Source organism: Nocardia gamkensis NBRC 108242, from assembly GCF_001612985.1.
Lineage (GTDB): Bacteria > Actinomycetota > Actinomycetes > Mycobacteriales > Mycobacteriaceae > Nocardia > Nocardia gamkensis.
The window spans coordinates 57,672-173,014 of the sequence record NZ_BDBM01000005.1 but is presented as its reverse complement, the minus strand read 5'-3'; the positions used below and the strand labels follow the sequence as shown (position 1 = coordinate 173,014).

At 69.1% G+C, this 115,343-nt stretch carries 100 protein-coding genes and 4 tRNA genes (2 of these 104 cut by a window edge); 56 read left to right on the top strand and 48 right to left on the bottom strand.

The features are described from left to right. Positions 1–2,180 carry the 3' portion of a phosphoribosylformylglycinamidine synthase subunit PurL gene (gene purL, locus NG1_RS05560; RefSeq protein ID WP_062968632.1) on the top strand. 115 nt of this gene lie to the left of the window's left edge, so only the last 2,180 of its 2,295 coding nucleotides appear in the window; the start codon falls outside the window, past its left edge; it ends in the stop codon at positions 2,178–2,180. A gap of 61 nt (positions 2,181–2,241) precedes the next feature. On the opposite strand, the gene NG1_RS05555 is transcribed toward purL, so the two are convergent. Next, complete coding sequence (locus NG1_RS05555; protein WP_062968629.1) at positions 2,242–2,532, bottom strand: YiaA/YiaB family inner membrane protein; 291 nt, start codon at positions 2,530–2,532, stop codon at positions 2,242–2,244. A gap of 185 nt (positions 2,533–2,717) precedes the next feature. Here NG1_RS05555 and NG1_RS05550 point away from each other — a divergent pair, with 185 nt between their 5' ends. From NG1_RS05550 to NG1_RS05540, 3 genes are all read left to right on the top strand, one after another. Then, the gene (locus NG1_RS05550) at positions 2,718–4,451 is read left to right on the top strand and encodes an alpha/beta hydrolase (RefSeq protein WP_062968627.1); all 1,734 of its coding nucleotides are present in this window, start codon (positions 2,718–2,720) and stop codon (positions 4,449–4,451) included. Between the two features lie 32 nt (positions 4,452–4,483). Then, positions 4,484–5,164 (top strand): CPBP family intramembrane glutamic endopeptidase, encoded by a 681-nt coding sequence (locus NG1_RS05545; protein ID WP_063910260.1) that lies wholly within the window; start codon positions 4,484–4,486, stop codon positions 5,162–5,164. A gap of 82 nt (positions 5,165–5,246) precedes the next feature. Beyond that, the gene (locus NG1_RS05540; protein WP_062968625.1) at positions 5,247–5,639 is read left to right on the top strand and encodes a sterol carrier family protein; all 393 of its coding nucleotides are present in this window, start codon (positions 5,247–5,249) and stop codon (positions 5,637–5,639) included. Positions 5,640–5,700: 61 nt separating this feature from the next. Here NG1_RS05540 and NG1_RS05535 read toward each other — a convergent pair whose 3' ends face one another. Next, positions 5,701–6,969 carry a YhgE/Pip domain-containing protein gene (locus NG1_RS05535; RefSeq protein WP_062968623.1) on the bottom strand — a complete coding sequence of 423 codons (1,269 nt, stop codon included), beginning with the start codon at positions 6,967–6,969 and terminating at the stop codon, positions 5,701–5,703. A gap of 216 nt (positions 6,970–7,185) precedes the next feature. Here NG1_RS05535 and purF point away from each other — a divergent pair, with 216 nt between their 5' ends. The 6 genes from purF (at position 7,186) to purM (ending at position 15,810) form a co-directional block, all read left to right on the top strand. Then, entirely contained in the window at positions 7,186–8,778 is a 1,593-nt protein-coding gene (gene purF / locus NG1_RS05530; RefSeq protein ID WP_062968621.1) for an amidophosphoribosyltransferase, read from the top strand. Positions 8,779–9,240: 462 nt separating this feature from the next. After that, positions 9,241–10,776 (top strand): ABC transporter substrate-binding protein, encoded by a 1,536-nt coding sequence (locus NG1_RS05525; protein ID WP_062968619.1) that lies wholly within the window; start codon positions 9,241–9,243, stop codon positions 10,774–10,776. A 122-nt stretch (positions 10,777–10,898) separates the two neighbouring features. After that, on the top strand, positions 10,899–11,912 hold the full coding sequence (locus tag NG1_RS05520) for an ABC transporter permease (protein WP_062968618.1): 1,014 nt from the start codon (positions 10,899–10,901) through the stop codon (positions 11,910–11,912). 35 nt (positions 11,913–11,947) lie between these two features. Continuing rightward, complete coding sequence (locus NG1_RS05515) at positions 11,948–12,922, top strand: ABC transporter permease (protein WP_245659803.1); 975 nt, start codon at positions 11,948–11,950, stop codon at positions 12,920–12,922. Then, positions 12,915–14,603, top strand: coding sequence for an ABC transporter ATP-binding protein (locus tag NG1_RS05510; RefSeq protein ID WP_062968614.1), 1,689 nt, complete (start codon positions 12,915–12,917; stop codon positions 14,601–14,603). Before NG1_RS05515 ends, NG1_RS05510 begins: the two co-directional genes overlap by 8 nt. Positions 14,604–14,733: 130 nt before the next feature. Then, a complete protein-coding gene (gene purM, locus NG1_RS05505; protein ID WP_062968612.1) occupies positions 14,734–15,810 on the top strand; it encodes a phosphoribosylformylglycinamidine cyclo-ligase in 1,077 nt (358 codons plus the stop codon). A 148-nt stretch (positions 15,811–15,958) separates the two neighbouring features. Here the strand turns inward: purM and NG1_RS05500 are convergent, their stop codons facing one another. The 4 genes from NG1_RS05500 to ygfZ all read right to left on the bottom strand — a co-directional run bounded on the left by NG1_RS05500 (position 15,959) and on the right by ygfZ (position 19,275). Continuing rightward, positions 15,959–16,165: a DUF3073 domain-containing protein gene (locus NG1_RS05500; RefSeq protein ID WP_062968610.1), complete on the bottom strand. Its 207-nt coding sequence runs from the start codon at positions 16,163–16,165 to the stop codon at positions 15,959–15,961. 175 nt (positions 16,166–16,340) lie between these two features. Beyond that, entirely contained in the window at positions 16,341–17,294 is a 954-nt protein-coding gene (locus NG1_RS05495; RefSeq protein ID WP_062968607.1) for an asparaginase, read from the bottom strand. After that, positions 17,291–18,010, bottom strand: a complete 720-nt coding sequence (locus NG1_RS05490) for an MOSC domain-containing protein (protein ID WP_062968605.1) — start codon at positions 18,008–18,010, stop codon at positions 17,291–17,293. The genes NG1_RS05495 and NG1_RS05490 overlap by 4 nt, the downstream gene beginning before the upstream one ends. Before the next feature lie 101 nt (positions 18,011–18,111). Beyond that, on the bottom strand, positions 18,112–19,275 hold the full coding sequence (gene ygfZ / locus NG1_RS05485) for a CAF17-like 4Fe-4S cluster assembly/insertion protein YgfZ (protein ID WP_062968897.1): 1,164 nt from the start codon (positions 19,273–19,275) through the stop codon (positions 18,112–18,114). A 134-nt stretch (positions 19,276–19,409) separates the two neighbouring features. Here ygfZ and NG1_RS05480 point away from each other — a divergent pair, with 134 nt between their 5' ends. The 5 genes from NG1_RS05480 to cydC all read left to right on the top strand — a co-directional run bounded on the left by NG1_RS05480 (position 19,410) and on the right by cydC (position 27,113). Further along, positions 19,410–20,330 carry an aminodeoxychorismate lyase gene (locus NG1_RS05480; protein WP_062968603.1) on the top strand — a complete coding sequence of 307 codons (921 nt, stop codon included), beginning with the start codon at positions 19,410–19,412 and terminating at the stop codon, positions 20,328–20,330. A gap of 241 nt (positions 20,331–20,571) precedes the next feature. Beyond that, a complete protein-coding gene (locus NG1_RS05475) occupies positions 20,572–22,065 on the top strand; it encodes a cytochrome ubiquinol oxidase subunit I (protein ID WP_062968601.1) in 1,494 nt (497 codons plus the stop codon). Between the two features lie 9 nt (positions 22,066–22,074). Next, positions 22,075–23,106 carry a cytochrome d ubiquinol oxidase subunit II gene (cydB, locus tag NG1_RS05470; protein WP_062968599.1) on the top strand — a complete coding sequence of 344 codons (1,032 nt, stop codon included), beginning with the start codon at positions 22,075–22,077 and terminating at the stop codon, positions 23,104–23,106. A gap of 4 nt (positions 23,107–23,110) precedes the next feature. After that, positions 23,111–25,054: an ABC transporter ATP-binding protein/permease gene (locus NG1_RS05465; RefSeq protein ID WP_062968597.1), complete on the top strand. Its 1,944-nt coding sequence runs from the start codon at positions 23,111–23,113 to the stop codon at positions 25,052–25,054. A gap of 274 nt (positions 25,055–25,328) precedes the next feature. Further along, positions 25,329–27,113 (top strand): thiol reductant ABC exporter subunit CydC, encoded by a 1,785-nt coding sequence (gene cydC, locus NG1_RS05460; protein ID WP_062968595.1) that lies wholly within the window; start codon positions 25,329–25,331, stop codon positions 27,111–27,113. 353 nt (positions 27,114–27,466) lie between these two features. Here cydC and NG1_RS05455 read toward each other — a convergent pair whose 3' ends face one another. The 6 genes from NG1_RS05455 to NG1_RS05430 all read right to left on the bottom strand — a co-directional run bounded on the left by NG1_RS05455 (position 27,467) and on the right by NG1_RS05430 (position 31,554). Further along, entirely contained in the window at positions 27,467–28,174 is a 708-nt protein-coding gene (locus NG1_RS05455) for a heme-binding beta-barrel domain-containing protein (protein WP_062968593.1), read from the bottom strand. Positions 28,175–28,363: 189 nt separating this feature from the next. Next, positions 28,364–28,669, bottom strand: a complete 306-nt coding sequence (locus NG1_RS05450; protein WP_062968591.1) for a DUF1416 domain-containing protein — start codon at positions 28,667–28,669, stop codon at positions 28,364–28,366. A 5-nt stretch (positions 28,670–28,674) separates the two neighbouring features. After that, positions 28,675–29,508 carry a sulfurtransferase gene (locus NG1_RS05445; protein WP_040864742.1) on the bottom strand — a complete coding sequence of 278 codons (834 nt, stop codon included), beginning with the start codon at positions 29,506–29,508 and terminating at the stop codon, positions 28,675–28,677. A gap of 29 nt (positions 29,509–29,537) precedes the next feature. Continuing rightward, on the bottom strand, positions 29,538–30,032 hold the full coding sequence (locus NG1_RS05440; protein WP_062968589.1) for a DUF4395 domain-containing protein: 495 nt from the start codon (positions 30,030–30,032) through the stop codon (positions 29,538–29,540). A gap of 287 nt (positions 30,033–30,319) precedes the next feature. After that, positions 30,320–30,757, bottom strand: coding sequence for a thioredoxin family protein (locus NG1_RS05435; protein WP_062968587.1), 438 nt, complete (start codon positions 30,755–30,757; stop codon positions 30,320–30,322). After that, positions 30,754–31,554: an LmeA family phospholipid-binding protein gene (locus NG1_RS05430; RefSeq protein WP_062968584.1), complete on the bottom strand. Its 801-nt coding sequence runs from the start codon at positions 31,552–31,554 to the stop codon at positions 30,754–30,756. Before NG1_RS05430 ends, NG1_RS05435 begins: the two co-directional genes overlap by 4 nt. A gap of 294 nt (positions 31,555–31,848) precedes the next feature. On the opposite strand from NG1_RS05430, the gene NG1_RS05425 reads away from it, so the two are divergent. The 6 genes from NG1_RS05425 to pstB all read left to right on the top strand — a co-directional run bounded on the left by NG1_RS05425 (position 31,849) and on the right by pstB (position 37,759). After that, positions 31,849–32,613, top strand: a complete 765-nt coding sequence (locus NG1_RS05425; protein ID WP_040864770.1) for a winged helix-turn-helix transcriptional regulator — start codon at positions 31,849–31,851, stop codon at positions 32,611–32,613. 105 nt (positions 32,614–32,718) lie between these two features. Further along, on the top strand, positions 32,719–33,639 hold the full coding sequence (gene mshD, locus NG1_RS05420) for a mycothiol synthase (RefSeq protein WP_062968582.1): 921 nt from the start codon (positions 32,719–32,721) through the stop codon (positions 33,637–33,639). 241 nt (positions 33,640–33,880) lie between these two features. Then, positions 33,881–34,993 (top strand): phosphate ABC transporter substrate-binding protein PstS, encoded by a 1,113-nt coding sequence (pstS, locus tag NG1_RS05415; RefSeq protein WP_157113870.1) that lies wholly within the window; start codon positions 33,881–33,883, stop codon positions 34,991–34,993. 91 nt (positions 34,994–35,084) lie between these two features. Next, on the top strand, positions 35,085–36,059 hold the full coding sequence (pstC, locus tag NG1_RS05410; RefSeq protein ID WP_062968580.1) for a phosphate ABC transporter permease subunit PstC: 975 nt from the start codon (positions 35,085–35,087) through the stop codon (positions 36,057–36,059). Next, positions 36,059–36,961 carry a phosphate ABC transporter permease PstA gene (gene pstA, locus NG1_RS05405; protein ID WP_062968578.1) on the top strand — a complete coding sequence of 301 codons (903 nt, stop codon included), beginning with the start codon at positions 36,059–36,061 and terminating at the stop codon, positions 36,959–36,961. The genes pstC and pstA overlap by 1 nt, the downstream gene beginning before the upstream one ends. A gap of 21 nt (positions 36,962–36,982) precedes the next feature. Further along, positions 36,983–37,759, top strand: a complete 777-nt coding sequence (pstB, locus tag NG1_RS05400) for a phosphate ABC transporter ATP-binding protein PstB (RefSeq protein ID WP_039795034.1) — start codon at positions 36,983–36,985, stop codon at positions 37,757–37,759. Between the two features lie 101 nt (positions 37,760–37,860). On the opposite strand, the gene NG1_RS05395 is transcribed toward pstB, so the two are convergent. From NG1_RS05395 to NG1_RS05365, 7 genes are all read right to left on the bottom strand, one after another. Then, a complete protein-coding gene (locus NG1_RS05395; RefSeq protein ID WP_157113868.1) occupies positions 37,861–39,261 on the bottom strand; it encodes a hypothetical protein in 1,401 nt (466 codons plus the stop codon). A gap of 125 nt (positions 39,262–39,386) precedes the next feature. After that, complete coding sequence (locus tag NG1_RS05390; RefSeq protein ID WP_062968574.1) at positions 39,387–39,680, bottom strand: type VII secretion target; 294 nt, start codon at positions 39,678–39,680, stop codon at positions 39,387–39,389. 119 nt (positions 39,681–39,799) lie between these two features. Continuing rightward, positions 39,800–40,462, bottom strand: coding sequence for a phosphate signaling complex protein PhoU (gene phoU / locus NG1_RS05385; RefSeq protein WP_040864752.1), 663 nt, complete (start codon positions 40,460–40,462; stop codon positions 39,800–39,802). A 684-nt stretch (positions 40,463–41,146) separates the two neighbouring features. Next, the gene (locus NG1_RS05380; protein WP_062968572.1) at positions 41,147–43,528 is read right to left on the bottom strand and encodes an LCP family glycopolymer transferase; all 2,382 of its coding nucleotides are present in this window, start codon (positions 43,526–43,528) and stop codon (positions 41,147–41,149) included. Positions 43,529–43,688: 160 nt separating this feature from the next. Further along, positions 43,689–44,816 carry a tRNA dihydrouridine synthase DusB gene (gene dusB / locus NG1_RS05375; protein WP_210750596.1) on the bottom strand — a complete coding sequence of 376 codons (1,128 nt, stop codon included), beginning with the start codon at positions 44,814–44,816 and terminating at the stop codon, positions 43,689–43,691. Positions 44,817–44,965: 149 nt separating this feature from the next. Then, positions 44,966–45,937, bottom strand: coding sequence for an acyl-ACP desaturase (locus NG1_RS05370; RefSeq protein ID WP_062968892.1), 972 nt, complete (start codon positions 45,935–45,937; stop codon positions 44,966–44,968). 1,089 nt (positions 45,938–47,026) lie between these two features. Continuing rightward, positions 47,027–47,099 (bottom strand) — tRNA-Lys (locus tag NG1_RS05365). Between the two features lie 853 nt (positions 47,100–47,952). Here NG1_RS05365 and NG1_RS05360 point away from each other — a divergent pair. The 7 genes from NG1_RS05360 (at position 47,953) to NG1_RS05330 (ending at position 51,316) form a co-directional block, all read left to right on the top strand. Next, complete coding sequence (locus tag NG1_RS05360) at positions 47,953–48,618, top strand: TetR family transcriptional regulator (protein WP_062968570.1); 666 nt, start codon at positions 47,953–47,955, stop codon at positions 48,616–48,618. Positions 48,619–48,712: 94 nt separating this feature from the next. Next, positions 48,713–48,785: transfer RNA gene (locus NG1_RS05355), tRNA-Glu, on the top strand. Positions 48,786–48,814: 29 nt separating this feature from the next. After that, positions 48,815–48,888: transfer RNA gene (locus NG1_RS05350), tRNA-Asp, on the top strand. Positions 48,889–48,946: 58 nt separating this feature from the next. Beyond that, positions 48,947–49,020: transfer RNA gene (locus tag NG1_RS05345), tRNA-Phe, on the top strand. A gap of 425 nt (positions 49,021–49,445) precedes the next feature. Further along, positions 49,446–50,126 carry a GAP family protein gene (locus NG1_RS05340; RefSeq protein ID WP_062968568.1) on the top strand — a complete coding sequence of 227 codons (681 nt, stop codon included), beginning with the start codon at positions 49,446–49,448 and terminating at the stop codon, positions 50,124–50,126. Positions 50,127–50,200: 74 nt separating this feature from the next. Then, positions 50,201–50,383 carry a hypothetical protein gene (locus NG1_RS05335; RefSeq protein ID WP_040864775.1) on the top strand — a complete coding sequence of 61 codons (183 nt, stop codon included), beginning with the start codon at positions 50,201–50,203 and terminating at the stop codon, positions 50,381–50,383. Positions 50,384–50,596: 213 nt separating this feature from the next. Next, on the top strand, positions 50,597–51,316 hold the full coding sequence (locus NG1_RS05330; protein WP_210749994.1) for a polyprenol monophosphomannose synthase: 720 nt from the start codon (positions 50,597–50,599) through the stop codon (positions 51,314–51,316). Positions 51,317–51,528: 212 nt separating this feature from the next. Here NG1_RS05330 and NG1_RS05325 read toward each other — a convergent pair whose 3' ends face one another. Together NG1_RS05325 and NG1_RS05320 are read right to left on the bottom strand one after the other, a co-directional pair. Then, on the bottom strand, positions 51,529–52,941 hold the full coding sequence (locus NG1_RS05325) for an HAD-IB family hydrolase (RefSeq protein ID WP_062968564.1): 1,413 nt from the start codon (positions 52,939–52,941) through the stop codon (positions 51,529–51,531). 39 nt (positions 52,942–52,980) lie between these two features. Next, positions 52,981–55,449: a glycerol-3-phosphate 1-O-acyltransferase gene (locus NG1_RS05320; RefSeq protein ID WP_084498712.1), complete on the bottom strand. Its 2,469-nt coding sequence runs from the start codon at positions 55,447–55,449 to the stop codon at positions 52,981–52,983. 281 nt (positions 55,450–55,730) lie between these two features. Between NG1_RS05320 and nbtS the strand changes: the two genes are divergently transcribed. After that, a complete protein-coding gene (nbtS, locus tag NG1_RS05315) occupies positions 55,731–57,041 on the top strand; it encodes a nocobactin biosynthesis salicylate synthase NbtS (RefSeq protein WP_062968559.1) in 1,311 nt (436 codons plus the stop codon). Between the two features lie 58 nt (positions 57,042–57,099). On the opposite strand, the gene NG1_RS05310 is transcribed toward nbtS, so the two are convergent. After that, on the bottom strand, positions 57,100–58,716 hold the full coding sequence (locus tag NG1_RS05310; RefSeq protein ID WP_062968890.1) for a (2,3-dihydroxybenzoyl)adenylate synthase: 1,617 nt from the start codon (positions 58,714–58,716) through the stop codon (positions 57,100–57,102). Between the two features lie 134 nt (positions 58,717–58,850). Between NG1_RS05310 and NG1_RS05305 the strand changes: the two genes are divergently transcribed. The 3 genes from NG1_RS05305 to NG1_RS05295 all read left to right on the top strand — a co-directional run bounded on the left by NG1_RS05305 (position 58,851) and on the right by NG1_RS05295 (position 61,641). Further along, a complete protein-coding gene (locus tag NG1_RS05305) occupies positions 58,851–59,729 on the top strand; it encodes an oxidoreductase (protein ID WP_062968557.1) in 879 nt (292 codons plus the stop codon). Between the two features lie 114 nt (positions 59,730–59,843). Continuing rightward, on the top strand, positions 59,844–60,314 hold the full coding sequence (locus NG1_RS05300) for a carboxymuconolactone decarboxylase family protein (RefSeq protein ID WP_062968555.1): 471 nt from the start codon (positions 59,844–59,846) through the stop codon (positions 60,312–60,314). A gap of 235 nt (positions 60,315–60,549) precedes the next feature. Continuing rightward, positions 60,550–61,641, top strand: coding sequence for a 3-deoxy-7-phosphoheptulonate synthase (locus NG1_RS05295; RefSeq protein ID WP_062968553.1), 1,092 nt, complete (start codon positions 60,550–60,552; stop codon positions 61,639–61,641). A gap of 73 nt (positions 61,642–61,714) precedes the next feature. Here the strand turns inward: NG1_RS05295 and NG1_RS05290 are convergent, their stop codons facing one another. After that, complete coding sequence (locus tag NG1_RS05290) at positions 61,715–62,326, bottom strand: GNAT family N-acetyltransferase (RefSeq protein WP_062968551.1); 612 nt, start codon at positions 62,324–62,326, stop codon at positions 61,715–61,717. Between the two features lie 100 nt (positions 62,327–62,426). On the opposite strand from NG1_RS05290, the gene NG1_RS05285 reads away from it, so the two are divergent. From NG1_RS05285 to NG1_RS05275, 3 genes are all read left to right on the top strand, one after another. Further along, positions 62,427–63,338: a sigma-70 family RNA polymerase sigma factor gene (locus NG1_RS05285; RefSeq protein ID WP_062968549.1), complete on the top strand. Its 912-nt coding sequence runs from the start codon at positions 62,427–62,429 to the stop codon at positions 63,336–63,338. A 79-nt stretch (positions 63,339–63,417) separates the two neighbouring features. Next, positions 63,418–64,584, top strand: coding sequence for a pyridoxal phosphate-dependent aminotransferase (locus NG1_RS05280; RefSeq protein ID WP_062968547.1), 1,167 nt, complete (start codon positions 63,418–63,420; stop codon positions 64,582–64,584). A gap of 51 nt (positions 64,585–64,635) precedes the next feature. Then, positions 64,636–65,208, top strand: coding sequence for a dihydrofolate reductase family protein (locus tag NG1_RS05275; RefSeq protein WP_062968545.1), 573 nt, complete (start codon positions 64,636–64,638; stop codon positions 65,206–65,208). Positions 65,209–65,254: 46 nt separating this feature from the next. On the opposite strand, the gene NG1_RS05270 is transcribed toward NG1_RS05275, so the two are convergent. Then, a complete protein-coding gene (locus NG1_RS05270; protein ID WP_062968543.1) occupies positions 65,255–65,899 on the bottom strand; it encodes a LysE family translocator in 645 nt (214 codons plus the stop codon). A gap of 706 nt (positions 65,900–66,605) precedes the next feature. On the opposite strand from NG1_RS05270, the gene NG1_RS05265 reads away from it, so the two are divergent. The 5 genes from NG1_RS05265 to NG1_RS05245 all read left to right on the top strand — a co-directional run bounded on the left by NG1_RS05265 (position 66,606) and on the right by NG1_RS05245 (position 73,369). Next, positions 66,606–68,672, top strand: a complete 2,067-nt coding sequence (locus NG1_RS05265) for an acyltransferase family protein (RefSeq protein WP_062968888.1) — start codon at positions 66,606–66,608, stop codon at positions 68,670–68,672. A 153-nt stretch (positions 68,673–68,825) separates the two neighbouring features. Then, positions 68,826–70,484: a DNA repair helicase XPB gene (locus tag NG1_RS05260; RefSeq protein ID WP_062968541.1), complete on the top strand. Its 1,659-nt coding sequence runs from the start codon at positions 68,826–68,828 to the stop codon at positions 70,482–70,484. 41 nt (positions 70,485–70,525) lie between these two features. Then, entirely contained in the window at positions 70,526–71,194 is a 669-nt protein-coding gene (locus tag NG1_RS05255) for a DUF3239 domain-containing protein (protein ID WP_062968539.1), read from the top strand. 53 nt (positions 71,195–71,247) lie between these two features. Beyond that, positions 71,248–71,886, top strand: a complete 639-nt coding sequence (locus NG1_RS05250; RefSeq protein ID WP_062968537.1) for a LysE family translocator — start codon at positions 71,248–71,250, stop codon at positions 71,884–71,886. A gap of 73 nt (positions 71,887–71,959) precedes the next feature. Beyond that, positions 71,960–73,369 (top strand): M1 family metallopeptidase, encoded by a 1,410-nt coding sequence (locus NG1_RS05245; RefSeq protein ID WP_062968535.1) that lies wholly within the window; start codon positions 71,960–71,962, stop codon positions 73,367–73,369. Positions 73,370–73,373: 4 nt separating this feature from the next. On the opposite strand, the gene NG1_RS05240 is transcribed toward NG1_RS05245, so the two are convergent. Continuing rightward, a complete protein-coding gene (locus NG1_RS05240) occupies positions 73,374–74,201 on the bottom strand; it encodes a hypothetical protein (RefSeq protein ID WP_062968533.1) in 828 nt (275 codons plus the stop codon). A 294-nt stretch (positions 74,202–74,495) separates the two neighbouring features. On the opposite strand from NG1_RS05240, the gene NG1_RS05235 reads away from it, so the two are divergent. Then, positions 74,496–75,020: an LppU/SCO3897 family protein gene (locus NG1_RS05235; RefSeq protein ID WP_062968531.1), complete on the top strand. Its 525-nt coding sequence runs from the start codon at positions 74,496–74,498 to the stop codon at positions 75,018–75,020. Between the two features lie 6 nt (positions 75,021–75,026). Here the strand turns inward: NG1_RS05235 and NG1_RS05230 are convergent, their stop codons facing one another. Next, positions 75,027–77,321 (bottom strand): helicase-associated domain-containing protein, encoded by a 2,295-nt coding sequence (locus NG1_RS05230; protein ID WP_062968529.1) that lies wholly within the window; start codon positions 77,319–77,321, stop codon positions 75,027–75,029. A 95-nt stretch (positions 77,322–77,416) separates the two neighbouring features. Here NG1_RS05230 and NG1_RS05225 point away from each other — a divergent pair, with 95 nt between their 5' ends. Then, on the top strand, positions 77,417–77,605 hold the full coding sequence (locus tag NG1_RS05225) for a hypothetical protein (protein WP_040864798.1): 189 nt from the start codon (positions 77,417–77,419) through the stop codon (positions 77,603–77,605). 83 nt (positions 77,606–77,688) lie between these two features. Here the strand turns inward: NG1_RS05225 and NG1_RS05220 are convergent, their stop codons facing one another. Together NG1_RS05220 and NG1_RS05215 are read right to left on the bottom strand one after the other, a co-directional pair. Continuing rightward, positions 77,689–78,318 (bottom strand): resuscitation-promoting factor Rpf1 domain-containing protein, encoded by a 630-nt coding sequence (locus tag NG1_RS05220; RefSeq protein WP_062968527.1) that lies wholly within the window; start codon positions 78,316–78,318, stop codon positions 77,689–77,691. A 410-nt stretch (positions 78,319–78,728) separates the two neighbouring features. After that, positions 78,729–78,971, bottom strand: coding sequence for a hypothetical protein (locus NG1_RS05215; protein ID WP_062968525.1), 243 nt, complete (start codon positions 78,969–78,971; stop codon positions 78,729–78,731). A gap of 184 nt (positions 78,972–79,155) precedes the next feature. On the opposite strand from NG1_RS05215, the gene NG1_RS05210 reads away from it, so the two are divergent. Next, positions 79,156–79,575 carry a cold-shock protein gene (locus NG1_RS05210; RefSeq protein ID WP_040864801.1) on the top strand — a complete coding sequence of 140 codons (420 nt, stop codon included), beginning with the start codon at positions 79,156–79,158 and terminating at the stop codon, positions 79,573–79,575. A gap of 83 nt (positions 79,576–79,658) precedes the next feature. Here the strand turns inward: NG1_RS05210 and NG1_RS05205 are convergent, their stop codons facing one another. Beyond that, on the bottom strand, positions 79,659–80,039 hold the full coding sequence (locus NG1_RS05205; protein ID WP_062968523.1) for an alkaline phosphatase family protein: 381 nt from the start codon (positions 80,037–80,039) through the stop codon (positions 79,659–79,661). A 20-nt stretch (positions 80,040–80,059) separates the two neighbouring features. Between NG1_RS05205 and NG1_RS05200 the strand changes: the two genes are divergently transcribed. Further along, positions 80,060–80,488, top strand: coding sequence for a hypothetical protein (locus NG1_RS05200; protein WP_062968521.1), 429 nt, complete (start codon positions 80,060–80,062; stop codon positions 80,486–80,488). On the opposite strand, the gene NG1_RS05195 is transcribed toward NG1_RS05200, so the two are convergent. From NG1_RS05195 to NG1_RS05185, 3 genes are all read right to left on the bottom strand, one after another. Next, the gene (locus tag NG1_RS05195) at positions 80,475–81,056 is read right to left on the bottom strand and encodes a DUF2771 domain-containing protein (RefSeq protein WP_062968519.1); all 582 of its coding nucleotides are present in this window, start codon (positions 81,054–81,056) and stop codon (positions 80,475–80,477) included. The two genes, NG1_RS05200 and NG1_RS05195, sit on opposite strands and share 14 nt — an antisense overlap. Next, positions 81,053–82,966, bottom strand: coding sequence for an MFS transporter (locus NG1_RS05190; protein WP_063910259.1), 1,914 nt, complete (start codon positions 82,964–82,966; stop codon positions 81,053–81,055). The genes NG1_RS05195 and NG1_RS05190 overlap by 4 nt, the downstream gene beginning before the upstream one ends. Positions 82,967–83,059: 93 nt before the next feature. After that, entirely contained in the window at positions 83,060–83,833 is a 774-nt protein-coding gene (locus NG1_RS05185; RefSeq protein ID WP_062968515.1) for a glutaminyl-peptide cyclotransferase, read from the bottom strand. 17 nt (positions 83,834–83,850) lie between these two features. Here NG1_RS05185 and NG1_RS39205 point away from each other — a divergent pair, with 17 nt between their 5' ends. Together NG1_RS39205 and NG1_RS38085 are read left to right on the top strand one after the other, a co-directional pair. Further along, positions 83,851–85,284: a DUF3027 domain-containing protein gene (locus NG1_RS39205; RefSeq protein ID WP_084498711.1), complete on the top strand. Its 1,434-nt coding sequence runs from the start codon at positions 83,851–83,853 to the stop codon at positions 85,282–85,284. Positions 85,285–85,328: 44 nt separating this feature from the next. Continuing rightward, the gene (locus NG1_RS38085) at positions 85,329–88,457 is read left to right on the top strand and encodes a sacsin N-terminal ATP-binding-like domain-containing protein (protein WP_062968513.1); all 3,129 of its coding nucleotides are present in this window, start codon (positions 85,329–85,331) and stop codon (positions 88,455–88,457) included. Between the two features lie 8 nt (positions 88,458–88,465). On the opposite strand, the gene NG1_RS05170 is transcribed toward NG1_RS38085, so the two are convergent. After that, the gene (locus NG1_RS05170) at positions 88,466–89,083 is read right to left on the bottom strand and encodes a TetR/AcrR family transcriptional regulator (protein WP_210749991.1); all 618 of its coding nucleotides are present in this window, start codon (positions 89,081–89,083) and stop codon (positions 88,466–88,468) included. 126 nt (positions 89,084–89,209) lie between these two features. Between NG1_RS05170 and NG1_RS05165 the strand changes: the two genes are divergently transcribed. Further along, positions 89,210–91,270, top strand: a complete 2,061-nt coding sequence (locus tag NG1_RS05165) for a neutral/alkaline ceramidase (protein ID WP_062968511.1) — start codon at positions 89,210–89,212, stop codon at positions 91,268–91,270. Positions 91,271–91,279: 9 nt separating this feature from the next. Here NG1_RS05165 and NG1_RS05160 read toward each other — a convergent pair whose 3' ends face one another. Next, on the bottom strand, positions 91,280–91,519 hold the full coding sequence (locus NG1_RS05160; protein WP_040864816.1) for a DUF2530 domain-containing protein: 240 nt from the start codon (positions 91,517–91,519) through the stop codon (positions 91,280–91,282). A 115-nt stretch (positions 91,520–91,634) separates the two neighbouring features. Between NG1_RS05160 and NG1_RS05155 the strand changes: the two genes are divergently transcribed. Continuing rightward, positions 91,635–92,072, top strand: coding sequence for a MarR family winged helix-turn-helix transcriptional regulator (locus NG1_RS05155; RefSeq protein WP_062968509.1), 438 nt, complete (start codon positions 91,635–91,637; stop codon positions 92,070–92,072). Between the two features lie 41 nt (positions 92,073–92,113). On the opposite strand, the gene NG1_RS05150 is transcribed toward NG1_RS05155, so the two are convergent. The 3 genes from NG1_RS05150 to NG1_RS05140 all read right to left on the bottom strand — a co-directional run bounded on the left by NG1_RS05150 (position 92,114) and on the right by NG1_RS05140 (position 94,166). Beyond that, positions 92,114–92,353: a hypothetical protein gene (locus tag NG1_RS05150; RefSeq protein WP_157113866.1), complete on the bottom strand. Its 240-nt coding sequence runs from the start codon at positions 92,351–92,353 to the stop codon at positions 92,114–92,116. 165 nt (positions 92,354–92,518) lie between these two features. Further along, positions 92,519–92,920 (bottom strand): YccF domain-containing protein, encoded by a 402-nt coding sequence (locus NG1_RS05145; protein WP_062968505.1) that lies wholly within the window; start codon positions 92,918–92,920, stop codon positions 92,519–92,521. A gap of 43 nt (positions 92,921–92,963) precedes the next feature. Then, entirely contained in the window at positions 92,964–94,166 is a 1,203-nt protein-coding gene (locus NG1_RS05140) for a GNAT family N-acetyltransferase (RefSeq protein ID WP_062968502.1), read from the bottom strand. Between the two features lie 112 nt (positions 94,167–94,278). Here NG1_RS05140 and NG1_RS05135 point away from each other — a divergent pair, with 112 nt between their 5' ends. Together NG1_RS05135 and NG1_RS05130 are read left to right on the top strand one after the other, a co-directional pair. After that, a complete protein-coding gene (locus tag NG1_RS05135) occupies positions 94,279–95,082 on the top strand; it encodes a TrmH family RNA methyltransferase (RefSeq protein ID WP_062968886.1) in 804 nt (267 codons plus the stop codon). Beyond that, the gene (locus tag NG1_RS05130; protein ID WP_281218069.1) at positions 95,079–95,369 is read left to right on the top strand and encodes a DUF2537 domain-containing protein; all 291 of its coding nucleotides are present in this window, start codon (positions 95,079–95,081) and stop codon (positions 95,367–95,369) included. The genes NG1_RS05135 and NG1_RS05130 overlap by 4 nt, the downstream gene beginning before the upstream one ends. Here the strand turns inward: NG1_RS05130 and NG1_RS05125 are convergent. From NG1_RS05125 to serC, 3 genes are all read right to left on the bottom strand, one after another. Then, positions 95,366–96,109 (bottom strand): DUF6928 family protein, encoded by a 744-nt coding sequence (locus NG1_RS05125; RefSeq protein ID WP_062968500.1) that lies wholly within the window; start codon positions 96,107–96,109, stop codon positions 95,366–95,368. The genes NG1_RS05130 and NG1_RS05125 overlap by 4 nt on opposite strands. Before the next feature lie 293 nt (positions 96,110–96,402). Then, a complete protein-coding gene (gene sepH / locus NG1_RS05120) occupies positions 96,403–97,437 on the bottom strand; it encodes a septation protein SepH (protein WP_062968498.1) in 1,035 nt (344 codons plus the stop codon). A gap of 210 nt (positions 97,438–97,647) precedes the next feature. Next, positions 97,648–98,772 (bottom strand): phosphoserine transaminase, encoded by a 1,125-nt coding sequence (gene serC / locus NG1_RS05115; protein ID WP_062968496.1) that lies wholly within the window; start codon positions 98,770–98,772, stop codon positions 97,648–97,650. 64 nt (positions 98,773–98,836) lie between these two features. Between serC and NG1_RS05110 the strand changes: the two genes are divergently transcribed. Then, entirely contained in the window at positions 98,837–99,475 is a 639-nt protein-coding gene (locus tag NG1_RS05110) for a hypothetical protein (RefSeq protein WP_062968494.1), read from the top strand. Positions 99,476–99,499: 24 nt separating this feature from the next. On the opposite strand, the gene NG1_RS05105 is transcribed toward NG1_RS05110, so the two are convergent. After that, positions 99,500–100,111, bottom strand: coding sequence for a polysaccharide deacetylase family protein (locus tag NG1_RS05105; protein WP_062968492.1), 612 nt, complete (start codon positions 100,109–100,111; stop codon positions 99,500–99,502). Between the two features lie 48 nt (positions 100,112–100,159). After that, positions 100,160–101,308, bottom strand: a complete 1,149-nt coding sequence (locus NG1_RS05100) for a citrate synthase 2 (protein WP_062968490.1) — start codon at positions 101,306–101,308, stop codon at positions 100,160–100,162. A gap of 121 nt (positions 101,309–101,429) precedes the next feature. Between NG1_RS05100 and pdxH the strand changes: the two genes are divergently transcribed. The 4 genes from pdxH to NG1_RS05080 all read left to right on the top strand — a co-directional run bounded on the left by pdxH (position 101,430) and on the right by NG1_RS05080 (position 105,363). Beyond that, the gene (pdxH, locus tag NG1_RS05095) at positions 101,430–102,122 is read left to right on the top strand and encodes a pyridoxamine 5'-phosphate oxidase (RefSeq protein ID WP_062968489.1); all 693 of its coding nucleotides are present in this window, start codon (positions 101,430–101,432) and stop codon (positions 102,120–102,122) included. Between the two features lie 68 nt (positions 102,123–102,190). Beyond that, positions 102,191–103,471 (top strand): MFS transporter, encoded by a 1,281-nt coding sequence (locus tag NG1_RS05090; RefSeq protein ID WP_062968487.1) that lies wholly within the window; start codon positions 102,191–102,193, stop codon positions 103,469–103,471. Positions 103,472–103,652: 181 nt separating this feature from the next. Beyond that, positions 103,653–104,966, top strand: a complete 1,314-nt coding sequence (locus tag NG1_RS05085; protein WP_083864068.1) for a citrate synthase — start codon at positions 103,653–103,655, stop codon at positions 104,964–104,966. Between the two features lie 37 nt (positions 104,967–105,003). Next, a complete protein-coding gene (locus NG1_RS05080) occupies positions 105,004–105,363 on the top strand; it encodes an FKBP-type peptidyl-prolyl cis-trans isomerase (RefSeq protein WP_062968485.1) in 360 nt (119 codons plus the stop codon). An 88-nt stretch (positions 105,364–105,451) separates the two neighbouring features. On the opposite strand, the gene NG1_RS05075 is transcribed toward NG1_RS05080, so the two are convergent. The 6 genes from NG1_RS05075 to NG1_RS05050 all read right to left on the bottom strand — a co-directional run bounded on the left by NG1_RS05075 (position 105,452) and on the right by NG1_RS05050 (position 112,226). Then, the gene (locus NG1_RS05075; protein WP_062968483.1) at positions 105,452–106,621 is read right to left on the bottom strand and encodes a YhgE/Pip domain-containing protein; all 1,170 of its coding nucleotides are present in this window, start codon (positions 106,619–106,621) and stop codon (positions 105,452–105,454) included. Positions 106,622–106,689: 68 nt separating this feature from the next. Next, positions 106,690–107,100 carry a nuclear transport factor 2 family protein gene (locus tag NG1_RS05070; RefSeq protein WP_062968481.1) on the bottom strand — a complete coding sequence of 137 codons (411 nt, stop codon included), beginning with the start codon at positions 107,098–107,100 and terminating at the stop codon, positions 106,690–106,692. 344 nt (positions 107,101–107,444) lie between these two features. After that, entirely contained in the window at positions 107,445–108,815 is a 1,371-nt protein-coding gene (locus NG1_RS05065) for a sensor histidine kinase (protein WP_084498709.1), read from the bottom strand. Next, complete coding sequence (locus NG1_RS05060) at positions 108,812–109,516, bottom strand: response regulator transcription factor (RefSeq protein ID WP_373283920.1); 705 nt, start codon at positions 109,514–109,516, stop codon at positions 108,812–108,814. The genes NG1_RS05065 and NG1_RS05060 overlap by 4 nt, the downstream gene beginning before the upstream one ends. Positions 109,517–109,652: 136 nt before the next feature. Next, positions 109,653–110,039 (bottom strand): hemophore-related protein, encoded by a 387-nt coding sequence (locus tag NG1_RS05055; RefSeq protein WP_062968882.1) that lies wholly within the window; start codon positions 110,037–110,039, stop codon positions 109,653–109,655. 123 nt (positions 110,040–110,162) lie between these two features. Next, on the bottom strand, positions 110,163–112,226 hold the full coding sequence (locus NG1_RS05050; RefSeq protein ID WP_062968479.1) for an AMP-binding protein: 2,064 nt from the start codon (positions 112,224–112,226) through the stop codon (positions 110,163–110,165). A gap of 319 nt (positions 112,227–112,545) precedes the next feature. On the opposite strand from NG1_RS05050, the gene NG1_RS05045 reads away from it, so the two are divergent. Then, positions 112,546–115,343, top strand: the 5' portion of a protein-coding gene (locus NG1_RS05045) for a sensor histidine kinase (RefSeq protein ID WP_084498729.1). 1,231 nt of this gene lie beyond the right edge of the window; 2,798 of the gene's 4,029 nt are visible here — the first part of the coding sequence; it begins with the start codon at positions 112,546–112,548; its stop codon lies beyond the right edge, outside the window.

The following is a 115,343-nucleotide window of genomic DNA, read 5'->3' as shown; positions in this document are numbered from 1 at the left end:
GCCGCAGGCCGACGGACGCCGAACTGGCGATGTACTCGGTGATGTGGAGCGAACACTGCTCCTACAAGTCCTCGAAGGTGCATCTGCGCTACTTCGGCCAGACCACCACCGACGAGATGCGCGAGTCCATGCTCGCGGGCATCGGTGAGAACGCGGGCGTCGTCGACGTCGGCGACGGCTGGGCGGTCACCTTCAAGGTGGAAAGTCACAACCACCCCTCCTACGTCGAGCCGTACCAGGGTGCGGCCACCGGCGTCGGCGGCATCGTGCGCGACATCATGGCGATGGGCGCGCGCCCGATCGCGGTGATGGACCAACTGCGCTTCGGCGCCGCGGACGCGGCCGACACCCGCCGCGTGGTGGACGGCGTGGTGCGCGGTGTCGGCGGGTACGGCAACTCGCTCGGCCTGCCGAACGTCGGCGGCGAGACCGTGTTCGACGCCTCCTACCAGGGCAACCCGCTGGTGAACGCGCTGTGCGCCGGGGTGATGCGGGTCGAGGACCTGCACCTGGCCTTCGCCTCCGGCACGGGCAACAAGATCGTGCTGTTCGGCGCGCGCACCGGCCTGGACGGCATCGGCGGCGTCTCGGTGCTGGCCTCGGACACCTTCTCCGGTGACGAGTCCGGCTCCGGCCGCAAGAAGCTGCCCTCGGTGCAGGTCGGCGACCCGTTCACCGAGAAGGTGCTCATCGAGTGCTGTCTCGAGCTGTACGCGGCGAAGCTGGTGGTCGGCATCCAGGACCTCGGCGGCGCCGGGTTGTCCTGCGCCACTTCCGAGCTCGCGGCGGCCGGTGACGGCGGCATGCACATCGAGCTGGACAAGGTGCCGCTGCGCGCGACCGGCATGACGCCCGCCGAGGTGCTCTCCAGCGAGTCGCAGGAGCGCATGTGCGCGGTCGTCACCCCGGAGAACGTGGACGCGTTCATGGCCGTGTGCCGCAAGTGGGACGTGCTGGCCACGGTGATCGGCGAGGTCACCGAGGGTGACCGGCTGGTGGTCACCTGGCACGGCGACACCGTGGTGGACGTGCCGCCGCGCACCGTCGCGCACGAGGGGCCGGTCTACGAGCGCCCGCTCGCGCGGCCCGACGAGCAGGACGCGCTGATCGCCGACACCCCGGACCGGCTCGCCCGGCCGGAGACCGCCGACGAATTGCGCGCCACGCTGCTGCGGATGATCTCCAGCCCGCAGCTGTGCAGCCGCAAGTGGATCACCGAGCAATACGACCGCTACGTGCGCGGCAACACCGTGCTCGCCGACCAGGCCGACGCGGGCGTCATCCGGATCGACGAGCAGACCGGCCGCGGCATCGCGCTGGCCACCGACGCGTCCGGCCGCTACACCAAGCTGGACCCCTACGCCGGTGCGCAGCTGGCGCTGGCCGAGGCCTACCGCAACGTGGCCACCACCGGCGCGACGCCGAAGGCCGTCACCAACTGCCTGAACTTCGGTTCGCCGGAGGACCCCGGCGTGATGTGGCAGTTCCAGCAGGCCGTGCGCGGCTTGGCGGACGGCTGCGTTGCGCTCGGCATCCCGGTCACCGGCGGCAACGTCAGTTTCTACAACCAGACCGGCCAGACCGCGATCCTGCCGACCCCGGTGGTCGGCGTGCTCGGCGTGATCGACGACGTACACCGCCGCATCCCGACCGGCCTCGGCCTGGAGCCGGGCGAGACGCTGATCCTGCTCGGCGAGACCCGCGACGAGTTCGGCGGGTCGATCTGGTCCCAGGTGGAGCACGATCATCTGGGCGGCGTGCCGCCGAAGGTCGACTTCGCCCGCGAGCAGCTGCTCGCGGAGGTGCTGACCGCCGGTTCGCGCGACGGCATGATCAGCGCCGCGCACGACCTCTCCGAGGGCGGTCTCGCCCAGGCCGTCGTCGAAGCCGTGCTCGCCGGTGAAACCGGTTGCCGCATCCTGCTTCCCGAGGGCGAGGACCCGTTCGTCACGCTGTTCTCCGAGTCGGCGGGGCGCGTGCTGGTCGCCGTGCCGCGCTCGGAGGAGACCAGGTTCACCCGGATGTGCACCGCGCGCGAACTGCCGTGGGTGCGTATCGGTGTGGTCGATCAGGGCTCGGATTCGCTCGAGGTGCAGGGCCAGTTCTCGATCCCCATGGACGAGTTGCGGACCGCGCACGAGGGCACGCTGCCGAAGCTGTTCGGCGCGGGCACCGTCTGACGAAACGCCCACCTGGGCGGGCCTGAACCCCTCGTTACCGGGCCCGCCCAGGTGCGCGTACTCAGGCGACGGAATTGAACGGATCGTGCTCGGAGAGCAGCTTCTCCATCCGCGCCTGATCGATGCGACCGTTTATGGTCGCCGCCTCGTGCTGGTCGCGGACCACCTTCGCCAGCGTGAAGGTGCTCGTGACCAGGAAGAGCATCGACATCGCCAGGAATCCGCGCTGCCAGACATCCAGTGGCAGCGCGTAGATGCCGATGCCGATGCCGACGAAGCTGATGCCGAAGGCGAGCGAGGCCTGCGCGACGTATGCGGCGCTGGCTTTCGTCCGCGTGGTCGTTGTGCTCATGGATAAGAGTTTCCGGACGGCGCGGTCCGAGCACCCCTGTACAACTACTCGAGCGGAATGGGTAGTTGCCATTCGGAAAATCCGTCCGTTCACACCGTCCGCGGGCGGTGTGATCCGCGCCCGGTGCGCCCGCGTCGCGGTGGGCGACGCGCCGGGCCGTCGGTGCCGACCGCCATACTGATCGAATGCTGGAGAGCGCCGGGACCATGCGAAAGCTGCGTACGCGCGCGGTCGCGATGACCCGGCACGCCGAGGACGTCATCGATCTCAACTACGTCGGCCTGGTCGTGGCCACCGTGTTCTTCGCGCTGTCGGTGACGCCTTCGCTGCTGCCGCGCGACTGGCTGTTCCAGGGATTGATCAGCGGGATCAACGCCGCCATCGGCTACGGCGCCGGCTGTTTGCTGGAGTGGCTGTTCCGGCTGTGGGTGCGGCCACGGTTGAAGATCTCGCCGCCGCCGACGTGGGCGCGTTACGCGATCAAGTCCGCCGTGCTGCTCACCGCCGCGTTGAGCGCCGCGCTGATGCTGATCCAGTCGGCGCGGTGGCAGCGTGAGATCACGGCGTTGATGGGCATGGAAGGCACCACCACGCCCGCCTATCTGCGCACCGGTCTGCTCAGCCTGGCGGTCGGCGTCGCGGCCGTCTCGGCCTATCGGACGCTGCGGGAGATCATCCTGTTCCTGGCCCGCCTGCTCAATCGGTGGGTGCGGATCCCGCGCGAACTCGCGCCGGCCGCCGGGTTCCTGGTGCTGGTGGTGCTGGCGGTGACGATCTTCAACGGTGTGGCCACCCAGGCGTTCTTCGCGGTGGCCAACTCGGCCTTCAGCGTGCAGAACGACCACACCTCGGTGAACGCGGTGCAGCCGCAGCAGCCGGAACGCTCGGGCAGCCCGACCTCGCTGGCGAAGTGGGAGACCCTCGGCTTCGAAGGGCGCTGGTTCGTCTCGCACGGCCCCACGGCGAGCCGCATCACCTCGGTCACCGGCCGTCCGGCCAAGGAACCCATCCGGGCCTACGTCGGTTTGGAGTCGGGCGAAGGCGACGAGGAACCGGCCGAGCTGGCGGTGGCGGAATTGGAGCGAACCGGAGCGTTCGACCGGAAGGCGCTCGTGGTGGTCACCACCACCGGGACCGGGTGGGTGAACTCGCTGGCCGCCGGGGCGATCGAGTACATGTACGACGGTGACACCGCGATGGTCGCCACGCAGTACTCGTACCTGCCCAGCGTGCTGTCGTTCCTGGCCGACCGCAACAAGGCCGCCGCGGCGGGCAGGGACGTGTTCGACGCGGTGTACCAGCACTGGTCCGCGCGGCCGCCGCAGGTTCGCCCCAAGCTGCTGGTGTACGGGGAGAGCCTGGGTTCGCAGGGTTCCGAGGCGGCGTTCGACGGTCTGGCCGATCTGCGGGCCAAGGTCGACGGCGCACTCTGGGTCGGCCCGCCCAATTCCAACCGGCTGTGGCAGCAGTTCGTCGCCCGCCGCGATCCGGGGTCCCGGGAGGTCCAGCCGCTGTACGCGGACGGGTTGGTGGTCCGGTTCGCCAGCGACAGCGCCGACCTGGCGCGGCCCTCGACGGAGTGGCGGCCGCCGCGCATCGCGTATCTACAGCACGCGTCCGACCCGATCGTCTGGTGGTCGCCGGACCTGATCTTCTCGCGCCCGGATTGGCTGTCCGAGCCGCGCGGCTCGGACGTCTCCTCCCAGATGCGCTGGTGGCCGTTCGTCACCTTCTGGCAGGTGGCCGCCGACCTGACCAACGCGCAGGGCGTCACCGACGGGCACGGACATCGCTACGGCAGCCTGGTGCTGGACGGCTGGGCGGCCATCGCCGCGCCGCCGGACTGGACCGCGGAGCGATCCGAACGGATCCGGGCCGAAGTCGAGGCCGCCGAGGATTACGAGCGGACGACCAAGTGAGACGGAGGCGTGCCGCGAGAACCCTCGCGGCCGTGGTCTTTCCGCTGCTGTGGAGCAATGCGGTTCTGCCCCGCCTCGGCCTGGGCATACGTGGACGGACCGTGGCCAATGCCGGGTTCGCCACCGCGTACGCGCTCGCGCTGCGCGCCGAACCGGGCCGTTGCGCGCCGCCCGGCGTGCGCTGGGGGCTGCTCGCCACCTCGGGTGTCATGGCCGGTTACGGTGCCGCGCTTGCCGTTCCGTCGTTGCGATGGCAGCTGGCCGAACTCGCCGACCGTGGGCCCGACGTGTCGACGAGCGAGTGGGTGGCAGTACACATCCCACTCGGGACCGTCTACAGCGAGGAACTCGTCTTCCGCGGCACGCTGGAACCCCTGCTGGACCGCCGCTTCGGTCCGCGAGCCGGTGCGGTGCTCGGTGCGGTGACCTTCGGGCTCTGGCATATCGCTCCCGCGCGAGCCGTGGGGGACAGTGTTCCCGCCACCGTGGCCGTGACCACGGTGGGCGGCCTCCTATTCGGTTGGCTGCGCCGCCGCACGGCGGGCACCGCCGCTCCGGCGCTGCTGCACCTGGCCATGAACGCGGGTGGGGGGATCGCTCCACGCCTGGCCCGTCGCATCGAGGCTTCCTTGCTCGAATCCCGGGCGTTCGGCCTGGGGACAACTGTGAATGAATTCCCGACCCTCGCTTCGGATACCCCTCGTCCCCGCTGACGGTCCGGTTGCGCCACGCTTCCTCTCGAAGGGGTGCGGCGACTTCTCGGGGCGGGCGGGGTGGGGAAGTAGGGTCGGGAAGGTGGCAGGACGAGGGACGGTCGACCCGGCGCGAACGAGGGCGGCGGTGGCGGTGGTGAGCGAGTGGTTGCGGGACGAGTCGGTCGACGCGCCCGCGCGCGCCGAACTCGCGGCGGCGGTGCGGACCACGGCGCGCTCGCTGGCGGCCTCCGCGCCGGGGCATTCGGTGGAGGTGCGGGTGCCGCCGTTCGTCGCGGTGCAGTGCGTCGAGGGGCCGCGGCACACCAGGGGCACCCCGCCGAACGTCGTCGAGACCGACCCGCGCACTTGGCTGCTGTTGGCCACCGGCCTGCTCGAGTTCGACGACGCCGTCGCCTCCGGCGCCGTCACCGCCTCCGGCACCCGCGCGGCCGAGATCGCTCATTGGCTCCCGATCGTCCGGGCCACCGCCTGAGCGGTGGGCGACGGGTCGGTCGAGGTGTGCTCGGAAACCGCTGCGACGCGGCGTGTCCCGGTTACGCCTGGACGATGTTGCGGCGCTCCAGCCCTTTACGGTCGTAGAAGCGGGTGATCGCCGCGCCCAGCACCAGCCCGATCGCCAGCCCCAGGACGGCCATCCACACCCCGCGCGTGAGTCCCGCCTCGAAATTCGCGTCGAAGTACAGGATCGACCGCACCCCGAGGAACACCTGGTGCATGGGCTCGAAGGAAGCGAGCGAGCCGAAGTATCGCGGCGTCGCCTCGATCGGCACGGTGCCGCCGGAGGACGGCAAACCGAGGATGACGAACAGGATCAGGTTCACCAGCAGGCCCGCCGAGCCGATCGCCGCCAGCGTGGACAGCCCGGTGACGCCCACCGCGGTGAGGGCCAGCACGCTGTAGAGATACAGGGCGAGCGGATTGCCGATCGGCATGTCCAGCAGCTTGCCGACGAGCAGGAACACCGCGGAGACGATGCTCGCCGCCAGCACGAACACGCCCCACTTGATCAGCAGCGTCCTGAACCGCGAGATCGGCGTCGACGGGTAGTGCACGTACCAGGGGCCGTACTCGGTGGGCACGAAGCCGAGCTGCGCGTCGATCATGGTGTGGATCACCATCGCGCCGACCACACCGGCCAGCAGCAGCAACAGGGCGTAGAAGAAGGCGGTCAGCCCCTGCCCGCTACCGTGCGGCAGCGGGTGATACTGCTGGGTGACCACCTCGATCGGCGACGCCAGCGCGACCTTGGTCGCCGCGGTCAGTTCTGGCGCGGGCGGACCGCCGGGCGGCGGGGTGAGCTGCGCGGTGACCTGATCGAGCAGCTGCTTGCCGACCTGCTTGTTCACCACGGTGAGCGCCTCGTCGCCGACCCGGAGCACGATCTGGGTGCCGAACGCGCCCGTGCGCGGATTCGTCTGCAACGTGATGATCGGCCGCTGGATGTCGCCCGGTATGACACTGCCCACACCCAGATTCCCGAGCCGCTTACTGAAATCGCTCGGGATGATGATCGCGCCGTAGACCTGTCCGGACTGCATCTGCCGCTCGGACTCGTTGATGCTGATCACCCGCAGGTCGACCTTGTCCGACGGCACCCCATCGGACAGCGCCTGGGTGATCTGGTCGCCGAAATTCACCTTCCGCGCGGTGCTCCCGTTGCCGATGGTGTCGCCGACGTCCTGGTTGACCAGGGCGATCGGGAAATCGTGCAGGTTCTTCTCCGGATCGACGACGTAGTCGAGGTACATGATGCCCAGCAGTGCGGTGAGCAGGCTCAGCACCGCGAGAGGGAAGAGCACCATCCGAGGCCATGGCCTGCGCGCGGGGGCCGCACCCGACTCCGTCGTGCTCGCGTCGTCCGTAGTCGTCACGGTGCGCACCGTAACAGCTGCCCGCGTCGTACCGGCCGCGCTTCGGGCACCCCGGATTGCTGCTCGGATGCGGCGGCGGTGTCGGTGCGCCACCGAGCACCCGTAGAATGAAATCTGCCCCCAGCCCGCCCGAACAGGGAGCAAACGGTGACCAACGCCGAACTGCCGGTCCAGAGCATTTCCGCCCCCTCCTGTCCCGCCCCGGACGTCGACGAGAACGAGCCGCGCGAGGAGTGCGGAGTCTTCGGAGTCTGGGCGCCGAGCGAAGAAGTGGCGAAGCTCACGTATTACGGGCTTTATGCGCTGCAACACCGCGGACAGGAGGCGGCGGGCATCGCGGTGTCGGACGGCTCGCAGATCCTGGTCTTCAAGGATCTGGGTCTGGTCAGCCAGGTGTTCGACGAGCAGACGCTGGCGGCCATGCCGGGTCACGTCGCCGTCGGGCACTGCCGCTACTCCACCACGGGCGGGGTGACCTGGGAGAACGCGCAGCCCATCTTCCGCACCACCGCTGTCGGTTCCGGACTTGCCCTGGGGCACAACGGAAATCTGGTCAACACCGCCGAATTGGCCGGTCGCGCACGCGAACTCGGCCTGCTCGGCGCTTCCGTCCGGGGCGGGCGCCCGCAGCCCGCCGCGGCGACGTCCGACTCCGACGTGGTCACCGCGCTGCTCGCGCACGCCTCCGCCGACTCGAGCATCGAGCAGGCCGCGATGGAACTGCTGCCCACCTTGAAGGGCGCGTTCTGCCTGACCTTCATGGACGAGCACACCCTCTACGCCGCGCGCGACCCGCACGGCGTCCGCCCGCTGTGCCTTGGCAGGCTGGAGCGTGGCTGGGTCGTTGCCAGCGAGACGGCCGCGCTGGACATCGTCGGCGCCGCGTTCGTCCGCGAGATCGAACCCGGCGAATTGCTGGCGATCGACGCCGAAGGCGTGCGCTCGATGCGATTCGCCAACCCCGAGCCCAAGGGCTGCGTCTTCGAGTACGTGTACCTGGCCCGGCCGGACAGCACCATCGCGGGCCGGTCGGTGCACGCCACCCGGGTGGAGATCGGCCGGCGCCTCGCGAAGGAACACCCGGTAGACGCCGATCTGGTGATCCCGGTCCCCGAATCCGGCACGCCGGCCGCCGTCGGCTACGCGCAGGGGTCGGGAGTGCCCTACGGCCAGGGTCTGATGAAGAACGCCTACGTCGGGCGCACCTTCATCCAGCCCAGCCAGACCATCCGGCAGCTGGGCATCCGGCTCAAGCTCAATCCGCTGCGCGAGGTGATCCGGGGCAAGCGCCTGATCGTCGTGGACGACTCGATCGTGCGCGGCAACACCCAGCGCGCGCTCATCCGGATGCTGCGCGAGGCGGGTGCGGTGGAGATCCACGTGCGGATCGCTTCGCCGCCGGTGAAATGGCCGTGCTTCTACGGCATCGACTTCGCCTCGCGGGCAGAGCTGATCGCCAACGGCGCGGGGACCGAAGGCGATGTCGCGGACATGGTCGAGGGCGTGCGCCGGTCGATCGGCGCCGACACCCTCGGCTACATCTCGCTCGACGGCATGGTCGCCGCGACCGAACAGCCGCGCTCGCGGCTGTGCTGCGCGTGCTTCGACGGCACCTATCCGATTCCGCTGCCCACCGAGGCGGCCATCGGGAAGAACGTGCTCGAGGGCATGCTCACCGGCCAGTCCGAGGCCGCGCTGCTGAGCGATAACGCGAATGCGAGCGCGCTGAGCCGTCCGTGAGCGGCCACTGATCGCCTTGTGATCACCTGCGCCGGTGGGTCGCCCGCTCCGGGCGTGCGCCGGAATCCCTTTCGCCGCGGCGAGTGATGGTTCGCCGGAAGCGTTCGCCGGCACCGTCATGTCCTGTCGCGCAGCGTCGCGTGGCGTGCTCGAGACATGACGCCCCGCGCGACGCCGCCGTCCTGGACATACGACCGGTTCAACCGGCGGTCGTAGGCGCTGCGCATAACGCCTGCTGACGGGCTCGCGGATTTTCTTCGAAAACGTAACGTGCCGAAAATGCTTCGTGGGTACGGTGCCGATCAGACCGGAAGTTCACCCGCGTCCGCACCGGGCCCGCGATCCACGCCGAGCGCGGTGCGGCGTTCGAGAAGTGGGGCCGTGATGAGGAATTCGTGGTTGGGGCGGCGGATCGGGACGCGAACCATCGCGGCCGTCGGCTTACTGGGGTTGGCGGCGTCGATGCTGGCGGGCTGCGGTTCCGGGCGAACCGGCGAGGACGACGACGGCGGCGGCCTGGTGGCAGGCACCACCGACAAGATCTTCTCGCTCGATCCGGCGGCCGCCTACGACAACGGCTCGCTCGTCGCCGAGACCCAGATCTACCAGTATCTGCTGAACTTCGCGCCCGGCGACGCGACACCCCGGCCCGATGCCGCGCAGAAGTGCGAGTTCACCGCGCCGACGGTGTACACCTGCACGCTGAAGGACGGCCTGAGATTCGCCAACGGCAACCCGCTGACCGCCACCAGCGTGAAGTTCTCCTTCGACCGGATGCTGCGGATCAACGATCCGAACGGGCCCGCGGCACTGCTCGGCAACCTGGAGAAGACCGACGTGGTGGACGCGCGCACCGTCGCGTTCACGCTGAAGGTGGCCAACGATCAGACCTTCCCCGCGATCCTGCCCACCCAAGCGGGACCGATCGTCGACGAGAAGGTGTACGCCCCGGACCGGGTGCTGCCGGACGAGGACGTGGTGCGGGGCAAGGGTTACTCCGGCCCGTACACCATCGCCGGTTACGACAAGAACAAACTGGTCGAGTACCGGGCCTTCGCCGACTACAACGGCATCCTCGGCACACCGAGAACCAAGACGGTGTCGACGAAGTACTACGCCACCACCGACAACATGAAACTCGACCTCCAGAACGGTTCGCTCGACGTCGGATATCGGTCGCTGACGCCCACCGACATCGAGTCGCTGCGCAACGACAGCAAGGTCACCGTGCACGAAGGCCCGGGCGGTGAATTGCGCTACCTGGTGTTCAACCTGAACACCATGCCGGGCGGTACACCCGCGCAGAAACTGGCCGTGCGCAAGGCGGTCGCGTCCACCGTCGATCGGGCCGCGCTGGCCGACGGCGTCTACAAGAAGACGTACCTGCCCGCGTATTCGTCCGTGCCGCAGGGCGTGCCGGGCGCGGCGGAGCCGTTCGAGGACATCTACGGCGCCCGGCCGAACAAGGATCAGGCGGCGCGATTCCTGGCCGACGCCGGGGTGGCGACCCCGGTGGAGCTGAATCTCCAATACAACCCGGACCACTACGGCTCCAGCAGCTCCGAGGAGTACGCCGCGATCAAGTCGCAGCTGGAGGCCACCGGTTTGTTCTCGGTCAACCTGCAATCCACCGAATGGGTGACCTACCAGCGCGAACGGGCCCGCGACGGCTACCCGCTCTACCAGTTCGGCTGGTTCCCGGACTTCCCGGACCCGGACAACTACCTCTCTCCGTTCTTCGGCCCGAACAACTTCCTGCAATCGCACTTCGAGGACCCGGGCATCTCCGCGCAGCTGATCGCGCAGGCCACCCAGCCCGACAAGGACAAGCGGCTCGCGCAGATCCAGCAGGTGCAGCGCGACCTCGCGCAGAACTTCCTGCCGATCGTCCCGCTGCTGTCCGGCAAGCAGATCGCGGTCTCGGCCGCAGGCGTGCAAGGCGTGGAGCAGACGCTCGACGCGTCGTTCAAGTTCCGCTATACGGTGCTGAGCAAGTGAGTTCCGGCGAGACGGTCGGGCCGGAGGCGACGATATCGGCGGACAGCGCGCCGGCAGCAATCCGGGCCCGGCCCCGGGGCCCGCGGCGAACAGGCAGGGGCGGCGACGATTCTCGGTACCGCATGTTGTCGCGCTACCTCGGCGTCCGCCTGCTGCTGATCCCGGTGACCGCGTGGATCCTGGTCACGGTCGTGTTCTTCCTGATGCGCGTGGTCGGCGATCCGATCAGCGCGGCCATGGGCGGGCGCATGACCCAGGAGCAGATAGCGGCGCGCAAGGAGGCAGCCGGGCTCAACCGGCCGATCCTGGCCCAGTACCGGGACTACCTCTCCGGGCTGCTGCACGGTGATCTCGGCCGCTCCCAGGACAATCGGGAGATCAGCGAGGTGGTGCTCACCTATGGCGCGGCCTCGCTGGAGCTGGTGTGCTGGGCGCTGATCGTCGCGTTCGCGATCGGCGTCCCGCTGGGCAGATACGCCGCCACCCACCGGGATTCGGCTGCCGACACCACGCTGCGCCTGCTGGCCATCCTGTTCTACGCCGCGCCGGTGTTCTTCGTCGGCCTGCTGCTCAAGCTGGTGTTCGCGGTGCGGCTGGGCTGGCTGCCGGTGGCGGGACGGGCGAGCACCAACGTGGAACTGCGGTTGCAGCACGTCTCGCCGAAGACCAACATCATGGTGATCGACGCGATCCTCTACGGCGACTCCGGCTACCTGCTCGACGTGCTGAGACACGCCGTGCTGCCCGCCGTCGCGCTGGGCCTGCTCACCGCGGGCATCTTCCTGCGGCTGGTGCGGATCAACCTGATCCAGACCCTGCGCGCCGACTACGTGGACGCGGCACGGGCGCGCGGTCTGTCCCGCCGCGTGGTGACCGGCCGGCATGCCTTCCGCAACGCGATGATCCCGATAGTCACGGTGATGGGCATGCAGATCGCCATGATGCTCGGCGCGTCGGTGCTCACCGAGACCACCTTCGAGTGGAAGGGCCTCGGCTACCAGTTCGCGCAGTACCTGTCGGCGCGCGACTTCATCGCAGTGCAGGGCATCGTCGCGTTCATCGCGCTCATCGTGGCGGTGCTGAGCTTCGTGGTGGACGTCCTGGTCGCGCTGATCGATCCGAGGGTGAGGTTCTGATGACCGCTCCGGAACTACTGAACGAACCTCCGGTCATGCCGTCCGCGCCGCGAAGGGGCGTACCCGGCCTGCGGTTGTTCGCGATGACCGCGGGGTTGCAGCGCGCGACGCTGATCCTCGGGCTCGCGTTGGTCGGCGTCTTCGTGGTCGCCGCCGTTCTCGCTCCGCTGATCGCGCCGTACGGGTTCGCCCAGAGCGCCGCCGACGGTGTCGAGTTCGCCCGCCAGCAGGCGCCGTCGGCCGAACACTGGTTCGGCACATCGGTGCGCGGCGAGGACGTGTTCTCCCGGGTGATCTACGGTGCGCGCACCGCACTGTGGGTGATCGCGATCTCGCTGGTGCTCTCGCTGCTGATCGGGGTGCCGCTGGGGTTGCTGTCCGGCTATGCCGGGCGGTGGCCGGACCGGCTGCTGGTGCTGTTCATGGACGCGATGTACGCGTTTCCGACTCTGCTGCTGGCGATCGTGGTGTCCATCGTGGTCGCGGGCGGCCGCTCGACCAGCCTGGGCGGTGTGCTGTCCGCGGCGGTCGCCATCACGGCGGTCTTCGTGCCGCAGTACTTCCGCGTGGTGCGCAACGCGACCGTGGCCGTGAAGCAGGAGCCGTACGTCGACGCGGCCCGGGTGACCGGTGCGTCGACCACGCGAATCCTGTTCCGGCACATCCTCGCCAACGTCACCCAATCGCTGCCGGTGATCGTCACGCTCAACGGATCGGAGGCCATCCTCACCCTGGCCGGGCTCGGCTTCCTCGGTTTCGGCATCGAACCGACCCAGGCCGCGGAGTGGGGCTTCGACCTGAACAAAGCGCTGTCGGACGTCTCCAACGGCATCTGGTGGACGGGTGTCTTCCCCGGCGTCGCCATCGTGCTCGTCGTGCTCGGCATGACCTTGGTGGGCGAGAGCCTCAACGAAGTGCTCAACCCCATCCTGCGCACTCGTCGCGCGGCGGCGGTGGCGAGCGCGCCCGGCGTCGCGCCGGGCGGAGGAAAGGACGTGACCGATGCCTGAGTCTTCCGCGGCCGGCCGGGGCCGCCCCGCCCTGTCCGTCGAATCGCTGTCGGTCACCTTCGCCACCGACGCGGGGCCCGTGCACGCGGTCACCGACGTCTCCTACCAGGTCTATCCGGGCGAAGTGCTGGCCGTCGTCGGAGAATCCGGTTCGGGCAAGTCGGTGAGCTCGCGCACCGCGATGGGGTTGCTGCCCGCGACCGCCACCGTTGCCGGCCTGGTCACCCTGGGCACCGAGCAGGTCACCGCGATGAGCGAGAAGCAGCTCACCGCATTGCGCGGCGGAGCGATCTCGATGGTGTTCCAGGAACCCGGACTGGCGCTGGACCCGTTGTTCACCGTCGGTTTCCAGATCGGCGAGGCGCTGCGGGCGCACACCGAGATGACCAAGAAGGCCGCGAGAGCACGCGCGGTGGAACTGCTGCGCCTGGTGGGGTTGCCCGACCCGGAGCACCGGGTGGACTACTACCCGCATCAGCTCTCCGGCGGACAGAAACAACGGGTGATGATCGCCATCGCCATCGCCTGCGAACCGAAGGTGATCATCGCCGACGAGCCGACCACGGCGCTGGACGTCACGGTGCAGGCCGAGATCCTCGCCCTGCTGCGGGACCTGCGCGACCGGATCGGCAGCGCGATCGTGCTGATCACCCACAACATGGGCGTGGTCGCCGACATCGCCGACCGCGTTGTGGTGATGCGCGACGGCGCGGTGGTCGAGCAGGCGCCGGTGGACGAGCTGTTCGCCCGGCCCACGGCCGAGTACACCCGCGCCCTGCTGGCCGCGGTGCCGCACCTGGGCGCCGAACAGATCGAACACGGGCCGTCCGACCGCACCGGAACCGCGGCCGATCCGGTGCTCGAGATCCGCGACCTCGTGGTCGAATTCCCCGGTTCGTTCGGCAGGCCGCGGTTCCGCGCCGTGGACGGGGTGAGCCTGCGGATCGCGCCCGGCGAGACGCTGGGCCTGGTCGGGGAATCCGGATCGGGCAAGTCGACCATCGGCCGTTGCGTGGCGGCGCTGCAACGGCCGACCTCCGGGACGGTGCGGGTGCGCGGGCAGGACATCGCGGGCCTGTCGCAGCGCAAGCTGCGGCCGATCCGGCGGCGCTTCGGATTCGTCTTCCAGGACCCGGCCAGTTCGCTGAACCCCCGGCTCACCGTGGGGGAGTGTGTCGCGGAGCCGTTGCTGGTGCACAAGGCCGGAAGCTCCGCGCAGATCCGAGCCAGGGTGCGCGGACTGCTCGACGACGTGCGTTTGCCCGCGGGTGTCGAAGGTCGCTACCCGCACGAGTTGTCCGGCGGGCAGCGTCAGCGCGCGAGCCTGGCCCGCGCCCTGGTGCTCGACCCGGACCTGCTGGTCGCCGACGAGCCGACCAGCGCGCTGGACGTCTCGGTGCAGGCGGCGGTGCTGGAGTTGTTCGGCCGGCTACAGCGCGAATGCGGCTGGGCGTGCCTGTTCATCAGCCATGACCTGGCGGTGGTCGACCAGCTCGCCGACCGGATCGTGGTGTTGCGCGACGGTGCTGTGGTCGAGGAGGGTGATCGCGATCGCATCCTGCGCGCGCCGCGGGAGGAGTACACCCGGCGCTTGGTCGCCGCCGTGCCGGTGCCCGACCCGGTGCGGCAACGCCGCCGCCGGGAGCAGGCCGGGCGGCTCGACGGGAACGAGACGGACTGATCGTCCGCTTTACGGTTGGTTCTGCCCTATTGTCAAGAGGGCGAGCCAACACCGGTGCGGGGTCGTTATCCGGCTCCGGTAGCGTGAGCAGGCATCTATCCGCCGATTCGGTTTGGAGCTTTCCCCGAAGATGACTGAACAGACCCCCAGTGGTGGTGCCTCATACGCCGCGGCAGGCGTGGACATCGAGGCAGGTGACCGCGCAGTCGAGTTGTTCGGGCCATTGGCGAAGAAGGCGACCCGGCCCGAGGTCCAAGGCGGCCTCGGTGGTTTCGCCGGGCTGTTCGCGTTGAAGGGCGGCTACCGGGAACCGCTGCTGGCGGCCTCCACCGACGGCGTCGGCACCAAGATCGCGGTCGCCCAGGCGATGGACAAGCACGACACCGTCGGCCTCGACCTGGTCGCCATGGTGGTGGACGATCTCGTGGTCTGCGGCGCGGAGCCGCTGTTCCTGCAGGACTACATCGCCATCGGCAAGGTCGTGCCGGAGAAGGTCGCCGAACTGGTCTCCGGTATCGCGGAGGGTTGTGTGCGCGCCGGTTGCGCGCTGCTGGGAGGCGAGACCGCCGAGCATCCCGGGCTGATGGACCCGGACGACTACGACCTGTCCGCCACCGGCATCGGCGTGGTCGAGGCCGACGCGGTGCTCGGTCCCGACCGGGTCCGTCCCGGCGACGTGGTGATCGCCATGGGGTCCTCCGGGCTGCACTCCAACGGCTACAGCCTGGCCCGCAAGGTGCTGCTCGACATCGACCGCATGTCGCTCACCGGCCACGTCGAGGAATTCGGCCGCACCTTGGGCGAGGAACTACTCGAGCCGACCCGGATCTACGCCAAGGACTGCCTGGCGCTGATCGCCGAGACCGATGTGCGCACCTTCGCCCACGTCACCGGCGGCGGCCTGACGGCGAACCTGGCCCGGGTGCTGCCCCCGGGCATGGTGGCCGAGCTGGATCGCGGCACCTGGAACCCGGCGCCGGTGTTCAAGATGATCGCCCAGCGCGGCCGGGTGGAGCGGGCCGAGATGGAGAAGACGTTCAACATGGGCGTCGGCATGGTCGCCGTCGTCGCCCCGGAGGACGTGGACCGGGCGCTGGCAGTGCTGACCGCGCGGCACATCGAGTGCTGGACGCTGGGCACGGTCAAGAAGGCCAAGGACGCCGACGCCATGCGCGCCGTCCTGGTGGGGGAGCATCCGCGGTTCTGACCGCGGCGAAGACACGTCAGAGCCCCGCATCCTCGTGCGATGCGGGACTCTGTTGTGTTGCAAGCCTTTTCGGCGCCTGTGACGTCAACCCGCGACAACGATCGAAGGGGGAGGCCCGCCGGCCTCCCCCTTCAGACGTAAATCCGAGTCAGCGGCGCCAGTCGTCGTAGTCGTCCTCGTCCCAGCGGGACAAAGAGTCGTCCGCGTCGTGCTCATCGGACAGCACACCACTCCGCTGGGAGGTGGGGCTTCCCGAAAGCTCGCGCTGAAGGCTCGCGAAGTCGGTCGGCGTCGAGCTGTACTTCAGCTCGCGCGCGACCTTGGTCTGCTTTGCCTTAGCCCGGCCACGGCCCATGGCTGACCCCCTCGCGTCACAGCGGGGCGGCCTGGGGTTTGGTGGCGGCCCCGTTCGAATTAATACTCTTCCTGACAGACACTTTAGCGTGTGTCCGGCGGTCTCGCTTCCAGGAGTGGGTGAAGAACTCCGGAACCGGTGCCGTTTGCCCGCTTGTCGCCCCGCCGTGGAATACCTAGACCACGCCGGGTATCGCGCGAATCACACCGACTCGAGCGCCCCCGCCGAGCACTGCGGGGGCCGCGAGCTCCGCGTGCGCATCGGTCCACACGATCCCCATCCGATGCAGAATCGCCAGCGTCAGCGGCATTCGCGCCCGATCGTGACCGTCTTCGATCTTGTACGCGAAAGCCGATCCGTCCGGCAACGCGCCTGCGTGCACACCGTCCGCGCCGATCTTGCACACCAGTCCCGGGGTGGCCCGCATGGCCAGCAGATCGGCCCCGTTCGTGCCGGAAATCACTCGCGGATGCGCGCGTACCGCGTCGGCGACCCGGCGTTCCGGGGTCCCGGGATCGGCCGTCGCCATGGTCGCGAACACCCGCGCGAGGTTGACCAGCGAGACCGGGATGATCGGCAGTCCGCAGCCGTCGATGCCCAGATCGGCTTCCGGCTCGCCGGTCAGGTCGGCCACCGTCGCGATCACCGCGCGCTGGAGCGGATGCGTCCGGTCCTGGTAGCCCTCGGTGGGCCAGCCGTTGATCGCGCAGGTCGCGAGCATCGCCGCGTGCTTGCCGGAGCAGTTCATGTAGATCGGATGGGGCTGTTGCCCACCGGCGAGCGCCGCGGCGCGGGCGCGTTCGTCGTACGGCAGATCGGGCGGGCACGCCAGGGACGAGTCGGGCAGCCCGAAGCGGTCCAGCAGCCTGCGCACCAGCGCGACATGGTCCGGTTCGCCGAAGTGCGAGGCGGTGGCGATGGCCAGTTCGGCGTCGTCGAGCGGCTGGAACCCATTGCGCAGGAGGGTGATCGCCTGCATCGGCTTGTTCGTCGAACGCGGGAAGATCGGCAGATGCACTTCGCCGAGCTCGAGGGTGGGCTCGCCCGCCGCGTCGAGCACCACCACCGAGCCGCGGTGCACGCATTCGCGGAAGCCCGAGCGGACGACTTCGACCAGTTCCACACTCACAGTTGCGCTCCCGTGCCGACGTCGTCGGTGCGGCCGGCCGCCGCGTGCCGGTGCGCCGCGGCCCGCGCGGCGTTGGTATGCCTGCGCGCGTGCCGTTCGACCTGCATGCGCACGTCGTCGGAGATGGTCGGCTCGTCGGCGAGCAGGATCGTCAGCAGGTCGAGATCGGCGCCGGTGAACAGGTCACGCACGGTGATGCCGTGCTCGGGGACGTGCACCACCGAGATCCGGTCCCCCGCCGCGATCGTTCCCTCTTCGAGCACCCGCAGGTAGGCGCCGGTGTCGCTGCGCAGGGCGAACCGTTTGACCCACTGCCGCTCACCGCTCCAGTGCTGGAACGTCGCACACGGCACGCGCGGAGCGCTGACCTCCAGCAGAGTGTCGCCGACCGACCAGCGCGCGCCGATCACCGAGTCGCTGACCGGAAGTCCACCCACCCGGAGGTTTTCGCCGAACCACCCCGCGGGCAGGGTGCGGCCGAGTTCCGTGCCCCAGCGACGGGCGTCCTCGTCGGCGTAGGCGTAGACGGCCTGATGCACGCCACCGTGATGCTTGGTGTCGCAGACGTGGTCGCCGTCCAAGCCGAGCGCGCGCACCGCGACCCGGCCCGCCACCGGTCGCTTGTCGATAGCGGTGCGACCCACCCGGGTCGGCACCTCCAGGTCGGCGTGCACGACACAGGCGGCGAGCACCTCGCCGGTATCACCGACGCGCATGGGCAGCGCTCCTCTCGTCGCGGATGGGGAGGCTCGGCGCTGAGCAGGGGTGCGGGTGCCGGCTGGAAAAGTCCCACGCCGAACGGTGTTTCGTCAACGGATCAACGCCCGCGCAGCCGGTCGACCGCGAGCCTGCCCGCCTGCGGCTCGTCGTCGGAGGGCATCGAATCGGGATCGATGGACGCGGCCACCGGACCGGCGGCCAGCGCGGTATCGGCCGGAACGGCGCGCTTGACCAGGGCGAGGGCGATCGGGCCGAGTTCGTAGTGGTCGACGACCGTGCCGAGCCTGCCGACCGTGCGGCCACCCGCGGTGACGTCGTCGCCGACAACCGGGCGCTCGTCCGCCGAGCCGTCCAGGTGCAACAGCAGCAGGTGCCGCGGCGGCTTGCCGAGGTTGTGCACCCTGGCCACGGTCTCCTGGCCGCGATAGCAGCCCTTGTCCAGGTGAACCGCTCCGTGCTCGGGGACGCCGCCGATCCAGCGGGCCTCGTGCGGGATGGTGCGTTCGTCGGTGTCCAGGCCGATGCGCGGGCGAACGGCCGCGACGCGCAGCGCCTCGAAGGCCCACATCCCGGCGGGGGTGGCGCCGGCCGCGGTGAGCCGGGCCCAGAGGTCGGTCAGCCGGTCGCGGGGGATGATCAGGTCGAAGGAGTCCGCCGTCGGCCACGGCATCCGGCGCAGGAAGCCGCCGTCGGGCAGCGGCACCGCCTCGTACATGCCGGGCAGAGCCGGGACCCCGAGCGCTTCGGTCAGACCGGCGACTCCCGGTCCGAGCAGGCTCAGCACCGCGTGATCGGCGGCTTCGACAGGCTTGGCGTCGGCCCAGAAAACCATTCTTTGCAGAAACGCGAGCAGGTCGGGACCGCGCTCGGCCTCGGTATCGATCCAGACGGTGCCGTCCAGCTCGGTGAGCACGAAGTGATGCAGCACCCGGCCGTTCAGATCCAGGTCGAGGTTCTCGGCGGACTGCCCGTCGCCGAGGGCGGCGACATGCTGACTGGTGATGGTGTGCAACCAGGTCAGCCGCTCGGCGCCGGTGATGCGCAGGACGAATCGGTGCGAGCGGTCGACGATCGCGGCGCGCTCCACCGCGGCGCGCTGTTCGCCGAACGGATCGCCGTAGTGCCAGGCGACGGCGGCGTCGGGCGAACCCGCCGCTCCCGCGACGGCTCCCGACACACTGAGCAGGGGGCTGGGCGCAACGACCACGGACACCTTCTCCACTCTAGGCGGGTCCGCCCGGCGGTGCGCGAACCGGGCCATGGCGCCGCGGTCCGGCATAGCCGATCGGCATTGTCCGAGCATTACGGCGGGCGCTTCGGTGCGGCTGCACAAAAGGTCTGGCAAAAGCGGCCGTGACATAGGCATTGGCCGCTCGCACCGCCTACGCTCGTCGCATGGTGGATCGAGTTCTGGTAACTCTCGATGGTGCGGTCCGAGATGTGGATGCGCCGTTGTTGTTCGCGGACGATATCGGCGTATTGCGCGGCGACGGTGTGTTCGAAACGGTGCTCGTGCGCGCGGGTGTCGCGTGCGCGATCGAATTTCATCTAGGCAGACTGCGCCGCTCCGCGCAGGCGCTCGATCTGCCCGAGCCCGAACTGGGCAAATGGCGCGAGGCGGTGGAGATCGCCGCCAAGGAATGGGGCAGCGAACGCGAAGGCGTGCTGCGGCTGGTGCTGACCCGAGGCCGCGACTCCGAGCTGGCGGGCACGCCCGACAAGGTCAAGACCGGCGATCTCGCCGCCGCCGTGCCGGTGCCGACGGCTTTCGTGCTCGTCGTGCCGGTGCCCGAGCGCGTGGAGAAGGCCCGCAGCGAAGGCGTCGCCGTGGTGAGCCTCTCGCGCGGCATCTCGGTCGACCTCGCGCAGGCGGCGCCCTGGCAGTTGCTCGGGGCCAAGACGCTGTCCTACGCCACCAACATGGCCGCCCTGCGGTTCGCCGCGCGGATGGGCGCGGACGACGTGATCTTCACCAGCACGGAGAATCGGGTGCTGGAGGGGCCGCGGTCCACCGTGGTGATCGCCCGCGACAAGCAGTTGATCACCCCGCCCGCGAAGAACGGCGTGCTGCCCGGCGTCACCCAGCGCGCGCTGTTCGCCGAAGCCGAGAAGGCCGGCTGGCGCTGCCGCTACGACTCGCTGTTCACCGCCGACCTGCTCACCTGCGACAGCGTCTGGATGCTGTCGAGCATCTCGCTTGCGGCGCGGGTCAATTCGCTGGACGGGCTGCGGATGTCCGCGCCGGACAACGCCCAGGAGATCATCGATCTGGTCGATCGCGGCATCGAGCGCGCGGGAGCCATCGGCGACTGGTGACGGGGTGTTCCGCCCGCGAGATCGGTTGTCGCGTCGGCCGCGCGCGGAGGGCGGCGCCGTCGTGGCGAGGCGCCGCTCCGTGATCTCCGTCCTACTCGGGCGGGTACGGGGTGGCGATGAGCACGGAAAACAGGCGAAATGGGCGTGCGATCGCGCTGGTGGCGTGGCCTAGGACTCATTGTTCCCCGTCATCTCCGACGTAGTCTTACTACGACACGTCGTAGATACGCAGGAGGCCGGCTTGAACGCCTTGGACATCTCCCGATGGCAGTTCGGCATCACCACGGTCTATCACTTCCTTCTGGTGCCGTTGACCATCGGTCTCGCGCCGCTGGTGGCAGCCATGCAGACCGCCTGGGTCGTCACCGGCAAGCAGCACTGGCTGCGACTGACCAAGTTCTTCGGCAAGCTGTTCCTGATCAACTTCGCGCTCGGCGTCGCGACCGGCATCGTGCAGGAGTTCCAGTTCGGCATGAACTGGAGCGAGTACTCCCGGTTCGTCGGTGACGTATTCGGCGCCCCACTCGCGCTGGAAGGCCTGATCGCCTTCTTCATGGAGTCGACCTTCCTCGGGCTGTGGATCTTCGGCTGGACCCGGTTGCCCAAACTGCTGCACCTGGGCGCGATCTGGATGGTCGCGATCGGCGTGAACGCCTCGGCGTACTTCATCGTCGCGGCCAACTCGTTCATGCAGCATCCGGTCGGCGCCCGCTACAACCCGGAAACCGGTCGCGCGGAGCTACAGAGCATCGTGGAGGTGCTCACCAACAACACCTTGCTGGCCGCTTTCCCGCATGTGGTCGCCGGATCCTTCTTGACGGCGGGCACTTTCGTCGCGGGCATCGCGGGATGGTGGATGGTGCGCAACGCCCGCGGCGGCGACGAGGCGAAACTCGCCGAGGCGCGGGCGATGTGGCGGACCGCGGCGCGGGCGGGCATCGCCGTGCTGATCGTGTCGCTGGCGGCGCTGATCTACACCGGTGACGTGCAGGGCAAGCTGATGTTCGAACAGCAGCCGATGAAGATGGCCTCGGCGGAATCGCTGTGCCACACCGCCCTCGACCCGGACTTCTCCGTGCTCACCGTCGGCACGCACAACAACTGCGACAGCGTCACGCACGTGCTCGAAGTGCCGTACGTGCTGCCCTGGCTGGCGGAGGGCGAGTTCACCGGCGTGACCTTGGACGGCGTCGTCGACCTGCAGAAGGCCTACAACGAGAAGTTCGGCGTCGGCGACTACCGCCCGAACCTGTTCGTCACCTACTGGTCGTTCCGCGCCATGATCGGTCTGTCGGCGGGTTCGGCGCTGCTCGCGCTGGCCGGGCTGTGGCTCACTCGCCGCGGCCGGGTGCCCGACCAGCGCTGGTTCTCCTGGCTGAGCCTGCTGGTCATCCCGACGCCGTTCCTGGCCAACAGCGCCGGATGGGTGTTCACCGAGATGGGCCGCCAGCCCTGGGTGGTCGTGCCCAACCCCACCGGCGACCCGAACCTGCGCCTCACCGTGCAGCAGGGCGTCTCGGACCACTCGCCCGGCGTCGTCCTGTTCTCGCTGATCACCTTCACGCTGCTGTACGGCGCGCTCGCGATCGTGTGGTTCTACCTGATGCGCCGGTACGTGATCCACGGACCCGATCCGGCCGCACCCGCCGCGTCCGAGCCGCACGGCACGGACTCGGCCTCGGGCGGCCGCACGGCCGAAGAACCCGCCGTCGAACACCTTTCGTTCGCCTACTAGGAGCCGGCGATGAGTCTGCAAGAGTTCTGGTTCGTCCTGATCGGCCTGCTGTTCACCGGCTACTTCGTGCTGGAGGGCTTCGACTTCGGCGTCGGCATGCTCATGCCGATCCTCGGCAAGGGGTCCGACCGGCGCAGGCGCGCGGTGCTCAACACCATCGGGCCGGTGTGGGACGCCAACGAGGTCTGGCTGATCACCGCGGGCGCCGCGATGTTCGCCGCGTTCCCCGAGTGGTACGCCAGCCTGTTCTCCGGCTTCTACCTGGCCTTGCTGCTGGTGCTCGTCGCGCTGATCCTGCGCATCTGCGCCATCGAGTACCGCGGCAAGATCGACGACCCGCGCTGGCGGGCCCGCTGCGACATCGGCATCGGCATCGGTTCCTGGGTTCCGGCGCTGGCCTGGGGCTGGGTATTCGCCAATGTCGTGCACGGTGTGCCGCTGAACGAGAAGAAGCAGTTCGCGGGCTCGGTGGCCGACCTGTTCGGGCCCTACGCCCTGCTCGGCGGATTGGCGACCGGGCTGCTGTTCGCGCTGCACGGAGCGATGTTCCTGGTGCTCAAGACGGCCGGCGAAGTCTGCGACGACGCCCGGCGCACCGCCCGGCTGCTGCTGGCTCCGACGGTGGTCGTGGTCGGCGGATTCGGATTGTGGACCCAGCTGTCCTACGGGACCGGCTGGACCTGGATCCCGCTGGCGCTGGCGGTACTCGGCCTGGTCGTCGCGGCGGCCGCCGACTTCGCCCAGCGTGACGGGTGGGCGTTCACCGGCACCACGGTGACCGTCGCGGCGGCGACCGCGCTGCTGTTCGGTTCGCTGTTCCCGAATGTGCTTCCGTCGACGCTCGACGCGGCATTCGACCTGACGATCCACAACGCGTCCTCGACGCCGTACACGCTGAAGGTGATGAGCTGGGCGGCGGCGCTGGCCACCCCGGTCGTGCTGGTGTACCAGGGCTGGACCTACTGGGTGTTCCGCAAGCGGATCACCGTCGAGCAGATCCCGCCCCCGGTCGGCCTGCCCATGCGGCGCGTGCGGGACTGACGCCATGGCCCGCCCGCCGATCGACCCGCGCCTGTGGCGGTACGCCCGCTCGGCGCGCGGCTACCTGGCGCTCAGCGTCGCGCTGTCACTGATCGTCACCGCGACGATCGTGGTGGCGGCGCTGCTGATCGGGCGGGTGTTGGCCGGGGTGGTCACCGATCCGGGTTCGCGCACGCTCGGCGCGTGGACGGTCGAACTGGTCGTGCTCGCGCTCGTGATCGCGGGCCGGGTCCTCGCCACGTGGTCGCAGGCCCGGCTGGCGCACCGAGCGGGCGCGAGCGTGGTGGCGGAGCTGGAGGGCGCGGTGCTCGCGGCGGGCGCACGGCTGTCGCCTCGCGAACTCGACACGCGCCGAACGGAGTTGGCCGTGGTCGTCGGCACCGGCCTGGCCGGGCTGCGCGGCTATCTCGTCGGCTACGTACCCGCTCTGTTGCTGGCGGTGCTGGTGCCGCCGATCGTGCTCGCGGTCATCGCGGCCCACGATCCGGCCTCCGGGGTGATCGCGGTGGTCACCTTGCCGCTCATCCCGATCTTCATGATCCTCATCGGGCTGCTGACCCAGGGAAGATCCGAAGCCACCCTCGCGGCCACCACGCGGTTGTCGGACCAATTGCTCGACCTGTTCGCGGGCATGCCGACGTTGCGCGCGCTCGGCCGCGAGACGGGCCACCCGGAATCCGGACCAGACGCCGCCACACACACCATGCGGCACCGCGTCCGCGATCTCGGTGACGCGCTGCGGCAACGCACCATGCGGGCGCTGCGCATGGCTTTCCTGTCCTCGATGGTGCTGGAGATGCTCGCGACCCTCAGCGTGGCCCTGATCGCGGTCTCCATCGGGCTGCGGCTGGTATTCGGCGAGATGAGTCTCTACGCGGGCTTGGTGGTGCTGGTGCTCGCCCCCGAGGTGTACCTGCCGCTGCGCATGGTGGGCGAACGTTTCCACGCCGCCCAGGACGGCATGGCGGCCGCGGACAAAGCGTTCGCGATTCTCGAGTCCACGCCTACCGCGCACGTCGACGGCGGGCACGTCACGGCCCCGGCCCTCGGCGGTGAGCTGGTCGCGTCGGTGCCCGGCCACGGCGTGCAGAGGCTGTCGGCGACCGACCCAGGCGACGAGCTGGCCAGGTGGCTGCCTGGCCACGGTGTGGTGGGTGCGGTGGCAGAACCGGCGGGCGGTGATGCGAGCAACGACCGCCGGACCGTGCGGAAGCCAGCCATGGCGACGGCACTGGACCGCGACAGCTCCGCAGGCCCCGGCACGGTCGAACTCCGCGACCTCTCGGTGCGGGCGCGTGACGGGTACGCCCCCGCGGGTCTGTCGGCGGTCTTGCGGCCCAGCTGCCTCACTGTGCTCGCCGGTCCCAACGGCAGCGGCAAATCGACCGTGGTGCAGGCGATCCTGGGATTGATCGCGCCCGACCGAGGCGTAGTGACCGTCGACGGTGTCGACATCCGTGAACTGGACCCGGACCGATGGTGGGCGCGCGTGGCGTGGCTGCCGCAGCGGCCGGTGCTGATACCCGGCACGCTGCGGGACAACCTCGAACTGCTCGGCGCGCGAACGGTGGACCGCGCCGCCCGCGGCCCGGCGCGCGTCATCGACGATCTCGAAGCCGCCTGCCTGGCCACCGGTTTCGACGCCGTGCTGGCGGATCTGCCGGACGGCTGGAACACCGTGGTCGGCCCCGGCGGCGTCGGCCTGTCACTCGGCCAGCGCCAACGCCTCACGCTGACCAGGGTGCTGGCCACCGATCGCCCGGTCCTGCTGCTCGACGAGCCGACCGCGCACCTCGACGCCGCCGCCGAAGCCACCGTACTGGCCGCCCTCCAGGTCCGGGCCCGCGCGGGCGCGACGGTCGTCGTCATCGGCCACCGCCCGACCGTGCTGGCCGCCGCCGATCACGTCGTCCAGGTACGCGCCGACCGAGCGGAGGTCCTGCGGTGAGCGCTATCGAGCGAAAGCCGACCGGAGTTCAGCAGCCGCTGATCGCCGCCGAGGATCGCCCGATGATCGGCCGCGTGCGACCGGCTCGTGGTGATGCGCACCGCGCGAGCGGAGGTCCTGCGGCAGCGGGGAAAGCCGGTCGACCATGTGGTGACACGCCCGGAGGAAACTGCGGCGGGCAGTGGGTGACGTCCGCGACCTGTGTGGAAGACCCGCTGATGGTCGGCCGCGGTTCGCGAGCCGACGCGACGGACGGGCGAGAGGGGCGATCGCGATGACGCGGGCCGTTTCACGCGACACCACGACGTTCGGTGATCTGCGCCGGATGTGGACGCTGCTCGAATTGTCCCGCGGGCGGGTCGCGGTGGCGATCGGGTGGGGTGTGCTGGCGCTGGGCAGCGGGCTCGGTCTGGCGGCGCTGGCGGCGTGGCTGATCGCGCGAGCCTGGCAGATGCCGCCGGTGCTCGACCTGAGCATCGCCGTCGTCGCGGTGCGCGCGCTGGGCATCTCGCGCGGCCTGTGCCGGTACCTGGAACGTCTCGCCACGCACGACGTGGCCCTGCGCGCCATGACGACCGCGCGCACCACGGTCTACCGCACGCTGGCTCGCTCGGATCTCTGGCTGCGCAGGCCCGAGGTCCCGCGGACCGGGCACGACCGGTCGGATGCGCCCGCAGGGGAGACGAAGCCGCCGCGCCGCGGTGATCTCCTGGTCCGCGTCGGCCGTGACATCGACGACCTGGGCGCCGTGGTGGTCCGCGTGTTCGTGCCGGTCGCGGTCGCCCTCGCCCTCTCGGTCGCGGCCGTCGCGCTCCTGGCCACGATCTCCCCGTCCGCTGCCGGGATCCTGGCGGGTGCACTGGTCCTGTCGGGCATCGTCGCGCCGTGGTTGTCGGCCGCCGCGGCGTCGGAGGCGGAACGCGCCGTCCGCGCCGACCGGGCGGAGTTCACCGCGCAGGCTCTGACAGTCCTCGACCACGCGGTCGAATTGCGCGTCGCCGGTCGTCTCGACGCCGCTCTCGACGCGGCCGCAGCGGCGTCACGCCGAGCCGTCGCCGCGGAGGACCGGGCCGCCCGGCGCAGCGCCTGGGCCGCCGCCGCCACGCCGCTCTCGATCGGCGCCGCCGTGCTGGGCGCCCTGCTGATCGGTATCACCCTCTACGGCCCCGATGGCGGTGCCGCGGGCGCGATGACACCGATGGCGCTGGTCGTCCTGGTTCTCTTGCCCCTCTCGGCCTTCGAAGCGGTCGGCCCGCTGCCCGCGGCGGCGCAGGCCCTGACGATCGCCCGTGCCGCGCTGCATCGCCTGGACGGATTCGAAGCCGGTTCGCCCACCGGCACGGCGACGGACCCCTGTGACTCCCAGTCCGGGTACGACTCGGAGCAGGAAGGACGGCGGATGAGCCTCGCCCCCTCGGCCCGCCTACACGACGCGCGCGTGCCGGAACGGCCTCGGGGCAGGCGCATCGCGGTGGTCGGCCCCAGCGGCGCGGGCAAGACGACTCTGCTGATGAAGTGGGCGGGATTGTTCGACACACCCCGCCCCGGCATCACCTTCTTCGCCGAGGACGCGCACCTGTTCGGCACCTCGGTGCTGGAGAATCTGCGAGTAGCGCGTGGCGATCTGACCGCCGAAGACGCCGAGAAGGCATTGCGGACAGTCGGTCTCGGGGACTGGCTGGACGGGCTGCCGGAGGGGGTGCACACCGGCCTGGCAGGGGGAGCGGCCGCTGTGTCGGGCGGACAGCGTCGCCGGATACTGCTCGCGCGCGCACTCGTGTCACCGGCGCGAGTGTTGCTGCTCGACGAACCGACGGAGCACCTGGAGGCCGAGCCCGGGGCGCAGCTGCTGCGCGACCTGCTCGACGTCGACAGCGGCATCGTGGAACCCGATCGCATCGTGGTCGTCGTCACACATCAACTGCCGGAGGACCATCAGGCCGACACGGTGCTCCGGATCACCGCATCGGGCCTGGTCACAACGGAATTCGCGGCGCGAGCGACAGCGTGTGACGCCCGCGATTCCGCCCACCGAGAAATTCCGTTGCCGAGCTGCTGACGCGCCGCTAGATTCGTTCGTACACGAGGAAGGAGGTGGTTCGACGAATGGATATTCATAGGACACGTGAGGTGGCTGTCCGCTAGCGCCACCGCTGCAGGTGGATTTCGCCCGCGCGAGCGCTGAGCGAATTCCAGGCAGTCACCCGGCCCCCGAGCCCCGGTCTGTCCGACCGGACCCGTGCGATGAGAGTCGCACCGGTATGGCTCGGGGGCTGTTCCGCCTCTCCGGGCCTTCAGGCCATACAAGTTGGGGGCGCTCGGGTTGGTCGCAGGTCTTGCGTCAGGATGTGGGGGTTTTGGGCGTACCCGGTGAGTTACCCATGTTCTTTCGAGATCAGCTGTCGCCCCGGCTCAGCCGATGTAGCGCTGGAGGCGGGCCGAGAGGCGTGGTTCGAGGGGCCCGTCGGCTACCACGCGTTCCTCGACGTAGGCCAGATCGCCGCCTTCGACGATGCCGTAGAGGCGCTTGGCGCCGCCCACGACGATGCCGGACTGGCTGCGGATCACCACGTCGGTGGCCAGTTCCCAGGACGACTGGGTCAGCGCCTGGCCGTAGAACAGCTCGACGATGCCGCTGCTGTGCGACAGCAGCAATTCGATGACCTCGTCGTTGCCGTCGATGCCGACCCGCCAGAAGCCGCTCTCCCGCAGGTCGGGGCCGCCGTAGTTGCCGTCGGCCTCGATCACCCAGGACCGGGATTCCCAGGCCAGGTAGTCGCCACCGTCGTGCGAGACGACGATCTGCTGGCCGAACCGGTAGTCCCCGCGCTCGGGATCGTTGCCCTCGCCCTCGCCGCGCCACACACCCACCAGCGGGAGCAGCGCGAGCATCGAGGCGCTCAGATCCGGGCCGAGGCGCAGATTGGCGGTGTCCTCGGGCAGCGGAAGATCCGGTAGGACCGGGATATTTCGCGCGCCGGTGGATCTCGCCCGTTCGGCGGCGTCGGCCACGGCCTGGTCACCGCTGCGGCGACCGGCGGAATCGGCCGGAGCGGTTCCGTTCAGTTGTTCACTCGCTCGCTCGGCCGGGTTGGAACCTTCGCTCGCGAGTTCGCTCATGATTCGGTGAACAGCCGGTAGAAGACGTAGAGGCCGAACCAGCCGATCAGAACGGCCACGGCCACCAGCAGAATCTCGAAGAAGAGGACCACGATCCGAGTCTAACGACCCCCTCGTCGCGGCACGCAAACGGCCCCGGTGCTTCCGCGGAGCGGAAAGCGACCGGGGCCGTTCGACCGGTGTGGCGTCTTACTTGGCGACCGTGACGTCGACCGAGTGGATGCCCGCGCCCTCGGGGCGCACCTCGGCCGAGCCGTTGCCCGCCGAGGAGAGCGCACGGACGGTCCACGAGCCGGGAGCCGCGAAGAACCGGAAGTCACCGGTGCCCGACGCGACGACCTCGGCGGTGAAATCACCGTTGCCGTCGAGCAGGCGCACGAACGCCCCGCCCACCGGCTGGCCGTCGACGCTCAGGACACGGCCGGTGATGACCGTTTCCTTCTCCACGTCGACACCGGCCGGGATGGCCTGACCCTGAGTAGGTGCTGCACACATATCTCTTACTCTCCCAACTCGATCGGAGCGCCGACGAGCGAGCCGTACTCGGTCCAGCTGCCGTCGTAGTTCTTGACGTTCTGGTGGCCGAGCAGTTCCTGCAGCACGAACCAGGTGTGCGAGGAGCGCTCGCCGATCCGGCAGTAGGCGATGGTCTCCTTCTCGCCGTCCAGGCCGGCTTCCTTGTAGATCTCGGTCAGCTCGGCATCGGACTTGAAGGTGCCGTCCTCGTTCGCGGCCTTGCTCCACGGCACGTTGATGGCGCCGGGGATGTGGCCGGGACGCTGGCTCTGCTCCTGCGGGAGGTGGGCGGGCGCCAGGATCTTGCCGGTGAACTCGTCGGGCGAACGCACGTCGACCAGGTTCTTGGTGCCGATGGCCGCGATGACCTCGTCGCGGAAGGCGCGGATGGACAGGTCGGGCGCCGACGCCTTGTACTGGGTGGCGGGCCGGTTCACCGCCTCGGTGGACAGCGGACGGCCGTCGAGCTCCCACTTCTTACGGCCACCGTCGAGCAGCTTGACGTTGTTGTGGCCGTACAGCTTGAAGTACCAGTAGGCGTACGCGGCGAACCAGTTGTTGTTGCCGCCGTACAGGATGACCTCGTCGTCGTTCGAGATGCCGCGGGCCGAGAGCAGATCGGAGAACTGCTCCTGGTTCACGAAGTCGCGACGAACCTGATCCTGCAGGTCCTTCTTCCAGTCGAGCCGGACGGCACCCTCGATGTGCCCACCGTCGTAGGCGGAGGTGTCCTCGTCGACCTCGACGAAGACGACGCCGGGGGCGTTGAGGTTCTCTTCGGCCCAGTCAACGGAGACCAGGACATCGGAGCGAGCCATTGTTTTCCTTTCAGAGATGACGAGCAGGGTCAGTTCGATGCCGGTGACGGGCTCCGGCGGAGACGGGCGACCAGCGGGTAGATCTGGCAACCCAGGCAGATCCCGAACGCCGCGTTCAGGAACGCCGCGAACAGGGCAAAGCCGGCGAACACCGCGCCGACGACTGTGGAGCCGAGCGCGAAGCCCAGCAGGCTGACGGCCGCGAAGACGAAACCGAGCAGCTGCGCGAACCGCAGCGGCGCCGTCGGCTCGGTCGCACTGGTCGGCGCCAGGCGCGGCGCGACGAAGGCCGCGTAGATCCGGCCATACGGATGCCGGCGCGGGCCGAGGGCCGCACCGATCGCGAAGACGACCGCCTGCAGGGCGATCAGCACCGCGGCCGCGCCGGGCGAGAACGCGGCGGCGAGCAGGACGACCACGAGGACGCCGGTGGTCACCCATGCGGCGAAACGCGGGCCGCGAACATCGACCTGGTCTGCGGTAGTGGGTAGCGTTCCGGAACTATTACGGATCTGGGTGGACATTGTGCGTACTCCTGCGCTGGGAAAGTCCGATGACTGAAGATTTGCCAATTCGCCGGGGGATCGTGAGATCACTCGCGCGGCGGACAGGGGTCGGCGTCAGGAAATCCGGGGAAGCCGACCGATCAGCGGCACAGGCAGCAACAACCACCGAGCCGACACAGATCCACTGTGCGGCGTCGGGTGAGCATCAGCTCGTGGTTGGAAAGCACGTCAGCAGTTTACCCAATTCGGCGGGGGAATTGGACCCGGGGTGGATCACATCCGTCGAGGGGACTTGTCGTCGCAGCTCAGGCCGCTGCGGTCAGCGGCTCCAGCGCGGACTGCAGATCGGTGGCCTTGGGCACGCCGGAAATGCGGAACCGTTCCCTGCCGGCGGTGTCGAAGACGAACGTGGTGGGCAGCGACAGCACGTTCAACTCCCGCGCGAGCGCGGGCTCGGCGTCGATGTCCACCTCGATGTCCTGGGGCGGCTGCGGCGATCCCGCGAGCTGATCGGTGACATTGGCAACCACCCGGCGAACCGCGTCGCACGGTCCGCACCATTCGGCGGAGAAATGCAGGACCGCGGGACCGTCGCCGGTCACCCCGACGGCCGCCAGCAGATCCGCGCGGTCGGACAGATCGATGCCGTCGGCCGCGCGTACCTTGCCTTCGCGGCGGCGCAGCAGGATGCCCACCGCCAGCGCGGCGAGCAGTACGACTGCCAGGATGGTGAGTTGGATCATGGTCGCTGCAATCGGTCGAGGTCGATCGTGACGTTCACGCCCTTGCCCTCCACGACGATCTGACCGCCCTGGGCGGAGACCTTGGTGGGCCGGACGCCGAACGGCAACTCCTTGGTATCGATGGTACGGGTGAACCGGGCGAGCACGGCGGGACGATCGGCCTCGGTGATCACCGCCACAGGCATGGTCTCGGTGCCGGGCGGGCCGCGATAGAAACCAGTCGCCACGATCTTCACCTGATCGCCGTCGAGCGACAGATCGGCCTGCACGCTCACCTTCTCGCCGCTGTACTGCGCGCCGGGCGTCTCGGGCAGGGTGCCGGTGAGCACCAGCGCGCCGGTGGTGGTCATGCCGGAACCACCCGATCCGCCGGTCCCGTCGGACTTGTCCGCGGGCCGCGAATGCACCTGCAGATCGGGGATGGTGAACAGCCTGCCGAGTTCGGTCGGCTCCACCCGCAACCTGCTGTCCACCCGCTCCACCGGGACGCCGCGCAGGCTGCCGTCGACGAGTTCGCCGACCGGGAGCCGCACTCCCGTCAGCGTCGCCTCCAGCGCGGTTTCGCCGGGGATGTCCGCACGCTTCGCGCGCGCCCGGATCTCCACGTGGTCGTAGCGGCTGTCCCAGGCCTGGCCGAGGAAGGGGAAACCGTGAATCGTCACCTCGGGATCGGCGGTGAGATCGGCGCCGTCGCGCAGCGCGCGGGACACGCGATATTCCGAATAGGCCGCGGTGCTGAAGTCGACGACGACGGCGAAAGCCGCCAGACACAGCAGGCCGATGATCAGCTTGCGCATGCTCCCCCGTCTCTCCGGGTCTCGGGCCGCTGCGGCCGGGAGCCGCGCGGCGCGCGTTCTGCCGCCGTGCCGGGCGCCCCGCCGGTGGCGGGCCTGCCCGGTACGTAACCCATGTACGCACCATATCGGTTGGCCCGAGCGGGGCTCGCGGGTGTCCTCCGCTGCGGTCGTGGACCCCGGAATGCGTGGTCATGCCTTGTTACGCGCTAATCTTGCATCCGATTACCTGTGATTAGCGACGCGGCCGCGGCGGTGCTGCCGCATCCGCGTGGCTACGAGATGGGAGGAGGGCCTGTGGAGCTGCTCCTGCTTACCTCCGACCCCAACCCCGAGTCGGTGTTGCCCTCGCTTGCGTTGCTCGCGCACAACGTGCGCCCCGCGCCGACGGAAGTGGCATCCCTGCTCGAGGCAGGCACCGCTGACGTCGCGTTGGTGGACGCGAGAACCGACTTGGCCGCGGCCCGTGGCCTGTGCCGCTTGCTCGGCAGCACCGGATCCTCGGTGCCGGTCGTCGCGGTGCTCACCGAGGGCGGCCTGGTCGCGGTGAACGCGGACTGGGGGCTCGACGACATCCTGCTGCCGGGTACCGGCCCCGCCGAACTCGACGCCAGATTGCGGCTGCTGGTCGGGCGCAACGGCGGCGTGGCAAGCCCGGAGAACACCGGCAAGATCACGCTCGGCGAGCTGGTGATCGATGAGGGCACCTACACCGCGCGGTTGCGCGGCCGCCCGCTCGACCTCACCTACAAGGAGTTCGAGCTGCTGAAGTATCTCGCGCAGCACGCGGGCCGGGTGTTCACCCGCGCACAGCTGTTGCAGGAGGTGTGGGGCTACGACTTCTTCGGCGGCACCCGCACCGTGGACGTGCACGTGCGGCGCTTGCGCGCCAAACTCGGCACCGAATACGAATCGCTGATCGGCACGGTGCGCAATGTCGGTTACAAGGCCGTGCGCCCGTCGCGCGCGGCGGCCAAGGGCGAGCAGGTGAGCTTCCCGGACGAGGACAACGAGGGCACCGACGACTCCCCGCTCACGCCGGTCAACGGCTCCGCGCAGTAATTCAGCGGCGGCTCGCGCATAGGACTCCGAAATGCCGCCCGCCCCTACGACGTTGCCAAGGGCGGACTCCGTGCGGAGTCCGCTGGGCTCGATGAACGGAGGCCGATGAGCGGCGTGACAACACAGTGGACCGATCGTCTCGACGCGGACACCGCGCAGGCGATCACCGATCTGCTGGCGCGTGCGACCACGGCCGACGGGGTCGCCCCGGTCTCGGAACAGGCCGTGCTGTCGCTCACCTCGGGCGACCACACCGGAGTACGCCATCTGCTAGGTCGGCGCGACGGCGCGATCGCGGGCTACGCGAATCTCGTTCCCGCGCACGGCGACCATCCCGCGATGGCCGAGGTCGCGGTCGATCCGTCCCAGCGCGGCCACGGCGTCGGCGCCGTTCTGATCGAGGACGCTCTGGCCGAGGGTGGTCCGGGCGCGCGGGTCTGGGCGCACGGTGACCGGCCGGCGGCCAAAGCCGTCGCCGCGCGGCTCGGGTTGCGGACCGCGCGTGAGCTCTGGCAGATGCGACGATCGCTGGCAAGTCCTGAGCTACCGGAATTGAGCGTGCCGGACGACATCGTGTTGCGCACCTACGCGGGCCCCGCCGACGACGCGGAATTGCTGCGGGTGAACAGTGCGGCCTTCGCCTGGCATCCCGAACAGGGCGGGTGGACTCGGCGTGACATCGAACTCCGCCGCGCCGAGTCGTGGTTCGATCCGGCGGGCCTGTTCCTGGCATTCGACCCGGCCGCGCCCGGCCGGTTGCTCGGATTCCACTGGACCAAGGTGCATCACGCGGAGAATCCGCCGCTCGGTGAGGTCTACGTGGTCGGTATCGATCCGGCGGCGCAGGGGCGTGGGCTCGGTCGTCTGCTCACTCTCGCCGGTTTGCGTCACCTGCGGGACCGCGGGTTGGCCGAGGTGTTGCTCTATACCGAGGCCGACAATGCCGCCGCGGTGCGCACTTATACCCGGCTCGGATTCGCCCCCGCACACGTCGACGTCGCCTACGCCGCGGCGGATGCTGAATAACAGGCGGCAGAACGGGTGTCCCCGAGTAAAACTGGGGCAAACGTCACATCTACCAGGTGCAATCGCGCCGGGCTGTTCACTCTCCGTTCACTCAGGTCGGTCCAACTGTCAACCACGTGACTTTAGGTTGAGTGAGGGCAGCACACTGCTGCCTGGTGCGCAAGTTCCCCGCGAACAGCACCACAGCACCCGTCCGGGCCGGTGAGGGACCGGACGAGTTGGACGCCATTCCGGAGGAATAGTGAATCTCAAGCGCAGCAGCGCCCTCGTCGGTGTGCTGGCCGTCGGCGCCATGACGTTGGCCGCCTGTGGCAGCGACGACAACACCGCGAGCGACACGAGCAATGTGGCCAAGGTCGACGTCGCCTGCGGCGGCAAGGAGGCCCTCAAGGCCAGCGGTTCCTCGGCGCAGAAGAACGCGATGGAGCGCTTCATCGCCGCGTACGAGAAGAACTGCGACGGTTCCACGCTCAACTACACCTCCAGCGGCTCCGGTGCCGGTGTGAGCGAATTCCTCGGTGGCCAGACCGATTTCGGTGGCTCCGACTCGCCGCTGAGCGCGAAGAAGGACGAGCCGAAGAAGGCCGCCGACCGCTGCGCCTCGCCTGCGTGGAACCTGCCGACCGTGTTCGGCCCGGTCGCGATCACCTACAACATCGAGGGCGTCGCCGATCTCGCGCTGGACGGCCCGACCGCCGCCAAGATCTTCAACGGCTCCGTGACCACCTGGGATGCCCCGGAGATCAAGGCGCTGAACCCGAACGCCAAGCTGCCGTCCGAGCCGATCGCCGTGATCTTCCGCAGCGACGAGTCGGGCACCACCGACAACTTCCAGCTCTACCTGGACTCCGCCTCCGACGGCGCCTGGGGCAAGGGCGCGGGCAAGGCCTTCAACGGTGGCGTCGGCGCGGGCTCGAAGGGCAACGAGGGCACGTCGGGCGCGGTGAAGACCACCAAGAACTCGATCACCTACAACGAGTGGTCCTTCGCGAAGGCGCAGAACCTGTCGATCGCGCGCATCATCACCTCGGCGAGCAAGGACCCGGTGACGCTGAGCGTCGCGTCGGCGGGCAAGGCGATCGAGTCCGCGAAGATCTCCGGCCAGGGCAACGACCTGGTCATCGACACCTCCTCGTTCTACAAGCCGTCGGTGGTGGGCGCGTACCCGATCGTCATGCCGACCTACGAGATCGTGTGCTCGAAGTACTCCGACGCCGCCACGTCGAAGGCGGTCAAGGCCTTCCTCACCTCGGCGGTCACCAACGGCCAGCAGGGCTTGGACGAGGCCGGGTACATCCCGATCCCGGAGCAGTTCAAGACCAAGCTGACCACCGCCATCAACGCCATCTCCTGATAGCAGTCCCCACATGACCGTGCACGACGAGGTTGCCGCCGCTGGTCCGTCGGATTCGACCGACCAGCGAGCAGGCGGAGATACTGCGCTCATGCCGAGCAAGCCGAGCAACGATCCGGCCGCGAAGAGGGCCCGTCCGCAGCACAGCCAGCGAGCGGAGATCATCTTCCGCTCCCTGGCGACGGCGGCCGGTGCGATCATCGTCGCCGCCATCGCGCTGATCGCACTGTTCCTGCTCATCCGAGCGGTGCCGTCGGTGCTGGCGAACGAGGCGAACTTCTTCACCAGCACCGACTTCAACACCTCGGACGCCAACCACCTGCGGTTCGGCATCCGGGACCTGTTCATGGTCACGGTGCTGAGTTCGATCTTCGCGCTGGTGCTCGCCGTTCCGATCGGCATCGGCATCGCGCTGTTTCTGACGCACTACGCGCCGAAGACGCTGGCGCGGCCGTTCTCGGTGGTCGTCGATCTACTCGCGGCGGTGCCCTCGATCGTGTTCGGTCTCTGGGGAATCCTGGTGCTCGCTCCGCAACTGGAGCCGATCCAGACCTTCCTGAACGACAACCTGGGATGGCTGTTCCTGTTCTCGGACGGCAACATCCCGCTGGCCAGCGGCGGCACGATCTTCACCGCGGGCGTCGTGCTCGCGGTGATGATCCTGCCGATCATCACGTCGGTCAGCCGTGAGGTGTTCAACCTCACCCCGCGCGCCCACATCGAGGCGGCGCAGGCGCTCGGCGCGACGAAGTGGGAAGTCGTGCGGATGACGGTGCTGCCGTACGGCCGCAGCGGCATGATCGCGGGCGCCATGCTCGGCCTCGGCCGTGCGCTCGGCGAGACGATCGCCGTGCTGATCGTGCTGAAGACGGCGGCGCAGCCGGGACAGTGGTCGGTGTTCGACGGCGGCTACACCTTCGCCTCCAAAATCGCCTCGGCCGCGGCGGAGTTCAGCGCTCCGCTGCCGACCGGCGCGTACATCGCGGCAGGCTTCGTCCTGTTCGCGCTGACCTTCGTCGTGAATGCGCTGGCTCGACTCGCCGCGGGCGGAAGGGTGAACGGGTGATGACCACCTCGACTCTGGACCGGCCGATCAAGCCGCCCACCTTCCGGGACGTGAGCCTGTCGCGCCGGATACGCAACAACCTCGCGACCGGGTTGGTCTGGCTGGCGTTCGGCATCGCGCTCGTACCACTGGCGTGGGTCCTGATCATGGTGATCACCAAGGGCTTCAGCGCCGTGGTCCGCGCCAACTGGTGGCAGAACTCGCTGAAGGGCGTGCTGCCCAACCAGGTCGCCGGCGGCGTCTACCACGCCATCTACGGCACCATCGCCCAGTCGCTGGTCGCGACGATCATCGCGGTGCCGCTCGGCATCATGGCCGCGGTGTACCTGGTCGAGTACGGCCGTGGCGTGCTGGCCAAGACCACGACCTTCATGGTCGACATCCTGGCCGGCGTGCCGTCGATCGTCGCGGCGCTGTTCATCTTCGCGCTGTGGATCGCGACGCTCGGGTTCCCGCAGAGCTCGCTCGCGGTGTCGCTGGCATTGGTGCTGCTGATGCTGCCGGTGGTCGTCCGCAGCACCGAGGAAATGCTCAAACTGGTGCCCGACGAACTACGCGAAGCGTCCTACGCGCTGGGTATCCCGAAGTGGAAGACCATCGTGCGGATCGTGGTGCCGACCGCCCTGCCCGGCATGATCAGCGGCATCCTGCTCGCCATCGCCAGGGTGATGGGCGAGACCGCTCCCGTGCTGGTGCTGGTCGGCTACAGCAAGTCGATCAACACGAACATCTTCGACGGCAACATGGCGTCGCTGCCGCTATTGATCTACCAGGAGCTGGCCAACCCCGAAGCCGCCGGACGCGAGCGAGTCTGGGGCGCGGCTTTGACCCTCATCATCATCATCGCCTTCCTGTACCTCGCGGCTGCGGTCCTCAACCGCCTGCTCACCCGGAACCGATAGAAGCGGAACGGATTACCGACAATGGCCAAGCGGATCGACGTCAAAGATCTGAACATCTACTACGGCAAGTTCCATGCCGTGTCCGATGTCTCGCTGACCGTGCTGCCGCGCAGCGTGACCGCCTTCATCGGTCCCTCGGGTTGTGGCAAGTCCACCGTGCTGCGTTCGCTCAACCGCATGCACGAGGTAACCCCGAACGCCAGGGTCGAGGGCGCGGTGCTGCTCGACGGTGAGGACATCTACGGCACCCAGGTCGACCCGGTGGGCGTGCGCCGCACGATCGGCATGGTCTTCCAGCGGCCCAACCCGTTCCCCACCATGTCCATCAAGGACAACGTGGTCGCGGGCCTGAAGCTGCAAGGCGTGCGCAACAAGAAGGAACTCGACGAGGTGGCCGAGCGCTCGCTGCGCGGCGCCAACCTGTGGAACGAGGTGAAGGACCGCCTGGACAAGCCGGGCGGCGGCCTCTCCGGCGGTCAGCAGCAGCGTCTGTGCATCGCGCGCGCCATCGCCGTGTCGCCCGATGTGCTGCTCATGGACGAGCCCTGCTCGGCGCTCGACCCGATCTCCACCCTGGCGATCGAGGACCTGATCACCGAGCTCAAGAAGGAATTCACCATCGTCATCGTCACCCACAACATGCAGCAGGCCGCGCGCGTGAGTGACCAGACCGGCTTCTTCAACCTGGAGGCCCAGGGCAAGCCGGGCAAGCTGATCGAGATCGACGACACCGAGAAGATCTTCTCCAACCCGTCGCAGAAGGCCACGGAAGACTACATCTCCGGCCGTTTCGGCTGATCCGGCCGCTTAGCGGCTTCGATCGGCGCGGGCAGAGGAAAGGCCCTGGGTAGCGAGTCGGCAACCCAGGGCCTTTGTCCATTCGGACAGGAAATGCTGATCTACTGGTCCGGGGGTGTCTCGAACAGCGGGGTCTGCGCCGCTTCTACTCGGCGGGTGTGTTCCGAATCCGATTGCCGATTCGCCATGTGTCCTCCGAGCAAACCGGCACTCGCGGGCGCGGTCGACGGTGAGCTGGGCGCGGAAGTGCTGCTGGGCGCGGTGGGTTCGGTACCGGTGTAGCTCGCCTGCCGGACGGACGCGGGCTGTTGTTCCGGCTTCGTTTCGGTGCCCTGCGCCGGATTCGGATTTCCGGTCTTGCTGTCGTCGGCCTTCGAAGTCGGGTCATCCGCCTTCGGATCGGTGGCTTTCGCGTTCGGATCGGCTTTCGAGGGCTGGTCGGTCGTGGAATCGTCGGAGGCTTTGTCCGCTGCCGGTGTGCCGTCTTCGGCGGGCTCACCCGTGGACGGTGAATCCGCGGGCGTGCCGTCGGCCGCCTGGTCGACGCTGGTGATCACCGTATCGGCGGCCTTCGCGAAGTTCTCCGCGGCCGAGCCCGCGGAGTCGATCAGGCCCTTTCCCGCCTCTCCGCCCGCTTTGATGATGTCGTCGAGATCGTCGTCGAGCTTGCCGACGGACTCGATCAACGTCGGCACATCTCCGGTGATCCCGCCCACCGCGGTGATAAGACTCGTCACATCCGAGGGTGTCCAGGAATTCGGGTCGCTGGCGGGACCGGTGGAACCGGACGACTTGGAGTCGTCACTCTCCTCGCCCTTGTCCTCGCCGGTGCTCTTGTCTTCACCGCTGCTCTTGTCCTCGCCAGTGCTCTTGTCTTCACTGGTGGTCTTGTCACCGTCGTCGCTCTTGTCCTCGCCCGACTTCGACTTATCGGTCTTGTCTTCGCCGGTGGACTGCTCCTCGGCGATCGGACTGGCCTGCGGCGTGCCCGCGGGAGTGGTGGAAGGGTCGGTCGGGTCCTCGTCGGTGTTCGCGCTATCGGACTGCCGGCTGTACACCGCGAGCGTCGGATCCGTCTGCTCGCCGCTGTCGAGCGGGTCGCCGTCGCCGAGCAGGTCACTGCGGGCACGCACATTCCCGCTGGCCTGTTCTATCTTGGTGGCGACGTCCGATTGGGTGCCGAGCAGCTCGTTCAGCGCCGTGGTGACGGCGGTCTGGTGGGCGTACTGCGAGTCACCGCCGTCGTCCGCGACGTCCGGCCCGGGAGTGACCTGCCAGTCCTCGGAGACGGTGAATCCGGCCGCGACGGCCTGGTCGACCTTGTCCAGCAAAGCCTGGCGGAACCCGGCCAGACTGGTACCGCTATCGATCAACGTCTGCGCGAGTTCCTCGGTATCCAGCGCCACTTTGTTCGCCGCGTCGCGGTCGCCGGCTATCCGGTCGTAGGCCGCGTAATAGGCGTCGCCACTCCAATGCGCGCCTGCCGCACGAATCTGCGTCACCGTTTCATCGATCAGCGATACGAATTCGCCATTGCGAGTTCGTATTTCCGTTCCGGCTTCGCCCAGTTTCCACGGTTGCCATTCCGACCGCACCTGACTCAGCGTGGGCGTCGAATTCGCCGTCCTCACAGCTGCGCGCCCATCGCCTCGAGGCCATCGCGAAACTGCTGGTCGGATACCTCGTAGTTCGCGGCGCCGCCTTTGGCGATGTTGGAAATCCGTTTACACCGCATGGCCGTTCGCCGCCACGCGTCTTCGACATTCGCACCCGCCGCCGAACACACTTCGCTCAATGCCGAACCGGGCAGCACAGTACCGAGCGCGTCCGTGGTGGTACGCACCGTCAAGCCGCCGATATTCCCGCCGATTTGATCCATCGACGCGGCCAACGCGCGCAGCTCTGCTGGATCGACGTTCATGACGCCCCCCTTCATACCGGATCCCCTCCGGCGTAACGCTATACCGGAGCAATCCCGCCCCGCGCGGCCAAATCTATCATTCACCGCCCGCGAAACGTCAAGCCCGGCAAACCTTTCGGTTACCCCTCGGCATCCGGGTCAGGGGGGAGGACGCCGGTCACCAGGAAGATGACCCGCCGGCCGATTTCGACGGCGTGGTCGGCGAAGCGCTCGTAGTAGCGGCCGAGCAGTGTGACGTCGACGGCGGCGGCTACGCCGTACTTCCACTCCCGGTCCATGAGCAGCGTGAAGAGGTGACGATGCAGGTCGTCCATCGCCTCGTCGTCCTCGTTGAGCTGCGCCGCGCGCTCGGGGTCGCGGGTCTCCAGCACCTCTCGCGCACCGGCGCCCATGTTCACCGCGATGCGGCCCATCTCGGCGAAGTAGCCGTTGACGGCTTCCGGTAGCGCGTGGTTCGGATGACGCCTGCGTGCGACCTTGGCTACGTGCAGCGCCAGCGCGCCCATCCGATTCACGTCGGCGACGATCTGGATCGTGCTCACCACTTGCCGCAGGTCGCCTGCGACCGGCGCCTGCAACGCGAGCAAGGCGAAGGCCTTCTCCTCGGCGTCCTGGATCAGCTCTGCGATCCGGTCGGATTCACTGATCACCTGCTCCGCCAGGGCGAGGTCCGCCTGGAGCAGGGCCTGGGTCGCCCGCTCCATGGCCGAGCCGGCAACGCCGGCCATCTCGCCCAGCAGGTGGGCGAGCTCGGCCATTTGCTCGTTGTAGATGACACGCATGGAACCTGACCCTAGTTCGCCACGCTGACCAAGTCACGAACGCCGAGTGAATGACCGGTGTGCATCATTAGCGCGCGGGTTGCTGTTGACCATTCAACGACCGCGATCCGCATCCTCGACGGCCTTGAACGACGACATCACGACGACTGTGATCTACGTCGCATTCGTCCTATCTTGTGCGCCAGGAGCTACTTGCGGATCTCCTTGGCGGCGTTTGAGGTGCTCCGCATCGGAGGGCGGGGTGACCTCACCACGAAAACTCCGATGGTGACCGAGCGCTCGCGCCGTCACCATCGGAGTTCGGCCAGAACTAGCTGTAAACGTGGAACCCCCAGGCGTCACCGTCGCCGAACGAGCTGCCGTTGGGGTTGAATTCGCATCCACTTACGCGGCTTCCTCTGTCTACAAACTGCTGTCGGGCGTGCTCACATTCCTGTGCCGTGTCGTACTGCCACCACCCGACCGCTTGGGCAGGACCTGCGAACAATGCCAAGGCGGCCGCCGCTGCGGTTGCTCCGACGATTAGTTTGCGTACCACTGAAACCCCCTCCATGTTGATGGTTACGTTCTCTACACTAGCAGCCACTGAATAAGAGCCGAAGCGAATATTGTTGCGGTAGAACGTGACTCGATACGCACCCGGCCTGCGGGCGTCGCCGGGTGGTGCTGTGTGCACCCGGTCGTCTACTTGCAGATGTCCTCGGCCGCGTTGACATGTTCCAGGTCCGAGGGCAGTACGGTCGGCGTCGAATCCTTCGGGGTGCTCGTCGCGACGTTGGTGATCTCGTCACCGACCGGAGTCGGCGCCTTCACGACGACGCCGTTCGCCGAGTCGCCTCCGATGACGACCTCGACGATGCCGCCGAGATCGTCGGCGGCCTCGATGGTCGCGCCGGGAATGGAGCTGGCCACGGTGGCTGCCTCGGATTCCAGGCCCGCGGCGTAGCGGACCTTCGTCGTCGGTGAGGTGCCGTTGGCGTAATTTCCGGTGTTGTAGATCGTGAAGCCCTGGTTGCCGAGCTTGGTGGCGGCCGTGCGCGCCAGACCTTCGACCCCGGAGCCGTTGGACACCAGCAGCGAGACGGTGGAGGGATCCACCGCCCGGTGCTTGGTCGGTGTCGCCGCGGCCTGGGTGGGGACGGGCGCGTTCGCCTGGACGGTCGGCTTCTCGCCCGGCAGGGGCTGATCGTCGCGGATCGCCTTGAAGATCGCCTTGATGTCGGATTCGCGGGGGATCTCGTTGCCGTAGGTGGTGGTGCCCGCAGTGGGGACGGTGATGAAGGTGACCGCGCCGGCATCGATCTTCTGCAGTGACCGTCCCAGCATCAGTAGGTCGGTTGTTTCGACCTTGTTGACCCAGGTGTGCTCACGAAGCGCACTGATGAAGCCGTTCAGTTTGCCCGGATTGAACAGCACCTTGCTGGACAGCGTGCCGCGCAGCAACGAAGCGAGGAAGCGTTGCTGTCGGTTGATGCGGTCATAATCGCTGCGCTCCTCACCGTAGACATGCCTGGCGCGCACGTAGTTCAGCGCGGTTTGGCCGTCGATGCGCTGCTTGCCCGGGTGCTCGAGGATGGTGCCGAGCACGTCGTCGACGAGCGGCTTGGACGCGCAGACCTCGACGCCATCGATCTGGTTGACCATCGACTCGAAACCGGCGAAGTCGATGCCGATGAAGTGATTGATCGACGCGCCGGTGAGGCGCTGAATCGTGGAGACGAGGCACATCGGGCCGCCGAGATTGTAGACGGCGTTGAGCTTGTCGCCTATGGCCGATGGGAACTTCTCGTCGGAGTATGTGCCTTTTTCGTTGTCCCACCCATTGCACTGGGGCCTGGTCACGTCCAGGTCGCGCGGGAAGGATATTACGACGACCCGACTCCGGTTCTTCGGGATGTGGACGAGCATGGTGGTGTCTGCGCGGGCGCCTTCGGCGTCGTCCAAAGTGCCCGCGCCGAGTTGGCCGTTGGCCCCTGCGCGGGTGTCGGTGCCAACGAGCAGGTAGTTCTCGTCGCCGAGCTGTGCATTGGAATCGACGATGTCCTCTGAGTTCTCATCGAGGGCGTTGACCTGGGTGAAGCTGTCCGTCGTCGACCGCAGGTAACTCCAGCCGCCGCCGGTGACCAGCAATGCGAGGACGGCGCACACTGCTCCTCCCGCTCTTCCCGCGGTCCGCAGACGCTTGTTGCGGCGCTGCCGGGAGGCCTGCAGACGGGTCTGGGCGGTGCCGACCGCCTTCGGTTTGGCGTCCTTGCCCTCCTTGGTCGGCCAGCCCACGCCCTTACGCTTGGCCCGCGTGGGCTCTTCGAGCGGAGGAAGGACGTCCGTGACCTCCTCGGCCAGCTCCGGTTCCGGAGGAGCGACGGGCGCGGCGGGTGGTGCGGCGGACGCCGAGCGCTCGGCGGGGCGGCGGGTCGTGGCGCGGGCGGCCGGTGTGGCGCTGGTGATGTCCTGGACCACCGGCGAACTGCCCGTCTGGCGTAGTGGTGGCGAGTCCGGTGCACGCCGGGGACCGGCTGCGGCGCCGCGGCCGTTGGCGGGAGTCGGTGGACGGTTCGCGGGCGGGCCGGCCGGGTGCCGGGGAGCTTCCTGCGGTGGCTCCGCGCGGTTGCCCCGTTGTGATGGGGGCCCTGCCTGCGGCGGTACCTGCTCGGGGCGGCGCGTCTGGCTCGGCGGAGTGCCCGCGCCCGGCGGTGGGGGCTCGGCGCGGCGTCCTCGGCCGGGTGCGGCAGCCGGGTCCGGCGGGATGGGCTCGGCGCGGCGTCCTCGGCCGGGTCCGGGAGCCGGGGTGGGTTCCGCGCGGCGTCCTCGGCTGGGGGCGGCGCCCGGGTCCGGCGGTGCGGGCTCGGCGCGACGGCCTCGGCGGCCGCTGCGTTCGTTGTCGACCCGCTGGACCAGATCCTGGACCGTCAGGGGCGCGGAACTCTGGTCCGGGGTGGCGTCGGTATGGCGCGAACGACGAGACGTGCGTGCGGCGTCTCCTTCGGAGTTGTCGTCCGCGGGATACCGCTCCCACGGGGCGCGACCTCCGGGCCGTGGCGAACGCCCGTGCCGATCGTCACCCACCAACGAACCTCGCTTTTCGTCCTGCTTTTCCGCTCAGGTCACACTCGACCGGCGGCACCGATTCCGCAATGATAACGATTCCGCCTCGGCGGGCCACCCCACCGTGAAAACGGACAGGTCACAGCGCTGTTGGGCGACGGTGTTCGCTGTGTGGTTGCCGTCACCCGCCGCTGTGCATCACATCCGCCGCGCGTGGCACCGCGGGATCGTCCGGGTCGTCGAGCCAGCCGTGCGGCAGCGCGACCTTGCCCGGCGAGCCCTGACGCCCGCGCGGACCCTCCGCGTCCTTCGGGAAGGGCGCGGTCGGATCGAGCTGCCCGACAAGATCTTGCAGCCGAGCGAGGCTGTCCACGGTGGCGAACGCGCGACGCAGGTCGGCGCCGACCGGGAAGCCCATCAAATACCAGGCCATGTGCTTGCGCAGGTCACGCATGGCCTTGTCCTCTCCGAGGTGCTCGGACAGCAGGGCCCCGTGCCGATACAGCACGGCGCCGACCCGGCCCAGATCGGGCGCGGCGGGCAGCGGCTCCCCGCGCAGCGCCGCCTGCAGTTCGGCGAACAGCCACGGCCTGCCCAGGCAGCCGCGTCCGACGACCACACCGTCACACCCGGTCGCGGCCATCATGCGAACCGCGTCGTCCGCCGAGAAGATGTCGCCGTTGCCGAGGACCGGGATCGAGGTGACGGCCTCTTTGAGCCGGGCGATCGCGGTCCAGTCGGCCTCGCCGGAGTAGCGCTGCGCAGCCGTGCGGGCGTGTAGCGCGACCGCCCGCGCGCCCTCGGCTTCCGCGATGCGTCCCGCGTCCAGATAGGTGCGGTGGGCGTCATCGATGCCGATGCGAAACTTCAGGGTGATCGGGACCCCCGCCGGTTCCGCCGCCCGCACCATGGCGCGCACGATGTGCCGGAACAGCGTCCGCTTGTACGGCAGGGCGGCGCCGCCGCCGAGCCGGGTGACCTTGGGCACGGGGCAGCCGAGGTTGAGGTCGATGTGGTCGGCCCAGCCCTCGCCGACGATGATGCGCACCGCTTCGCCGAGCGTGTCCGGGTCCACGCCGTAGAGCTGCATCGAGCGGGGATGCTCGTCGGCATCGAAGGACATCATGTGCAGCGTCTTCTCGTTGCGCTCGACCACCGCTCGCGCGGTGATCATCTCGCACACGTAGATCGAGGTAGGGCTGCCGAATTCCCGGCACAACTTGCGGAACGCCAGATTCGTGATGCCCGCCATCGGCGCGAGCACGACCGGCGGATCGACCGGATACGGCCCGATCCGCAGCTTCGTCATCGCCTCGGTAGTCATCGTCACGCCGACCAGTGTCTCATTTCCGCACGTAAGTCGGCCGGAGCGGGTCACAGCGCGGCGCGGCACCGGCGCCGTTCATACCACCGCCGCCGCCCCGGACTCCGGGGCGGCGGCGTGCTGTAACCGGGCGCTCAGCCTACGGAGCTACCCGCCATCTGACGATCGCGCTTGGCGGCCTCGCGGGCCAGCATCCGGTCCCGCTGTTCCTCGAACTTGACGACGTCCTTGCTCAGCTTGTCCAGGAAAAGGCCGAGGCGATCACGGACCGCCTCGCCGCGGGCGGTGAAGTCGCTGCGCTCGAAGATGTTCCACTTCTTCAGCACCGGCTGGACGACCTCTTCCAGGTGCTGGCGCAGATCGTAGATGCCGTGCTTGGCCATCAGCACGCCGTTGCGGCGGAAGTTGGGCATGCCGGCGCCCGGCATCTGGAAGTTCTCCAGGATCAGGGTGATCGCCTCGATGGCCTGGTCAGGGGTCAGGTCGAGGGCGGCGCCGCACATGTTGCGGTAGAAGATCATGTGCAAGTTCTCGTCGGCGGCGACGCGCTGCAGCATGCGGTCGGCGATCGGGTCGTCACAGACCTTGCCGGTGTTGCGGTGGCTGACCCGGGTGGCGAGTTCCTGGAAGGTGACGTACGCGACGGAATGCAGGAAGCCCGCGTCGGCTTCGGCAGGGGAGGCGAAGCCGTTGGTCATGTGGACCATCCTGGCTTCCTCGAGGGCGACGGGATCGACGCCGCGGGTCACTACCAGGTAGTCCCGCATCACGATGCCGTGGCGGTTCTCCTCGGCGGTCCAGCGGCCCACCCAGGTGCCCCACGCGCCATCCTGAGAGAAATTCTCGGCGATCTCCCGGTGATAGGAGGGCAGGTTGTCCTCGGTGAGCAGGTTGGTGACCATGGCCGCCTTCGCGACCTCGTTGAGCCGGGACTGCTCCGGATCCCAGTCCACCCCACCGAGTGCCGCGAAATTGCGGCCGTCGTCCCACGGGACGTAGTCGTGCGGATGCCATTCCTTTGCCATGGAGAGGTGCCGGTTGACGTTTTCTTCGGCAACCGGCTCCAACTCCGTCAGAAGCTCGAGTTGAGTCAGATCCCTTGCCATGTATGAACCCTTCAGTGTGTGCTTCCGGTCGTGCAGGTCATCCAAAGGTAGACCGATACCGTTGCGGCCATACCTTACGGCACCGTAGGTGTGATGCGAAACGCATCCGTTAGACGATCGATGCCCTGGTGATCCACCACATACGACGTCTTCGCCGTTCAGTGATCCACACGAGTGTATGGGTTCTTCCTGTGAACGAGAGGACTATCGACGCGGGGTTCACGCTGTTAGCGGGAGGTGGGGAATCGCACAATCCGCCACCGCCCCGACAATGAATCGAGTACCCAACGCTCGCGCGTGTCGAACACGGCACGCCGAATCCAACTGTCTGCGTCCGGGTGAGCCGGTCTTCCTCGAAGGTCACGGTTCGAGAGCCCGCGTCGCATGGTCCGACGACCGCCTCGGTCGGGCGCGAGTGAGGCGCGGGGGCCGAAACCGGCGTGTGTGGCCCAAGCGCCACCCATCCCTGTCTCATGGACGCGGACGCCCGTCCCGCTCCGGGCTCCGCACGATCAGGTCGGCGCACGGTCTGTTGTGGAAAGCGCGTTCTCGGACGGCCCCTTACTTCTGTAGACGCAGCGCCCCGGGCGGCGCATATAGACGTCGGAAATCTGCCGCACCAGGCCGGCTTCCCAGCGTCGCCGGGTCATCCACCGCGATCGACCACGTGGCCGCACCGGGCGGCGGGCTCGCCGAGATGCGAGTCGCGATCTGCGCGATCAGCACCGGCCCTGAACTGACTATGTCCTTTGTCACAATCCGACCGGTCGCACTGGGCGTCTCGTTGTCCCCGTCGCGGGCGGGCCTATGACTCTGTCTCGTCGTATCCGCTCTCCAGCCGAGGCGTCCGCAAATCCCTCGCATGGCGGTCCACTAACTCCGCCGCATAGGGACGGTAAGGAAAGGAGCCGTCGAACGGCTTGTCGGCCGAGGCGCCGAGTTCGGCTCCGATGATCTCGAAGCATTGTGCGCGACATCGGAGAGCGGAGCCTCGACGCGGCGTGTCCTGGCCGGTATAACCGGTGCTTCACCGCATAGAACTCCGCGAAACAGGTCGGGCGCCCGGAGTGCCCGGGCGCCCGACCGCTGTGCCCCCAGTAGGGCTCGAACCTACGACCTGCGGATTAAAAGTCCGTAGCTCTACCAACTGAGCTATAGGGGCGCGGAGGAACAGTGTAGTGGGATCGGGGGCGGATGCCCCAATCGGGGGAGTTCGTGTCGGCGGGCGGGTTGGATGGGTGGGGTCGGTGTGGCGGGGCGGGTGCGTCGCGGGGCGGCGTGGCGGTGGGTAACGCGGCGTGCGCGAGGGCGATGCAGGCGGTAAACACTTGGCACCCAGCTTTGTTCATCTTAGCTGGATCTGGATATCATTCAATCGTGTTGGCTGGCAATGTCTTTGGATTTGCAGGGGGTGAACGGCTCTGGCCGGGCGAGGCTCGTGGGGCGGGTTGGCGGGCGAAACGTGGGCGGCGGCCGGTTGTCCGGCTTGCCGGTCGGCTCGCGTGAACAATCCTGGGCCGCTGGCGAATTCGCGCACCCACCGGAGGGGCCGGTTGTGTTGCCGAATATTTGCCGTAACAGAAAGCGGAATCGGATGGCCACCTGACTCCTCGGTTTGCCGCGTGTCGGATCGGGATTCCGGGTACGGTGACGCCTTGGTGAATTCCGAAAGAATCGTCGACTCGATCGGCGCTGCGGAATTCGGATTGTCGTTTCCGTGTCCGAAGGCGCCGCGGCCGGTCCGGCCGGCCACGGCTCGACGGAACTCTATGCCGCAGGAGGAGGCACGTTCAGGACGAAGAAATGCCCGGATGCGCACCCCCTGCGGCGCACCCGGGCAGGCAAACTATACCAGCTGGTGTGTTACAGGTTTTCCGCGAGTTTTCGTACCGAAGGTTTGAAATCGGTCGAAAAACCGGGTTCGACGTATTGATAAAACTCAGGAATTCGCGCCGAGGGTCCGTTCCTTCGGGGATGGCGATTGGCGGCGAGTAGGCTTCGGAGGCGTTTCGAGCATGGCACGGCAGCAAGAGCGGGCGCGCCGGACACGGGCGGCGATTATCAGGTCCGCCGCCGTTGAGTTCGGGAAGAGCGGCTATGCCGCTGCATCGCTCAACCGCATATTGGAAGGGTCGCGTGCCACCAAGGGCGCCATGTACTTCCATTTCGATTCGAAAGAAGATCTGGCACGCGCGGTGCTGGAGACCGCGGTGGAACGCTACCGCGCCTCCGCCGAGCGCTGGCTGGCCCGAACGGATCTCAGCCCGCTGGACGTCCTGCACGGGGTGGTCGACGAGATCGCGCTGCGGCTCGAGCACGACATCATCGTGCAGGCCGAGTACCGGCTGATCATCGAGCCGGACTTCTACCGTGACGTGCAGGCCGGTGGCGGCCGCATCCTGGGCCGCACCACCAGGGTGCTCACCGTCCGTGCCATCGACCACGGGCAGCTGCGCGCCGACGCCGACCCCGACCGGTTCACCCGCACGCTCGCCGCCGCGCTGGCCGGTCAGCGGTACATGGTGGACCTGCTCGGCGGGCAGGTCGATCTGCGGGCACGGTTCGAGGAGGCACTCGAGGTCGTGATGGAGGCGATGGCCACCCCGGAATGGCTGGAGAAGTTCCGCAGCGACGGCTGGCGCACCCAGGCCCGCTTGGAGGAGCTCGGTTTGAGCCTCTGACCAGCCGGTTTGGGAATCGAGTCCGGTCTGTCATAAGCTATCCCAGCTCCCAACGGACAGCCGTTGAAAGCCGGTCCGGAGAAATCCGGGGCGAGCCCCCTTCGTCTAGCGGCCTAGGACGCCGCCCTTTCAAGGCGGTAGCGCGGGTTCGAATCCCGTAGGGGGTACGATCTTCGGATCGTTGGTAGCAGAGCATGGCCCTGTGGCGCAGTTGGTTAGCGCGCCGCCCTGTCACGGCGGAGGTCGCGGGTTCGAGTCCCGTCAGGGTCGCAAGTAAGCGCCGGAGATATCCGGCGTTTCGCGTATGGCATTCACTTCGGGTGCCTGCGGCCAGGTAGCTCAGTTGGTACGAGCGTCCGCCTGAAAAGCGGAAGGTCGCCGGTTCGATCCCGGCCCTGGCCACTCCACTCGTAGGCGAGCCCTGTTCACGGAATGCGTGAACAGGGCTCGTTTCGTCATTTCTTGTGGGGGTGCAACCCCCAGCCCCGCCCGGCGGGCTTCGCCCCCGGACCCCCATTGGTTGTGGTTGCGTTCGGGGGTGTCGTTCGGTTTGGTTCTCCGCTTGCCAGGTGGTGTCGTCTGTGACTCGGTGGGGTTGTTCTGGGTGGTCTCCGGTCGTCGGCAGTTCGGCGCGTTGATGCCCGGTTGGTGAGGGAGACGCCGAGTTGATTCCGTTCGAGGGCATCTGTCCGTCGACGTGGCGGGCGGGCTTGATCGTCGGGTCGGCGGGGCGTCGGCGGTTCGCGTGGTGTGGTGAATCACACGGTGCCCCATCCGGGTTCGGGATCGGGTGGTCACCCGGCCGCCGCGGGTAGGCTGGCGCGGCCATGTCGACCCTTCTCCTCGCCCTCGCGGGGTTCGCCTTCCTCGACTCGCTCGACCTGTTGCTGATCGGCGTCACCACGGCTGTGGTCTACGACAGCAGGTTGAGCCGTCGCTCGCCGCTGGTGGGTGGTCTGAGCTTGCTGGCGGGCGTCTTCGCCGTCACCACCGCCTTCGGGATCTGCACCATCCTGGGGATCGGCTTTCTGACCGATCTGATCGACTTCGAGATCACGCCGGCAATTCGGTACTGGGGTGAACTCGCCGCCGGGGTGTTGTTGATCGTTCTCGCGAGCATTCGAATGACGGGAACGGCCGCCCCGCGGCGGGCGCCGGCATTGCGCCGCCGACCGTGGATACTCGCCGGCCTCGGCGTGGCGATCGGTATCGCGCAGGCCCCGACCGCGGTGCCTTATCTCGCCGGACTCGCGATGATCTCCGCGCGGCATCCGCTGCCAACGTTGTGGCCACTGATCGTCGTCGCGTATTGCGCGCTCGCATTGCTGCCGCCGCTGGTGATACTCGGCCTCGCGCTGCGGCGGACGACCGGAGCGCGGCGGATGTATCGAAAAGTTGTTCGCATAATCACCACATACGGCCCGATTTCGGTGCGCATACTGTTCGCGATCTTCGGTGTGGTCCTCCTGTGCGACGCGCTCGTCCATTACCGAAGCCTCTGGTGGTGAATTGCGGTCGCCGAGTCCGGCAGCGGATGGCGTAAATGCGGTTGAGGCGTGGTGTTCGGTGGGATGCTGGAGGTATGGCTGAGCGCTGGTATTACTGCTTGAAGCACAAACGAGCCGAGCAAGGCCGGCAGTGCTGGTTCCGCGACCGGATGGGGCCGTACCCGGACCAGGCGACTGCGGAACGTGCGCTCGAGATCGCGCAGGCGCGCAACACGCGGGAAGATGCCCGGGACCGGGCCTGGCGGGACGGCGACTGAGGCGGCGCGGGGGAATGGCTCGCGGAAAGACTTCCCCCGCACGGTGAAGTTGATCTTGAGCCGCAGGTCGGAGGCTCGGGCGGTGCGGCACCGGGTGCGGCCGCTCAGTTCGCGATCAGGTGTATCGAGTACGGTTCTCCAGAACTCGACGAATGCTCGGAGGTCCTGGCGTGGGCTGCGAGCGGAAACCAGGATCAGCAGGGAGGGCGACCCTTGAGGGTTACCGTTGTTGTGCCGACCTACAACGAGCGGGAGAATTTGCCGGTTGCGGTGGAGCGGCTGACCGCGCTGCCGGTGCCCGACCTGCACGTACTCGTGGTGGACGACAGCTCGCCGGACGGCACCGGTGAGGTGGCCGACAAGCTGGCCGCCGAACTGCCGAACGTGGTGGGCGTGCTGCACCGGACCGAGAAGGACGGGCTCGGGCGTGCGTACGTGGCGGGCATCACGCGCGCGTTGGACGAAGGCGCGGACGTGGTGATCCAGATGGACGCCGACCTGTCGCATCCCGCCGAAGTGATTCCGGCCATGCTGGAGAAGCTGACCACCAGCGACGCGGGCGTGGTGCTCGGTTCCCGCTACGTCCCGGGCGGCTCGACCGCCTCGGAATGGAAGTGGTACCGCAAGGCGCTGTCGGCCTGGGCCAACTTCTACGTGAACCTGATCCTGCGGCTGGGCGTCAAGGACGCCACCGCGGGCTTCAAGGCGTGGAAGGCCGACACCCTGCGCGCCATCGACGTGGGCTCGATCCGCAGCAACGGATACTCCTTCCAGGTCGAGATGAACTACCGCACCATCAAGAAGGGTGTCGCGATCGCCGAGGTGCCGATCCGGTTCGAGGAACGGACACTCGGCGCGTCCAAGATGAGCCTCAAAGTGCAGCTCGAGTCGGCGCTCATGCCGTGGAAGCTGCTGTTCGGCCGCGCGGTCTGAGCACACGCCGACGGGCCCCGCTTCCGAGGGAGCGGGCCCGGCGTGGTTGCGGTCAGCGTCCGACGAGCCGGTTGCCCATCGACTCGTCACGAGCACCAAGTGAATCGCAGACAGGGCGACCGGTACCGACACGTCCGCAGCGACGGTCGCGCCCTCCCACGGCAGTACAGCGGCCGACCTGGGGAGAAGCGGCGCCGCGTGCTCTCAGCTGATCAGCGGGGCCAATTCAGGAGCGTCTCGACGAACAATCGGCGTACCTCCGCCACTTTGTCGTCCAGAGCGCCCGGATCCCACGCGCTGACGTCGATCGGATCGAGAATCGCCACGTCGACCGTTCCGGGGCGAGCGACCATCGCGTTGCGCCGGCAGATCTCACCCGCGTTCCGGATGACGACCGGGATCACCGGCACCCCCGCCTGCATCGCGATGTGGAACGCGCCTTTCTTGAACGGCCCGACCTCCGGGGTGTAGGAACGAGTTCCTTCCGGAGCCACCGCGACCGACAAGCCGCCGCGCAGGGTCTCCACCACCGGCCGCAACGCTGCCCTGGCCTGCTCGCTGTTCGTGCGATCGATGAACGTGACGCCGACGAAGCGCATGAGCGGTCCGAAGACCGGATTCTTGGTCAGCTCCTTCTTGCCGATCGCCGTCACGCCGCCGCCGAGCACTTCGGGGACGATGATGATGTCGAACTGGCTCTGATGGTTGAACAGGAAGACCGCGGGCCGCGGCGATCTCGCGTTCTCCGCGCCGGTGACCCGCAGCCGCACTCCCGCGATGCGCAGCGTGTTGCGCGCCGCGTGCGCCATCAACGCGTCGGCCATCTGTTGCCGGTCCTTCGTGGGCGCTTTCGACGCGACGCCGAACAGCGCGCCGCCGAGCAGCCCGGCGAACCCCGCCGCGGTACGCGCGTAGTCGCTCGCACGCGGCCTGGGACGCGGCCGGAAGACCAGCTCGCTCCAGCGCTGCCGGTCGGCGATGGCGTTCAGCGCGTCGTCGGGGTTCACCGCCACGGGACGCCCCGCCAGCGACAGCATAGGCAGGTCGGCGATCGCGCCGGCATAGGCGTAACTGCGGCTCAGATCCACTTCGTGTGTGGCGGCGAACTCGGCGACCGCCTCGGCCTTGCGGTTGCCCCACAGCGCCTTTCCATCGGGATACCCGGTGAGCACGCCGCCGTCGGTGGCCATGGGCGTGTAGAGCACGTGCTCGATGCCCAGTTGCGCGGCGGCGGGGGCGACTTGGAACCGGGTCAGCGAGCTGACCAGGACGATGGTGTGCCCGGCCGCTCGGTGCGTCCGGATCAGCTGCCATGCCTCGGGGTAGAGGTACTCGTAGACGGTGTGCTGGAACAGACGCCTGCCCAGCTCGTCGAGTTCCTCTTCGGAACGCCCGGCCAGCGCCTCGGACAGCTCCCGGAGCAACCGGCTGTACTCGCCGTCGGTCATGTGCTTGCGGATGCCGCCGAGCAGCACGTCGGCGGGCTTGCGCCGCAGCCGGCGCCGCGGTCCGGGACCGTCGGCGACAGTGCCACCGAAATCGAAGACCGCGGCGATCGCGCGGCCCTGCGGTCCGGAACGTATGGCGGCGAGCGCGGTGTCGAGATCAGCGCGCGCGTCGGTCATAGAACCTCCCGGATACCGCCGTGCTTTCGCGTCGATCGCTCACCGCGCCTCCCGGTTGGACGGGTCGAGCGCGGCGGCCTGCGCGATGCGGGTCCCGATATCGCGCAGACGTTCGGCGAATTCTATTCTGCGCCGGAGCAATTCCGCGCGGCTCTGTTCCGGGTCGTCGTCGGCCGTCGTCTCCAGCAGGCCGTAGTTGTCGGCGAGCTTCAGGGCGCTGGTGAACAACTCGGTGGAGACCGACTCCGGGCTGTGCAGTCGTTGCTGCAACTTCATCTGTTTGCCGACCGCCACGCATTCGGTGATGAACTCCTTGCGGTCGATCTCGTCGCACGCGTCCCGGGCGGCGAGCCGTTCGGCCACCACCAGCTGCGCGTCGACGAAGGAGCGCAGCACGCGGTGGGCCATGGTGAAGCCGGAGGCGGTGAGCTTTGCCAGGATGTCCGAGCCGAAGGTGTCGCGCCGGGTGTGGCTGTACCAGTCCGGATCCACCAGAAGCATCTCCGCGACCATCTGATCGGCGAACTCGCCGCGCTCGGGGAAGAAGAACTCGAACTTCAGCAGATCGCGCAGGCGGAAAGCCTCGTCCCAGCCGGTGTCGAGGGCGTCGGCTTCGTCGTCGTCGACCGCGGCCAGGATGGACAGCTCGAGGATGGCGCGGTTGACGAACCAGTGCACGGCGCTGTTGCGGTAGAAGGCGGCTTCGAGATGCGCACCCGGCTCGATCGAGTACACCGGCTCGATCCCGCCGCGATACACCGTCACCACCTTGGCCATCGAAAGCTGTTCCAGCACCACGGCCAGGCCCTGTTCGTCGCGCAGCGCGTCGAGTTCGCCGCGCGGCAGCTCGCGCTTGTCGATGTAGCCGAGCACCGGGTTGAGTACCGTGCGCACCTCGCCGAGGGTGAGGGCGCGACCGTCCACTCCCAGCAGCGCCAGGGTGACCAGCGCGTTGACCGTGATCGGCGTGACCGCGTTGATGCCGACCGCGACTTCGAAAGCCAGTCGTTGCACGGCCTTCCGTTCCAGCTCGGCGACTTCCGGCGGATCGCTGTCGACGACGCCCGCTTCGGGGCGCGGCGGCGGAATCGGCTCGGTGTGGTGCAGCGGGATGGTCAGCGGCGGGGTCGTGAGCGGATCGCCGTACGCGGAAAGCCGGTCGCGGGCCGACAGCGGCTCGCCGAAGCGGACGTAGACGTGCCCGGCGGAGTGTTGCTGACTGCGGATGTAGCGCGCCAGCCAGGTCAGCCCCTCGGGTTTCTTCTTGCCGCCTTCCTGCTCGGTGGCGATGGCGCCGAGTTCGTTGAGCCGCTCGTAGGTGATCGAGACGGGCACCAGCATGACGTCGTCGATGCGGTTCGAACGAACCGCCGCGGCAAGGTAGTTCAGCAGGCCGTAGCGCGGTGGCCGCAGCTTGCCGGTGCGGGTGCGGCCGCCTTCGAAGTACCACTCCAGGTTGAAGCGCTTGGCCAGCAGGTAGGCGAAGTACTCCTCCACGACGGCCTTGTAGACCTCGTCGTCGCCGAAACTGCGCCGGATGAACACCGTCCCGGTGCGCCGGGCGATCGGGCCCATCGGCCAGAAGCCCAGATTCGCGCCGCCGATCACGTGGTTCGGCGGGAAGTCGTTGCGGGCCAGTACGTCTCCCAGCACGAACGCGTCGACGTACGAGCGGTGCGAGGGCAGGAACACCAGCGGATAGCGGCGGTTGAGATCGCGCAACCCGGTGAGGCCGGACTCGTCGGGGTCCACCTTCCAGGTCGAGGCGTGCACCGGCCGCATGGCCTGGGTGAACAGGTCGGAGACCAGCCTGCTCTGGGCGGCGACCAGTTCGTTGAGCCCCTTCTCCGCGCGGCGGTACACCTCGTGCGGGCTCGCCCCGATCTGGTCGGCGATCAGCTCCAGCCTGCGCAGGAAGTCGGGGGAGTCGAGGATCTCCTCCGCGACCAGTTTGGGCACCTTGTACCGGTCGCCGATGATGGTGCGTTCGGCGCGTTCGAGCGCCACCACCGCCGCGCGCACGACGGCGCGGGCGAACGGCTCGGCGCTGCCCTTGTCGAACAGCGTCGAAGCCTCCGGGTGGTTCGCGCGCAGCTCGCTGAGCCGGGCGGGCGCGCCGGTCAGCACGACGTGCCGGTCCGGCGACTTGGCCAGCAGCCTGCGCTGTGCCAGCCGGTTGGGCTTGCGCGGGTTGGTCAGCAGGGCGAGATCGGCGAAGGTGACGCGGCGCACGCCGTCGCGTTCCGGGGGCAGCCACAGCACGCGGATCGGCACCACCAGCGGATCGTCGCGTCTGCCGACCAGCCGGGCGGCGATGGCGCCCGCGTCCAGGTCCAGTTGCGTGACCGGTGCGTCGGTGCCGAACTCCGCGCTGATCCCGCCGTCGGCGAGCCACTTGCCGACGAGTTCGCGTTCCACCCCCGAGGCGGCGTCGATCAGGGCCACCACCGATTGCGGTGCGGTCCCGGGCCGGACTCTCGCGGGTGAATCGCCGCGGTGATCGATCATCGATGTTCTTCCCTCCGCAGGTGACGCTCTCCACTATTCAATCCCGGCGAGTGCGTTCCCCGCAGGCAGTCGGCGCGTCGAGTTCGGTTCGGCGGGCACGGATGGCGTGATCGTCGAACGGGATGCGGGGCGGGCACGGCGAAAGTACTTGCGGTACGGCGACCTCCGCCCTCGAGTGATCGTCACCGTCCGGGCTGTGGCCGCGAGCATACCCGCACGGCGAGGGAGGTAATGCTAACCTTACCTGCACAAGTTAGGCCAGGTTTACCTTTGGAGGATCGTTGTCGACCACGGAACGCCTGCGGGTTGAGTATGTGACCGATCCGGCGGCAGCGATGTCCCGGCTGGCGGGGGCGGACCGGTTCGGCGAGTACGTGATGTACGAGCGTCCGGGGGAGTGGGTGTTCGCCGCCGATCCGATCGGCAGTGTCGAACTGGATGTGCGGGAGCTTCGCGTCACCTGGGAGGGACGGACCACGACAAGCCGGTGGGAAGGCAATCCGGCGGGCGTGATCGACCGCGCGCTCGGCGCGCTTCCCCTCGACGGGCGCAACGCCTACGGCTGGATCGGATTCGAGTTCTGCGCGTGGGCGCTCGACGCCACCGAGCACTTGGACCCGCGCACCGCGATCGCGCACCTGATGATTCCCCGAATCGAGGTGCGGGTGGGCGAATCCGGCGTGCGGATATCGGGTGCGACGCCGACGGAGACCGGCGACATCCACGACCTGATCGCGCAGTCGCAGAACACCGAACTGCCGCAGGCGCAGCCGGCCGACATCCGCATCGATCCGACCGGCTACCGGGGCAGGGTGGCCGAGGCGGTCGGCGAGATCCAGGCCGGGCGGTATCAGAAGGTCATCCTGTCCAGGAAGGTCGATCTGCCGTTCACCGTGGACGTTCCGGCCACCTATCGCCTCGGGCGCGCGCACAACACGCCCGCGCGCTCGTTCCTGCTGCGGCTCGGCGGCCTGGAGGCGGCGGGCTTCAGCCCCGAACTGGTCGCGTCGGTGGACGACGACCGGGTGGTGACCACCGAACCGCTGGCGGGTACCCGGGCCTTCGGGCGTGGGTCCGCGGCCGATCTCGCGGCCAGGGCCGACCTGGTGACCGACCCGAAAGAGATCGTCGAGCACGCGATCTCGGTGCAGACCTCGTTCGCGGAGATCGCGGCCGTCGCGGATCCCGGCACGCCCGCGGTATCGGATTTCATGGCCGTGCGCGAGCGGGGCAGTGTGCAGCATCTGGCGTCCACGGTGCGTGGACGGCTGGCGGCCGGCCGGTCCAGCTGGGACGCGCTGGAGGTGCTGTTCCCGTCGGTGACCGCCTCGGGGATTCCCAAGCGCGCGGGCGTCGACTCGGTGTTCCGGCTCGATCACGACCCGCGCGGGCTGTATTCCGGTGCGGTGGTGACCGTTTCGCCGACCGGCGCGATGGAGGCGACCCTCGTGTTGCGCGCGGTGTACCAGAACGCCGAGGGTGCTTGGCTGCGCGCGGGCGCGGGCATCGTCGGCCAGTCGCGGCCGGAGCGCGAGTTCGAGGAGACCTGCGAGAAGCTGGGCAGTATCGCGCCCTACGTCGTCAAGGCGTAGTGGAAGGCGAACGGGCAGCGCACCGGATGATGCGTTGCCCGTCGGTCTGCCAGCAGTGCTACAGCTCGGCGCGCAATGCCTTCTTGTCGATCTTGCCCACCGCGGTGATCGGCAATTCGTCGCTGCGGCGCAGCACGTCCGGCAGCTTGTAGGTGGCCAGCCCGCGCGCGGTCAGGAAGGTCTTGATCTCGGCAAGCGTGGGCATCTCGCCGTCGACGACCAAGACGGCGCAGACTTTTTCGCCCAGCGCCGCGTCCGGCAGCCCGACGGCGGCGGCGTGCCGGACGGCGGGATGGGCGAGCAGGTGCTCCTCGAGTTCGTCGCAGGAAACGTTCTCGCCGCCGCGGTTGATCACGTCCTTGATCCGGCCGGACACCACGAGATGCCCGCTGGGCAGGCGGCGGACCAGGTCGCCGCTGCGATAGAAGCCGTCCGGGGTGAACGCGCGCGCGTTGTGCTCGGGTGCGCGGTAGTAGCCGCGGATCGTGTACGGACCCCTGGTCAGCAGTTCGCCCTCGGCGCCGGGCGCCACGTCGTTGCCGTCGCCGTCCACCACGCGGATCTCGTCGGCGGGGGAGAGCGGACGGCCCTGGCTGGTGTGCAGCAGTTCGGCGGGATCGTCGAGCCGGGTGTAGTTGAGCAGGCCCTCGGCCATGCCGAACACTTGCTGCAAGGTCGCGCCCAGCGCCGCGGTCACTTCCTTGGCGTTGACCTCGGCCAGACGCGCGCCGCCCACTTGGAGCAGGCGCAGCGAAGTCAGGTCGGCCTCTTCCCATTCGGTGGCCGCGCACCAGAGCTGGGCCAGCGGCGGCACGACGGCGGTGACCGTGACCCGGTGCCGCTCGATCGCGGCGAACGCGTTCTCCGGGCTCGGGTCGCTGACGAAGGCGACCGCGCCACCGACCCCGACGGTGCCGAGAATCCCGGGGCAGGCCAGGGGGAAGTTGTGCGCGGCGGGCAGGGTCGCGAGGTACACGTCCCGCTCGCTGAGTTCGCACAGTTCGGCGCTGGCGGTGGCGTTGTAGAGATAGTCGTCGTGCGTGCGCGCGATCAGCTTCGGCAGACCGGTGGTGCCGCCGGAGACCAGCATCAAGGCGATGTCACCCGGATCGATCTCGGGCAGTTCGCCGCCGGCACGCGGTATCGAGGTGAGGTCGGTGAACGGCCCCGGATCGCCGAGTACCAGGACGTGGCGCAGTGACGGCACCGCGTCTCGCACGGTCGACGCCAAGTCCCGGTAATCGAAATCGCCCGCCCGGTCGGCGACGATGTAGCCGACCGAGTCGGAAGTCCGTGCCAGGTGCTCGATTTCGGCCCGTCGATGGGCGGGCAGGCTCAACACGGGAATGATCCCGGCGCGCAGCAGGCCGAACAGCACGGTCAGGAACTCGGGCACGTTCGGCAGCTGGACCACCACGCGGTCGCCGGGGGCGATGCCGAGCGCGAGCAATCCGTGGGCCATCCGGTCCGCGGCGGCGTCGATGTCGGCGTAGCTGCGTGAGCCCCGCGGGTCGAGCAGCGCGGGACGCTGTGGATGCCGGTGCGCGGTCGCCCGCAAGAGGTCCCCGAGCGGGCGACCGGCCCAGTAGCCCGCGGCTCGGTACTGCTCGGCCTTGTCCGCCGGGAAAGGTACGTAGCCGTCGCGATGCGCGGACTCGGTCGGTATGGAAGTCACGGTCTGCCTCACAAGAATCAAGCCAGGGTTTCCTGATGTAGGTTAGGCAACCCTACTTGAAATGGCGACGCTCCGACCGGCCCGGGCGTGTTCGACTCTGCCGCCCGGTGCCGCCGCGCACTAGACTTTCCGGCATGACCAGGTGGGACACCTCGAACATCCCCGACCAGAGCGGTCGGAAGTTCATCGTGACAGGGGCCAACAGTGGCCTGGGGGCCGAGACGGTGCGCGCGCTGGCCGCGGCGGGCGGGGAGGTGGTGCTCGCCTGCCGGAATGTGACCAAAGGGGAGCGCGTGGCCGCCGAGTTGGGTGACCAGGCGCAGGTACGCGAGCTGGATCTGGCCGATCTCGCGTCGGTCCGGGCGTTCGCCGAGGGCGTCGACGGGGCCGATGTCCTGATCAACAACGCGGGCGTGATGGCCGTGCCCGAAGGTCGCACCGCCGATGGATTCGAGAAACAGGTCGGCACAAATCATCTCGGCCACTTCGCGCTCACCGGGCTACTGCTGGGCAAGATCTCGGACCGGATCGTCACCGTCTCAAGCGGTGCGCATCAGGTCGGCAAGATCGACCTGGACGATCTCAACTGGGAGCGGCGCAAGTATCAGCGGTGGGCCGCCTACGGGCAGGCCAAGCTCGCCAACCTGATGTTCGCTCGCGAGTTGCAGCGCAGATTGACCGCGGCGGGCTCGTCGAAGGTCTCGGTCGCCGCGCATCCCGGCTACGCGTCCACCGAGTTGCAGTCGCACACCGAGTCGTTCATGGACCGGGTGATGTCGCTGGGCAACCAGGTATTCGCGCAGAGCGCCGCGATGGGCGCGCTGCCGACGTTGTACGCCGCGACCACCGACGTCGAGCCCGGCGGCTACTACGGCCCGGTCGGATTCGGCGGGATGCGTGGATATCCGGGGCCTTCCGGATCGTCGAAAGCGTCCAAGGACGAGAAGGTCGCGGCCGATTTGTGGCAGCTGTCGGAGAAGCTGACCGGAGTCACCTACGCCTTCACCCGATAAGCGCCCCCCGGCCTTCCAGGCAATGTGATCCAGGTCTCACCGCCGGTTGTCACACTCCGCCGCTCCGCGCCGTCCTCTTGATGTACCCGCAAGGAACGGCAAAGGACGGACATCATGGAACAGCGCTTCGAACTCTTCTCCAACCCGGTCGGCGGCAGCTTCATCAAGCGACTCACCATGGCCTCCAAGGTGATCAACGACTCCACCCTGGATGCCGCGACCTATGAATTGGTGAAGATTCGGGCCAGCCAGATCAACGGCTGCGGCTACTGCACCGATATGCACACCAAGGACGCCGCGCACGCGGGCGAGACCTCGGTGCGGCTCAATCTGATCGCCGCGTGGCACGAGGCCACCGTCTTCACCGACGCCGAGCGGGCCGCACTGGCGCTCACCGAGGAGGCCACCCGGATCGGCGACGGTCGCGCGGTCAGCGACGAGGTGTGGCAGGAAGTGCGCAAGCACTACGACGACGACCAGATCGCCGCACTCATCGCCGCCATCGCGATGATCAACGCCTGGAACCGGATGAACGTCATCGCGCGCACTCCCGCGGGGAGTTACGTCCCGGGCCAGTGGGGGTGACTCCGCGCCGACCACCTGCACCGTGGCATATCTAACAACCTCGTTCACCGATCGGTTGTCGGATGGTACTGTGCCGGACGTGCAGCGCGTGTATTTCTGGTTTAGCAAGCCGGCCCCGGGTGGGCTGGTCTGCGGCAACCACATGCGCTGACGAACTTCCACCCCGAGCCGGACGATGGACCGGCTCGACGGGATTCTCGTCCGTGGGTCGGCCCCGAGAAAAGGAACCCACGACATGACAACCGCAGCCGACGTCGACGCACGGCATTCCGATCTGGATGATCAACGCACCCTGAACGTCAGCCCGCTGCGTTCGCCCGCGGAGGTGCGGCGCGTGCATCCGATCACCGATGCCCTCGCCGACACCGTCCGCGCGGGGCGCAAAGCCACCGTCGACGTGCTGAACGGTGCGGATGATCGCTTGATGGTGATCGTCGGCCCGTGTTCCGTGCACGACCCCGCCGCAGCGCTCGACTACGCGCGCCGTCTGGCGGCGAAGGCCGCCGAACTCGGCGACCGCTTGCATGTGGTGATGCGGGTCTACTTCGAGAAGCCGCGCACCAGCCTGGGCTGGAAGGGCCTGATCAACGACCCGCATCTGGACGGCTCGTTCGACGTCAACACCGGACTCGGCTTCGGCCGCAAGCTGCTGGTCGACATCACCGCCCTCGGCCTTCCGGTGGCCTGTGAGTTCCTGGACCCGATCACTCCGCAGTACATCGCGGATCTGGTGTCCTACGGCGCGATCGGCGCGCGCACCGCGGCCAGCCAGGTGCACCGCCAGCTCAGCAGTGCGTTGTCGATGCCGGTCGGGATCAAGAACGGCACCGATGGCGACGTCCAGGTGGCGGTGGACGGTGTGCGCGCCGCGGCGGCCAGCCACGTCTTCCCCGGCACCGACCTCGACGGTCGTTCCGCGCTCATCCGCACCACCGGCAACCCGGACTGCCACGTGATCCTGCGCGGCGGCAGCAACGGACCGAACTACGACGCGGCTTCGGTCGCCGAGGCGTGCCTGCGGCTGGAGAAGGCGTCGTTGCCGGAGCGGATCGTGGTGGACGCCAGCCACGGCAACAGCAACAAGGACCACAACAAGCAGGTCGACGTGGTCACCGACATCGCGCGGCGGCTGGCGGCGGGCGAGACCGCGGTCGTCGGCGTCATGCTGGAGAGCTTCCTGGTCGCAGGACGCCAAGACCTCACCCTCGGCCACGCCGACGAGCTCGCCTACGGGCAGTCGATCACCGATGCCTGCCTGGACTGGGAAACCACCGCGAGCCAGCTGGACCGCCTGGCCGAGGCGGTGCGGCAGCGCCGCGAGAGCTGACTCGGCGCGAGCCGACGGGGCCGCGCGCACGGCATGACCGGCGTGGACAGCGGAGGTTGCGCGCGGCGGTCGCTCACGCGGGGCCGGGCGCCTGCGCGATCGGCGTCGCGCCACGGGTGAACTCGGCGGGCCAGTCGTCCGCCGGACCGGGCGGGTCGGTGCGCAGCCGGGCGGCGAGCCAGTGGTCGCGGCGTCGTCCGCGTTGGACGCTGCCCAGCCGGGACATTCCCTCGTACCGGAATCCGGCGCGCCGGGCGACCGCGGCCGAAGCGTAGTTGCCCACGTACGCGCGCCAGGCGATCCGTTCCAGGGCCAAGCCGTCGGCGCGGAACCCGAACTGGCACACCAGCTCCACCGCCTGCGTCATCAGGCCGCGCGACCGCTGCGCCGGAGCGAGCCAGAAACCGATCTCTGCCGCGCTCTCGTCGAGCGCGCCGAGGCCGATCGTGCCGATCACCGGTCCGTCGGCACGCGGCCGCACCGCCCAGATCGGGCTGCGCGCCGCCCAACCGGGGACGACCATCTTCTCGATGAAGGTGACGGCGCTGTCCCGGACGTACGGCACCGGGATGGTCACCCACTCCGCGATGGCCGGATCTTGGCAGCACTCGGTGATCGTGTCGATATCGTCCGTCGTCGGGGCCGACAGCCAGATCGTCCCGTTCGACAGCGCATGGTGGTCCATCGCGTCATGCTGTCACGAAAGGTTCGGCGGATCACCCGGTTCACCTCGCCGCCGATGCCGTGCGGGAACGTTTCGAACCGGACCGTAGACTTCTTCCTCGATGGTTGCCGCGCTGCTTTCCGACCTGTTCGAGTCACATCGGGCGCATCTGCTCTCGGTCGCCTATCGGCTGACGGGCAGCGTCGGCGATGCCGAGGACGCGGTCCAGGAGAGCTGGTTGCGCTTGGCGGGCGCGCACCAGTCCGAGATCGATGACCTGCGGGCTTGGCTGACCACCGTGGTGAGCCGTATCTGCCTGGACCGGCTGCGAAGCGCGGCGGCGCGGCGGGAGAGCTACGTGGGCCAGTGGCTGCCGGAACCGGTGGTCACCGCTCGCACGCCGTCGAGCGCGCCCGACCCGCTGGAAACAGTGGTGCGTAAGCAGGAGTGCCGGTTCGCCGCGCTGATCGTGCTCGACACCCTGACGCCGCCGCAGCGCGTGGCCTTCGTGCTGCACGACGGGTTGTCGGTGCCGTTCGACGAGATCGCCGACATCCTCGGCATCTCCGCCGACGCCGCGCGGCAACTGGCGGTCCGTGCCCGCAAGGCGGTGACGCAGACGCCGCCGCCGGTGCCCGATGCCGAGCACGAGGCCGCCGTACAGCGCTTTCTCCTCGCGCTGAGCTCCGGTGACGTGACCGCCGTCGCGGCGGCGCTGCATCCGGACGCGGTGATGATCGGCGACGCCAACGGCACCACCGCCACCGCGATCAACGTCCTGCACGGCGCGGATCGCATCGCCCGTTTCTACCTGGGTCTGGTGCGCAAGTACGGGCTGGACGACGCGTCGCCGGTCTCTGAGTTCGTGTCGGTGAACGGGCAGTTGGGGCTGCGGGTCGCGGCTCGTCCGGCGTCCGAGGGCCGGGCCGGCTACCCCACCCGGGTGGTCGGCTTCACGGTGCGGGACGGAGTGGTCTGGGGGGCCTACGATCTGGCGAATCCGGCCAAGCTGGGCGGCGTTCGGCTGGGTTGAGCCCGCGCGGAGACCCCCGGCCTACCCGGCGGGCTCCGGCGTTCGCGATGGCGTCGAGGTAGGGGGCTAGTCTCCGGTTATGCCCTCGCGACACCAGACCGTTGCCCGCCTGCGCCCCTTCGCGTCGACCATCTTCGCCGAGATGACCGAGCTCGCCGTCCGGCACGACGCGGTCAACCTGGGTCAGGGCTTCCCCGACAGCGACGGGCCCGCGAGCATGCTGGAAGTGGCGCGCCGTGCCATCGCCGACGGGCTCAACCAGTACCCGCCAGGGCGCGGCATGCCGGTGCTGCGCCGAGCCGTGGCCGACGACCGGGCCCGGCGCTACGGGACCGACTACGACCCCGATTCGCAAGTGCTGGTGACCGTGGGCGCGACGGAGGCGATCAGCGCCGCGGTGCTCGGCTTGGTCGAGCCGGGCGAAGAGGTCGTGCTGATCGAGCCGTACTACGACTCGTACGCGGCGGCCGTGGCGCTGGCCGGCGCACGGCGGCGCACGGCGCGCTTGGTGGCCGACGGGGACCGGTTCGTGCTCGACCTGGACAGCCTGCGTGCCGCGATCACCCCCGCGACCCGGATGCTGATCGTCAACTCGCCGCACAATCCGACCGGCACCGTACTCGGGCGCCCGGACTTGCAGGCGATCGCCGAAATCGCCTGCGAGCACGACATTCTGGTGTTGACCGATGAGGTCTACGAGCACCTGACCTACGACGGCGCCGAGCACATCAGCCTGGCGACTCTGCCTGGCATGGCCGAACGGACGATCGTGGTGTCCAGCGCGGCGAAGACCTTCAGCGTCACCGGGTGGAAGACCGGGTGGGCGTGCGGGCCCGCCGAGCTGATCGTCGGGGTGCTCGCGGCCAAACAGTTCCTGACCTTCGTAGCGGGCGGGCCGTTCCAGCCCGCGGTCGCACACGCGATCGACCACGAGCTGGGTTGGGTGCGGGAGCTGCGGGAGGCGTTGTCCGAGAAGCGTCTGCGTCTGTCCGCCGCGCTCGCCGACATGGGGATGCGGGTGTACACGAGCGCGGGCGGCTACTTCGTCGTCGCCGATATCACCCCGCTGGGCATCGCCGATGGTGTGGCGTTCTGCCGTGAACTGCCGAAGCGTCAAGGGGTGGCGGCGGTACCGGTCAGCGTGTTCGCCGACGACACCGCCGCCTGGAATCACCTGGTGCGCTTCACCTTCTGCAAGCGCGAGGAGACCCTGGACGAGGGGGTGCGGCGATTGCGTCGCGGATGATTCACCGAACCCTGCCGTGAACTGTCAGGTTTCCCCGGCATCGTTGGTGCCATGGCAACTCAGTACTACACGGCAACCACCCTCGACGGGTACCTCGCTGACCCGGACAACTCGCTCACCTGGCTTTTCGAGGTGGACGGAGCGGACGAGGCGCAGGCGGGCATCGCGGGCTTCCTCGCGCAGGTCGGCGCGATGTGCATGGGCGCGACCACCTACGAGTGGATGGTGGCCAACGAGCCGCCGGAGAGTTGGCGTGAGTACTACGGCGACCTTACGTGCTGGGTCTTCACCCACCGCGATCTCCCCGCCATACCCGGCGCGAATCTCCGGTTCGTCTCGGGGGCGATCGAGGCGGTCCACCGGGAGATGACCGAGGCGGCCGGTGATCGCAATATCTGGATCGTCGGTGGCGGCGACCTGGCCGGGCAATTCGCCGACGCCGGCCTGCTCGACGAGATCATGGTGAGCGTGGCTCCGGTGACGTTGGGCGCGGGCGCACCGCTGCTGCCACGGCGCCTGCTGTCGTCCCGGATGCGGCTCACCGGCGTCGAGCGAGCCGGTCAATTCGCGGAACTGCACTATCGCTTGACGGACCCGGACGAGCAGCGCCGAGTCGAGCGCTAGCCGCCGCTGACCAGCGCTGATGAGCGTGTCCCGCCCCCGGTCCCGCTCAGGCCGGGGTGGGACGGGCGCGGTCGGTGGCCAGCAGAGCGGCGATGGTGCCGAGCATGGTGCCGGTGACGTAGCGCTGGGCGCGCAGCCACCTGGGGCGCCCGGTGAGGAACGTCGCGAGACCGCCCGCACCGAGCACGATCAGGCCGTTCACGCTGAGCGCCACCGCGATCTGCACCGCCCCCAGGCAAAGGCTCTGCAACCACACCCGACCGTGCTCCGGCGTGACGAACTGCGGAATCAACGCCATGTACATGATCGCGATCTTCGGATTCAGCAGGTTGGTGACAAGCCCCATCGTGAACAGCCGTCGGGTGGGGTCCGCCGCCAGAGCCGTCGGCGCGAACACCGACACGCCCCCCGGGCGCACCGCCTGCCACGCCAGCCACCCCAAATAGGCGGCCCCGGCCAGCTTCACCGCCAGATACAGGCCCGGGACCACCGCGAACACCGCCGTGATCCCCGCTGTCGCCGCCGCCAGATACACGCCGAACCCCGCCGCCACCCCCGCCAACGAAACCAGCCCGGCCCGCCGCCCCTGCGAAACCGTCCGCGACACCAGATACATCATGTTCGGCCCCGGCGTGAGCACCATCCCCAACGCCGCCACCGCGACCCCCACCACCGCCGCCATCTCGATCATGCCCCGATCCTCACCCGCCCCACCGCCCCCTGTCGCGGTCCACTTCACACCCGCTGGACGGGAGTCACCTCATGGAACCGGCTGGAAATACCCGATGCTTCCCGGCGACCGCGGCGGCACCGGCTCGAGGCGCGTATCCGGACGCAACACATCGCCACTGCGGAAGCGGTAGAAAGTACTCCCTGCTCGTATCCGAGCGGATCGATTGCACCGGCTCGTCGCCCGTCGTTCCGTATCGGTTCCGCTGGGATGCCAGTTGGTGGCCGGGTTCCGAGCCGATATGAAATGCTCCCGCACGTAATGGGTTTCCATTTCGATCGGCTCTACCAGTCGTATAGATAACAGGCTCCGTCGGCCCGGTGAGTTCGGTAAGCGGCATCATCGTCCCGCGCTCCGATGCCGTTGCGGCGATATCCGCGCGGTGCTATCGGTTCGGGGAACTTCTTGCCGCGAGGGCGCGGGTATGGAACTGGGTGGCAGGGGTGTCGGCTCGTCGGCTGTGGCGGAGCTCGGCGGTCGGGTCTCGCCGTAATCGATAGAACATCCTGGTCAGGGTGTATGTCGGCGGCGCGTCGGCGGGACTCGGTTCACGAAACCGATGACAATGCTGCCCATGGCGGCCACGGTCAGCGGGTTGGGAAATCGGCGGGTGGACCGGTTCGACGGCGCGTTGCCGAGAGCGGGATTTCGGGGCGATATCGAGGGAATGCGGGCGGTGGCGGTGCTGGCCGTCGTCCTGTTCCATGCGGGTGTGCCGTGGATCGGCGGTGGATTCGCCGGTGTGGACGTATTTTTCGTCATCTCCGGATTTCTCATCACCGGAATGCTCTGCCGGGAAGCGGCCGAGACGGGCACGGTCGAATTGGTTCGGTTCTACGGCGCGCGTGCGCGCAGGCTGCTGCCCGCCGCGGGCATCGTGCTCGTCGCCACGGCTGTCGCGGCGGCTGTGCTGTTGCCGCCGATGCAGGCTCGCGAAGCTCTCGGCGACGGGATCGCGAGCGCGCTGTATGCCGGGAACTATCGTTTGGCCGCGCTCGGCACCGATTACCTGGCCGCTGACACCCCGCCCTCGCCGTTCCAGCATTTCTGGTCACTCGGTGTGGAGGAGCAGTTCTATTTGCTGTGGCCCGCGCTCGTGATCGCGACGGCCTGGCTCGTCCGGAGGCGGCGGAACGGCCCGGCTGCACCGCTGCCGTACCTGATCGTTCTGGCGGTGGTCGCCGCGCTCTCCTTCGCGGTCTCGCTGAGCTGGACCCGGACGCTGCCACCGTGGGCGTTCTTCGCGCTGCCCGCGCGGGCCTGGGAACTGGCTGCCGGTGGCATGGTGGCGCTGTCGGTGGTCGTGTGGTCCCGGTTGCCGCCATGGGCGGCCGTGGCCGCGGGATGGGCCGGGCTGGGGTTGATCGCGGCGGCCTGCGCCCGGCTGACCGAGACGGCGCCGTATCCGGGGACCGCTGCGCTGCTGCCCGTGCTGGGCGCGGTCCTGGTGATCGTATCCGGCTGCGCCGTAACGCGGTTCGGGGTCGGCCGAGTCCTGGCCGTGCCGGAGCTGCGGGCGATCGGCAAAGTGTCCTATTCCTGGTACCTCTGGCACTGGCCGGTGCTGGTGCTCGCGCCGCAGGCGCTCGGCCGCCCGCTCGGGCTGGTCGGCGCGCTGGGGGCGGTCGCCGTGGCCGGTGGACTCGCCATACTCACCCAGCGGCTGATCGAGGATCCGGTGCGCTTCGCCGATCGGTTGACACGTTCGGGCAGGCTCAGTCTCGCGTGCGGCGGCGTGAGCACCGCGACGGCCATCTGTGTAGCGCTGGCGCTGCTCATGATCGTGCCCGCCCCGGTCGGCCGTGGCCTGGCGGCGCGAAGTCTCACGCTGACCACACCGGCCGCGTCGGCCACCGCCACCGACCCGCACACCGAGGCGGTCGAGCAGTTGACGGCGCAGACCCGATCGGCGGTCGCCGCCTCGGCCGAGATTCGTGCAGTTCCGTCGAACCTCACCCCCTCCCTGGCGAGTGCGCGCGGCGACCGAGCGGAGGTGTTCGACAACGGTTGTTTCCGGTCCTGGCGCGACGTGGGCCAGGGTGAGTGCGCGTCCGGCGCTACGGACGCGGCCACCACGGTGGCCCTGGTCGGCGATTCCCACGCGGCGATGTGGCAACCGGCGTTCGAGCAGATCGCCGTGTCACGCCACTGGCGGCTGGAGACCATGGCCAAGGTCACCTGTCCGCTGCTCGACCTGCCCATCACCAGCCCCTATCTGGGCCGCTCGTACTCCGAATGCGAGCAGTGGCGCGGGCAGATCATGGCCCGGCTGCGCAACGAGCGGCCCCGGCTGATCGTGGTGAGCATGTCCCGGCGCTACGGTGGCGACTTCGGCTTCGTGTCCTACGACCAGGCGTGGATCGACAGCCTCAACCGCCTGGTCGTCGAGCTGCGAGCCGCCGGATCGACCGTCCTCGTCCTCGGCGGAGTTCCCGATCCACACGCCACCGTGCCCGCGTGCGTGGCCGAGCACATCGAAGACGCTTCGGCATGCGCCCCCGCCCGGCCGGTCGCGGTCGACGACGCGGGCATCGCGGCCGAGCACGCGGCGGTCACGGCGGGCGGCGGCCGATACGCCGACCTGACCTCGCTGTTCTGCACCGCGGCCCGCTGTCCCGTCATCGTCGGCAACAACCTCGTCTACCGGGACGACAACCACCTCACCAGCGGTTACGCCATGGCGCTCGCGCCGGTGATCGGCGCGCTCGCCGAACGCGCGCTCGCAGGCGGCTGAGCGGCCACGGGTGCGGTTCGCGGGAAGACATCGCGCCGTTCCCGCGTTGCACCCGGTCACTGCCGCACCCGCGCCTCGCGGGAAGGGCCGGTAACCTGCGGGGTTGTCGGAGGGGTCGGGGAGAATGGCGGGGAATCTAGCTGAGGAGGGACTGTGAACGACGGTCCGCTGATCGTGCAGAGCGACAAAACGCTGCTGCTGGAGGTCGACCACGAGTTGGCCGATGCGGCGCGGCAGGCGATCGCGCCGTTCGCCGAGTTGGAACGGGCGCCGGAGCACGTGCACACCTACCGGGTGACGCCGCTGGCGCTGTGGAACGCGCGGGCGGCCGGGCACGACGCCGAGCAGGTGGTGGACGCGCTGGTCAGCTTCTCCCGGTACGCGGTGCCGCAGCCGTTGCTGGTGGACGTGGTGGACACCATGGGCCGCTACGGCAGGTTGCAGCTGGTCAAGCATCCCGCGCACGGGTTGACGCTGATCAGCCTGGATCGCGCGGTGCTGGAGGAGGTACTCCGGCACAAGAAGATCGCGCCGATGCTCGGCGCGCGCATCGATGACGACACGGTGGTGGTGCACCCGTCCGAGCGCGGGCACATCAAGCAGATGCTGCTGAAGATCGGCTGGCCCGCCGAGGACCTCGCGGGCTACGTCGACGGCGAGGCGCACGAGATCGAACTCGACTACGCCACCGACGGCTGGCATCTGCGCGACTACCAGCAGATGGCCGCCGACTCGTTCTGGGCGGGCGGCTCCGGGGTGGTGGTGCTGCCCTGCGGCGCGGGCAAGACGATGGTCGGCGCCGCGGCCATGGCCAAGGCGAAGGCGACCACGCTGATCCTGGTCACCAACACCGTGGCGGGCAGGCAGTGGCGGCGCGAGCTGCTCGCGCGCACTTCGCTCACCGAGGAGGAGATCGGCGAGTACTCCGGTGAACGCAAGGAGATCCGCCCGGTCACCATCGCCACCTACCAGGTGATCACCCGCCGCACCAAAGGCGAGTACAAGCACCTGGAACTGTTCGACAGCCGCGACTGGGGCCTGGTCATCTACGACGAGGTGCACCTGCTGCCCGCGCCGGTCTTCCGGATGACCGCCGATCTCCAATCCCGGCGCAGGCTCGGCCTGACCGCGACACTGGTGCGCGAGGACGGCCGGGAGGGTGACGTGTTCTCGCTGATCGGCCCGAAGCGTTACGACGCGCCGTGGAAGGACATCGAGGCCCAAGGGTGGATCGCGCCCGCCGACTGCATCGAGGTCAGGGTCACGCTCACCGACGCCGAGCGGATGTCCTACGCGACCGCCGAGCCGGAGGAGCGTTACAAGCTGTGCTCCACCGCGCATACCAAGATCGCTGTGGTCGAATCCATCCTGGCCCAGCATCAGGACGCGCCGAGCCTGGTGATCGGCGCGTATCTGGACCAGTTGGACGAACTCGGCGCCGCGCTCGACGCCCCGGTGATCCAGGGTTCGACGAAGACCAAGGAGCGCGAGGAGCTCTTCGACGCGTTCCGGCGCGGCGAGATTCCGGTGCTCGTGGTGAGCAAGGTGGCGAACTTCTCCATCGATCTGCCGGAAGCATCCGTGGCCGTGCAGGTTTCGGGTACCTTCGGTTCGCGACAGGAGGAGGCGCAGCGTCTCGGTCGGCTGCTGCGCCCGAAACACGACGGAGGCCAGGCGCATTTCTATTCGGTCGTGGCGCGCGACACCCTCGACGCCGAATACGCCGCACATCGGCAGCGTTTTCTCGCCGAACAGGGGTATGCCTACCGCATCACGGATGCCGACGACTTGCTCGGCCCCGCCATCGGATAAGCGGAGGCATTCCCTCCGCAAACTGTGCTAGGAATGAGGGCGTGCGACGCTTCGAATTCGCGGTGGACCGCAGGCACGCTCACGCGGTCAACGAAGTCTTCGCCGACCTTCGCCGCCTGCGCCTCCTGGCGATCGCCGCCGCGGTCGTCGCGGCGACCGGGACGGCGTTCCTGATCTGGTTGAACCACCCCTGGGCGTATCTGCTCGCGATCGCCTTCGCGCTCGGCGCGGTGACGGCGCTGTGGGTCGCTCTGTGGACGCCGTGGCATTCCAGCATCGACAAGCTCTACGCCGACGGCGAGTTGATCCCCGCGGTGATCTCCGAGGCCCGGCCCTCCGGCGTGGTGCTGCTCGCCTTGGTCGACGTGTCCACTCCGGACACGAGCGACCCGCGTTTCGCCTTGGTGACCCGCAAGGTCCGTGCCCTTCCCGGCCATGAGGCCAAGGCGGGGGAGCGCGTGCCATCGGTCGCGGTGCGCACCGACCGGGCGCCGCGCCAGGTGGGCGAGCGCTGGCAGTCGGTGAGCGCCATGCCGATCGCCTGGGGCACCACCGACGACACCGTCATCGCCCGCGCCCGCGCCGCGATCAGCGAGGCCGAGTGGCGGTTGCTCACCGACAATCTCGCGCTCGCCGAGAAGGTGCGGCGCTCCGCGGCGAAACGCCTGCTGCTCGACCCGCACCAGCTACCGGACGAACTCGGCTCCTGATCCGGCTGCGAAACGTACGCTTTCGCCGGCGCGCGGGCGCATACACTCGAAACATGGTCCCAGCGTCCGATCTGCTGGCATTCGTCGCCGCCGCTTTCGTCATCATCGTCGTGCCGGGGCCCGGCGTGCTGTTCACCATCGGTCGCGCGCTCACGCTCGGGCGCCGCGCGGCGTTGCTCTCCGTGCTCGGGCACGCCGCGGGCGTCTACGTCGCCTTGGTCCTGGTCGCCATCGGGCTGGGAACCTTGCTCTCGGCGTCGGCGCTGGCGCTCACCGTGGTCAAGTTCGCGGGCGCGTTGTATCTGATGTATCTGGGAATCCAGGCGATTCGGCAGCGCTCGGCGTTGCGCGTGGCGCTGGGCGCCACGATCGAACCGGCGCCCCATGCGCGCGTGCTGCGCCAGAGCGCGATCGTCGGGCTGACGAACCCCAAGGCGATCGTCTTCTTCTCCGCGGTCCTGCCGCACTTCGCCGATCCGGCGGCGGGCTCGCTGTCGTGGCAGTTCCTGCTGCTCGGCACCGTCTTCCTGGCGATCGCACTGGTGTCCGACAGCGCCTGGGCGCTGCTGGCCGCCTCGGCGAGGTCCTGGTTCGCCAGGTCGCCGCGCAGGCTGGAGGCGGTCGGCGGCGCGGGCGGGGTGATGATCTTCGGTGTCGGCGCGTCGGTGGCGCTGACCGGAAGTGGCGACTGAAGCCGTTACCATCCAGCGAAGTCGGTGCGCCGGTATCGGCAAGAGGCGGGGTGGAGAGGGGTTGGTCGTTCGTATGAAGTTGTCCGGCCGGATGTGCGCCGCGGTCGCGTGCGTATTCGTCGCGGTGCCTTGGGTGCCCGCGCACGCGGACCCGCCCCCGGACCCGCTGGTCGGCGCGCCGGGCCTGGGCGATCCGTACTATCCGCTCGACGGCAACGGCGGCTACGACGTCCACCACTACGACGTCGGCATCAACTACGACCCGCCGAGCCGTGCACTGACCGGCACCGCCACCGTCACCGCGCTCGCCACCCAGGCCCTGCGCGTGTTCAACCTCGATTTCGCGGGGCCGGAGGTGCGCATGGTGTCGGTGAACGGGCAGCCCGCCGGTTTCGAGCGCAACGGCGAGCACGAGTTGACCGTGACGCCGCTGCTCCCGCTGCTGCCCGGCCTGCCGTTCACCGTCACCGTCGATTACGCGGGCCCCGCGGCGAACACCGAGGGCGAAGGGTGGACCTTCGCGCGCAGCGGCGGCGCGTTCGTCGCCGGGGAGCCGCATTCGGCGACCAGCTGGTATCCGCTCAACGACACCCCGTTGGACAAGGCCACCTTCACCCTGACCGCCACCGTTCCCGCGGAGTGGGAGGTGGTCTCCAACGGCGTGCGGACCGAGAACGCGGTGCGCGGCGGCAAGCGGACGGTGCGCTGGGTCAACGCCCAGCCGGTGCTCGGCTACCTGACCACCGTCGCGATCGACAAGTTCGACTACCTCGAGCAGCGCAGAGCCGACGGCACTCCGCTGGTCAGCGCGTTCGCGCCGAATACGCAGGATCGCCATCGTGAACTCGAGCTGCGCCTGCCGGAGATCCTCGACTTCTCCGAAAAGCTCTACGGGCCCTACCCGTTCGAGGCGGCGGGCGGCATCTACTTCGACGCCGACGTCACCTTCTCGCTGGAGACCCAGACCCGCCCGCTCTACGCGCCGAGGACCGATCTGCAGACCGTCGTGCACGAGATCGCACACCAGTGGTGGGGCGACTGGGTGTCGGTGCGTCAGTGGTCGGACATCTGCCTGAACGAGTGCTTCGCCAGCTATACCGCCGACTACCTGTGGCCGGAGCGGGTGGAGGGCAAGAACGTCGACGACGACTACCGCGAGACCATTCGGAACTATCACGACAACGAGAGGTTCTGGAACATCCCGCTGGAGAACCCCGGCGCCGGACGGGAGTTCACCTCCGTCTACTACCGCGGCCCGCTGTTCCTGCACGCGCTGCGCAGGCAGATCGGCGACGAGGTGTTCTTCACCGCCGTTCGGGACTTCCTCGCCGCGCACGCCTACGGCAACGCCTCGATTCCGGAGTTCCGCGCCTTCGTGCAGTCCCGATCGCCCATGGATCTGACCGGTTTCTTCCACGCGTGGCTGAACACCACCGCGCCGCCGCCGCAGGAATACTTGTTCCCGGGCGCTCTGCTCAGCTGACCCGTCAGTCCTCCGCGCGCTGCCGGGCCTTCGCGACCCTGCGTTCGGCCCGCTCCAGCTGCCGTCGCGCTGCGTGGAGTTCGTCCTTGGCCGACCGCTCGGCCGACTTGCGGAACTGCCGCTGCTGTTCGGCGTGCTCGAGTTCGTCGCGCAACGCGGCGATGCGTTCTTCGACCGAGGACAGTTCACCTGTCGCGTCCTCGAGGGCGGAGCGGGCCGACTCCTCCGTGGCGCGGGCGGTTTCGAGCGCGTCCTGGGCGTCCGCCAGTTCACGGCGTGCGCTGTCGTCCTGTTTTCGCCGCGCTGCCGCTCGCCCCGGTCGGGAGGCCGGTTCGGGGACCGGGGCCAGATCGGGTCCGCTCGGCCCGAAGCCTTCGTAGCTCGCGGCCGTGACGAGCGTTCCGGCGCGCAGCCGCTCGGCCACCTCCGGCTCGGCGAGCGCCGCGGTCAACGTCTGGCCGACCTCCCGGACGACGCCCTCGCCGACCGGATGCCCTTGTCCGGCGGCGAGCGCGCCCGCCTTCTCGGCAAGCGCGTTGACCAGTTGCTGTCGCTGCGCGGTCAGGTCACGCAACTCGTCGGCCGAGAGGTTGCGCTGAGCGGCGGCCAGGGCGGCGCCGAGGCGCAGCAAGGCGGCCACGTCGTCCGGCGCCGCCCGGGACAGCAGGTTCGCCGTCCACGCGGTCAGGGTGGGTTTGCGCAGCTTGCCGATGGCGGCCGCGAGCCGCTTGTCGCCCGCCCGCTTCGCCGCGGCCGCCCGGTCGGTGCGCGCGGCGACGAACTGCGCGGGCGGCAGCCCGTACAGGTCGCGCGCGACGTCCTCGAGCGTCATACTGCCCAAGCGTAACGACCCGGTCTCGGGCGACGACACACTCCGCATACCGGACAAGGGTCCAGTTGCATCGAATACGCGAAAGGCGTTGCTAGTGAATTACTCTGCGTTCCTGTTGCTCGGCCGCCTGCTTCCCAGCATCCTCGGATACGCGCTCATGGGGCTCTACGGCACGCACAGCATCTAGCGCGCTGCTCGAGGTCCCGCGGTGAGCTGATGCGGCCGTCCTGGTCGTGCGGGTATTCTCACCGCGTTCACGAGCCCGTGAACGTGTTCGGTGAGAGAGGTTTTCAGGTGAAGTTTCCAGGAGCGAGGCTGCTGGCACGGGTCGTGCTCGCCCTCCTCGCGGTGGCCGCCGTGGTGGTCACGGTGACCGGCTGTTCGTTGATCGGTGACGCGAGCAAGTCGGACACCGCCAAGGCCGAGGTCGGTGACTGCATCAACGTCATCGAGGGCTCCGCGGTCGATTCCAAGACCGAGCCGGTCGACTGCTCGTCGGACAAGGCCGTCTACAAGGTGGCGCAGTCCTACGACAAGAAGACCGACTGCGCCGCCGACTACACCTCCTACGAGGAGACCCTGGGCGGCGGCACCACCGCGTTCCTGTGCCTGGCGCCGAACTTCAAGGAAGGCAGCTGCTACAACGAGAGCAGCACGACCGGATACAAGCACGTCGACTGCGCGTCTTCGGACGCCACCTTCAAGGTGCTGAAGCGGATCGACGGCAAGGCCGACGAACTGCTCTGCGGCGAGGACGCCGACAGCTTCCGGCTCATCGAAACGGACCCCAAGGTCACCTTCTGCACGAGCAAGCCCTAGCACCGATCATTCGAGCAGTGCGACCGACGCGATCCGGTGCAGTGTGAAGTGCCGGACCGCGCCGGTGACCGGATCCAGCGCGTCCAGCTGCCCGTTGCCCACCTTCAACGGTTCCACCACCCGCTGCGTGGCGACCCCCTGGGCGTCGACGTAGCCGATGTTCACCGACCGCCGCACCCGCGCCGCGAGCTGGAGCAGGGCGAGGGTGGCGGCGGTGTTGGTCCGCGTGCCGTCCGGGCGCACCGCGTGACTCGAGCGGGCGCTGGCGGCGCGTTCGCCCGCGCGCAGCTCGGTGACGAGCGATTCCAGCTGTTCGGTGCTGGGCGGTGTCGGCCGATACGGCTGCCGCGCGGCGGGCCGCACCGAGATCCGGGCGCCCCGCGGGCGCAGATCCACGATCGCACCGGCCGAGTCCTCACCCGCGGGTGCGAAACCGGCCGCGCGCAGCTGCTCGAGCAGTTCGCCCAGCGGGGCCTGGGCGATGGCGACGGTCGGCGCGATGGATCGCAGTGCCAGCGTGCGCGCCACCGGCGCGGACAGCACCTGGGCCAGCAGCGCCGGATCGTCGCTGCGGATGAACGACTGCGCCATGCCCGCGCGCAACTGACCGTGCCGCCGGGCCACGTCATCGATCAGATAGGTCAGTGCCTGCGGGATCGGTGTGCGGGAATGCTTGACGAACAAGGCGTGCAGTTCGGCCGCCGTCAGCCCGGCGTCCAGGGCGCGCCGCACCGAGGACTCGCCGATCCGGTACACCGTCGCCGCGCCCGCGGATTCGACGTCGGCGACCAGGGCGACGCGGTGGTGTAAATCGGTGGTCAGCGGCCCGGGCGCGATCACCGTCAGATCCGCCTGCACCAGCACGTGATCCACCGGCTCCGGCAGCGCCGCCTCCATCTCCGCCTCGGCGTCGGCCACGCTGGTCGGCGCCGCGTGCAGCAGCGCCCGCGCCGCCGAGCCGAGCGCGCCGCGCCCGACGAAGCCCAGCGCCGCCGCCTCGGCCAGGGTCTGCTCGACCACCTCCGGCCGGAAGTTCCTGCGCCTGCGTGGCTGCTGCCAGGCCAGCACCCGGCCGATGTCCGCGGGGGTCAGTGCCGTGCCGGACGGGTATTCCGCGAGCAGGGCGAGGATCGCGCGCCGATCGGGCGGTGCGTTCGGGGTGCGCAGCTCCAGCGAGAGCGCCGCGAGCGGCTTGTCGTTGGCGTCGCGCATGCCGATCATCCACGGCATGCGATCCAGATCGAGCCAGGTCAGTCCCAGCGCGGCCCAGCGCCGCGCGGGCGGCGATTCCAGCCAGGCGTCCACCAGCGGCGTCGGCGCCCAGAAGTCGTCGGTCGTATCGAAGTCGGGTGGAGGGTCCGGCAAACCCTTCTCGATGAGTTTCGCGGCGGCCAGCAGTTCGACCAGCAAACCCGCCCTCGGCTCGTCGACACCGGCCTGCTTGGCGATGCGCCGCAGCTCCCGCACGCCAAGGCCGCCCGCGCGCAAGGCGGGAGCGGGAACTCGGCCGAGCACGTCGAGCACGGCGGCGCAGTGCCGGAGCAACTCGCCGACCTCGCCCGCCGCGACCGCGTTCACGTCGGCGGGCGTGTGTTTGGCGGGCTCCGGGTGCGGCGATGTCAGCGCGTGCGGGTGGGTGACCGGTTCCCGGCGCAGCACCTGGCCGACGGTGACCGGAAGTTCGACGGTCTCGTCATCGATCCAGTGCAGCAGCCTGCGCGCCAGCAGCCGCTGGATCGGCCGGTCGGCCGGAGTACCCGGTGCGGCGTCCCTGGTGCGGCCGCGCGGCCCCGTCGCGGCCAGTTTGTCCAGCAGCGCCCGCTCGGCGGGTGCGAGTCCGGGAAGCGCGGCGACCACCTCGGCTTCGGTGAGGGCGTCGGGGATCTCGGTCGCGGTGCCGATCGGCCACGGCAACGCCTCGGCGGCCGCCGGGATCAGATGAAGCCCCTGCTCGGCGTCGAGCCAGACCAGCGCGCGAGCGGTCAGCCGCTCCAGCGCTTCGTCGATCGCGGCGGCCGACACCCGTTCGCTCAATTGCACATGCAGTTCGGCGCGCTGGAGCGGACCGCTGTCGGGATGCGTGGTGCTGTGTACGGCAAGGGTTTCCACGAGGGCGAATTCGAGGGTGTTCAAGTCCTCCGTGGCGCGCAGCACCGACGCGCGCTGTTCGGTGCGGGCGGCGAGCACGGCCATGGAGGAAGGCAGCGGCACGGCCAGGTCGGGCCGAAGCTGCAGCAGCGTCACGAGCTGGGCATCACTGCGGGCACCGAGCCATCCGGCAAGGGAGTCGGTCGCGGTCATCCGATCCAGCCTACGATGCTGGGCGATCGCCCGCCCGGGTCAGGCGGTGTGGGCCGCGGCGCATCCGCGCGGAGCGGTCGTGCCAAAATGGGTCCGTGGTGAACAAATCGAAGAAATCCTATGTCGACAACGGCTGGCCGAAGGTCGCCGACGGTGACCCCGCGGTCACCGAGCTCTCTTCGGCCCGCTCCGGTGGCCTCTCGCCCTACGGCGAGGACACCGAGTTCCCGGTCCCCGCTGAGCAGTTGCCCTACATGCACCCGAACACGGTGATCAACCGCTGAGCGCGCGACCGGAACGTTCTCGGCTACGAAGAAGGGCCCCGCATCCTTGGTGATGCGGGGCCCTTCTTGACGATGTGTGACGATCAGGAGGGCAGCAGGCCCTTGTTCGCCTCGTAGAAGTTCACGATCGCGGGGTCGAGGGTGGCTCCGCTGGACTTGGCGGCGTTGAAGAAGTCGAGAGCTTCCTTGGGCACCTGGACGCCCTGGCTCTGCACCACCTCGAGTGCCCGGTCGACGGCCGAGAAGATCTGCTGCGAGCTGTCCGCCGGCGCGGCCTGTGCGGCCTGCGGCGCGGGGTTCCAGCGCGGGGTCTCGGCGAGGGCGGGCGCGGAGCGCTGGGAGGGCGCGCTGCTCAGGCCCAGCTTGGACGAGCAGGAGGGCCAAGCGCCCCAGCCCTGCGAGGCGAGCACCTTCTCGGCGACCGCGATCTGCTGCTCGCGGCTGGCCTGGTTGGCCGAGGCGGCGTAATCCTGGCCACCGTGGGCGCGCCAGGTGCTGGGCGAGAACTGCAGCCCGCCCTGGAAACCGTTGCCCGTGTTGATGCCCCAGTTGCCGCCGGCCTCGCACTGAGCGAGTCGATCCCAGTCGGAGTCGGGTGCCGCGCTGGCGTTGCCTGCGAGAGCCACACCGGCGGTGCCGATGATGGCGCCGGTGACGGCAACCTTGGCTACCGTGCGGCCGGTCGAGCTTGGCTTGCGATGGCGTCCACTCATATCGGGTTCGTCTTCCTCTCGACGCACCTGCGACGTCTTCGGTTCTGGTTCGGACTGAGAGGTCGTCCGTTCCGCCCTCGCCCCTACGTTTCCGTCGGGGGTTCCGGTACCCGCGGGGCGAGGCTCGGTGCGGCGGGCCGGTGGTCGCCGGGGTGTCCCGGCTGGATAAGACCGTACGACGAACCGCGGGAAAAATCACTATTTGGTAACCGGCGTGTACCAACGGGTCTCGACGCGGTATCGGATGGGTACGGCGCCTTCGCGCAGCTAGGAGTGGCCGCGGCCGCATGCGGCGCGCGTCGCCACCGGCCCGTGACCTACTCGTAATGTGACGAGGATCACACGTCCGAATGGGTAACGATCGCATCGGGTAACCGGTTTACGCCGGATCGGAGGCGTCTTCTCCGGTTCTACCGGGACCTGCGCCCCGAGCGCAGCGCGAACACGACCGCGAGCACGAACCCCAGCGGCGCGAGCATTGCCCCGAAGTAGAGCCACAGCCCGGGCTCGCCGTCGGTCAGCAACGGGATCGCGAAGATGACGACGATCGCCAGCAATCCCAGCGCGAACAGGGCGAGCGCGAGTCGCAGCAACCAGTCGCCGCGCCGCCGAGGGGCACCGCCGGGCGTGGGCGGAGTGGATGGGTTCGTCACGGTTCGACGGTAAAACTGATGTGCTTGCGTTATTCGCACCGGGGTAGACTCGATGGCAATCGCGTCCTGCAATCGTGCTGGGCGCGTTCTTTTCGCACAGGAGGGCCGGTCGCGGGATCGGCCCGGTAGACAAATGTGCTCGGGCCGTAGGGGTCCGAGTTTCGATGACGAACGGGTGAGCGCAGTGCCGACCGGCAGGGTGAAGTGGTACGACGTCGAAAAGGGCTTCGGCTTCCTTTCCCAGGACGAGGGTGAGGACGTCTACGTCCGCTCGTCCGCGCTGCCCCAGGGTGTCGAGGGCCTCAAGCCCGGCCAGCGCGTCGAGTTCGGCATGGCCGCGGGTCGTCGCGGCCCCCAGGCGCTGAGCCTCAAGCTGCTCGAGGCGCCGCCGTCGGTCCGGCAGGGCCAGGAACGCAACGCGCGCAAGGAGCCTGCCGCGCGCAATCACACGCCGGACGAGTTGCACGGCATGGTCGAGGACATGATCACCTTGCTCGAGGCGAAGGTGCAGCCGGATCTGCGCAAGGGCAAGTACCCGGATCGCAAGACGGCGCAACGCATCTCGGAGGTCGTCCGCGCGGTCGCGCGCGAACTGGACCGGTAGTCCGCGCCGCCGCGCGACGCGCTGTGGCCGGTGTCCGGGCTCGACGCGAGCCGCCCGGACGCGGACGCGGAGCGGCCGATCACCTACCGCGCTTCCCGGGCGATGAGGGTGTCGACGAGATCGTTCATCTGCTCGACCAATTCGGCCGCGCCGCCGTTGTGGGCGAGGTTGCGCAACTCGAGCGGGTCTTCCCGACGGTCGTAGAGTTCGTAGTCGAATTCGCCGCGTGGTCCGGCGATCCCCTGTGGGGTCGAGTACCGGGCGAAGCTGTAGCGGGATGTGATCGCGCACCGCAGGCAGTATTCGACGCCGGCCACTTGACCGCCACTGGATTTGGCGTCGGAGGTGAGCAGGAGCGCGCCCCGTGTGGTGCCCGCCGGATCGGTCAGCAACGGGGTGAGGTCCTTGCCGGGCAGCGGGCTCGCCGCCGGGTCGATACCGGCCAGCGCGGCGAGGGTGGGCACCAGATCGATGTGCGAAGTGAGTGCGGCAGTGCTGGTTCCGTGTCCTCGCGGGCCACGAACCCGGATTGCTCGTCCGGCTGGTCGACGGCGTTGTGCCGCATCGCATCCGGCAAGTGCCGGAGGCATCGCTGCGCGCCGGTCAGCGGTCCGGGGACATCGCCGCGGACCTCGACCCGAGCGACACCGCGATCGCGCTGGAGGCCATCTTCACCGCGGTCATCATCACCGTGGTGCAAGTCGGCGGCAGCGGTTCCTCCGAGCGCATCGATGCCGTCGCGCGCTTGGTGCGCACCGCGCTCACGGGGAAGCGTCCGACATGGAGGGTATTGCGGCCGCCTACCTGCACGCGCCGGTGGCCGCGCTACGCCACGGGCGAACCGGCCGTCGGTGTGGCAATGGCGGGCCGATCGTCGAAATCGGCGCCTGGCATCGCCACTACGCCGTGCTGATCGACCAGGTGGCGTGCGGCACGTAGAACTCCCGGCCGGTTTCGTCGCGGGCGAGGATCGGCAGCTGGAACTCGACGCCGATGAGGCGCAGATCGGGTTCCGGCTTGGAATCGATGGTCAGGGCCAGTGCGCGATCGGGGTAGTCGTTACGGCTGATCACCTGGTCCACCTTCTCGCCGTTGGGCAGGAGATAGACCAGCTGGGCGAGCCAGGGCGCGTCGGCGACCTTCTTCGGCAGCGACAGCTGCAACGGGTAACCGGCGGGCACTTCCAGCTCGGCGGTGCGGCCGCGGTGGCAGTCCGGCGTATCGGGGGCGCAGTTCAGCGTCGTGAACACCGTGCCGGGCACGTTGTCCTCGGGCAGGATGCGGCAGTCCCGCATGGTCACCGCGCAGTAGCTGAACGGCCGCACGGTGACCGTCTTGCCGTGCGCGTAGGCGGTGAGGGTGACGTCGGGTTCGTCGGCGTTGCGGACCAGCACCGCCAGAACGCCCGCGAAGGCGACGGTGAGCACGAGCAGGGCGGCCGCGACCAGCGCGGCGATCGTGCGTGCGTTGAGCTTGCTCACCAGATCGGGTCTCCTTGCCCTCGTTGAAAGCGTGTCGTGTCACCGCCGCGCGGAGCGGGACCCTGCGCGCGAGGTGCGCTCGCCGGGTATCCGTGCGGCCGGGACGGCACCTCTTGCTCCACGTGCTGGGGACGGTTGCCGCCGAGGCCGGGCAGTAGCGAGTGGCCGCGGAAGCTGAGGAAAGTCTGCACCAAGCCCAGCACCAGTATCGCGGTGACCACCGCGAAGCCCTTCCAGTAATCCGTCGGCAGCAGCACCCCGGCCGCGCCGCCGATGACCCAGCTCAGCTGCAGCACGGTCTCCGACCGCCCGAAACCCGAGGCGATCGACTCCGGCGGCAGATCGTCCTGGATCGAGGCGTCCAGCGACACCTTGGCCAGTGCGCTCGTCGCGGACGCCACCAAGGCGGCGGCCGTCGCGCCGAGCAGATTGTTCGTGAACGTCGCGAACAGCGCCACCAGCGCACACGCCGCCGTGCAGCCGAGCACGATCAGCGCGGGTCTGCCGAGTTTGAGCCGGGCGCCCGTGGCATTGCCCGTGAAATTGCCGATGGCCGCGGCCGCGCCGACCGTGCCGAGCATGAGGGCCTGCTGTACCGGCCGGTGCTCGGTCGCCTTGGCGACGAACGCGACGTAGAAGGTGAGGAATCCGGTCAGGACGCGGATGGCGCCGTTGCCCCAGAGCCCGGTCACCACGGAGCGGCCGAGCGGCTGCCTGCGTTTGCGTGGCGGAACCGGCGACTCGTTGCCCGAGGAGAGCACCTCGGTGTGCGCGTCGGCGCCGTGATAGCTCAGCGTCGCGGGCACCTCACCCTCGGTGACCTCGACCCAGGACGGGATGCGCAGGCTCAGATACGTTCCCGCGCAGGCGATCAGCGCGGCGAAGACCAGAGCGCCGTTCGAGCCCGCGATCGCCGCGGTCAGCCCGGCCAGCGCTCCGGCGCCCAAGGTGCCGCCGACCAGCCCGAACACCGTGAGACGGGAGTTGGTGCGGACCAGATCGATGTCCGGCGGCAGGACCCGGGGCGTCACCGCGCTCTTGAGCACGGAGAACGATTTGCTGCCGATCATCATGCACAGCGCGAGCGGATACAGCGCCCAGCTGTCGAACTGGAAGATCAGCACCACCGCGACCACCGTGCGCACCGCGAACGAACTTGCCAGCGCCAGGCGGCGACCGCGTTGCAGCCGATCGAGCATCGGGCCGATCAGCGGGGCGATCACCGCGAACGGCGCGATGGTGATCAGCAGGTACAGCGCGACCTTCGTCTTGCTCTCCGCGGTGGCGCTGGCGAAGAACAACGTGTTGGCCAGCGCCACGGCGATGTCGGCGTCCAGGGCGAAGTTCGCCATGGTCGCGTAGGTGAGCGCCGTCAGACCCGACTTGTCCGCACCGTCGGCCTTGGCCGCGCGCTGGAAGGTCGCGATGCCCTTCTCGGTGAGTTCCCTGCCGCGCATGGCGGCCACCCGGGTGACCGTGAGTTTGCGCGGTATTCGTCGCTTCCCGGAAGGAGCCGGGCTTTCGGGCGGCTCGACCGGATCCTGGCCTGCGGTCGCGGGGTAGTCGGGTTCGGCCGGGCCAGGTGGTTCGGTGTGACGATGCGGCTCGGGGCGGCGTGGGAAGACGCGGCGGGGGGCGTGCTCGGAGGCCGTCGGTTGCTGGGGGTCACTCCCGAGCGGGAGGGGTTTGGTGCGCGGCGGTTGCGCGGGGCGGGGCGCCTCACGGCGCGAATTCGGCTGGTCGTGCCGCTCGGAGGCCCGTCCGGGCCGCAGTGGCGGCAGCGGCCCGCGCCGTCGCGGCGGGTCGGGCGGCGGGTACCGGTCGAAACCGGGATGCCGATCGAACAGTGGGGACTCCTCGCCTTCCCACCGATCACGGTCGGGACCGGAAGGTTCGCGGGGAGTAGTCACGACTCCAATTCTGGCGTACTTCCGTGCTGGGCGTTCACGCGCGCTCCGAGGCGGCGGCGGAAAGTGACCATCGTCGCGGACGCGCGAACGCGCTCAGGCGGGTGCGAAGCGGACCTCGAACATGGTCGGCCAGTTCTTGCCCGTGATCAGGAACCGGTCGGTGCCGGGCAGTTGGGCGATGCCGTTGAGGGCGTCGGCTTCGGCCCGCTCGGTCGCGGGAAGGAGACCGGCAGCGTCGGCGGTCCCGAGCACCGCTCCGGAGTCCGGGTCGATGCGCAGAATCGTGTCGGTGGGCCAGTCGTTGGCATAGACCGACCCGTCCGCCGCGCACTCGAGTTCGTTGAGGCGCGCGCCGTTGTGGCTGGTCAGTTCGATCGAGCCGGTCGGAGCGAAGGTCTCCGGATCACGGAAGGTGAGCCGGTCGGTGCCGTCGCTCATGATCAGCCGTCCGGCCCCGGCGCACAGACCCCAGCCCTCGCCGTCGTAGCTCACCCGGCCGCGCTCGGCGAGCGTGGCGGGGTCCCGGGCGATGGCCACGCCGTCGTGCCAGGTGAGCTGCCAGAGGGTCGTGCCCGCGAGGGTGATGCCCTCGCCGAAGTACGGGGCGGGCAACTCGGTCCTGGCCAGTTCCGCGCCGGTCGCCAGCCGGGACGCGCGCACGCTCGACGCGCCCGCCAGGCCGGTGCCCTCGTAGAGGATGTCGCCGTCGATCTCCAGGCCTTGGGTGAACGCCTTCGGATCGTGCGGCCGGGTGCCGAGCACCTCGATGTTCATCCTGGGTGTCGACTCGTCGGCGGGGCCGCATCCAGCCGCGACCAGCAGACCGACCAGCACACCCATGGCCAACGCACGCCGATTGCGCTTCATACGGCAAAATGTAGGCCGTGAGCGCAGTTTCTGTTTCGGAGTCCGGCGTGCGGCCGATTCTTGCCGATGCCGTCGACTTGGCCCGCCGTGCGCTCCTGGAGTTGGAGCCATCGGGTGTGGGCGCGCATCTCGGCGTGATCGCCGAGGACGAGAGCGCGGCGACGCACCGTTTCGCGGCCACGCTGCCCGGCTATCGCGGGTGGCAGTGGGCGGTGGTGGTGGCCGCCCCGCCCGGCGCGGGCCACGCGACGGTCAGCGAGTCGGCGCTGCTGCCCGGGCCCGAAGCCTTGGTCGCGCCCGAGTTCGTGCCCTGGGAGCAGCGAGTTCGCCCCGGGGACCTCGCGCCGGGCGACCTGCTCGCCCCGCCCGCGGGCGACCCGCGCCTGGTGCCGGGCTATGTGGCGACCGGTGATCCGGTGGTCGACGAAGTGGCCTACGAAATCGGTCTCGGCCGCACCAAGGTGCTGAGCAGGGAAGGACGCGAAGAGGCCGCCGAGCGCTGGTACGCCGAGCACGGTCCCGACACGGAGATGGCCAAGGCCGCGCCCGGCACCTGCGGGAGCTGCGGCTTCTACCTGCCACTGGCCGGGGCACTGCGCGCCGCGTTCGGTGTCTGCGGCAATGTGATGGGCGCGGACGGGCAGGTCGTCCACGTGGCCTACGGCTGCGGCGCGCACTCGGATACCGAGATCCCCACCGGCGGCGGGTCCCCGCTCTACGAGGCGTACGACGACGCGGCCATCGAGTTGATCTCGCTCGGGACGGAACGCTCTCACGCTCAGCAGGATTCGGCCAAGGCGGCATCCACGCGCGGCGAGCGGCGCCGTGCGGTTGCCGAGAATGCCGTAGACGCCCTGGACGCCGCCCCCGCGCAGGAAGCCACCGAGGTCCCCACTGTTGCCCAGCACGGAGTCGCGGAAGGACCTGCGGCTGTCGAGAGTGAGAAGAACACCGCTGTAGCGGAGGGAAGCGCTACCGTCGAGGCCCCGAGTGCGCCCCACGCCCAGCCCACCGATACGACGGCGACCACGGCCCCCGATGCGACCGGGGCCGAAGTCGAAGACGGCGCGGTCGGCGACACAGATCCCACCGATTCGAGCGTTCGGTCCTCGGTGCGTGCGACGCCCGGCGCGGACGACATCGCCGAGCCGCCGACCGCTCACGGCACCACGCCGGCCGCTGATGCGGGTCCGGTGGGCGCCGCTGAGAACGAGCCGAACGCGGCGAGGGGCGACATCGACACCAGCCCGGCTCTCGGCACCGGCGAGGAGGCGGACAGCCCTGCTGCCGCCGATGAAAGTGGTTCGGACATCGTCTCCGCCGACGAGCCCAGCCGCCCGGAGCCCAGCACTGCGGACGCGCCGGTCGCCGAGCACGACAGCGGCGCGGGCACCGATGACGCGCCGGAGGCCGGGGCACGGCCGGAGATCCAGTCATCGCCGCGCAACTGAGCGAGGCCGCCGATCCGTTCGGCACTTCGGCGCTGCGCGCGGCCGTGCTCGCCGCATGGCGTGATTCGCCGACGCGGTTGCGGGAGGACGCGGCCACCGAGAGCGACTTGGTGCGCGCGGGCTACCGCGACCGGTTGCTGACCGAGTTGGCGCAGAACGCCGCCGACGCCGCGCGCAAGGCGGGCGTGGCAGGCGCCGTCGTCGTCCGGCTCGACGGTCGTGATCTCCACATCGGCAATACCGGTGCGCCGCTGGACGTCTCCGGTGTGCACGCGCTCACCGCTCTGCGCGCGTCGGGGAAACACGGCGACGGTTCGGTCGGCCGGTTCGGCGTCGGTTTCACCGCGGTACTCGCGGTGAGCGAGAACATAGAGTTCCGGTCTTCCTCCGGATCGCTGCGGTTCTCCCGCACCGAGACCCGGGAAGCTCTGAAAGACAACGAGATCCGCACACCCACCGTCGACGCGGGTGAATTCGATCCTCCGGTGCTGCGGTTGGCCTGGCCGACCGAGGCGCGGTCGGCGGCTGGTCTCGACACCGAGGTGGTGCTGCGGCTGCGCGCGGACGTCGACGCCGACGCGCTGCTGGCCGCGATGCGCGCCGAAGCCGTCGATCTGCTCTTGGAACTGCCCGCCCTGCACCGCATCCGCGTCGGCGCGGACGAATTCGTCAGCAGTGCCGAGGACATGGGCGACGGCATGCACGAGGTCTACGTCGACGGCCCGGGCAGCGAGCAGCGAACCTGGTGGCAGTACCGCACCCCACGCGCTCGCTGGCTGCTGCCGGTGCGCGACGGCAGGCCGGTGGCGGCCGCCCCCGATGTGCTGCGGGCGCCGACCAGGTCCGACGAGAAACTGTCGCTGCCCGCGCTGCTCGTCGCCGACATTCCGATGCAGCCGGATCGCCGCAGGTTGCTCCCCGGCGCCCGGATCGCCGATTTGGCCCGTGGCTACGCGGATTTCGCTCGCGCCCTGCCGCCACGCGACCGGCTCGTGCTCGTCCCCACGCCTGGTTTCGCCCGCAGCGAGGCCGATGGCCTGCTGCGCGAAGCGCTCCTGCGCGAATTGCAAACGCAGCCATGGCTGCCCGTAGTCGTCACCCACCGGCGCACGCACGAAGGCTTCGTCGACGCGGGGCCGCTCGCCGCCGACCTCGAGCCCCGCCCCGCGGGCTACGCCGGACCGAACACCCTCGCCTCGCACGAAGCGGACGACGCACTGCCGCACGAACAATCCCCCGCGGCGGCCGGCCCAGAAGCACGGGGCATGCTCGACGGTGCGGGGCCGCATGCGGCGATCGACTCGGCCGACCTGCTCAGCACCGAACCGGGCGGTATTCGGACTGCCGGAGCGGCTGACGCGCCCGGTGATGGTCCGCATGCGGCGATGGAGTCGTCGGATCTGCTGAGCACCTGGACGGCCGAAGACCGGACCGCCGGACCCAGCAGCACATCGGTGTCAGGCGAACCGATTCCGTCCGACAACACCGGGTCGCTGTCGGCCGCCGTAGTGCCGCACCCACAGGACGTGGCCGTCCCCACTCGCGCCTACGTCTTCACCGGTCTGACTCCGGAATTGGCCGCCCTGCTCGACGAGGTGGCCGGTCCGCTGGTGATCCCGGACCTCTCCGGGCGGACGCACGCCGAGGCCATGGGTGCGCTGGACGTGCACCGGCTCGGGTTGGCGCGGCTCGCGGAATTGTCCGGGGGCCTGGAGCGGCAGCCGAGTTGGTGGCGGCAGTTCTATGCCGCACTGGAACCGTTCGTGGTGGATCCCCTCGCGGCGGAGGAACTGGGCGCGCTGGCGGTGCCGCTGGCCGACGGCAGGCTCGTCACCGGACCGCGCACCGTGGTGCTGGACGATCAGCTCGAGGTCGCGATCCCGGTGCACTGGGCCAGGCTGGCGCATCCCGAGGCCGCGCATCCCCTGCTGGCTCGGCTGGGCGCGCGGTCGGCCACCGCCGAGGATCTCCTGACCGACCCGGGCTTGCACGCCGAGTTGGAGGATCACCCGGACGACCCCGACACCGCCGATGCCATCCTGCGTCTGGCCGCCCACGCGGCTGCGGAGGCACTGCCGTCCTGGCTGGGGCTGCTCGAATTGCCCGACACCGAGGGTGAATCGCGACCGGCCGACGAACTGCTGCTGCCCGGCGCGCCGTTGCGCCATCTGCTCGTGCCCGACGCGCCGTTCGGCACGGTGGACCCGGAACTGGTCGAGCGCTACGGCGCGGACGCGTTGCGCGCACTCGGCGTCGGCTGGGATTTCGGTGTGATCACCGAGGCCGATCCCACCGGTCCGGACCACGATCTGGACGACGAGGAACACTGGTGGTCCACGCTGCCGGACGATCCGCCGGAGCTGGTCGCCGTCCGCGACCTCGACTTGGTCGACGACGCCGCCTGGCCGGAAGCGTTGCGGCAGTTGGCCGCCGCGTCCCGCACCCGTCGCCTGCTGGCCGACGCCGATGGCTACACCGCGTGGTGGCTGCGCAGATACGCGCGGATCGACAGCACCCCGCTGGGACTGTTCCGTCATCCCGCCGACACCGAGTTCGACGGGCTGTTACCGGCATTCGCCGTCGCAGGCGTCGATCCGGACGCTTGCCGCGCGATCCTCGCCGACCCGGAGACGATCACCGACGAGCTGGCCGCCGCTCTGCTGGAGGCGCTCGCGGACCCATCGAGAACGCCATCGCCGGAGGTGGTTTCGCGCACCCACGCACGTCTGGCGGCTGCCGTCGCCGCGGGCTTGCTCGATCTCACCGACTTGCGACCACCCGATCGGGTGCGCGCGCTCACCGGCGCCGTGGTCGATCCGGCGGACGCGTTCGTCCTCGATCGCGCGTGGTTCGGTTTGGCGGTACCGCCGGACCGATTGGTGGCGGGCGACACCGAAACCGCCTCGGCCCTGGCGGCTCTGCTCGACCTGCCGCTGGTGTCCGAGGCCGTTACCGCCGAGGTGACCGATACCGGCCGCCGCACGAGTTGGGCGGCGGAGCCGCTGGGCGTCGTGCTGCGGCAGCTGTTCGCTTTGCCCCCGCAAGCGGGTGAGCTGGTCGTGCACCATGAATTGACGGTGCGGCTGAGCGGCGCGATCGAGGCCACGGTCGCGGTGCCCTGGTGGCAGACCGGCTCGGCCGTGCACGTCCGCGCGCCGCATCTGCGCGACTGAGCGGGCGGCTACTGGGCCGCGTTCTCGGTGAGCATCTCGCTCAGCAGATCGAGCTGTGCGCGCACGCTCTCGCTGTCGTTGTCCACCAGCCAGCGCAGTACCACGCCGTCGATGACGTTGAGCGTGAACCGGCTCAGCGTCTGCACCGGGACCGACCAGCGCGTGCCGGTCGCGTCCCGCGCGTGCTCGAGGATGTCGGCGACCGTGGAGTCGTTGAAGTTGTACTGCTCGCGCGCGATCGCGAGTTTCGCCGGGGTTTGCTCGCCTTCGCGCAACGCGTAAGTGGTTGTTTCGTAAGTGAGCAGCTGCCGTTCCGGAGTGGCTTCAATGTTGAGCCACATGAGTTCCAGTCCCGCGCGGATCAATTTTTGAAGGGCTTCTTTTCCACTTCCGACGTCCTGCCATACCGTTTCGTTTGCGTCGACAGAATCGCGTAATTCCATCGACAACGCTTTGACCAGCTCGGTCATCAGCGCGTCCTTGTTTTCGAAACAGTAATGCACCACACCGAGCGAGACACCGGCCGCCTGAGCGACATCGCGGGTGGTCACGCCCGCAACGCCCTTTTTCTCGGCAAGGCCGATCGCGGCCTCGATAAGGTGGGCCCGTCGTTCTTCGACGCTCAATCGGGAGGACACCCAAGGGAGTTAAGCGCCCAGCGCCCGCGCAGTCAATTCACGGGCCGGAAAAATTTTGACTGGACGAGTGACCAGTTGTGTGGTTCGCTGCATCGTGACAGAAGGGAGACCGGTATGCCGGTGTCGCGTAGAACTGTTCTGGCCCGGACCGCGATCGGTTCGGCCACGCTCGCGGCCGCGACGGTGCCCGGTATGACCGACGCGCTCGCCGTTCCGGCGGCCGCAGCGCCGGAATCCGGCGGTTACGAGATCGGCGTCGGACTCTCCGACATCACGGGCCCGGCCGCCGAATGCGGGATGATGGGCTACTCCCAGCTCGAACAACAGACCGCGGGCATTCACCTGCGCCCCCGGGCGCGGGCGTTCGTGATCGGCAGCGCGGGGCGGCGGATCGTCTTCGTGGTCGCCGAGAACGGGATGATCTTCCAGTCCGTGCACCGCGGCGTGCTCGCCGAATTGGCCCGGCGCTTCGGCGATCTGTACACCGAGCAGAACGTCTTGCTCACCTCGACGCATTCGCACGCGACCTGTGGCGGCTCCAGCAACGACTACGCCTACAACCTGTCCATCCTCGGTTTCCAGCAGCAGGTGTACGACGCCGAGGTGAACGGGATCGTCGAGGCGGTCGCCGCCGCGCACGCCGATCTCGGGCCCGGCTCGCTCGCGCTCGGCCGTGCCGAACTGCGCAACGCGAGCGTGAACCGTTCGCGGGTGGCTTGGGAACTCAATCCGCCTGCGGACAAACAACATTTCCCGGACGCCATCGATCCCGCCGTGACCACTCTCGTCCTGCGCAAGGGCGGGCGGATGGCGGGCGCGATCACCTGGTTCGCCACCCACAACACGTCGATGACCAACGCGAACCGGCTGATCAGCTCGGACAACAAGGGCTACGCCTCGTTCTCCGCCGAGCACATCGAGCACGGTGTGCGCTATCTGGACGGCGAGCCCGCGTTCGTCGCCGCCTTCGCGCAGACCAACGCCGGTGACATGTCCCCGAACCTGAATCTGCGCCAGGGCTCCGGGCCGACCGAGGACGAATTCGAGAACACCCGCATCCTCGGCGAGCGGCAGTACGCGGCGTCGAAAGACGCGGCGGCGCGGGCGCGGCAGATCTCCGGCCCGGTCGACGGGATGCTCTGCTACATCGATCTGGCGGACATCGCCGTGGACGGCCGTTTCACACCGGACGGCTTGCCGCGGCGCACCGCACCGGCCGCGGCGGGTGTCTCGCTGATCGCGGGCAGTGTCGAGGATGGTCCCGGCCTGCCCGGCGGCCCGATTCCGGAGGGTGTGCGCAACCCGTTTCTCGAGGCGCTCGGCGACCCCGCTCGGCCCGCGCCGGCCTGGCTGGCGGACGCGCAGGCGCCGAAAGCCATCGCGGTGCCGCTCGGCCTGCTGCCTCCGGTGGCCTGGGTGCCGAATGTGCTGCCGATCCAGCTCGTTCGCATCGGTGAGCTCTATTTGGCCGCGGCGGGAGGCGAATTCACCATCACGTCGGGGTTGCGTATTCGCCGCGCCGTCGCCGCGGCGCTGAACGTCCCGCTGGAGCAGGTGCTCATGCAGGGATACGCGAACGCCTACCACGAGTACGTCACCACGCCCGAGGAATACGACTCCCAGCAGTACGAGGGAGCCTCGACGCTGTTCGGCCGCTACACCCTGTGCGCCTATCAGCAGGAGTTCACCCGGCTGGCCACGGCATTCGCCGCCCGCACGCCGGTGCCGCGTGGCCCGGCGCCGCGCGATGTGTCCCATCTGCAACCGAACTTCCAGCCCGGCGCCGGTCCGGACGCCGCCGTGCCGGGGCGCGGCTTCGGTGACGTACTGGTGCAGCCGAATCCGTCCTACGGCCCCGGCGACCGAGTGGTGGCCGAATTCGTCTCGGCGCACCCGAAGCACGACAACCGCCGCAACGGGACGTTCCTGGAAGTGCAGCGCAGGAATGCGTCCGGCGAATGGGTACGAGTGGCCAACGAGGGCGAGTGGGCGGTGAGATACCACTGGAGCAAGCGCGGGCCCGCCGAGTCGATAGCCCGATTCACCTGGGACATCCCCCTCGATGCCGAGCCCGGACGTCATCGCTTCCAGCACTACGCGACACGTCTCGATTCCGGTGGTGCGCTCTACCCGATCACCGGTACGACCGACGAATTCGAGATCGGCGGACCGTGACCGGATCGGCTACAAACCGGTCTGCGCGCCTTTGTCCCCCCGCCGGGCGCCGCGCCGCTGAACCAGATAGATCACTAGCGCCATCAGTCCGACCACCAGCCCCATCAGGCAGACCGGCCGGGCCGAGGCCCACCGGTCGCCGCCCGCCCACACCACAACGGTGGCGATCAGCCACAACGCGCTGCCGACCGCGAGCACGGGGCGCGGATCGGTGAGGCGCGGTGGGAGTTGCGGGACTTTCTGCGTCACGAGTTCAGCCTAATCGGCCCGGTTGGCGGAGCTCCGCCAACCGCGCGGCGACGAGTGGTCCGCCAGTGGCCGGAAGCCGCGACCGGCCGCCCGCGGTCCCGTATCGTTTGCCACTGTGACAACGCCATCGGATGTCAGAGCCCTTGCTGGTGAGCTCTCGCTGGCGGTCGTTCGACTGACGCGACACCTGCGCGGCCGTCGTGCCGACTCGCAGATCTCGCTGACGCAACTCTCCGCGCTCGCCACCCTCGCGCGCGAGGGAGCGATGACGCCGGGCGCGCTCGCCGCGAAGGAACGCGTGCAGCCCCCCTCGATGACCCGCGTGATCGCCTCGCTCACCGATCTCGATCTGGTGGAACGCAACCCGCATCCCACCGATGGCCGTCAGATCATCGTCTCGCTGTCCCAGGCGGGCCGCGCGCTCATCGCCGACGAAGCCAGCGCACGTGAGGCGTGGATGACCGAGCAACTGTCGACGCTCACCGAGGAGCAGCTCGTCGTGCTGACCCGGGCGGTGGCGATCATGAAGCAGATCGTCGCGGAGTCCGAGTAGCGCAACGGAATTCATCGACTCGCCGCCGATGGCGGCCCGGCTCAACGGTTCGTGCGGACGAGCCGGAGAATGATCCCGCCGCCCCACCACAGCAGGCCGCCCGCGATGGTCAGGCAGAGGACGAAGGCCGGATAGACCAGGACGCCGTAGTCGTCGGCCCATCGGGGCAGATGGGTGAGCCGGGCGCCCGCGCCGATGAGCAGCAGCAGCCCCAGGGTCACCGCGATCGGCGCGAGCGGGGCGGTCTCCGAGTCGGGCCTGCGGGCGGTGCGGTCGGTCATGGTGGAGCCCTCCTGTGCGGTCGGCTCGGCACCCGCTCGGGGTGCGATGGGCACTGGAAAAGATCAGTTACCTTCTAGCTAACATTCGCACGGAGATGTGATTTCGTTAACACTCTGTGATGCAGATCACATAACTGTCGCGGGGCGGCAGGGTGATGACCGCGGCTACCGTTCCCCGAACGGACGGTCGCTGTCCACGATCTCCCGGCCCAGCGGGAACAGCGAAATCGGGATGAACTTCAGGTTGGCCCAGCCGAACGGGATCCCGATGATCGAGACGAACAGCGGGATGCTGGTGAGCAGGTGGCCCAGCGCCAGCCACCAGCCCGCGACGATGAACCAGATGATGTTGCCGATCAGTGAGCCCGCGCCCGCACCCGGCTTCTCCACAGTGGTCCGCCCGAACGGCCACAGCACGTAGGCGGCGATCCGGAACGACGCGAGGCCGAAGGGAATCGTGATGATCAGGATGAAGCAGATGATGCCGGCCACGATGTAGCCCAGCGCCAGCCAGAACCCGGCGAAGACCAGCCACAGGATGTTGAGAACCAGCTGAATCGGCTTCATGAGACCAGCATGCCAGCCCGCGGCGCCTGTGCGGCGCGGGTCGTCAGAAGAACCAACCGAGCATCGCGTCGCGTTCCGCGCGGAAGGCGTCGTCGAGTGCGCGGATGTGGGCGGAATCCTTGGCCCGCAACCGGTTCGCCGCCGCGAACACCCGCGCGGGATACGCGCCGAGATACATGCTGCCGAGCACGTCGATGCCGAGTTCGAGATCGGCCGCGCGATCGGTCGGTTCGCATTCCGCCAGTCCGCTCCGCACGCGCAGCGCGAACGTGCCGCTCGCGTTCCGGAACGGGTCGGTCACCGCGAGCGTCACATCCAGGTCGTCCGCGTAGCCGCGCGCCGTCAACGCCGCCGGGACGTCCATCAGGCGAAGCCACAGTCCGTCGTAGCGGGCGGTGGTGCGCACCAGCCGTGGATCGGTCAGCAGATAGGGCAGCGGGTCGTGGTCGGTGAGCACGGCATCCACCCGCCGTACCAGATCGAGGCCGAGCAGGGCCCGCCACAGAGCCGCGTGCGCTTCGGCGGTGACCGTCCGTAGTTCGACGACTTCCACCGTCCGCGCCCTGCCGTCCGCGTGGTACCGGTAGAGCGCGTAGCCGTCGGCGTGCAGGAGTCCGAACAGCGTGCTGCCGCCCTCGCGGTAACGCTCGGGATCATCGAACACGATGTCCCAGGCTGCCGCCGGGCGCACCTGTGCGCCGGGCACCAGCCTGCGCCAGCGGTCGTAGATCGCTTCCGCGGCCGAGCGCAGGTCGGCAGGCGGCCGCAGCGTGACACCGCCGGGATCGGGCGTCGACGGAAGGAACGCCGCGAACCGGCGGTCGATGCCGACCGCGTTCTCCCGCGTCGCGGTGCCGTAGCCGAACCGGCCGTAGATGCCGCCTTCGCTCGCCGTGAACATGGTCAGTGGCAGGCCTGCCGCCTCGACGCGCCGGTGCTGCTCGGTGTACATGGCGCGCAGGATGCCGCGCCGCCGGTGCGTCGGCGCCACTCCGACGCCCGCGATGCCGCACACCCGCACGGTCCGCTCGCCGGGCACCGTCACCGTCATGGTGGTGGACTGCGTGTGCCCGACGACCTCCCCTCCCTCGACCGCCACGATCGAGTTCTCCAATGGGAACAGCAGCGGTGTCCCCCGCATCTCGGCCGAGTCGTAGCGGGTGCCGAACGAGGTCTCGACCAGCGTCGTGATCGCGGGCGCGTCGTCCGCGGTGGCCGACCGAACCGTGATTCCCGAGGAGGTCATGCCTCGACGATCTCACGTTCGCGCACCAGCACGCACCGGATTATCCGTGGCTCGCGACCGCCTGGCGAACACCGATTCGGCCTGTGCCGCGACCGCCCGGCAGGATGGAGCGGTGGCCGAAGTGATCGATATCGATGACCCCGCGGACCCCAGGGTCGACGACTTCCGTGATCTCAAGTCGGTCGACCGCAGGCCCGATCTGCCCGGGCGCAAGGGGCTGGTGATCGCCGAGGGCGTCGTGGTGGTCCAGCGGATGCTCGATTCGCGCTTCGCGCCCACCGCGCTGCTCGGCGTGGAGCGCAGGCGAGCCGAACTCGCCGACGATCTGACGGCCGTCGACGTGCCGTACTACCGCGCGACGGCCGAGGTGATGGCCGAGGTGGTCGGGTTCCACCTCAACCGCGGCGTGCTGGCCGTCGCCCGCCGCCCCGCCGAGCTCGGCATGGACGAGGTGCTCGAGAAGGCGCGCACCGTCGCGGTGCTCGAGGGCGTCAACGACCACGAGAACCTCGGCGCCATGTTCCGCAACGCGGCCGGACTGGGAGCCGACGCGATCCTGTTCGGCGACCGCTGTGCCGACCCGTTGTATCGCCGCGCCGTGCGGGTATCGATGGGGCATGTGCTGCGGATTCCGTTCGCGTCCGTGCCGCAGTGGCCCGCCGGGCTGGATATACTGCGGCGCAAGGGATTCCAGATCATCGCTCTTACTCCCGATCCGGCGGCGGCGAATCTGGCGGTGGCGATGACGGGGGAGCGGGTGGCGTTGTTGCTCGGGGCCGAAGGGCCGGGACTGACCGAGGAGGCGATGCGGGCCACCGACGTCCGCGCGCGCATTCCCATGACGCCCGGCACCGATTCGCTCAATGTCGCGACGGCGGCCGCGATGGCGTTCTACGAGCGGGTGAGGACGGCGTGACCGGACCGTATCGTCCGTATCCGTCCTACCAGGACCCGACGCCCTGGGGTGCGGGGCTGACCGTGGCGGTGATGGTGGCGCTGCTGGCCGCGGTCGCGGTGTATTCGTTCGGGGCCGCGCTGGCCGAAGTGCACCCGTTGCTCGCGGTGGCGGTGAATCTGGTCGCGGTCGGCGGCGCCGCGCCCACCGCTTGGCGCTGGCGTTTCGCTCCGGTGACGCGGTGGGTGATCGGCGGCGGTGCGGCGGGTGTGCTGCTCGGATGGATCGTGCTGCTGCTCGGCGGCTAGCCGACGGGGTCGTGTCCGCGCAGCCAGCCGAACAGGCCGCGCCTGCGCGCGGGGTTGTGCGCCCCGCCATCGGCCGCGCTGCGCATCGGCGAATCGGGCATCGTGCCCTTGGGGTGCAGCGCGAACTTGCAGACGGGGATGTCGCCCGGCGCGAGCCCCCCGGGCGCGGCCGGCGCGCGGTAGTGGAAACCGAGCCATTCGTCGTTGGCCGCGTCGGCGAAGTCCGGCGGATCGAACGGCAGCGAATGCGGGTCGGGCAGTTCGCCCGCGCGCCGGCGCACCGGATGCTCGCCTGCCCAGTACGGCCGCTCCCACACCAGCGGAAGACCCTCGTCCTCCAGGATGCGCACCCGGGTCGAGCTGAACGACCTGCGGAATTCGCCGCGCTCCCAATGGGCGAACGCGCCCCAGCCGTGCTCGACGTCGAACGACACCAAGTAGGTGTGCTCCGAGGCGAGCGGCCGCACCAGCAACTCCGGTATCTCGGTCGGGTGGATGCGCGCGGACTGGGCCGAGCACAGCACCGTCACGCCGGGAAAGCAACCGATGCACACCTCATCCGCGGCCGGGCCCGCGCAACCCGCGAGTGTGCCGACCATGACCGGCCGCACATCACGGTCCTCGTGCAGTTGCTTCGCCAGTGCCAGTGCGGCCGAGGGATCCGGATTGTGGTTCGCGCGCAGTACCGTACGGGGATCGGGTGCGTCGACGTACCAGAGCGACCAAGCCTTGGATAGCATTCCGGCACCTCCCGATAGTCGCACGAATCAACTCCGCGAACTTCGAGCAACGCCCGGAGACGCCGACCGGCGCACCGCTGCGGTGACCTGCCCGGCGCCGACGCACGTCGTCGACCACACCGAAAATTTACTCGCCCCGCACCGGTCGCGGTGCGGCTTCACACCGCGAACATCGGTTCGTGATCACAGTTTTCGCGAGCGCACGGGCGCTGCACGGAAATATCCGGCACTCGAACGCGCTCGCGCGTCCGGGATCGGTACTACCCGGAAGACCGGGCGTGGCGGGGAAGGACTCAGTGACCCGAGCTGCGCACCCCGAGCAGCACGTCCTCCCAGGACGGCATCGGAGCCTTGCCGCGCTTGGCGCGACTCGGCTTCGCCGGAGCCTTGGCTGCGGGCTTCGCGGGCTCCTCGGTGGCGGCGGGCGCGGGCGCGGTGGGCTCCGCCGTGGTGGTCGCGGCGCCGTTGGCGGGCACCGCGTTACCGGCAGCCGCGGGGGTCGCGGTACCGGCCGCTGCGGGAGCGGCGCTGGTGGCCGCCGCCGGGATCGCGGCGGCGCTGCCGCCGGAAGCGACGGCCCGCTGTTCGTAGTATTCGTCCAGCGTGGGCTGACTCTGCCTGCTCGCCGGCCGGGTGGGCGGCGCAGCCGGGGCGGGAGCGGGACGCGGTTCGACCACCGGTTCCGGCTGCGGCGGGGCCGGTTCGGGTTCGGGAGGCACGATCGTCGCCAGCCCGCGCAGCGCGCGCCCGAAATCCGGATCGATCAGATCGGAAGCCGGGTCGTCGAGCGGTGAGACCGAGCCGCCGTGCGCGTCCGGCTGGTAACGCCAGTGCGCGGCGATCTCGGAACGCCCGTTCTGCCACTGCAACTGGGCGACCCAGTAGCCCTTCTCGTCCTTCCAAGCGTCCCATTCGGCGCCCTCGATGTTGTGTCCGCGCGCGGTGAACGCGGCGGTGACCACATCGATGAGGGTGTCCACGGCGGGACCGTCGGGGCGGACCGGGTGCGCCTTCTGGGCGAGTTCGGCGGCGCGGGCTCGCTCCAGCAGGACCGGATAGGCGAATCGCTCGACGCGACTGGCCGGCATTCCGGATTCTTCGGTGACCTGTTCTACGGAGGCCCCTGCGCGAATACGGGCCTGGATATCGCGGGGACGCATAGTTGCTTCCATTTCGATCTCAATCTGGCCGAATCGGGCAAGGTCTCCGCGCGCGGCGGCTCGCAGTTTGTCGTCGGCGGGCAGCCGGAACTTCTGACCGGACTCGGTGTCGATACACACGATGTGCGTGGAGTCGGGCGTCACCCCGATCACTCGAAGTTCACGCACCGTTACCTCCTTATCGCGTCGACTCGCGACACCGCCCACTTTCCGAAACAGTAGTGCACATCTGAGATTCATGGGGCAGGACACGCGGCACGGAAATCTCCGGAGAGACGTCCGCGCCCCGCTAATCTGCTCTGTTTGCTCCGCTGCGCCTAATTCCGCGGCGTGTCGATCCCGGGCGTGTTGCGGCCGTCGGATCCAATTACGCGGCGCTCAGCCGAGATTCTGCACGACCCAGTCGATGGCGCGGGTCAGCTGGCCGACGTCGTCCGGATCGATCGCCGGGAACATGCCGACGCGCAGCTGGTTCCGGCCCAGTTTGCGGTACGGCTCGGTGTCCACGATGCCGTTGGCGCGCAGAATCTTCGCCACCGCTGCCGCGTCGACCGAATCGGCGAAATCGATGGTGCCAACCACCTGCGAGCGGTGCGCCGGGTCGGTGACGTACGGAGTGGCGTACTCGCTCGACTCGGCCCAGGAGTACAGCCGCGACGACGAGTCCAGCGTGCGCTTGACCGCCCAGTCCAGGCCGCCGTTGCCGTTGAGCCATTCGATCTGGTCGGCGAACAGCAGCAGGGTGCCCAGGGCGGGGGTGTTGTAGGTCTGGTCCTTGGTGCTGTTGTCGATCGCGATCGGCAGCGACAGGAAATCGGGCGTCCAGCGGCCCGACGCCTTGATCTCCTCCACCCGGGCCAGCGCGGCCGGGCTCATCAACGCGACCCACAGGCCACCGTCGGAGGCGAAGCACTTCTGCGGGGCGAAGTAGTAGACGTCGGCGTCGGTGATGGTCACCGGCAGGCCGCCCGCGCCGGAGGTGGCGTCGATGGCGATGAGCGCGTGGTCCGAGCCCGCCGGACGCCGGACCGGGATGGAGACACCGGTCGAGGTCTCGTTGTGCGCCCAGCCGATCAGGTCCGCCGACGGGTCCGACACCGGCTCCGGCGCGCTGCCGGGCTCGGACGAGACCACGATCGGATCGCCGATGAACGGGTTGCCCTTGGTCACCGCGGCGAACTTCGAGCTGAACTCACCGTTGGTCAGGTGCAGGGAACGCTCCCGGACCAGACCGAACGCGGCGGCGTCCCAGAACGCGGTGGTGCCGCCGTTGCCGAGCACGACCTCGTAGCCGTCCGGCAGGCCGAACAGCTCGCGCAAGCCCGAGCGCACGCGCGCCACCACGTCCTTGACCGGTTTCTGCCGATGCGAGGTTCCGAACACCGAGGCGCCGACGTTCACCAGCGACTGCAGCTGCTCCGGACGCACCTTGGAGGGGCCGCAACCGAACCGTCCGTCGGCGGGCTTGAGATCGTCGGGAATGGTCGGAAACGCAGAGGTCATGGCGAACAGGGTAGTCGGTGGTATCGCTGTGGCGACGCCCACACTCCGGCTAACGTAAGCGCCCATGAGCATGGCGTCAGCTAACTCGGGGTGGCGACTGCGCGAGCGGGCACGGAATTTCCGGCTGCGCGGTGCGACGGTCTCGGACGCGATGCGGCGGGAGTTGCTGATCCGGGGGGAGTCGGGGACCGCGACGATCCTCGGCGTGCGTCCGCGGCGCACCGAACCAGGGCACGTGTTCTGGGTGCGGGTGCAGCTGGCGGGGGAGTTCCCCTACGAGAGCCGGGTGCGGCAACGGGTGGCCGACGCGGATCTGGAATGGATGCGGGCGGGCGATGTCGTGTGCTGCCGGGTCGACCCGCGCGACCGTGATCGCCTCGTGCTGTACGTGCCCGACCTGGAGGAATCGGGCCGGGCCAGCATCGCGAAGATCCTCGCCGACGGCCGCCGCGCCGACGCCACCGTGCTCGCCGCCGCGCCGGTCGCGGCCGACTACTCCGGTCGCGACGACCCGGTGCTGCGTCTGGACCTCGAACTGCGCGCCTGGGACGAGACCAAACCGTGGCGGGTGCGGCTGGTCCAGCCGGTGCCGTTGAACGCCATCCGTCTCGTCGACCTCGGCCAGCATCTGGAGGTCGCCTTCTTCGAGGTCGACCACGGCGAGACGGTCGCCGTCGACTGGATCGCATCGCTCGAGGAGTGAACGGCGGGCGAATCGGCCGAGCGGCTACAGATGCACGAAGGTGAAACCCATCGCGCGGATCTTCGGTAGCGCCGCGGCCATTCCCGCCGCGGTTCCCGAATGCGGCCGGTGCATATGGGCCAGCGCAATAGCGCCCGGGGCGACGGCATTCATCGCCGCTTGCACATCGACGGCCGGCGCGGTCGCGCCGAAATCGGCGTTGATACCGAAACCGACCGGAGTTTCGCCCAATTCGTTGACGATGGACACCGCGACATCGTCGTAATGCGCGGTGCCCGCGCGGAAGAATCGCGGCGGCGCGCCGGTCAGCGCGGTCAGCAACTCGTGGTTGGCCCACACTTCGTCGGCGGCCTCCCGCGCCGACCCGGTCCCCGCGATGCCATAGGCTTCGCGGCCGTTCACCGAGAGCGGTTCGCGCGCGACGCCGTGATCGGCGAGTTCGAACAGCGAATTCGCCGCCAACTGCGCGGCACGCGCACGGTTGGCCTCGATCCAGCGCTTGTCGAGGAACAGCGTCGCGGGAATCCGCTCGGTGATCAGGAAGTTCACCAGCGACTCATCGATGTCGTTGTTGCCTGGGCCGCCGCAGGCGTCGAATATGCCGGGTGCGACGCGAGCCGGACGTGACAGCGGCACAACGTCTTCCGCGGTGACGCCCGGCTCGTGGCCGTGTGTGGCCTTCGGTTACGTGTGCGCGATCGTCGCCCAGCCCGCGACCTCTTCGGGTTTGCGGGGGCCGGGGCCGGTGTAGATGGCAGCCGGGCGCACCAGCTTGCCCAGCTGCTTCTGCTCCAGGATGTGCGCGCACCAGCCCGCGGTGCGGCCGCAGGTGAACATGGCGGGCATCATGTGCGCGGGCACCTCGGCGAAGTCCAGGATCACCGCGGCCCAGAACTCCACGTTGGTCTCGATGGCGCGGTCCGGACGACGCTCGCGCAGCTCCGCCAGGGCGGCCTGCTCGAGCGCGGCGGCGACCTCGTAGCGCGGCGCGGCCAGCCGCTTCGCGGTGGCGCGCAGGACGCGGGCGCGCGGGTCCTCGGCCCGGTAGACCCGGTGACCGAAGCCCATCAGCTTCTCCTTGCGGTCCAGGATGCCCTTGACCAGGGCTCGCGCGTCGCCGGTCCGCTCGACCTCCTCGATCATCGGCAGCACGCGCGCGGGCGCGCCGCCGTGCAGCGGACCGGACATGGCGCCGATCGCGCCGGACAGCGCGGCCGCGACGTCGGCGCCGGTCGAGGCGATCACCCGGGAGGTGAAGGTGGAGGCGTTCATGCCGTGCTCGGCGGCGGAGACCCAGTAGGCGTCGATGGCGTCGGTGTGGCGCGGGTCGGGGTCACCCTTCCAGCGGGTCATGAAGCGCTCGGTGACCGTGGTGCACTCATCGATCTTCTTCTGCGGGACCGCGGGCTGGTAGATGCCGCGCGCGGACTGCGCGACGTAGGACAGCGCCATGACCGAGGCCCGGGCGAGGTTCTCGCGGGCGGTCTCGTCGTCGATGTCCAGCAGGGGCTGGTAGCCCCAGATCGGCGCGAGCATGGCCAGCCCGGCCTGCACGTCGACGCGCACGTCGCCGGTGTGCACCGGGAGCGGGAAGGGTTCGGCGGGCGGCAGGCCGCGCCCGAACGATCCGTCGACCAGCAGCGCCCACACGTCACCGAAGGTCACCCGGCCTTCGACGAGGTCCTCGATGTCGACGCCGCGGTAGCGCAGCGCGCCGCCGTCCTTGTCGGGTTCGGCGATGTCGGTGGTGAACGCCACCACGCCCTCGAGGCCGCTGACGAAATCACTGGGGACGGTGGCCTGCCCACCGGAAACCGCGGGGCTGGTAGTCATGTCGCGACTCTCCTTGCACTTGGTTCACACGTTCTCGCCGATGGGAAGATGTCGGATTTGACGAGCACATGCCGATCATCAAAACCTTAGCTCGCTGCTACCGGGGAGTAACGTCTGGCCCATGCGTGACCTGGACACTTCATCGGATCTGGCGGCCATGCGGGTCGACTACGGCGGCCTTCCGCACGGCGGCAACGACGACGTCGACCTGGACGAGACCTGGCTCGCCGGTGGCTGGGAGCCGCTGCTGCGGCACTGGATCGAACAGGCCACCGCGGTGGGCATCGCCGAACCCAACGCCATGGTGCTGGCCACGGTGTCGGTGGCCGACGGCACACCCCGGCCGGTCGCGCGGACCGTGCTGTGTAAAGGGCTCTCGCCGGAGGGTGTGATCTTCTACACCAATTACGACTCCGCCAAGGGCGCTCAGCTGACCGCCGTGCCGTACGCCGCGGTCACCTTCGTCTGGCCCGCGCTGGGCAGGCAGGTGCATCTGCGCGGCGCGGTCGAGCGCGTTCCCGCCGAGACGACGGCGGCGTACTGGCGTTCCAGGCCGCGGGACTCGCAGCTGGGCGCCTGGGCGTCGCGTCAGTCCCAGCCGATCGGCTCGCGTGCCGAACTGGATCGCACGCTGGCCGAGGCGACCGCGCGGTTCGCCGATGTCGACGAGATCCCCGTACCGCCGCACTGGGGCGGCTTCCTGGTGCGTCCCGCCGAGGTCGAGTTCTGGCAAGGGCGGCGCGGCAGGCTGCACAACCGCATCCGGGTGCGGATCGAGGATGGGACGACCACGGTCGAGCGCTTGCAACCCTGACGTATTCCCAGCGTGCCCGTGACAATTGTCGTGTCGAACGGGTCGCGACGACTGCGTACGCTGCGGCGGTGAAACTGCTCGCCGACATCACTCCGCTGCGAAATCCGGACTACCGACGCCTGTGGAGTTCGGGCATCGTCACCATGATCGGCGCGCAGCTGTCGGTGGTTGCGGTGCCGCAGCAGATCTTCCAGATCACCGGCAGTTCCGGCTACGTCGGACTGGCCGGGCTGTTCGGCTTGGTGCCGCTGATCGTGTTCGGCCTGTGGGGCGGCGCCCTCGCCGACGTACTGGACCGGCGCAGACTCCTGCTGATCACGAATTCGGGCACCGGGCTCACGGCGCTGGCCTTCTGGCTGCAAGCGGCGGCCGGGGTGCGGAACGTGTGGCTCGTGCTCGGCCTGTTCGCCGTGCAACAGGCGTTCTTCGCGGTGAACCAGCCCACCCGCAGCGCCACCATTCCCCGCCTGCTGCCGGAAGGCCAACTGGCCGCCGCGAATTCGCTGAACATGACGGTGATGCAGTTCGGCGCCATCGCCGGGCCGGTGCTGGCCGGTGCGCTCATCCCCGCGGTCGGCCTCGCCACGCTCTACCTGATCGACGCCGTCGCGCTGCTGGTCACCCTCTGGGCGGTGTGGCGGCTGCCCGCCCTGCCGCCCACCGGAACGGCGCGCCGCGCCGGATTCCGCACGGTGCTCGACGGTTTCGGCTACCTCGCCACGCAGCGGGTGCTGCTCGCGTCGTTCGCGGTGGACGTGATCGCCATGGTGTTCGGCATGCCGCGTGCGCTGTTCCCGCAGATCGCGCACGAGACCTTCGGCGACCCGGCGACCGGGGGCGTCGCACTCGGCCTACTGTTCGCCTCGATGTCGGCGGGCGCGGTGCTCGGCGGGGTGTTCTCCGGCTGGATCCCGCGTATCCGCAGGCAGGGCCTCGCCGTGCTGGTGTGCATCGCGCTGTGGGGGCTGGCCATGGTCGGCTTCGGCCTCGCCGTCGGATTCACCGGCCACGGCCTCGCCCTCGGCGCGGGCTTGTGGATCGCGCTGGCCTGCTCGGCCTTCGGCGGCGCGGTGGACATGGTCTCGGCCGCGCTGCGGGTCACGATGCTGCAGACGGTGGCCACCGACGATCTGCGCGGGCGGTTGCAAGGGGTGTTCACCGTGGTCGTCGCGGGTGGCCCGCGCGTCGGTGATGTTGCCCACGGTTTCGCGGCTGCGAGCCTGGGTACCGCTGTGGCCGCCGCCGGTGGAGGCACGCTCGTGGTGGTGGGCGTGGTGCTCGCGGCGGTCGCGTTTCCGGCTTTCACCCGTTACCGTGTCGGGCGCGCTCATGCCGAAATCGCCGTGTGACGTGCACCGCGACCGCTCCGCTCCGTGCCCGCGGGACCTCACCGCGCCGGGATGTGTTTGTGAGCCGCCGCAGGACTACCCTCCGGTATTGTCCGCGTCGGTGAACGGCTAGCGTTGAGGCAAGCGCATCGTGTGCCGACCGCGCCGGTGCCTGTGGTTCTAGCCTGAGAGGGATCCTTCCGTGCCCGCTGAGAACATCATCAACGTCGACGACGACGCCAAGCCGGTCCTTTCCTACCCCGGCGGCGAGTTCCCGATGACGGTCACCAGGGCCGCCGAGGGCAACGACGGGATCGAGCTGGGAAAGCTGCTGGCCAGCACCGGGTACGTGACATACGACCCGGGTTTCATGAACACCGCCCCGACCAAGTCGGCGATCACCTACATCGACGGTGAGGCGGGCATCCTGCGCTACCGCGGCTACCCGATCGACCAGCTCGCAGGGGCCTCGACCTTCATCGAGGTCAGCTACCTGCTGATCTACGGCGAGCTGCCCACCCAGGCCCAGCTCGAGGACTTCACCGACCGCATCCGCAGGCACACCCTGCTGCACGAGGACCTGAAGCGGTTCTTCGACGGCTTCCCGCGCAACGCGCACCCGATGCCGGTGCTCTCCTCGGCGGTGAACGCGCTGTCGGCCTACTACCAGGACTCGCTGGACCCGCGCGACCCCGAACAGGTCGAACTGTCCACCATCCGGCTGCTGGCCAAGCTGCCCACCATCGCGGCCTACTCCTACAAGAAGTCCGTGGGCCAGCCCTTCCTCTACCCGGACAACTCGCTGAGCCTGGTGGAGAACTTCCTGCGGATGACCTTCGGCTTCCCGGCCGAGCCCTACGAGGTGGACCCCGAGGTCGCCGCGGCGCTGGACATGCTGCTCATCCTGCACGCCGACCACGAGCAGAACTGCTCCACCTCGACCGTGCGCCTGGTCGGCTCGTCCGACGCCAACCTGTTCACCTCGGTGTCCGGCGGCATCAACGCGCTGTGGGGCCCGCTGCACGGCGGCGCGAACCAGGCCGTGCTGGAGATGCTCGACAGCATCAAGGCAGGCGGCAGCGACGTCAAGGAGTTCATCCGCAAGGTCAAGAACAAGGAAGACGGTGTCAAGCTCATGGGCTTCGGGCACCGCGTCTACCGCAACTACGACCCGCGCGCCTCGATCGCCAAGAAGCATGCCGACGCCATCCTGAGCAAGCTCGGCGGCCACGACGAGCTGTTCGACATCGCCCAGGCCCTGGAAGAGGCCGCGCTCACCGACGACTACTTCATCGAGCGCCGCCTGTACCCGAACGTCGACTTCTACACCGGCGTCATCTACAAGGCGATGGGCTTCCCGACCCGGATGTTCACCGTGCTGTTCGCCATGGGCCGGCTCCCCGGCTGGATCGCGCACTGGCGTGAGATGCACAGCGAACCGCTGAAGATCGGCCGTCCGCGGCAGATCTACACCGGCTACGGCGCCCGCGACTACCGCGAGATCACCAATCGTTGACGAAATCCATCCATCACCTATCGAAGGGGATAGCCGAATGACCAAACCGGAGATCGAGTTCCAGGCAGGGCCCGCGCCCACCGAGCTGGTGATCAAGGACATCATCGAGGGCGAAGGCAAGGAAGCCGTGCCCGGTGGCACTGTGGAAGTGCACTACGTGGGCGTCGAATTCGAATCCGGCGAAGAGTTCGACTCCTCCTGGAACCGCGGTGAGTCCATCACCTTCCCGCTGCGCGGCCTGATCCAGGGCTGGCAGGATGGCATCCCCGGGATGAAGGTCGGCGGTCGTCGTCAGCTGACCATCCCGCCGGAGCTGGCCTACGGCCCGGCGGGAGCCGGTCACCGCTTGTCCGGTAAGACCCTGGTCTTCGTGATCGACCTGCTGAACGCCAACTGATTCGGCGGCGCGGCCCAGTGCCCGCCCGCGAATCGCGAGATGTATGGCCCGTGTTCCGCTGAGGAACACGGGCCATCGTCGTATCCGCCTATCGCCGGACGATCTCGACGGGGTCGGTGAGGGCGGTTGCCAGTGCGGATTGCTGGCTGCTGCTGCGCTGGGGGAGGGCGGCTACGGCCTTGTCGGTCTGGGTGTTGAGGTTGTGGGCGATGCTCTGCAACTGGTCCACGCCGCCGGTGAGCCGGCTGATGGCGTCGACAAGCTGGGCGCCCCCCTGTTCGGCGAGCTGGGGGAGGCCCTCGGCGAGCTTCGCGCCCTCCGACAGTTGCGCGCTCGCACCGGTCAGGCGGTCGACGACGGTGCGAAGCAGAGTACCGAGATCGGTATCCGGGTCGACCGCGCCGCCGACGAGCGAACCGAGGCCCGTCAGCTGGGAGCCCGCCTGCGCGGACACGCTGCGCAGCGCGTCCAATTTCCCGATGATGTCGGCCAGCGCCGGATCGTTCGCGAACGGCAGCGCGCGCAACAGCGGCAGGATCTGGTCCAGTCCGCCGCTCACCGTGTTCGCCGTGCGTTCCACCTGCGCGATCGTGATGCCGGTCGAATCGAGGGCGGCGGCGAGCTGGTCGGCTTGCGCGGCAGCGCCGTCGACGGTGGAATTCAGCAGCGCGATGGCCGAAGTGAGCTGCGCAGAACCCGATTTGGCTGACTCGAGGAAGCCGAGCAGCTGGTCGGCGCCTGCGCTGAACTGGTCGGCACCCGCGGCGGCCGCGCCGACGCCCGCGTCGAGCAGCTGGGCGGTGAACCGCACCTGTGACAGCTGGGTCCTGGCCTGGGCGACGGCGGTGAGGGCGGCGTCGACGCCCACCGCCCCGATCCGATGCGTCACCTCGGTCACCGCACCGTGCACCAGGTCGGCGTCGGCGTCTTCGTCGGTGTCCACGGTGACCTCGGCCCGCTTCGGCTCGGGGCCGGCCAGGGTGCCCAGCGATTCCGTGAGATCGGCGGGCAACGTGATGACCGCGGCGTAGTCGCCGGTGCTCGCCTCGCCCGGCGCGGCGGCGGTCCATTCGTAACCACCCGCGTCCTGCAACGCCTTGACCACGCGCGCACCGGTGGGCCCGGTATCGGCGTTGACCAGAGCGATTCCCGTCGGCCTCCGATCATTCCCGGTACACGCGGTGATTCCGGCCCCGAGGGCACCGGCCGAGAGGAGCGCAACGGCGAGAATGCCCCAGCGGGCCCGTTTTTCGATCACGCCGCCGACCCTAGACGCGAGTTATGGCGCGCCCCTGGGCGTTTCTCTGAGGGTTGGGTAAGGGTCGATCAGTCCTTGCGCATCCAGGCGAGCGTGATCCGTGTCTCACGCAGCCGCCAGCCCGCGGGCGTGCGTACCACGGTGCAGGCCATGCGCAGTCCGCTCGTCTGATGGGGCGGTCGGCCGTCGCGGTAGAAGTACACGAACGAGTTCGCGGAGGCCGCGGCCCGGTCGCCTTCGACGTCCACCAGCAGGTCGGTGGTCGTGTGCTGGGTGAGTTCGCCTTCCACCTCGGACTGCCGCATGAATTCCACGACCTTGTCGATGCCGCGGACTCGGATTCGCGGCGAATGGACCTCCACATCGTCGGCGAAGACGGTGCCGGCATCCTCCAACCGCTTCTCGTCGAGCAGGCGGGCGAAGCGAGTGAACAGGTCGGCGATCTCGATGCGGTCGGCGAGCAGGGTATCGGCGGACATGACAGCCCTTTCGTTGGCGTATCCAATGTTGGCATAGCCAACAATACATTAGATGATTGGGTACGCCAATGATCTTTTCGTGATGGCCGCACCGGCGGTCGACACTCAGCGGGTGTGGCGGTGTGGAAGGAAGCCGCAGGTGCGGTCTGGGTGTCACGTCCCCGCGTCACGCACCCACATCGGCCCAGCTCCCGGTTTCGAGCGAAGCGAGACCGAGCATGTTCCGTTCGCGGCCCGGCTCGCGTCCGAGTGGCCGCCGCGTCCGCGACGAAGTCGCCAGCGGCGGTCGCTCGGACGCGAGCCATAAAGGGGCCGCGAACACCCAGCGCCGCAGGCGCTGGAAATCAGACAGAGCCCGGCAGATCCAGGACCAAGCGGATTCCGCCGAGCGTGCCTTCATCGAAATACGCTCGGCCACCGTGTAATTGGGCCTGCTGGGCCACCAGTGCCAAGCCCAGGCCCGAGCCGCCCTTGCTCGCCTGGCTGCCGCGGAAGAAGCGGTCGAAGACGGCTTCGCGCTCCTCCGGCGGGATGCCGCGGCCGTTGTCATCGATCGAGATGACGATGTGACCGCCACGCCCGCGGTGCGCGGAGACCAGGGCCTCGGTGGCTCCGCCGTGTTTGACCGAGTTGGCCAGGGCGTTGTCCACCGCCAGCCGCAGCCCGGCGGGCAGGCCGCGGGTGACCAGTTCGGCGTCGGAATCGATGCGCACGGTGAGGCCGGGGAAATGCCGCATGGCGTCGTGTGCGGCCTGGTCGCACAGGTCGCCGACGTCGGTGGCGACGTGGTCGCGCTCGTTGGTCAGATCGCCGGTGGCCAGCCGCTCCAGCGCCGCGAGCGTGGTCTCCACCCGGCCCTGGCTGCGTTGCAGGTCGTCGAGGATCTCGGCCCGCTGCGCCTCGTCCAGGTCGAGGGTGCGCAACACCTCGAGGTCGGTGCGCATCGCGGTGAGCGGGGTGCGCAGCTCGTGGGCGGACACGGCGGCGAAATCGCGGGCGGTCTCCAGTGCCGCGGCGGTCTGGGCATGCGCCTGATCCACCCGCTGCAACATGGTGTTCACCGCGTCGGCCAGTTGCTCGGCCTCGTGCACGCCCGCGCCCTCCACCCGCGCCTGTGGATTGCGGGGATCGGGATACGCGCTGCGCGCGCCCACCTGCCGGGTCAGCCGCACGATCGGACGCACCGCCGCGCCCGCGAGCAACCAGCCCAGTCCCGCGGCGGCGGCGATGGCCAGCAGAGCGCCGCCGAGCACCCACCGTTGCTGCTCGGCGGTGGCCTCGGCGGCGCCCGCGGCGGGGATGCCGAGCGAGACCACCCGGCCCGCGGGTTGATTCTCGGTGGTGGTCAGGATCCGGTACGGGGTGCCGCTCACCGCGACGGTGCGGGAACCGGTCGGCTGCGAGGGCAGTTCGGTGGGTGTGCTCGCGACGACATCGCCGTTGTCCCTGACGGTCACGGCCATGTCGTTGTTCAGCCCGGTCAGGCTGATGAACCGGACCGCGAGCTGCGGCTCGATCAGCACGATCCGCGCCGCGACGGCGAGCTGCTGGTCGGACTGCTGCACGTTGTTGCGCTCGATGGCACGAATGCTGATCAGGCTGATCAGGGTCACGATGATGATCGCGCCCGCGGCTGCGGCGCCCGCGACCCGGGTGCGCAGCGAAAACGACCGGCGCCGACGGGGTTCCGGCGGTGCGACGGCGGGCACGGTCATTTCGGTGCTCGGAGCACGAATCCGACGCCGCGGATCGTGTGCAGCAGCCTGGGGGTGCCGTCCACCTCGAGTTTGCGGCGCAGGTAGCCGACGAAGACGTCCACCACGTTCGTGTCGGCGGCGAAGTCGTACCCCCACACCAGTTCCAGCAGACGCTCCCGGCTCAGCACCACGCCGACGTTCCTGGCCAGCGTGGACAACAGCTCGAATTCCCGCTTGGTGAGCTCGATCTCGCGGCCGTGCAGCAGCGCGCGATACCCCGCGACGTCCACCTCGAGCGGGCCGACGGTGACCGCGCCCGGTGTGGTGGGGGCGGGTGCGTCGGACCGTCTGCGCAGCAGCGCCCGGATCCGTACCACCAGCTCCCTCAGCACAAACGGTTTGACCAGGTAATCGTCGGCGCCGGACTCCAGTCCGGAGATGCGGTCGTCCACCGACGCACGGGCGCTGAGTACACAGATCGGCACCTCGTTGCCCATCGCGCGCAAGGCGGTGACCACCCCGGCGCCGTCGAGCACGGGCATGTTCATATCCAGCACAATGGCGTCGGGCGCGTTCTCGTTCACGCTGCGCAGCGCTTGCGCGCCGTCCCTGGCCACGAGGACTTGGAAGCCGGACAACCGCAGCCCGCGCTCGACCGAGGCGAGCACGTCCTCGTCGTCGTCGACAACGAGGACCGTCGGATTCGGAGTCGAGGTCACGTCATCCATTCTGCTCCCCGCCTCCGGTGAAACCTCGCGTTGTGCGAGTCGGGCGCGCGGGCCACGGGTTCACGTCCCGCGCGACGCCTCGCCGGGGTGCCGGAGCGAACCCGGCGAGTCGTCCATGTCCGCGGGATCAGTAGTTGTGGCAGGTCTCGGCCACGACCCGGATCGTGTCGCGCAACTGCGCGGTCCGCGGGTCGTTCTCCGCCTGGCGCACCGCGTCCGGGTTCTCGTCGATGGCCCGCCGCAATTCGGCCCGGCGCTGCTCGACCGGCTGGTCGAACCTGCGCTGCAACTCGGCCTTCTGCCTCGGGTTCGCGTCGAGCACCGCGGCCAGCTGCGGCGCCTTGTCGTGCAGCGCCGCGTCGACCTGGGCGAACGAGCAGTCCGAGGTCAGCAGCGGCTCCGCGTATTCCATCGGGCCCGCGCCTGCGATGGCGGGGCTCAGGAACAACGTGACCGTGGCGAATCCACCTGCGGCGAGAGCGGCGACGGCGGGGCGGCCTACGGAACGTTTCATGATGTGTTGCCTCCAGATCATCGATTGGTTTCGGGGCGGTCTCGAGGCTATTTCGAACTGTTGGCACCGATCTGAACATCCTCTGAGGAAACTCTGAGGACGTCGCACCGGCGATACGGAAACCTAGGACGGCACAACCGGATCCACGCCGGGCGCCACCACGCCATCGGTGTTCTCGCTGTTGTCCCGCGCCGGGTCCCGCCACTCGGGACGCGCCGCGCGGATCTGCTGCTCCAGCGCCGCGAGCACGCCCGGGTCCTCGATGGTGGAGGGCACTTCGAACGTCTCACCGGAGGTGATCTGCCGGATGGTCTTACGCAGGATCTTGCCCGACCTGGTCTTGGGCAGCGCCGTCACGACGACGGCGTCGTGCAGCGTGGCGATGGCGCCGACCTGGGTGCGCACCCGCTCGATCAGCTCGTCGCGCAGGCGGTCCGGATCGATGTCGACACCGGACTTGAGCACCACGTAGGCCAGCGGCCGGTGCCCCTTGAGTTCGTCGGGCAGCCCGATCACGGCGCATTCGGCGACCGCCTCGTGCCCCGCGATGGCCGCCTCGATGCTGCCCGCCGAGAGCCGGTGCCCGGCCATGTTGATCACGTCGTCGCTGCGGCCGAGGACGTACAGGTAGCCGTCCTCGTCGAAGTAGCCGGAGTCGCCGGTGAGGTAGTGACCGGGATAGGCGGAGAGATAGGAGCGCTCGTAGCGGGCGTCGTCGAGCCAGAGCCCGGCCAGCGTGCCGGGCGGCAGCGGCAGGCCGATGACTATGTTGCCCTCGGTGTTCGGCGCCACCGCGTTGCCGGAGGAGTCGAGCACGCGTAGTCGGTAGCCGGGTATCGGTACCGAGGCGGAGCCCGGTTTGATCGGCAGGCGCTGCAGGCCGAGCGGGTTCGCGCAGATCGGCCAGCCGGTCTCGGTCTGCCACCAGTGATCCACGACGGGGCAGTCCGAGCGACCCGCGAGCAGGGTTTCCTCGGCCCAGGTGTAGGTGGCCGGATCCAGGCGTTCGCCCGCGCAGAACAGGGCGCGCAGTGAGGACAGGTCGTGGCGGTGGGCCAGCTCCGCCCGGGGGTCCGCTTTGCGGATGGCGCGCAGCGCCGTCGGGGCGGTGAACAACACCTCGACCTTGTGCTTGTCGACCACCTCCCAGTACGCGCCCGCGTCCGGCGTTCCGACCGGCTTGCCTTCGTACAGCAGCGTGGTGGCTCCGACCAGCAGCGGCGCGTAGACGATGTAGGAGTGGCCGACCACCCAGCCCACGTCGGAGGCGGCCCACATCACCTGGCCCGCGTGGATGTCGTAGATGTTGCGCATCGACCAGGCGAGGGCGACCGCGTGCCCGCCGTTGTCCCGGACCACGCCCTTCGGCTTACCGGTGGTGCCGGAGGTGTAGAGGATGTAGAGCGGATCGGTGGCGGCGACCGATACCGGATCGGCCGCCGGCGCGTCGCGCACCGCGTCGTCCCAGTCCAGCCACTGCGCGGCCACGGTCTGCGCCGAACTCGGCAGGTACTCGGTGGCGGGCTGCGGCGCTGGGAAAGGGATCGTGTCGAATTGCGGCCGCTGCTTGACGATCACCGTGCGCGGCGCGGTCGTCTCGGCGAGATCCAGCGCCTGCAAGACGATGGGCGGGTATTCGATCTTCTTGCCCGGTTCCAGGCCGCCGGAGGCTGTGATGATCAGCACCGGCTCCGCGTCGTCGATGCGGGCGGCCAGCTCCGGGGCCGCGAAGCCGCCGAACACCACCGAGTGGACCGCGCCGATGCGAGCGCAGGCCAGCATCGCGATCACCGCCTCGGGGATCATCGGCAGGTAGATCACCACCCGATCGCCCGCCGAGACGCCCAGCCGGGCCATCGCACCCGCGAACCGCGACACCTCGTCGAGCAGCTCGGCGTAGGTGTAGACGACGGTGGCGCCGATCATGGCCGAGTCGTAGATCAGTGCGGGCTGATCGGCGAGATCGGGGGCGCCGGGGGTGGTGGGGTGCACATGCCGGTCGAGCGCGTTGAAGGAGGTGTTCAGGCGAGCGCCGGAGAACCACCTGGCCACCGGGCGGGCGCCGGTATCGACGATCTGCGTCGGAGGCACGTCCCAGTCGATGGCTTCGGCCGCGCCGGCCCAGAACTCGGCGGGATCCACCAAGCTGGTCTGATAGGCCGGTCGATACTCGTGCCGCACGTTCAACCCCGTGACTCCCTAGCCTCGCCTCGATGCCCGCCTCGATAGATCTGGTTGATTGTGGCAGACTTCACGCGACGCCCGGGCGGGTGCCGCTACCTTTGGTTTTGCCTGGAACTGGCAGGTCAATGATCGCGACATCACGCCCAGTCACCCAAGAAGTTATTGATCCGTTAGAATCTGATGTCACTTATTTGGGCCGTCGTAGACGCAATTTCTCGGCCAGCCGCAGCTCTCGGCCAGCTCCACCTGTCGAGCCAAGCACGCGATGTGGAGGTTCGGTTGATGGCGCGTGGTAGAGGCCAGTTTGGAAAGTGAGTGGGAGATGCGTGACGCCGCTAGGTCCGGCAGCAGCCGCTGGGCTCTGGGCAACTGGGACCTGCGCTGGAAGGTGACGGCGGTGCTCGCCGTGCCTCTGGCGGTCGCGGTCGGGCTCGGCGTGTCCAGGATCTCATCGGAGTTCGCGGACTCGAACCGGCTCGCCGACATCTCGGAGAATGTCGCCGCGATCCCCTCGGTCACCGCGCTCAGCGCGCAGACCGCCACCACCGCGGGATCGCAGATGATCTCGCTGGGCTCCAACCAGTCCGTGGTGACCGACCAGAACCTCGCGGATCTCGACAAGGCCATCGCCAACGCCGAGAAGGCGGTCGCCAAGCTCGACGGCGTGCCCGGCGCGCGCACGGCCATCGACAGCATGCTCACCCAGGCCAAGGGCGTGCGTGCGCAGGGCAAATCGGTCTCCACCGGTCCGCCGTCGGACACCCTCGCCCTGATCGACCGCGTCCGTAACGACAGCGTCCGGATCGTCGAGACCACGGTCGGCCAGGTCAGCGACACCGCCGTCGACGCCGCCAAACTGCGGCTGGTCGACTCGCTCAACACCCGTGCCACCCTGGTCAGCGAACTCGCCGCCTTCCCCGAGGTGCTGCGCTCCCAGCAGTCCGGCGTCCAGAACTTCCTCATCGCCTCCAACACCGAGCGCGCGCTGCTCAACGTGCTCGCGCATCGCTTCTCCGACGGCGACACCTCGATCGCCGACCTGCGCGCGGGCATCGACACCAGGATCGCGCTGTTGACCAGCCCGCAGGCGCAGGCGGGCCAGCTTCCCGTCGGCGACCTGAAGAAGTCGCTGACCGACAGCCTCGCGGTCTACGAGCATGTCGTCGGCAAGGCGACCAAGGACATCGACAACGCGATGAACTCGCTGGTGACCACCGCCCAGCGCGACGCGTGGACCTACACCGCCGTCGTCATCGCGACCATCCTCGCCGCTCTCCTGCTCGCGGTCTTCGTGGCCCGCTCGATGATCGTCCCGCTGCACCGGCTGCGGTTGGCCGCGCTGCGCGTGGCCGAGAGCGACCTGCCGCACGAGGTCGCCCAGCTCCGCACCGGCGCCTCGCCGGAAGAGGTGCCGCTGGAGCCGATGCCGGTGCGCAGCACCGAGGAGATCGGCCAGCTGGCCCGCGCGGTCGACGACATCCACGGCCAGGCGCTGCGCCTGGCGAGTGATCAGGCGAAGATGCGTTCGCAGGTCAACGACATGTTCGAGACCCTGGCGCGGCGCTCGAAGTCGCTCGTCGACCATCAGCTCACCCTCATCGAGGCGATGGAGTACGACGAGAAGGACCCGCGCCTGCTGGAGAACCTCTTCCGGCTCGACCACCTCGCCGCCCGCATGCGCCGCAACGGCGACAACCTGCTGATTCTGGCCGGCACCAGGCAGCGCCGCGCCAAGTCCGCCCCGGTCGAGATCGCCGACGTGCTGCGTGCCGCGATCTCCGAGGTCGAGGACTACGAGCGCGTGAAGCTCGGCGCCACGCCGCGCGGTTCGCTGAAGGAACCCGCCGCCTCCGACCTCGCGCACCTGTTCGCCGAACTGCTGGACAACGCGCTGCGCGCCTCGCCGCCGGAGACCGACGTCAAGTTCACTTTCGCGCAGGCGCACGATCAGGGCCTGCTCATCGAGGTGGCCGACCGCGGCATCGGTATGCCGCCCGCCGAGATGGCCGACATCAATTACCGCTTGGAGCAGACCGCCGAGCCGGGGCCGGACACGGCCCGCCACATGGGTCTGTTCGTGGTCGGCAGGCTCGCCGAGCGGCACGGTCTCACCGTGCGGCTGCGCCCGACCTTCGACACCGCGCGCGATCCCGGCGTGACGGTGACCGTGCACGTGCCGGTCGGACTGATCGTCGCGGGCAAGCCGAGCGCGGCGCAGGCCGTCACCCCGCAGCCGCAGCCCGTCACCCCGCAGCCCTCGCCGCAGGCCGCCGCGCCGCAGCGTCCGTCGTCCATGCAGATGCGGGCCGTCACCCGGACTCCTGGGGGCAATGTCATGGTCACTGTCGATCCCGGGGTGAGCGGCCCGATTCCGGTCGCCGGCGCCAAGCCCACCGGCACGCCCAGCGGTCCGATCCCCACCGGCCCCGGCGGACTGCCGCAGCGGCAGCCGGGTTCGGCGATGTCGTCGAGCGGTATGCGCTCGGAGGCGCAGCAGTCGGCGACCAGCCTGCGGCCCGCGCCCGGACAGCAGGCGCCGAGCGGTCCGCAGCGTGGCAAGCTGGCCGCGGCCAATCTGCCCAAGCGCAACCTCACCCCTGGCGGTCCGCCGCCGCGCCAGCCCGGTGGTCCCGCGGAGCAGTCCGGTTCGGGCCTGCCGCCGCGCGACCCGAACTCGGGCGAACTGCCCCTGCGTCAGCCGGGTGCCAATGGTGTGCCGCAGCCGAGCACCGGTCTACCGCAGCGGCAGCCGGGCACCAACGGCGTGCCGCAGCGGGACGCGTCCAGCGGCCTGCCGCAGCGCGAAGCCGCTTCCGGCGGCCTGCCGCAGCGCGACCCGGCGAGCGGTCTGCCGCCGCGCGAGACCGGTCTGGGTGGTCTGCCGCCGCGGGAAAGCGGTTTGGGTGGTCTGCCGCAGCGTGAGTCCGCCGGTGGCCTTCCGCAGCGTGAGCCGGGTTCCACCGGTCCGACCGGCCTACCGCAGCGGCAGCTGGGTTCGAACGGTGCGCCGCAGCGTGACTCGGCTTCCGGTGGGTTGCCGCAGCGTGAGTCGGCTTTGGGCGGCTTGCCGCAGCGTGAGCCGGGATCGACGGGTCTGCCGTCGCGTGAGCCGGGTTCCAC

What these genes read in the sequence shown, in the direction of transcription:
- NG1_RS05555 (WP_062968629.1), bottom strand. Translation starts at nt 2,532, where the DNA reads ATGAGCACAACGACCACGCGGACGAAAGCCAGCGCCGCATACGTCGCG.
- NG1_RS05550 (WP_062968627.1), top strand. Translation starts at nt 2,718, where the DNA reads ATGCTGGAGAGCGCCGGGACCATGCGAAAGCTGCGTACGCGCGCGGTC.
- NG1_RS05535 (WP_062968623.1), bottom strand. Translation starts at nt 6,969, where the DNA reads ATGGTGCTCTTCCCTCTCGCGGTGCTGAGCCTGCTCACCGCACTGCTG.
- NG1_RS05525 (WP_062968619.1), top strand. Translation starts at nt 9,241, where the DNA reads ATGCTGGCGGGCTGCGGTTCCGGGCGAACCGGCGAGGACGACGACGGC.
- NG1_RS05520 (WP_062968618.1), top strand. Translation starts at nt 10,899, where the DNA reads ATGTTGTCGCGCTACCTCGGCGTCCGCCTGCTGCTGATCCCGGTGACC.
- NG1_RS05515 (WP_245659803.1), top strand. Translation starts at nt 11,948, where the DNA reads ATGCCGTCCGCGCCGCGAAGGGGCGTACCCGGCCTGCGGTTGTTCGCG.
- NG1_RS05510 (WP_062968614.1), top strand. Translation starts at nt 12,915, where the DNA reads ATGCCTGAGTCTTCCGCGGCCGGCCGGGGCCGCCCCGCCCTGTCCGTC.
- purM (WP_062968612.1), top strand. Translation starts at nt 14,734, where the DNA reads ATGACTGAACAGACCCCCAGTGGTGGTGCCTCATACGCCGCGGCAGGC.
- NG1_RS05500 (WP_062968610.1), bottom strand. Translation starts at nt 16,165, where the DNA reads ATGGGCCGTGGCCGGGCTAAGGCAAAGCAGACCAAGGTCGCGCGCGAG.
- NG1_RS05490 (WP_062968605.1), bottom strand. Translation starts at nt 18,010, where the DNA reads ATGCGCGTCGGTGATACCGGCGAGGTGCTCGCCGCCTGTGTCGTGCAC.
- ygfZ (WP_062968897.1), bottom strand. Translation starts at nt 19,275, where the DNA reads ATGGCCCGGTTCGCGCACCGCCGGGCGGACCCGCCTAGAGTGGAGAAG.
- NG1_RS05480 (WP_062968603.1), top strand. Translation starts at nt 19,410, where the DNA reads ATGGTGGATCGAGTTCTGGTAACTCTCGATGGTGCGGTCCGAGATGTG.
- cydB (WP_062968599.1), top strand. Translation starts at nt 22,075, where the DNA reads ATGAGTCTGCAAGAGTTCTGGTTCGTCCTGATCGGCCTGCTGTTCACC.
- NG1_RS05465 (WP_062968597.1), top strand. Translation starts at nt 23,111, where the DNA reads ATGGCCCGCCCGCCGATCGACCCGCGCCTGTGGCGGTACGCCCGCTCG.
- cydC (WP_062968595.1), top strand. Translation starts at nt 25,329, where the DNA reads ATGACGCGGGCCGTTTCACGCGACACCACGACGTTCGGTGATCTGCGC.
- NG1_RS05455 (WP_062968593.1), bottom strand. Translation starts at nt 28,174, where the DNA reads ATGAGCGAACTCGCGAGCGAAGGTTCCAACCCGGCCGAGCGAGCGAGT.
- NG1_RS05450 (WP_062968591.1), bottom strand. Translation starts at nt 28,669, where the DNA reads ATGTGTGCAGCACCTACTCAGGGTCAGGCCATCCCGGCCGGTGTCGAC.
- NG1_RS05445 (WP_040864742.1), bottom strand. Translation starts at nt 29,508, where the DNA reads ATGGCTCGCTCCGATGTCCTGGTCTCCGTTGACTGGGCCGAAGAGAAC.
- NG1_RS05440 (WP_062968589.1), bottom strand. Translation starts at nt 30,032, where the DNA reads ATGTCCACCCAGATCCGTAATAGTTCCGGAACGCTACCCACTACCGCA.
- NG1_RS05435 (WP_062968587.1), bottom strand. Translation starts at nt 30,757, where the DNA reads ATGATCCAACTCACCATCCTGGCAGTCGTACTGCTCGCCGCGCTGGCG.
- NG1_RS05430 (WP_062968584.1), bottom strand. Translation starts at nt 31,554, where the DNA reads ATGCGCAAGCTGATCATCGGCCTGCTGTGTCTGGCGGCTTTCGCCGTC.
- mshD (WP_062968582.1), top strand. Translation starts at nt 32,719, where the DNA reads ATGAGCGGCGTGACAACACAGTGGACCGATCGTCTCGACGCGGACACC.
- pstC (WP_062968580.1), top strand. Translation starts at nt 35,085, where the DNA reads ATGCCGAGCAAGCCGAGCAACGATCCGGCCGCGAAGAGGGCCCGTCCG.
- pstA (WP_062968578.1), top strand. Translation starts at nt 36,059, where the DNA reads ATGACCACCTCGACTCTGGACCGGCCGATCAAGCCGCCCACCTTCCGG.
- pstB (WP_039795034.1), top strand. Translation starts at nt 36,983, where the DNA reads ATGGCCAAGCGGATCGACGTCAAAGATCTGAACATCTACTACGGCAAG.
- NG1_RS05390 (WP_062968574.1), bottom strand. Translation starts at nt 39,680, where the DNA reads ATGAACGTCGATCCAGCAGAGCTGCGCGCGTTGGCCGCGTCGATGGAT.
- phoU (WP_040864752.1), bottom strand. Translation starts at nt 40,462, where the DNA reads ATGCGTGTCATCTACAACGAGCAAATGGCCGAGCTCGCCCACCTGCTG.
- dusB (WP_210750596.1), bottom strand. Translation starts at nt 44,816, where the DNA reads ATGACGAAGCTGCGGATCGGGCCGTATCCGGTCGATCCGCCGGTCGTG.
- NG1_RS05370 (WP_062968892.1), bottom strand. Translation starts at nt 45,937, where the DNA reads ATGGCAAGGGATCTGACTCAACTCGAGCTTCTGACGGAGTTGGAGCCG.
- NG1_RS05360 (WP_062968570.1), top strand. Translation starts at nt 47,953, where the DNA reads ATGGCACGGCAGCAAGAGCGGGCGCGCCGGACACGGGCGGCGATTATC.
- NG1_RS05340 (WP_062968568.1), top strand. Translation starts at nt 49,446, where the DNA reads ATGTCGACCCTTCTCCTCGCCCTCGCGGGGTTCGCCTTCCTCGACTCG.
- NG1_RS05335 (WP_040864775.1), top strand. Translation starts at nt 50,201, where the DNA reads ATGGCTGAGCGCTGGTATTACTGCTTGAAGCACAAACGAGCCGAGCAA.
- NG1_RS05325 (WP_062968564.1), bottom strand. Translation starts at nt 52,941, where the DNA reads ATGACCGACGCGCGCGCTGATCTCGACACCGCGCTCGCCGCCATACGT.
- NG1_RS05320 (WP_084498712.1), bottom strand. Translation starts at nt 55,449, where the DNA reads ATGATCGATCACCGCGGCGATTCACCCGCGAGAGTCCGGCCCGGGACC.
- NG1_RS05305 (WP_062968557.1), top strand. Translation starts at nt 58,851, where the DNA reads ATGACCAGGTGGGACACCTCGAACATCCCCGACCAGAGCGGTCGGAAG.
- NG1_RS05300 (WP_062968555.1), top strand. Translation starts at nt 59,844, where the DNA reads ATGGAACAGCGCTTCGAACTCTTCTCCAACCCGGTCGGCGGCAGCTTC.
- NG1_RS05295 (WP_062968553.1), top strand. Translation starts at nt 60,550, where the DNA reads ATGACAACCGCAGCCGACGTCGACGCACGGCATTCCGATCTGGATGAT.
- NG1_RS05290 (WP_062968551.1), bottom strand. Translation starts at nt 62,326, where the DNA reads ATGGACCACCATGCGCTGTCGAACGGGACGATCTGGCTGTCGGCCCCG.
- NG1_RS05285 (WP_062968549.1), top strand. Translation starts at nt 62,427, where the DNA reads ATGGTTGCCGCGCTGCTTTCCGACCTGTTCGAGTCACATCGGGCGCAT.
- NG1_RS05280 (WP_062968547.1), top strand. Translation starts at nt 63,418, where the DNA reads ATGCCCTCGCGACACCAGACCGTTGCCCGCCTGCGCCCCTTCGCGTCG.
- NG1_RS05275 (WP_062968545.1), top strand. Translation starts at nt 64,636, where the DNA reads ATGGCAACTCAGTACTACACGGCAACCACCCTCGACGGGTACCTCGCT.
- NG1_RS05270 (WP_062968543.1), bottom strand. Translation starts at nt 65,899, where the DNA reads ATGATCGAGATGGCGGCGGTGGTGGGGGTCGCGGTGGCGGCGTTGGGG.
- NG1_RS05265 (WP_062968888.1), top strand. Translation starts at nt 66,606, where the DNA reads ATGCGGGCGGTGGCGGTGCTGGCCGTCGTCCTGTTCCATGCGGGTGTG.
- NG1_RS05250 (WP_062968537.1), top strand. Translation starts at nt 71,248, where the DNA reads ATGGTCCCAGCGTCCGATCTGCTGGCATTCGTCGCCGCCGCTTTCGTC.
- NG1_RS05245 (WP_062968535.1), top strand. Translation starts at nt 71,960, where the DNA reads ATGAAGTTGTCCGGCCGGATGTGCGCCGCGGTCGCGTGCGTATTCGTC.
- NG1_RS05240 (WP_062968533.1), bottom strand. Translation starts at nt 74,201, where the DNA reads ATGACGCTCGAGGACGTCGCGCGCGACCTGTACGGGCTGCCGCCCGCG.
- NG1_RS05230 (WP_062968529.1), bottom strand. Translation starts at nt 77,321, where the DNA reads ATGACCGCGACCGACTCCCTTGCCGGATGGCTCGGTGCCCGCAGTGAT.
- NG1_RS05220 (WP_062968527.1), bottom strand. Translation starts at nt 78,318, where the DNA reads ATGAGTGGACGCCATCGCAAGCCAAGCTCGACCGGCCGCACGGTAGCC.
- NG1_RS05185 (WP_062968515.1), bottom strand. Translation starts at nt 83,833, where the DNA reads ATGAAGCGCAATCGGCGTGCGTTGGCCATGGGTGTGCTGGTCGGTCTG.
- NG1_RS05165 (WP_062968511.1), top strand. Translation starts at nt 89,210, where the DNA reads ATGCCGGTGTCGCGTAGAACTGTTCTGGCCCGGACCGCGATCGGTTCG.
- NG1_RS05150 (WP_157113866.1), bottom strand. Translation starts at nt 92,353, where the DNA reads ATGACCGACCGCACCGCCCGCAGGCCCGACTCGGAGACCGCCCCGCTC.
- NG1_RS05145 (WP_062968505.1), bottom strand. Translation starts at nt 92,920, where the DNA reads ATGAAGCCGATTCAGCTGGTTCTCAACATCCTGTGGCTGGTCTTCGCC.
- NG1_RS05140 (WP_062968502.1), bottom strand. Translation starts at nt 94,166, where the DNA reads ATGACCTCCTCGGGAATCACGGTTCGGTCGGCCACCGCGGACGACGCG.
- NG1_RS05125 (WP_062968500.1), bottom strand. Translation starts at nt 96,109, where the DNA reads ATGCTATCCAAGGCTTGGTCGCTCTGGTACGTCGACGCACCCGATCCC.
- serC (WP_062968496.1), bottom strand. Translation starts at nt 98,772, where the DNA reads ATGACCTCTGCGTTTCCGACCATTCCCGACGATCTCAAGCCCGCCGAC.
- NG1_RS05110 (WP_062968494.1), top strand. Translation starts at nt 98,837, where the DNA reads ATGAGCATGGCGTCAGCTAACTCGGGGTGGCGACTGCGCGAGCGGGCA.
- NG1_RS05100 (WP_062968490.1), bottom strand. Translation starts at nt 101,308, where the DNA reads ATGACTACCAGCCCCGCGGTTTCCGGTGGGCAGGCCACCGTCCCCAGT.
- pdxH (WP_062968489.1), top strand. Translation starts at nt 101,430, where the DNA reads ATGCGTGACCTGGACACTTCATCGGATCTGGCGGCCATGCGGGTCGAC.
- NG1_RS05080 (WP_062968485.1), top strand. Translation starts at nt 105,004, where the DNA reads ATGACCAAACCGGAGATCGAGTTCCAGGCAGGGCCCGCGCCCACCGAG.
- NG1_RS05070 (WP_062968481.1), bottom strand. Translation starts at nt 107,100, where the DNA reads ATGTCCGCCGATACCCTGCTCGCCGACCGCATCGAGATCGCCGACCTG.
- NG1_RS05065 (WP_084498709.1), bottom strand. Translation starts at nt 108,815, where the DNA reads ATGACCGTGCCCGCCGTCGCACCGCCGGAACCCCGTCGGCGCCGGTCG.
- NG1_RS05055 (WP_062968882.1), bottom strand. Translation starts at nt 110,039, where the DNA reads ATGAAACGTTCCGTAGGCCGCCCCGCCGTCGCCGCTCTCGCCGCAGGT.